The 115,343-nt window shown below is 58.6% G+C and carries 98 protein-coding genes, 2 tRNA genes and 1 pseudogene (2 of these 101 only partly in view); 67 read left to right on the forward strand and 34 right to left on the reverse strand.

The window, feature by feature from the left end; all coding sequences use genetic code 11:
- Nucleotides 1–3,041, reverse strand: the 5' portion of a protein-coding gene (mfd, locus tag ABDB87_RS10625) for a transcription-repair coupling factor (RefSeq protein WP_345926757.1). 394 nt of this gene lie to the left of the window's left edge; the window shows 3,041 of its 3,435 coding nt (coding positions 1–3,041); its start codon is at nt 3,039–3,041; its stop codon lies beyond the left edge, outside the window.
- Nucleotides 3,042–3,250: 209 nt separating this feature from the next.
- Between mfd and ABDB87_RS10630 the strand changes: the two genes are divergently transcribed.
- A complete protein-coding gene (locus ABDB87_RS10630) occupies nt 3,251–4,351 on the forward strand; it encodes a site-specific integrase (protein WP_345926759.1) in 1,101 nt (366 codons plus the stop codon).
- 486 nt (nt 4,352–4,837) lie between these two features.
- Here the strand turns inward: ABDB87_RS10630 and ABDB87_RS10635 are convergent, their stop codons facing one another.
- Nucleotides 4,838–5,884 carry a hypothetical protein gene (locus ABDB87_RS10635; protein ID WP_345926761.1) on the reverse strand — a complete coding sequence of 349 codons (1,047 nt, stop codon included), beginning with the start codon at nt 5,882–5,884 and terminating at the stop codon, nt 4,838–4,840.
- Between ABDB87_RS10635 and ABDB87_RS10640 the strand changes: the two genes are divergently transcribed.
- Nucleotides 5,879–6,760: a hypothetical protein gene (locus tag ABDB87_RS10640; RefSeq protein WP_345926763.1), complete on the forward strand. Its 882-nt coding sequence runs from the start codon at nt 5,879–5,881 to the stop codon at nt 6,758–6,760. The two genes, ABDB87_RS10635 and ABDB87_RS10640, sit on opposite strands and share 6 nt — an antisense overlap.
- Before the next feature lie 170 nt (nt 6,761–6,930).
- Here ABDB87_RS10640 and ABDB87_RS10645 read toward each other — a convergent pair whose 3' ends face one another.
- Nucleotides 6,931–7,914: a tyrosine-type recombinase/integrase gene (locus ABDB87_RS10645; protein WP_345926764.1), complete on the reverse strand. Its 984-nt coding sequence runs from the start codon at nt 7,912–7,914 to the stop codon at nt 6,931–6,933.
- A gap of 175 nt (nt 7,915–8,089) precedes the next feature.
- The gene (locus ABDB87_RS10650; protein ID WP_345926765.1) at nt 8,090–8,986 is read right to left on the reverse strand and encodes a helix-turn-helix domain-containing protein; all 897 of its coding nucleotides are present in this window, start codon (nt 8,984–8,986) and stop codon (nt 8,090–8,092) included.
- Nucleotides 8,987–9,111: 125 nt separating this feature from the next.
- Between ABDB87_RS10650 and ABDB87_RS10655 the strand changes: the two genes are divergently transcribed.
- From ABDB87_RS10655 to drmC, 15 genes are all read left to right on the forward strand, one after another.
- Nucleotides 9,112–10,293 (forward strand): AAA family ATPase, encoded by a 1,182-nt coding sequence (locus ABDB87_RS10655; protein ID WP_345926767.1) that lies wholly within the window; start codon nt 9,112–9,114, stop codon nt 10,291–10,293.
- Nucleotides 10,290–11,237, forward strand: coding sequence for a hypothetical protein (locus ABDB87_RS10660; protein ID WP_345926769.1), 948 nt, complete (start codon nt 10,290–10,292; stop codon nt 11,235–11,237). Before ABDB87_RS10655 ends, ABDB87_RS10660 begins: the two co-directional genes overlap by 4 nt.
- Nucleotides 11,234–12,055, forward strand: coding sequence for an HAD domain-containing protein (locus tag ABDB87_RS10665; RefSeq protein ID WP_345926771.1), 822 nt, complete (start codon nt 11,234–11,236; stop codon nt 12,053–12,055). Before ABDB87_RS10660 ends, ABDB87_RS10665 begins: the two co-directional genes overlap by 4 nt.
- Nucleotides 12,052–12,537: a hypothetical protein gene (locus ABDB87_RS10670; RefSeq protein WP_345926773.1), complete on the forward strand. Its 486-nt coding sequence runs from the start codon at nt 12,052–12,054 to the stop codon at nt 12,535–12,537. The genes ABDB87_RS10665 and ABDB87_RS10670 overlap by 4 nt, the downstream gene beginning before the upstream one ends.
- Complete coding sequence (locus ABDB87_RS10675) at nt 12,534–13,298, forward strand: metallophosphoesterase (RefSeq protein WP_345926775.1); 765 nt, start codon at nt 12,534–12,536, stop codon at nt 13,296–13,298. Before ABDB87_RS10670 ends, ABDB87_RS10675 begins: the two co-directional genes overlap by 4 nt.
- A 681-nt stretch (nt 13,299–13,979) precedes the next feature.
- On the forward strand, nt 13,980–15,026 hold the full coding sequence (locus tag ABDB87_RS10680; RefSeq protein WP_345926777.1) for a DNA cytosine methyltransferase: 1,047 nt from the start codon (nt 13,980–13,982) through the stop codon (nt 15,024–15,026).
- 224 nt (nt 15,027–15,250) lie between these two features.
- A complete protein-coding gene (gene drmD / locus ABDB87_RS10685; RefSeq protein ID WP_345926779.1) occupies nt 15,251–18,379 on the forward strand; it encodes a DISARM system SNF2-like helicase DrmD in 3,129 nt (1,042 codons plus the stop codon).
- Complete coding sequence (locus tag ABDB87_RS10690; RefSeq protein WP_345926782.1) at nt 18,376–20,394, forward strand: DUF2075 domain-containing protein; 2,019 nt, start codon at nt 18,376–18,378, stop codon at nt 20,392–20,394. The genes drmD and ABDB87_RS10690 overlap by 4 nt, the downstream gene beginning before the upstream one ends.
- The gene (locus ABDB87_RS10695) at nt 20,391–24,767 is read left to right on the forward strand and encodes an Eco57I restriction-modification methylase domain-containing protein (RefSeq protein ID WP_345926784.1); all 4,377 of its coding nucleotides are present in this window, start codon (nt 20,391–20,393) and stop codon (nt 24,765–24,767) included. Before ABDB87_RS10690 ends, ABDB87_RS10695 begins: the two co-directional genes overlap by 4 nt.
- A gap of 13 nt (nt 24,768–24,780) precedes the next feature.
- Complete coding sequence (locus ABDB87_RS10700; RefSeq protein WP_345926786.1) at nt 24,781–26,199, forward strand: hypothetical protein; 1,419 nt, start codon at nt 24,781–24,783, stop codon at nt 26,197–26,199.
- A 53-nt stretch (nt 26,200–26,252) separates the two neighbouring features.
- Complete coding sequence (locus tag ABDB87_RS10705) at nt 26,253–27,713, forward strand: ATP-binding protein (protein ID WP_345926789.1); 1,461 nt, start codon at nt 26,253–26,255, stop codon at nt 27,711–27,713.
- Between the two features lie 2 nt (nt 27,714–27,715).
- Entirely contained in the window at nt 27,716–28,666 is a 951-nt protein-coding gene (locus ABDB87_RS10710; protein ID WP_345926791.1) for an O-methyltransferase, read from the forward strand.
- Nucleotides 28,667–28,690: 24 nt separating this feature from the next.
- Nucleotides 28,691–32,677, forward strand: coding sequence for a DISARM system helicase DrmA (gene drmA / locus ABDB87_RS10715; protein ID WP_345926792.1), 3,987 nt, complete (start codon nt 28,691–28,693; stop codon nt 32,675–32,677).
- Between the two features lie 2 nt (nt 32,678–32,679).
- The gene (gene drmB, locus ABDB87_RS10720; RefSeq protein WP_345927297.1) at nt 32,680–34,539 is read left to right on the forward strand and encodes a DrmB family protein; all 1,860 of its coding nucleotides are present in this window, start codon (nt 32,680–32,682) and stop codon (nt 34,537–34,539) included.
- Nucleotide 34,540: 1 nt separating this feature from the next.
- A complete protein-coding gene (gene drmC, locus ABDB87_RS10725; RefSeq protein ID WP_345926794.1) occupies nt 34,541–35,302 on the forward strand; it encodes a DISARM system phospholipase D-like protein DrmC in 762 nt (253 codons plus the stop codon).
- 50 nt (nt 35,303–35,352) lie between these two features.
- On the opposite strand, the gene mobV is transcribed toward drmC, so the two are convergent.
- The 22 genes from mobV to fliF all read right to left on the reverse strand — a co-directional run bounded on the left by mobV (nt 35,353) and on the right by fliF (nt 54,074).
- On the reverse strand, nt 35,353–36,561 hold the full coding sequence (mobV, locus tag ABDB87_RS10730) for a MobV family relaxase (protein ID WP_345926796.1): 1,209 nt from the start codon (nt 36,559–36,561) through the stop codon (nt 35,353–35,355).
- Nucleotides 36,558–37,403: a hypothetical protein gene (locus tag ABDB87_RS10735; RefSeq protein ID WP_345926798.1), complete on the reverse strand. Its 846-nt coding sequence runs from the start codon at nt 37,401–37,403 to the stop codon at nt 36,558–36,560. Before ABDB87_RS10735 ends, mobV begins: the two co-directional genes overlap by 4 nt.
- A 440-nt stretch (nt 37,404–37,843) precedes the next feature.
- Nucleotides 37,844–38,203 (reverse strand): hypothetical protein, encoded by a 360-nt coding sequence (locus ABDB87_RS10740; protein ID WP_345926800.1) that lies wholly within the window; start codon nt 38,201–38,203, stop codon nt 37,844–37,846.
- Between the two features lie 184 nt (nt 38,204–38,387).
- Nucleotides 38,388–38,471: transfer RNA gene (locus ABDB87_RS10745), tRNA-Leu, on the reverse strand.
- Between the two features lie 13 nt (nt 38,472–38,484).
- Nucleotides 38,485–39,138 (reverse strand): trimeric intracellular cation channel family protein, encoded by a 654-nt coding sequence (locus ABDB87_RS10750; protein ID WP_345926801.1) that lies wholly within the window; start codon nt 39,136–39,138, stop codon nt 38,485–38,487.
- Nucleotides 39,139–39,192: 54 nt separating this feature from the next.
- On the reverse strand, nt 39,193–39,459 hold the full coding sequence (minE, locus tag ABDB87_RS10755) for a cell division topological specificity factor MinE (RefSeq protein WP_345926803.1): 267 nt from the start codon (nt 39,457–39,459) through the stop codon (nt 39,193–39,195).
- Between the two features lies 1 nt (nt 39,460).
- Nucleotides 39,461–40,276, reverse strand: a complete 816-nt coding sequence (gene minD / locus ABDB87_RS10760) for a septum site-determining protein MinD (RefSeq protein ID WP_345926805.1) — start codon at nt 40,274–40,276, stop codon at nt 39,461–39,463.
- Nucleotides 40,277–40,299: 23 nt separating this feature from the next.
- Nucleotides 40,300–41,061 carry a septum site-determining protein MinC gene (gene minC, locus ABDB87_RS10765; RefSeq protein ID WP_345926808.1) on the reverse strand — a complete coding sequence of 254 codons (762 nt, stop codon included), beginning with the start codon at nt 41,059–41,061 and terminating at the stop codon, nt 40,300–40,302.
- A gap of 89 nt (nt 41,062–41,150) precedes the next feature.
- Nucleotides 41,151–41,939, reverse strand: coding sequence for a flagellar biosynthetic protein FliR (gene fliR, locus ABDB87_RS10770; RefSeq protein ID WP_345926810.1), 789 nt, complete (start codon nt 41,937–41,939; stop codon nt 41,151–41,153).
- Nucleotides 41,940–41,945: 6 nt separating this feature from the next.
- Nucleotides 41,946–42,215: a flagellar biosynthesis protein FliQ gene (gene fliQ, locus ABDB87_RS10775; protein WP_345927299.1), complete on the reverse strand. Its 270-nt coding sequence runs from the start codon at nt 42,213–42,215 to the stop codon at nt 41,946–41,948.
- A 28-nt stretch (nt 42,216–42,243) separates the two neighbouring features.
- Nucleotides 42,244–42,996: a flagellar type III secretion system pore protein FliP gene (gene fliP / locus ABDB87_RS10780; protein ID WP_345926812.1), complete on the reverse strand. Its 753-nt coding sequence runs from the start codon at nt 42,994–42,996 to the stop codon at nt 42,244–42,246.
- Nucleotides 42,986–43,402, reverse strand: coding sequence for a flagellar biosynthetic protein FliO (gene fliO / locus ABDB87_RS10785; RefSeq protein WP_345926814.1), 417 nt, complete (start codon nt 43,400–43,402; stop codon nt 42,986–42,988). Before fliO ends, fliP begins: the two co-directional genes overlap by 11 nt.
- A 125-nt stretch (nt 43,403–43,527) precedes the next feature.
- The gene (locus ABDB87_RS10790; RefSeq protein WP_345926816.1) at nt 43,528–45,162 is read right to left on the reverse strand and encodes a methyl-accepting chemotaxis protein; all 1,635 of its coding nucleotides are present in this window, start codon (nt 45,160–45,162) and stop codon (nt 43,528–43,530) included.
- Nucleotides 45,163–45,292: 130 nt separating this feature from the next.
- A complete protein-coding gene (fliN, locus tag ABDB87_RS10795) occupies nt 45,293–45,721 on the reverse strand; it encodes a flagellar motor switch protein FliN (protein WP_345926818.1) in 429 nt (142 codons plus the stop codon).
- The gene (gene fliM / locus ABDB87_RS10800; RefSeq protein ID WP_345926820.1) at nt 45,714–46,745 is read right to left on the reverse strand and encodes a flagellar motor switch protein FliM; all 1,032 of its coding nucleotides are present in this window, start codon (nt 46,743–46,745) and stop codon (nt 45,714–45,716) included. Before fliM ends, fliN begins: the two co-directional genes overlap by 8 nt.
- 26 nt (nt 46,746–46,771) lie before the next feature.
- Nucleotides 46,772–47,350, reverse strand: coding sequence for a flagellar basal body-associated FliL family protein (locus ABDB87_RS10805; protein ID WP_345926822.1), 579 nt, complete (start codon nt 47,348–47,350; stop codon nt 46,772–46,774).
- A 155-nt stretch (nt 47,351–47,505) separates the two neighbouring features.
- A complete protein-coding gene (locus tag ABDB87_RS10810) occupies nt 47,506–48,699 on the reverse strand; it encodes a flagellar hook-length control protein FliK (protein WP_345926824.1) in 1,194 nt (397 codons plus the stop codon).
- A 71-nt stretch (nt 48,700–48,770) separates the two neighbouring features.
- Nucleotides 48,771–49,223 carry a flagellar export protein FliJ gene (fliJ, locus tag ABDB87_RS10815; protein ID WP_345926827.1) on the reverse strand — a complete coding sequence of 151 codons (453 nt, stop codon included), beginning with the start codon at nt 49,221–49,223 and terminating at the stop codon, nt 48,771–48,773.
- Nucleotides 49,224–49,250: 27 nt separating this feature from the next.
- On the reverse strand, nt 49,251–50,663 hold the full coding sequence (fliI, locus tag ABDB87_RS10820) for a flagellar protein export ATPase FliI (protein WP_345926829.1): 1,413 nt from the start codon (nt 50,661–50,663) through the stop codon (nt 49,251–49,253).
- Nucleotides 50,660–51,358, reverse strand: coding sequence for a FliH/SctL family protein (locus ABDB87_RS10825; protein ID WP_345926831.1), 699 nt, complete (start codon nt 51,356–51,358; stop codon nt 50,660–50,662). Before ABDB87_RS10825 ends, fliI begins: the two co-directional genes overlap by 4 nt.
- A gap of 12 nt (nt 51,359–51,370) precedes the next feature.
- Nucleotides 51,371–52,378, reverse strand: a complete 1,008-nt coding sequence (gene fliG / locus ABDB87_RS10830) for a flagellar motor switch protein FliG (protein ID WP_345926833.1) — start codon at nt 52,376–52,378, stop codon at nt 51,371–51,373.
- Entirely contained in the window at nt 52,362–54,074 is a 1,713-nt protein-coding gene (fliF, locus tag ABDB87_RS10835) for a flagellar basal-body MS-ring/collar protein FliF (RefSeq protein WP_345926835.1), read from the reverse strand. The genes fliG and fliF overlap by 17 nt, the downstream gene beginning before the upstream one ends.
- A 172-nt stretch (nt 54,075–54,246) precedes the next feature.
- On the opposite strand from fliF, the gene ABDB87_RS10840 reads away from it, so the two are divergent.
- The 3 genes from ABDB87_RS10840 (at nt 54,247) to fliE (ending at nt 57,191) form a co-directional block, all read left to right on the forward strand.
- A complete protein-coding gene (locus ABDB87_RS10840; protein ID WP_345926837.1) occupies nt 54,247–55,377 on the forward strand; it encodes a sensor histidine kinase in 1,131 nt (376 codons plus the stop codon).
- On the forward strand, nt 55,371–56,810 hold the full coding sequence (locus ABDB87_RS10845) for a sigma-54-dependent transcriptional regulator (RefSeq protein WP_345926839.1): 1,440 nt from the start codon (nt 55,371–55,373) through the stop codon (nt 56,808–56,810). Before ABDB87_RS10840 ends, ABDB87_RS10845 begins: the two co-directional genes overlap by 7 nt.
- A gap of 63 nt (nt 56,811–56,873) precedes the next feature.
- Nucleotides 56,874–57,191: a flagellar hook-basal body complex protein FliE gene (gene fliE / locus ABDB87_RS10850; protein WP_345926841.1), complete on the forward strand. Its 318-nt coding sequence runs from the start codon at nt 56,874–56,876 to the stop codon at nt 57,189–57,191.
- A 48-nt stretch (nt 57,192–57,239) separates the two neighbouring features.
- Here the strand turns inward: fliE and ABDB87_RS10855 are convergent, their stop codons facing one another.
- The gene (locus tag ABDB87_RS10855; protein WP_345926844.1) at nt 57,240–57,668 is read right to left on the reverse strand and encodes a BLUF domain-containing protein; all 429 of its coding nucleotides are present in this window, start codon (nt 57,666–57,668) and stop codon (nt 57,240–57,242) included.
- A gap of 15 nt (nt 57,669–57,683) precedes the next feature.
- Entirely contained in the window at nt 57,684–58,391 is a 708-nt protein-coding gene (folE, locus tag ABDB87_RS10860; protein WP_345926845.1) for a GTP cyclohydrolase I, read from the reverse strand.
- 235 nt (nt 58,392–58,626) lie between these two features.
- On the opposite strand from folE, the gene ABDB87_RS10865 reads away from it, so the two are divergent.
- The 6 genes from ABDB87_RS10865 (at nt 58,627) to ABDB87_RS10890 (ending at nt 68,079) form a co-directional block, all read left to right on the forward strand.
- Nucleotides 58,627–59,841: an acetylornithine/succinyldiaminopimelate transaminase gene (locus ABDB87_RS10865; protein ID WP_345926847.1), complete on the forward strand. Its 1,215-nt coding sequence runs from the start codon at nt 58,627–58,629 to the stop codon at nt 59,839–59,841.
- A 91-nt stretch (nt 59,842–59,932) separates the two neighbouring features.
- Nucleotides 59,933–62,536 carry a response regulator gene (locus ABDB87_RS10870; protein WP_345926849.1) on the forward strand — a complete coding sequence of 868 codons (2,604 nt, stop codon included), beginning with the start codon at nt 59,933–59,935 and terminating at the stop codon, nt 62,534–62,536.
- A gap of 182 nt (nt 62,537–62,718) precedes the next feature.
- Nucleotides 62,719–63,867: a glutamine-hydrolyzing carbamoyl-phosphate synthase small subunit gene (carA, locus tag ABDB87_RS10875; RefSeq protein WP_345926850.1), complete on the forward strand. Its 1,149-nt coding sequence runs from the start codon at nt 62,719–62,721 to the stop codon at nt 63,865–63,867.
- Between the two features lie 61 nt (nt 63,868–63,928).
- Nucleotides 63,929–67,138, forward strand: coding sequence for a carbamoyl-phosphate synthase large subunit (gene carB / locus ABDB87_RS10880; RefSeq protein WP_345926852.1), 3,210 nt, complete (start codon nt 63,929–63,931; stop codon nt 67,136–67,138).
- A gap of 6 nt (nt 67,139–67,144) precedes the next feature.
- Nucleotides 67,145–67,621, forward strand: a complete 477-nt coding sequence (gene greA / locus ABDB87_RS10885) for a transcription elongation factor GreA (protein ID WP_345926854.1) — start codon at nt 67,145–67,147, stop codon at nt 67,619–67,621.
- 47 nt (nt 67,622–67,668) lie between these two features.
- Nucleotides 67,669–68,079 carry a DUF4149 domain-containing protein gene (locus tag ABDB87_RS10890; RefSeq protein ID WP_345926856.1) on the forward strand — a complete coding sequence of 137 codons (411 nt, stop codon included), beginning with the start codon at nt 67,669–67,671 and terminating at the stop codon, nt 68,077–68,079.
- Between the two features lie 41 nt (nt 68,080–68,120).
- Here ABDB87_RS10890 and ABDB87_RS10895 read toward each other — a convergent pair whose 3' ends face one another.
- Entirely contained in the window at nt 68,121–68,522 is a 402-nt protein-coding gene (locus ABDB87_RS10895; RefSeq protein ID WP_385917822.1) for a YhbY family RNA-binding protein, read from the reverse strand.
- 105 nt (nt 68,523–68,627) lie between these two features.
- Between ABDB87_RS10895 and ABDB87_RS10900 the strand changes: the two genes are divergently transcribed.
- The 20 genes from ABDB87_RS10900 to ABDB87_RS10995 all read left to right on the forward strand — a co-directional run bounded on the left by ABDB87_RS10900 (nt 68,628) and on the right by ABDB87_RS10995 (nt 88,571).
- Nucleotides 68,628–69,248, forward strand: coding sequence for an RlmE family RNA methyltransferase (locus tag ABDB87_RS10900; RefSeq protein ID WP_345926859.1), 621 nt, complete (start codon nt 68,628–68,630; stop codon nt 69,246–69,248).
- Between the two features lie 106 nt (nt 69,249–69,354).
- Entirely contained in the window at nt 69,355–71,247 is a 1,893-nt protein-coding gene (gene ftsH / locus ABDB87_RS10905) for an ATP-dependent zinc metalloprotease FtsH (protein ID WP_345926861.1), read from the forward strand.
- 237 nt (nt 71,248–71,484) lie between these two features.
- Nucleotides 71,485–72,837, forward strand: a complete 1,353-nt coding sequence (gene glmM / locus ABDB87_RS10910; protein WP_345926863.1) for a phosphoglucosamine mutase — start codon at nt 71,485–71,487, stop codon at nt 72,835–72,837.
- Between the two features lie 105 nt (nt 72,838–72,942).
- Entirely contained in the window at nt 72,943–73,272 is a 330-nt protein-coding gene (gene secG / locus ABDB87_RS10915; protein WP_345926865.1) for a preprotein translocase subunit SecG, read from the forward strand.
- 62 nt (nt 73,273–73,334) lie between these two features.
- A tRNA-Leu gene (locus tag ABDB87_RS10920) sits at nt 73,335–73,419 on the forward strand.
- Nucleotides 73,420–73,488: 69 nt separating this feature from the next.
- The gene (locus ABDB87_RS10925) at nt 73,489–73,863 is read left to right on the forward strand and encodes an NADH-quinone oxidoreductase subunit A (RefSeq protein ID WP_345926867.1); all 375 of its coding nucleotides are present in this window, start codon (nt 73,489–73,491) and stop codon (nt 73,861–73,863) included.
- 55 nt (nt 73,864–73,918) lie between these two features.
- On the forward strand, nt 73,919–74,410 hold the full coding sequence (locus tag ABDB87_RS10930) for a NuoB/complex I 20 kDa subunit family protein (RefSeq protein ID WP_345926870.1): 492 nt from the start codon (nt 73,919–73,921) through the stop codon (nt 74,408–74,410).
- A complete protein-coding gene (locus ABDB87_RS10935) occupies nt 74,407–75,009 on the forward strand; it encodes an NADH-quinone oxidoreductase subunit C (protein WP_345927301.1) in 603 nt (200 codons plus the stop codon). The genes ABDB87_RS10930 and ABDB87_RS10935 overlap by 4 nt, the downstream gene beginning before the upstream one ends.
- A complete protein-coding gene (locus ABDB87_RS10940) occupies nt 75,002–76,255 on the forward strand; it encodes an NADH-quinone oxidoreductase subunit D (RefSeq protein WP_345926872.1) in 1,254 nt (417 codons plus the stop codon). Before ABDB87_RS10935 ends, ABDB87_RS10940 begins: the two co-directional genes overlap by 8 nt.
- An 8-nt stretch (nt 76,256–76,263) precedes the next feature.
- Entirely contained in the window at nt 76,264–76,740 is a 477-nt protein-coding gene (gene nuoE, locus ABDB87_RS10945; RefSeq protein WP_345926874.1) for an NADH-quinone oxidoreductase subunit NuoE, read from the forward strand.
- Nucleotides 76,737–78,053, forward strand: a complete 1,317-nt coding sequence (nuoF, locus tag ABDB87_RS10950; RefSeq protein ID WP_345926875.1) for an NADH-quinone oxidoreductase subunit NuoF — start codon at nt 76,737–76,739, stop codon at nt 78,051–78,053. The genes nuoE and nuoF overlap by 4 nt, the downstream gene beginning before the upstream one ends.
- A 2-nt stretch (nt 78,054–78,055) precedes the next feature.
- A complete protein-coding gene (gene nuoG / locus ABDB87_RS10955; protein ID WP_345926877.1) occupies nt 78,056–80,386 on the forward strand; it encodes an NADH-quinone oxidoreductase subunit NuoG in 2,331 nt (776 codons plus the stop codon).
- Nucleotides 80,386–81,435, forward strand: coding sequence for an NADH-quinone oxidoreductase subunit NuoH (gene nuoH, locus ABDB87_RS10960; RefSeq protein ID WP_345927303.1), 1,050 nt, complete (start codon nt 80,386–80,388; stop codon nt 81,433–81,435). The genes nuoG and nuoH overlap by 1 nt, the downstream gene beginning before the upstream one ends.
- A 5-nt stretch (nt 81,436–81,440) precedes the next feature.
- Nucleotides 81,441–81,929, forward strand: coding sequence for an NADH-quinone oxidoreductase subunit NuoI (gene nuoI / locus ABDB87_RS10965; RefSeq protein ID WP_345926879.1), 489 nt, complete (start codon nt 81,441–81,443; stop codon nt 81,927–81,929).
- A gap of 14 nt (nt 81,930–81,943) precedes the next feature.
- Nucleotides 81,944–82,585, forward strand: a complete 642-nt coding sequence (locus tag ABDB87_RS10970) for an NADH-quinone oxidoreductase subunit J (RefSeq protein ID WP_345926881.1) — start codon at nt 81,944–81,946, stop codon at nt 82,583–82,585.
- Entirely contained in the window at nt 82,582–82,890 is a 309-nt protein-coding gene (nuoK, locus tag ABDB87_RS10975) for an NADH-quinone oxidoreductase subunit NuoK (protein WP_345926883.1), read from the forward strand. Before ABDB87_RS10970 ends, nuoK begins: the two co-directional genes overlap by 4 nt.
- Before the next feature lie 7 nt (nt 82,891–82,897).
- Nucleotides 82,898–84,931, forward strand: a complete 2,034-nt coding sequence (gene nuoL / locus ABDB87_RS10980) for an NADH-quinone oxidoreductase subunit L (RefSeq protein WP_345926884.1) — start codon at nt 82,898–82,900, stop codon at nt 84,929–84,931.
- A 35-nt stretch (nt 84,932–84,966) separates the two neighbouring features.
- The gene (locus tag ABDB87_RS10985; protein ID WP_345927305.1) at nt 84,967–86,448 is read left to right on the forward strand and encodes an NADH-quinone oxidoreductase subunit M; all 1,482 of its coding nucleotides are present in this window, start codon (nt 84,967–84,969) and stop codon (nt 86,446–86,448) included.
- Between the two features lie 35 nt (nt 86,449–86,483).
- Entirely contained in the window at nt 86,484–87,941 is a 1,458-nt protein-coding gene (gene nuoN, locus ABDB87_RS10990; protein WP_345927307.1) for an NADH-quinone oxidoreductase subunit NuoN, read from the forward strand.
- Nucleotides 87,942–87,992: 51 nt separating this feature from the next.
- Nucleotides 87,993–88,571, forward strand: a complete 579-nt coding sequence (locus ABDB87_RS10995; protein ID WP_345926887.1) for an NUDIX domain-containing protein — start codon at nt 87,993–87,995, stop codon at nt 88,569–88,571.
- Here the strand turns inward: ABDB87_RS10995 and ubiG are convergent.
- A complete protein-coding gene (ubiG, locus tag ABDB87_RS11000; RefSeq protein ID WP_345926889.1) occupies nt 88,556–89,260 on the reverse strand; it encodes a bifunctional 2-polyprenyl-6-hydroxyphenol methylase/3-demethylubiquinol 3-O-methyltransferase UbiG in 705 nt (234 codons plus the stop codon). The genes ABDB87_RS10995 and ubiG overlap by 16 nt on opposite strands.
- A gap of 77 nt (nt 89,261–89,337) precedes the next feature.
- Nucleotides 89,338–90,114, reverse strand: coding sequence for an OmpA family protein (locus ABDB87_RS11005; protein ID WP_345926891.1), 777 nt, complete (start codon nt 90,112–90,114; stop codon nt 89,338–89,340).
- Between the two features lie 473 nt (nt 90,115–90,587).
- Here ABDB87_RS11005 and gyrA point away from each other — a divergent pair, with 473 nt between their 5' ends.
- The 15 genes and pseudogenes from gyrA to ABDB87_RS11080 all read left to right on the forward strand — a co-directional run bounded on the left by gyrA (nt 90,588) and on the right by ABDB87_RS11080 (nt 107,278).
- On the forward strand, nt 90,588–93,179 hold the full coding sequence (gene gyrA / locus ABDB87_RS11010; RefSeq protein ID WP_345926893.1) for a DNA gyrase subunit A: 2,592 nt from the start codon (nt 90,588–90,590) through the stop codon (nt 93,177–93,179).
- An 8-nt stretch (nt 93,180–93,187) separates the two neighbouring features.
- Nucleotides 93,188–94,252, forward strand: a complete 1,065-nt coding sequence (gene pheA / locus ABDB87_RS11015; RefSeq protein WP_345926895.1) for a prephenate dehydratase — start codon at nt 93,188–93,190, stop codon at nt 94,250–94,252.
- 13 nt (nt 94,253–94,265) lie between these two features.
- Complete coding sequence (gene hisC, locus ABDB87_RS11020) at nt 94,266–95,375, forward strand: histidinol-phosphate transaminase (RefSeq protein WP_345926897.1); 1,110 nt, start codon at nt 94,266–94,268, stop codon at nt 95,373–95,375.
- Nucleotides 95,368–96,237 carry a prephenate dehydrogenase gene (locus ABDB87_RS11025; RefSeq protein ID WP_345926900.1) on the forward strand — a complete coding sequence of 290 codons (870 nt, stop codon included), beginning with the start codon at nt 95,368–95,370 and terminating at the stop codon, nt 96,235–96,237. The genes hisC and ABDB87_RS11025 overlap by 8 nt, the downstream gene beginning before the upstream one ends.
- A gap of 5 nt (nt 96,238–96,242) precedes the next feature.
- Nucleotides 96,243–97,526 (forward strand): annotated as a pseudogene (aroA, locus tag ABDB87_RS11030) (3-phosphoshikimate 1-carboxyvinyltransferase); the annotation flags it as partial.
- Nucleotides 97,527–97,536: 10 nt separating this feature from the next.
- Entirely contained in the window at nt 97,537–99,261 is a 1,725-nt protein-coding gene (gene argS, locus ABDB87_RS11035) for an arginine--tRNA ligase (protein WP_345926902.1), read from the forward strand.
- The gene (cmk, locus tag ABDB87_RS11040; RefSeq protein WP_345926904.1) at nt 99,261–99,935 is read left to right on the forward strand and encodes a (d)CMP kinase; all 675 of its coding nucleotides are present in this window, start codon (nt 99,261–99,263) and stop codon (nt 99,933–99,935) included. The genes argS and cmk overlap by 1 nt, the downstream gene beginning before the upstream one ends.
- Before the next feature lie 80 nt (nt 99,936–100,015).
- Nucleotides 100,016–101,704: a 30S ribosomal protein S1 gene (gene rpsA, locus ABDB87_RS11045; RefSeq protein ID WP_345926906.1), complete on the forward strand. Its 1,689-nt coding sequence runs from the start codon at nt 100,016–100,018 to the stop codon at nt 101,702–101,704.
- A 20-nt stretch (nt 101,705–101,724) separates the two neighbouring features.
- Nucleotides 101,725–102,009 (forward strand): integration host factor subunit beta, encoded by a 285-nt coding sequence (locus tag ABDB87_RS11050; protein ID WP_345926908.1) that lies wholly within the window; start codon nt 101,725–101,727, stop codon nt 102,007–102,009.
- Between the two features lie 75 nt (nt 102,010–102,084).
- Nucleotides 102,085–102,366: a lipopolysaccharide assembly protein LapA domain-containing protein gene (locus tag ABDB87_RS11055; RefSeq protein ID WP_345926910.1), complete on the forward strand. Its 282-nt coding sequence runs from the start codon at nt 102,085–102,087 to the stop codon at nt 102,364–102,366.
- A gap of 11 nt (nt 102,367–102,377) precedes the next feature.
- The gene (gene lapB, locus ABDB87_RS11060; RefSeq protein ID WP_345926912.1) at nt 102,378–103,553 is read left to right on the forward strand and encodes a lipopolysaccharide assembly protein LapB; all 1,176 of its coding nucleotides are present in this window, start codon (nt 102,378–102,380) and stop codon (nt 103,551–103,553) included.
- A 69-nt stretch (nt 103,554–103,622) separates the two neighbouring features.
- A complete protein-coding gene (locus ABDB87_RS11065; RefSeq protein WP_345926914.1) occupies nt 103,623–104,945 on the forward strand; it encodes a UDP-glucose dehydrogenase family protein in 1,323 nt (440 codons plus the stop codon).
- A complete protein-coding gene (gene rfaE1, locus ABDB87_RS11070) occupies nt 104,942–105,895 on the forward strand; it encodes a D-glycero-beta-D-manno-heptose-7-phosphate kinase (protein WP_345926916.1) in 954 nt (317 codons plus the stop codon). The genes ABDB87_RS11065 and rfaE1 overlap by 4 nt, the downstream gene beginning before the upstream one ends.
- Nucleotides 105,892–106,896 (forward strand): ADP-glyceromanno-heptose 6-epimerase, encoded by a 1,005-nt coding sequence (gene rfaD, locus ABDB87_RS11075; RefSeq protein WP_345926918.1) that lies wholly within the window; start codon nt 105,892–105,894, stop codon nt 106,894–106,896. Before rfaE1 ends, rfaD begins: the two co-directional genes overlap by 4 nt.
- A gap of 40 nt (nt 106,897–106,936) precedes the next feature.
- Complete coding sequence (locus tag ABDB87_RS11080; RefSeq protein ID WP_345926920.1) at nt 106,937–107,278, forward strand: ComEA family DNA-binding protein; 342 nt, start codon at nt 106,937–106,939, stop codon at nt 107,276–107,278.
- 191 nt (nt 107,279–107,469) lie between these two features.
- On the opposite strand, the gene ABDB87_RS11085 is transcribed toward ABDB87_RS11080, so the two are convergent.
- The 3 genes from ABDB87_RS11085 to ABDB87_RS11095 all read right to left on the reverse strand — a co-directional run bounded on the left by ABDB87_RS11085 (nt 107,470) and on the right by ABDB87_RS11095 (nt 111,043).
- Complete coding sequence (locus ABDB87_RS11085) at nt 107,470–109,626, reverse strand: DEAD/DEAH box helicase (RefSeq protein ID WP_345926922.1); 2,157 nt, start codon at nt 109,624–109,626, stop codon at nt 107,470–107,472.
- Nucleotides 109,627–109,710: 84 nt separating this feature from the next.
- Nucleotides 109,711–110,364 (reverse strand): VC0807 family protein, encoded by a 654-nt coding sequence (locus ABDB87_RS11090; RefSeq protein ID WP_345926924.1) that lies wholly within the window; start codon nt 110,362–110,364, stop codon nt 109,711–109,713.
- Nucleotides 110,365–110,374: 10 nt separating this feature from the next.
- Nucleotides 110,375–111,043, reverse strand: a complete 669-nt coding sequence (locus ABDB87_RS11095) for an RluA family pseudouridine synthase (RefSeq protein ID WP_345926926.1) — start codon at nt 111,041–111,043, stop codon at nt 110,375–110,377.
- A 164-nt stretch (nt 111,044–111,207) separates the two neighbouring features.
- Here ABDB87_RS11095 and iscR point away from each other — a divergent pair, with 164 nt between their 5' ends.
- The 6 genes from iscR to hscB all read left to right on the forward strand — a co-directional run.
- Nucleotides 111,208–111,696, forward strand: coding sequence for a Fe-S cluster assembly transcriptional regulator IscR (gene iscR, locus ABDB87_RS11100; RefSeq protein ID WP_345926928.1), 489 nt, complete (start codon nt 111,208–111,210; stop codon nt 111,694–111,696).
- 8 nt (nt 111,697–111,704) lie between these two features.
- A complete protein-coding gene (locus ABDB87_RS11105; protein ID WP_345926930.1) occupies nt 111,705–112,856 on the forward strand; it encodes a cysteine desulfurase family protein in 1,152 nt (383 codons plus the stop codon).
- Nucleotides 112,857–112,884: 28 nt separating this feature from the next.
- Nucleotides 112,885–114,093: an IscS subfamily cysteine desulfurase gene (locus ABDB87_RS11110; protein WP_345926932.1), complete on the forward strand. Its 1,209-nt coding sequence runs from the start codon at nt 112,885–112,887 to the stop codon at nt 114,091–114,093.
- A gap of 80 nt (nt 114,094–114,173) precedes the next feature.
- Entirely contained in the window at nt 114,174–114,563 is a 390-nt protein-coding gene (gene iscU / locus ABDB87_RS11115) for a Fe-S cluster assembly scaffold IscU (protein WP_345926934.1), read from the forward strand.
- A gap of 9 nt (nt 114,564–114,572) precedes the next feature.
- On the forward strand, nt 114,573–114,896 hold the full coding sequence (iscA, locus tag ABDB87_RS11120) for an iron-sulfur cluster assembly protein IscA (RefSeq protein ID WP_345926936.1): 324 nt from the start codon (nt 114,573–114,575) through the stop codon (nt 114,894–114,896).
- A 102-nt stretch (nt 114,897–114,998) separates the two neighbouring features.
- A protein-coding gene (gene hscB / locus ABDB87_RS11125) for a Fe-S protein assembly co-chaperone HscB (RefSeq protein WP_345926938.1) crosses the window boundary here: on the forward strand, nt 114,999–115,343 show its 5' portion. It continues 168 nt past the right edge of the window; 345 of the gene's 513 nt are visible here — the first part of the coding sequence; it begins with the start codon at nt 114,999–115,001; the stop codon falls past the right edge of the window.

Consider the following 115,343-nt stretch of genomic DNA (forward strand, 5'->3'; position numbering starts at 1 on the left):
GGCAGCAGCGCCGGCGTATGCAGATTGATTTCCGAGGTCACGTCAAGCGGCTGCGCCAGATCGACCTCGCGGCCGTTCTGCAGGGCTTTCACCGCGCGGTTGAGCATCTGCGAATACATGGCAAAACCGACCTGCTGGATCTCGCCTGACTGGTTGTCACCCAGCACTTCGCCAGCGCCGCGGATCTCAAGGTCGTGCATGGCGAGGAAGAAGCCGGAGCCGAGGTCTTCCATCATCGTGATCGCTTCCAGGCGCTTCTGCGCGTTGGCCGTGGGCTTGCCATTGGCATCCGTCAGCAGGTAGGCGTAGGCCTGATGGTGCGAACGGCCCACGCGGCCGCGCAACTGGTGCAACTGGGCAAGACCGAAGCGGTCCGCCCGGTTGATGACGATGGTATTGGCTGTCGGGATGTTGATGCCGGTCTCGATGATCGTGGTGCACAACAGCAGGTTGGCGCGCTGGGTGGTGAAGTCACGCATGACGCGTTCGAGCTCGCGCTCGTTCATCTGACCGTGACCGACCACGATGCGTGCTTCCGGCAGGAGCTCCTGCAGCGTGTTGCGCATGTTCTCGATGGTGTCGACCTCGTTGTGCAGGAAATACACCTGACCGCCGCGCTTGAATTCGCGCAGCACGGCTTCGCGCACGATGCCTTTCGACCAGCTCTGCACGAAGGTCTTGATCGCGAGCCGCTTCTGCGGCGCGGTGGCGATCACCGAGAATTCGCGCAGGCCCTCCATCGCCATGCCCAGGGTTCGCGGAATCGGGGTGGCGGTGAGGGTGAGGATGTCGACCTCGCTGCGCAGGTTTTTCAGCGCTTCCTTCTGGCGCACGCCGAAGCGGTGTTCCTCGTCGATGATCACCAGCCCCAGACGCTTGAACTCCACGTCTTTCTGCAGCAGGCGGTGCGTGCCGATCAGGATGTCGACCTTGCCCTGCGCGAGATGCTCCAGCGCCTCGGCCTGTTCCTTCGCGGTCTTGAAGCGCGAGATCTCGGCCACCTTGATCGGCCAGTCCGCAAAACGGTCGGCAAAGGTCTGGTAGTGCTGCTCGGCCAGCAGCGTGGTGGGGCAGAGCACCGCGACCTGCTTGCCATCGGCCACCGCGATGAAGGCTGCGCGCAAGGCGACTTCGGTCTTGCCGAAGCCCACATCACCGCACACCAGCCGGTCCATCGGCCGGCCGGAGCGCATGTCTTCGACCACGGCATTGATGGCGGCGAGCTGATCCGGGGTTTCCTCGAAGCCGAAACCTTCGGCGAAGGCTTCCAGATCGTGCTGCTTGAAATCGAATTTGTGTCCGGGGCGGGCCGCGCGCTTGGCGTAGAGCACCAGCAGCTCGGCCGCGGTGTCGCGGACCTGCTGCGCGGCCTTGCGCTTGGCTTTCTCCCAGGCGCCCGAGCCGAGCTTGTGCAGGGCGATGTTTTCGGGGTCGGCCCCGGCATAGCGGGTGATGACATGCAACTGGGATACCGGCACATAGAGCTTGGTGTCTTCGGCGTATTCCAGATGCAGGAACTCGGTGTCGCCATCGCCCATGTCCATGTGCACCAGGCCCAGGTAGCGGCCGATGCCATGGCTCTGGTGAACGACCGGGTCACCCACCTTGAGCTCGGAAAGATCCTTGAGCCAGCCTTCCACCGTGCTCTTGCGGCCTTCGCGGCCGCGGCCGCGCGGCCGTGCCTGCGCCGCATAGAGTTCGTTCTCGGTGATGATGGCGACATTCGCCGAAGGCAGCACGAATCCCGCGGACAAGGGGCCCACCGCCAGCGAGAGCTTCGCATCGCTGGCCAGGAAACCCGCCAGATCACTGCTGCCGGCGGGTTTGAGCCCGTATTCGGCAAAGTACTCGCTGATGGTCTGCGCACGCCCGGCAGACTCCGCCAGAATCATGATGCGCCAGGGGAAATTCGCGAGATAGTGCTTGAGCCGGTGCAGCGGATCACTGGCCTTCCGCTCGACCGAGAGGTCCGGCAGTGCTGCAGTGGGCGAGGTGGCTTCGCTGTGCTCGCCGATGGCCAGCCGCGGAAAATCCTTCGCAGCGATCCAGAAGGCTTCGGCGCTCAGGAAGAGTCGCTCGGGTTCGAGCAGTGGGCGGTTGCGATCGCCTGCCATCAGGCGGAAGCGGCTGTTTGCTTCGGTCCAGAACGCTTCGATGGCGGAGGGCACGTCCTGGTGGGTGACCAGCAGCGCGTTTTTCGGCAGGTAGTCGAAGAGCGTGGCAGTCTCGTCAAAGAAGAGCGGCAGGTAGTATTCGATACCGGCAGGGGCCACGCCGTTGGAGACGTCCTTGTAGATCGCGCTCTTGGTGGGATCGCCCTCGAAGGTTTCGCGGAAGGCCGCCCGGAAACGGGTTCGGCCTTTTTCGTCGATGGGAAACTCGCGCGCCGGCAGCAGGCGGATTTCGGGAACCGGATAGACCGTGCGCTGCGTGTCCGGGTCAAAGGTCCGGATGGTGTCGATCTCGTCGTCGAAGAGGTCGATGCGATACGGCAGCTTCACGCCCATCGGGAACAGATCCACCAGCCCGCCCCGTACGGAAAACTCGCCTGGTCGTACCACCTGCGTGACATGCTCATAGCCGGCCAGCGCCATCTGCAGCTTGAAGGCCTCGGCATCCAGCCGCTCCTTCGCCTTCATGAAGAAGGTATGCCCGGCGAGATAGCTGGGCGGAGCCATCCGGTACAGCGCGGTTGATGCCGGCAGCAGCGTGATGTCCGACTCACCCTTCTGGATCGCGTAGAGCGTTGCGAGGCGCTCCGAGATCAGATCCTGGTGCGGCGAGAAGCTGTCATAGGGCAGGGTTTCCCAGTCCGGCAGCAGATGGACCCGCAGATCCGGCGCGAACCAGGCGATCTCTTCGGTCAGTCGCTGGGCATCCAGCGGATTGGCCGTGACCACGATCAGCCGCTGGCCACCGGCAGCAATCTGCGCGAGCGAGGCAGCGTCCGCCGAGCCGTGAAGGCGCGGCAGATCAAGCCGCTGGCCGGCCCGGGGAAGGTTGGTCAGGGATACGGGCTGAAGCGGGGCTGGGGCAGTCATCGTGGCACGCCTGAAAGCACACCGCCGCACGGCGGAGCGCTCCGGCGTGCGGCTGCATTTTTCTGGTACCCGGAACGGGAATCGAACCCGTACAGCTTTCGCCGAGGGATTTTAAGTCCCTTGCTTGAATTCGGTATAAAGCCAACGTAGACAAGCACTTAGCAAGGCCGTAGGTTATTTCCAGGGCAAATTAGGTCAAGGATACTAACATGCGGAAGAACAAAAACTCTGATGAGATGGTCGTCGACAAGAACATCACCCGGCGTTGCGACGGGTATTCCTTCCGAGTACGGATGATGGTCTCTGGCGTGCGGATTGATGAACGTTTCGACACCTTGGCAGAAGCTCGCGCCTTCAGGGATAGGAAGCGAGCAGATCTCGCCATGGACCCCACGGCCAAGCTCGTTCTGCAGAGTCGCGAGGCCAAGCGAGAGGCTGCACGCTTGACCCTGGGTTCTTTGCTAGAGCGCTACGAACGTGAGGTCACGCCTACGAAGAAGGGTAAGCAACCCGAATTGCTCAAAATCAAGAGGTTGCGGGGGTTTTCAATTGTGGGCTTGCCTGCACAATTCATTGATCGCACCGTACTACTGGACTTTTTGCGGGAAGGGCAGGCGGAAGGCTGGTCCTCCAGCACCGCCAGGAAGTATCTGATGCTGATTTCGGCGGTTTTCACCGTCGCCATCCAGCGTTGGGGGCACAACCTTACGAACCCTGTCCGTTCCATTGAGATTCCGAGCAATGGGGCTGGGCGTACAAGGCGTCTGGAGACTGGCGAGTACGAACGTTTGCTCGTTTCGTTGCAGAAGAGCCGATGCCACTACATGCCTGCGCTTTTTGTCTTGGCTGTTGAGACTGCCGCCCGCAGAGGGGAGTTGCTAAAGCTAGACTGGAAAGACGTCGATCTGATGGCCGGCACTGCTGTGCTTCGCGATACAAAAAACGGTGAAGATCGCGTTATTCCATTGTCTTCGTTGGCACGAAAAACTCTCCGCAGCTTGCCACGCACGATTACTGGTGGCCAAGTTTTCCCCGTAAACGAAAATACTCTCCGCACAAGTTTTGAAATGGCCATTCGTCGCGCCTTACGGACTTACAAGAAGGAATGCGCTGAGGTCGGCAAGGAGCCCAGTGCGGGCTTCTTAGCCGGACTTCGCTTCCATGACTTGCGCCGCGAGGCAACCTCGCGGCTGTTCGAAAAAGGGTTCGATATCATGGAAGCCTCTGCGGTTACCGGCCACAAGACCCTTTCCATGCTAAAGCGATACACAAATCTTCGCGCCGAAGATCTTGCGAAAAAACTTGGCTAGGGGATTCGGCCTTATGTGAAGCTCCATATAAGGTCGATCAGAACGCGGTCGGTTCAACGCCCCGAATGACTGCTCCACCTTGAAGCCTGTCGGATGGCCTATTCACACAACTCGGCCTTTGCGGCCATTGATGCCAAGAAGATAGAATGGCTCCGGTCGGCCAGATGCGGAATTTCAACTGGCGTGACTTCAACGACCACTTTGCAAGTGATTGCAGTCGCTCACTTTCTCGAACTCGGCGCATGAAAGCTGCCGCTCGTAACTCTTCGCCGAATGGATTGTCGACAAGATCAGGTAACCAATGAGGCTCGTGTCGAAGGCACTCCCAGTCATTCGCACGCACTGGAACGCTGGGGCTACCATTGATGGCCATTCGAATCGTTCGCGCGGTGCACAACGCTGGTGGTGCTGCACCTGCTGACGGCGCGGACCTAGCCTGATATGGCTTAGTCTTGTGATGGAGGTATTCGAGAAAAAACCATGAAATCACACATCGGAGTCTTGATTAGCGATCAGGTGTCCCGCGGAGGCATCCGCATACCTGCATCGGAGCTCATGGCAGCGGAGGAGCGTGGGCGCATTGGTGTAGACGGAATGCTTTCCTGCGTGGTCGATCATGTTGTCGATGCGCGCCATGTAGTCTGCTTCCGGGTACGCGCGAATCGCTCCGTCGAAATGCGTGATAACCGACGCTGCAGGAGAGTACTCAGCATGCGCATAGCGGCAACCGTACATGCCATCGGGCAAACCGGGTGACTGGTCCTCAACGAGCTCCTCAACCTCGAACGTGCGATAGGTGAGCTCGCCCTCAGGTTCGCGACGCGTCTCTGGTGACTTCCACCAGAAATGGGTTCTGTCTACGCCTTCGTACTCGCGTGTTCGACCGTCTGCCTTGTGCAGGGATGCCCCAGGGGGGATCGAGGCAATGTCGTCGGTGAACTTCGGGCCATGCCAATACTCCAGTTCAATCATCGGTAGTACCGAGCCCGCGTGGCCCACTAGGTCGGGATCCAAACGCAGTCGCGGTATGACTGAAGGTAACTCGCGAGTAGTTTGGTCGAATCCCTGAAGGAAGTATTCGTTCAGCTTGTTCCTGTGCGACAGACTGCGCCGAAAGTACCGATGGGCGAACAGGACCAGCCCGCGTTCGGAGTCCTCGAAGACGCCAGGTTGAACTCGCTTTAGGCGCTTGGTTAGGGTTCGGTAGTCCGTCAGGCCATCCTTGTCGACCGCCTCCCCCGCAAAGAGCTCGGGGTAGAGCTCAGCTGCAAGCCCGGGTCGTGCGACCGCATAGGCCTCCACGCGCTCATACGTCGCTCCGTCCAGAGACACGGATGCAAGCTTCTGCAGCAGTTCCTTCTTGAACTCGCCCCCACCACTTTCACGTACCCAGTCCCAGTACTTGGCTGTTCTTGCAGCCAAGTCAGCTTTCTCTTGATCGGTCTCCACGACATCGGTGATGCCTATCGCCCGAACCATCGAACCGTCAATCAGATGGCCCAGTGTGTAGGTCCAGCCAATCAGCCGATGCATATCGTGCTGCATATGTGTCGGCGTGCCAGCCGGCAGGCCATTGGCAGCGCGAGCAAGCTGTTCCGGTTCGATAAGGCGATGCCGGTGGCCATCTGGAAGCGACTGTTGAGCGATTACTTCCGGGGAAATCCGCTCATCCCAGAATACCTAGGTGCCCCACCGCTGGAACCACACAGTTCAGTCCAGGCGTCTGCGCACGAGCAATTCGCCGACGAACCTGAGAAGCTTTGCGCCTTCATTGCGCTGGCCAACGACTCGCTGACGGCAGAGCTGGGAATAGATGCAACTCCAATGTTCCTGCCAGATGGACGATGCCTCGCCGCTGTGGAGACTGGCGGCGGCGCAGTGCATTCGTTCATCCGATCCAAGCTGGACATCTCGAATGCCATCTTCCTTGAACCGGTCCAAGGAACTCTCAATCTGGCTCGGCTAGGATTCAGGGCTTCGCCCGCACTCGCGGTCTTGATTTCTGAGGTGGTTGCGGGGGTCGCTGATGCTCTGATCATTGATGCAAACGACTTCGGTCTCGAGCGAGTCTCGGTGGCGCTGTCATGGCCGTTCGGCGACATGATCGTCTTGCTCAGTCTTCGCGGCACACCCGAGCTGCTAGTCGCCGCTTTGCGCCAGCTGCTCACCATTGTCGATCCGACGAAACCTCCATCCGAGTGGATTGAAAGCCTCGCGGAGCTCGTGCAGCGTCTGGCGCCTCGGTCAACGCCGGTCTGCGACCTCTGGGACGTTACGGAAGGAATGCTGAGCTGCCAACGCGAGGTCGCCACGCATTTGCGCTATCGGATGGAGGAGAAACTCGCCCAGAAGCTGATGGCTGACGGCGTGTTTATCTCGGAACCGCCGGAAGATCCATTGCCGCCGTAAAGTGGACGCTGATGAACTTCCGCTCTCGGCCTTAAACGGACACTCGAATCGCGGGTATCTGTGGCGGTTTTAGGTCGAGAGCGGACTGCTGGGCTCAGTCCGGTAGGCGTTTGGCCGAGCTCCGGGCGTAGGGATCGTCCCGCTAATCGGGGCGACAGGTTCGGCTGACATCAGTTTGGTTGTTCATTGTCTCCGCGCCACAGTCGAAACAGTTCGTCTTCAATCCGTTGCGTGTAGGGGCGTAGCGTGTCGACGCTCAGACGGATGTAATGCATACCTGTGACGTCCCGTTCAGTGTGGTTGACGAGCCGTTTCACCATTCTGTCTGGCACTTCGAGCCGGGTGGCGAGTGTTACAAATGTCCTACGCAGATCGTGTGCGCTCCAATCCACTCCCGATCTCTTACGAGAGGCCGCGACTTCGAGTCGTTCGTTTCGGGGGTTTAACCCAAAAACTCGACCGCTCTCCCGTCGTAAATCCGTTTTTCGCTTGCTGAGTAATGCTTTGAGGCGGCTGCCCATTGGAATGAGAAGTGGCTTGCCATTCTTTGTTTCCGGGATTGTCAGGCTACTTTTTTCGAAATCCACACACTCCCAGCTCAATCGCAAGCCTTCTCCCAAGCGAAGACCTGTCAAAGCCAGGGTGGTAAAGAGCTCGGCCGATGTGCGGCTGCCTTGCTGGATAGACGCATGCCAGCGAGCTTGGTCCTCGTCAGCGATCAGCCGATCTCGGGGCCGCACGATGAAGGCTCCTTCCAGCTTCAATACTTTCTGGACCGGATTGAGGAGGTTTTTGTCGTGCGCGGCGTTGTAGAAATTAAAGAGCGCCCGGATGATCCTCAGGGAGTGGTTGGCTTGCGCGGGTGAGGGCAGAGTAATGAAATGTGCGCGGAATACATCCGGAGTCAGGTTTTCCGCTGGCTGCGAAAGGTGGTCGGCCCAGTAGCGATCCAGACAGTCCCGATAGCGGCGAACGGTATCGGGTTTCAGGCGAGATTTCTTTACGCTGACATATTCATCAAGCAACGCTTGAAGTGAAATGTTTGGGGTGGCTGTTGTGACTGGCGGTGGCACTGAGTGTGCGGCAGGAGTTGGCGCGAAGCCGAGTAGCAAGCTTGTTGCATCGGATCTAGCCTCCGCGATGGCTGTCAGCAAGTCTGCAATCCGCAGACCCGTCTGGATCGGATCTGAGGGCCTCTGAGCCGCGTAATTGGCGGGCAATTTGGGTAGCTGCACCAAGGTTTTCCACCAGATTGTGAAGAGTCGCAAGGCTCACTTCGTCACTCTGTCAGAAAGGGCCTGTCACGTTTGAGAGCCATGGCGCGTTTCGTCAGCGTTCAGTGCTTCCTTCGTAACGCGCCAGCTTTTCCCGTAGCTCAATGAGCTCCAGATGTGGCTGCAACATCTTGCGGACCTCTTGCGGGCTGACGCCGAGTTTTTGCAGCTCACGAATCAGCGGGCGCCAGTTGTAATCCTCACGAGCGAGCGCTTCTTCCTCCAGGTCCGCAACGGTGAGTTCTCGTAATGCGGGATAGGCATCAAGGTCGTAAGCGGGAAGGTCTGCGTCATCGGCGGTTGGCGAGTCATCCTCGTCGTTTGGATCTGTTTGGGGCTGGTGGTAGCGCCAGGCGTCTGCGTCCCGGTCGAGCGCCGTGCTTAGAGGTAGATCTCTGTGATACCAATCGAGGTAGTCTCGGGGCGATTTTTTGAGTTCGTCTTCTTGCCAGATTTCGGCGAACTCTTCGTCACGCATGTAATGCGAATCCGCCAACTGTGCGTCAAGCAGTGCGCAAAGGTTCAGACCTTTGTTCAAGGACTCCGGCAGGTCACGACGGATCCTGATCAATGTGCTTGTGCCTTCAGGAGGCACGACGAACATCAGGCTACCGACCCGGGTGACCTTATGAATAGCGCTGGCAATCCGGATCTCTGAGTTCGGAGCAAGGATCAGCTTCACCGCCTTCTGCAGGGTAATGATGTCGTCCCGATCGCGGATGACCCAGGTGTGAATTCGCGACGGTACGAGACCTCCGTATCGCCAGTCCAGACGATCACAGACCCGATCCTGGCGTTCCTGCGACAACACTTTCTTGCGCCCTCCCAGCCAGATGGTCAGGGCAGGACGGTTGACGTCCGCACGTCTGGCCAGTTCCGCGATCGTGAGCCCTTTGAGTTTCCGAAGCAGTTCGGCAACCAGAGACAAATCGAGTTCGTCAGCAGTGTTCATGCTTAACACCTTTGTGGGGTGATGTTAATTTAGCACAACATGTATTGACGTGGGTGTCTGGTGTGTTCTAGATTACATGTGTGAAGTTCAAAAAACTTAACCCATGTACTTAGCGTGAGGCCAGCATGACGCCTATCGATCTACTTTCCTCGGATGGGTCTCCCGTTTCAGGGCTGTTTGCGTTGCGCCAGCTTGTCGCAGCCATGCGCCCGGCTGTTGTTGTCGAACCCTCTGCATTGGCACCGCTTCAGGCATCTCCACGCAAGGTCATCGCTTATGACCATCGTGGTCTGGAGCGCTTTGATGCTCTGCCTGGCGAAGACAGCAAGCGCGAGAATCCCCGCCGCAAGCTCATGATCGAGCGACTTATCGAGCGTGGTCCCGAGCGCTCTCTGGGGGCTTGGCCGTCCGACGCGATGTTCGAAGCGCTCGAAGTTCTGAAGACCAGTCACCCCAACTTCCTCGAAGTCACCGAGTACGTGATTGGCGAAGCAGTCCTGGCGATGGAGCAGGGGCGGGCGATCTGCGGATTGCGATTGCTTTTTTCTGGGCCGCCGGGCATTGGAAAGAGCGACTATGCGATGGCTCTGAGCCAGGCGCTGGGTCTGCCGTTGCGAATTTCCAGCATGTCGGCGGCAAGCAGTGGCTTTGAGATTAGCGGAGTGGATGAAGGCTGGGGCAGCAGTCGGCCGGGCATGGTTTTTGAGGAAATTGTCGAAGGGCCGTTTGCCAATCCCATCTTCTTGCTCGACGAGATCGACAAGGTCTCTGACCGCAATCGTGATGCCGTGGGCGGGCTGTATCAGCTCTTTGAGAATCACACCGCACGGGTTTTCCGGGATCGCTCTGTGCCATTTGTGGCGCTCGACACCAGTCACGTGAATTGGCTATTGACGGCCAATGAGGTCGATGAGATTGAGCCCGCCTTGTTGAGTCGATTTCATCACTTCGAAATTGCGTTGCCGTCGCGCGAGCAGTACGCCGGCCTGATTCAGCGCCTGTATCAGCAGACGGCGCAGGGAATGGGGCTGGCAGAGCGTTTTCCGGCGGAATTGCTGGGTGCGGATGTTGAGCGTCTGCTGGATTTCAGTGCTCGCGAAATCAAGCGAGTCTTGCGGGTGGTGTTTCTGAATGCGGTCACGAGCAAGACCGATGGATTGAGATTCGAGGAGGCGGTGCTCAAGTTGGTGGGTGGCACTGAGCGTGGTGCTGCGTCAGGCTTTCAAGGAGTGCGTAGTGCGAGGCGCGGCGGTTCGACGCGCGCCATCGGTTTCATCTGGCCGAATGATTCGGAGGTGGCGCAATGACTCGTTCAATGAAATCGGTTGATTATCCTCCGGGGTTCAACAAGTGCAGTTTTCTGATGCGTCTGCGCCAGCGGATCGATAGATACCGAAACTCACTATCGGAAGTGAGTCCTCTGGCCCGCTTGTATATTGAACTCGTGGCCGATGCTTGTCTCACACATTACGAGAGACAGCGTGAAGACATCCGGCGCTGGATGAATGAACTGATCGAGGCGGCGCTGGTTGGCAGTGGAGACGATCCGCTCGAAGCTTTCCGACGTCGCCTGGAGCAGGAAGAGGGCTGGTGGCCCATGGTCAGCCTGCTCTGGCAGCTCCATTGCTCCGAGATCGCACAGGATATCCCTGAAATTCTGCAGAAACACTTCCAGGCCAAGCCTGACTGCACGCCTACTCAAATGTGGGACCTGGGCGTCGCCGTCATGCAGCTCACCCCGAAAGACCTCTTTGGAGAGGCTTTCATTGACGCCTTGAATGAGCCGCTCATCACGAGCACCTACAACGAGGAGGTCGAGCTCGGTCGGCTGGCTGAGGGATTGGTCGATTTCATCCAGGCGCGCTGGCCTGATATGGAGGGCAGTGATCCCTGGGCCAGTCTCCCTGAGCCAGATGGCGGCCCCGTGCCGTTCTCAGGGCCCTTGTTCAACAATAATGGGGCGCCTCTCTGGCACGAGATGATGGGTGATGACGATGAAGACGGCGATGAGCATGCAGACGCTGCGCCTGTGCAGGCAGTCTCGCAGCAGTCGATCAGCATCACGATCAGGCCACTCGCGTCGCTCAGTGAGGCGAAGCCGGAATCAGACCGACCGAATGCCGTGATGTCCAAACGTCGCCGGTCGATGCGTGCCGGCGCCCGTGCACCCTTGAACGTTGCGGCATGGGCACGGCGTGGGCGGGAAATGTCGCGCGTTCGACTCGCTGGGGCAGAAAGGCGGCGCCCATGAACGTCACACCGCATCGGCTGATTTTTCTGGACTTCGACGGAGTCCTCCATTCCGTGCGCAGCAATGCCCGGCTCTTCGAGCATGTCGCGCGCCTGGCGGAAATGCTCGCTCCGTATCCAGCGGTGCGCATCGTCGTTTCGTCCTCCTGGCGCAATGCCCATGAGGAAGATGCGCTGCAGGGCTTTCTGCGGCCACTGGCCGAACGCATGCTGGGCGTGACGCCAAAGTTGGCAGGCGCATTGCGGCAGGATGAGATCGAGGCCTGGCTGCAGGACAATACGGAACGCTACGCCGCGTTCGATCCGGCAGGCGTGGAGGTCGGCGACTGGGTCGCCATCGACGATATGCCGCGTCTGTTCAATCCCGGCTGTCCTTGGTTGCTCGCCACCGACCCACTTACCGGCATGGACCAGAAAGCCTGGGCTTATCTGCAGGCCTGGCTGGAGACGGGGAGGCTGCCGGCCGAGGTCGCCACGGAAGGCGAGCTCAATCTCAAACACAGCTTCTCAGCTGTAGCTGACCTGTCTGTGAACTATCGCATCTATCCGCGCAGCAAGCGTCTGCAGCTATTCGCGCCGCATCTGGATACCCATCTGTTGGATGACATGCTGTTTCGTAACGCCGCAGCCCTTGGCGTCACGGGTCTGTGGCAAGACGACGATCAGCGCTTCATGCCCAACCGCAGCGACTGGCTCGTCACGCTCGAACTGCCGGGCGTGCGTTTCAGGCTTGAAGCAATTCAACTTGCCCAAGCCGTGGGGCGCCAGCGCACCCTGGTTTTGCAACCACTTCGTCCGCAAGAAGGAGAGTCCTCATGAGCCCCGAACTCGACGTGCTGCTGTGCCAGCGCTACCCCAAGATTTTTGTCGATCGGCGCGCTTCCATCCAGACAAGCTGCATGGCCTGGGGTTTCAGCTGTGGAGATGGTTGGTTTGAAATCGTGGATGCGATCTGTGCCCGGCTACAGCACATGACCGACCATGAAGGCGCGCCACAAGTGGTCGCCAGCCAGGTGAAGGAGAAATTTGGCAGTCTGAAGTTCTATGTACGGCGTGCCACCGAGGCGCAGATCGACGAGATTTCGAGGATCGCAGGTCGCTCAAACCACATCTGCGAAGTCTGCGGTGCGCCCGGCGCGACCGTGGTGGCGGGCGGCTGGCATCAGGTACGCTGTGCTGAGCACACACCGGCAGGTGCGCTGAGCTTCTCTGAGTTCGCAGCGCGGCGGCGGGCGGCGCAGGCTGAGTGGGAGCGGTTGCAGAGTCCGCAGGGACAGCGAAGATTGCGAGGCGAGGCATGAAACTCTGGATTCTCTCTGATCTGCACCTCGAATCCAGCCAGTGGGAGGTGCCCACTGGCGTCGAGGCCGATGTGGTCGTGCTGGCCGGTGATATCCATACCGGTGTACGCGGCATGGCCTGGGCGCGTCGCGCCTTCAAGGGGCGGCAGGTCATCTACGTGGCAGGTAATCATGAAGGCTATGGCCAGCACTGGCTGCCCCTGATGGATGAACTGCGTGCGGCAGCCAGGCCGGACCTGCTTTTTCTGGAATGCAGTCAGGTTGTCATTCAGGGCGTGCGCTTTCTCGGCGCTACGCTATGGACCGACTGCAATCTGTGGGGTGATCGCGCCTCAGTGCTGGCCGAACAGCGTTGCCTGTACGACTTCCGTGCCATCCGCATGGATCGCGAAAGCGATCTGCGTCTGGAGCCGGTCGAGATGATTCGCTGGCATGAGTGTGCGCGTGATTGGCTGGCCGAGGCACTGCAAACGCCTTTCGACGGCCCGACGGTGGTCGTGACCCATCATGCGCCGCACCCCAAGTCGGTATTGCCGTACGACCCCCACCAGCGCGAGCCGATCTCGGCATATTTTGCGAGCGATCTCAGCTGGCTGATCGAACGTCATCAGCCTGCGCTGTGGATTCATGGGCACAGCCACGCATCGCTGGACTATCAGGTGGGGTGTACCCGCGTGCTTGCAAATCCCGCCGGCTATGAGCGCTTCGAGCGGCTGCGCGAGAATGGCCATTTCAAGCCTGGTCTCGTTGTGGAGGTGTGAGCATGGACAGGCACACAGGCTTGATCATGAAGCCCGGGATTCCTGATTGTTGAGAACAAGGCTTTGCCACAGAGCGAACGCCTCGGGTTTTGGCTGCCGCAGGCTGCCGAAAAACAAGCCAACAAAGATACAAAGCCGTCACACGCCTTTTCCTGCCCGCCCGATGCGCATTCATCTGCGCATCGGCTCATCCCGTAGGGTAGCAACACAACAAACAGAACAAAGGCGTCACGACCAGCTCACCGAGTCGCAAGGGCGACTCGCGTTTGATGTCGTCGGTATTGCGGCACAATGTGAGGGGACGAGGCATGGGAGAGTTGCAATGATCGGAGTTGGGGCAATAGTCAAATTTGCAGAACCACAGTCGGAGGACGAGACGGCTGAGCGGTTCGTCGTAAAAGAGCTCAGAGGGGAGCGGGTTCTGGTCGAGGACATTCAATCCTCAGCTGCCATCAAGCCGACGTTCGTATACATGCTCAATGACATGAAGTTAGCTGCCGAAGAGACTTGATCTGCATTGTTTCTCAATAGGGTGTGTCGAATGCTTGGGAAGCGCGAAGCTGAGTATTGGTTTCGGTTGTCCTGGTGTTTGGAAAGCGCATCCAGAGGCGTAAAATCGGAAGTTTTTGTAGGCATCCCGGTGTGTGGCTAGGAGGCTGTGTTCATCGGAGAGGGTGTGAAGTGTCCAGAGTTGCTTGCGTCGATTTGTTCTGTGGAGCTGGTGGCTTGAGTCATGGGTTCGTACTAGAGGGTCTCCCCATGGCAGCAGGCATTGACCTTGATCCCGCCTGCAAGTATCCCTACGAACAGAACAATGACGCGCCGTTTTTACAGCGTGACGTCAGCAAACTGCCCTCGTCCGAGGTGGCCGATCTGTACGGTGATGCGGAAGTGAAGGTTTTGGCTGGCTGTGCGCCGTGTCAGCCTTTCTCGACCTATGCCCAACGCTATGAGTCCGATGGGAAAGAAGGGCGCTGGGGGTTGCTATATCACTTCGCGCGACTGGTGAAGGACACCTCGCCAGATGTCATTACGATGGAGAACGTGCCGACAGTCGCCAAGCACGAGGTCTTCCATGATTTCGTGGCAACGCTGCGGGAACAGAAGTACCACGTGTGGTTCGGCGTTGTGGATAGCTCACAGTACGGCGTTCCACAGATGCGTCGCCGAATGGTCCTGCTGGCGTCTCGGTACGGCGAGATCAAGATGATCGAGCCGACTCATCCCGATCCCATTACTGTCAAAGAAGCCATTGGGCGCTTGCGCCCATTGAGCGCGGGTGAGGCTGCCCCGGGTGACAAATTGCATGTCGCTGCCGGTCTGACGGACAAGAATCTCCAACGTATCCGTCACTCGAAACCAGGCGGCACTTGGCGTGACTGGCCAAAGAAGCTGGTTGCCGACTGCCACAAGGCAGATAGTGGTCGTACCTACCCGGGGGTTTATGGTCGTATGGAGTGGCACAAGCCTGCCCCCACGATGACGACGCAATGCTATGGCTTCGGGAATGGGCGTTTTGGGCATCCGGAGCAGGATCGCGCCATCTCATTGCGTGAGGCTGCAATCCTGCAGAGTTTTCCCCGAGACTACGCGTTCGTTCCTCCGGATGGCCCGGTGCATTTCACTTCGCTCGGCCGGATGATCGGCAATGCCGTCCCGGTCGGCCTGGGGCGAGCAATTGCTAAGAGCATCAAGGCCCACCTTGCGGCGCTTCCCGACCAAGCCTGATAGGTCGAGCCTCGGCGCTCAAGGTGAGTGACTGGTTTCCCCTGCAGAGCGAACCATGCCCCGCATGGTAAAGGTTTTGTAGGAGCGTGAGGATGTCCAACGTTTGAGCAAACAACATGTAATCGATTGTTGTGGAAACACGTGGCCAGCAAACTAAATCTACAAATTTGTTGTGTCCTCCTGCGGATAAAATGTAGCCCGTAAAAACAAAATGGGGCGCAGGCGTGGGAGACTCGGCTGGATTCACAGAAAACGCCTATCGATCCTGCCCAGAGCCAGGCCAGCTCGTCGAAGTCCGGCGCCGGCAATGGGTCGTGGCCGAGGTTCAGGCTTCCAAGCTGGCGGGGCAACGTGCCCTGCAAAACGCCGTCACCCTCTCCTCCATCGATGAGGATGGTTTGGGTGAGGAGCTCCAAGTCATCTGGGAAATCGAACCCGGCGCGCAAATCATCGAACGTGCGGGGCTACCGTCGATCACCGGCCAGGATGACTCCGATACCCTCGAGGCCTTTCTAGACGCTGTTCGTTGGGGTGCTGCAACCAATGCAGACCGAGGCTTTCTACAAGCGCCATTCCGCAGTGGTGTCAGCATCGAAGACTTCCAGCTCGACCCATTGGTGCGTGCCATCGACATGGCCCGCACCAATCTGCTCATCGCCGACGACGTCGGCTTGGGCAAGACCATCGAGGCAGGTCTCGTCATCCAGGAGATGTTGCTGCGGCACCGTGCCCGCACCGTCCTGATCGTCTGTCCTGCATCGCTGCAAGAGAAGTGGCGCGTCGAGATGCTGGAGAAATTCGGCCTCGAATTCCGAGTCGTCGACACGGCCTACATCAAGCAGTTGCGCCGAGAGCGCGGCATCCACGCCAACCCATGGACGTCGCATCCGCGCTTGATCGCCTCCATGGACTGGGTCAAGAGCGGCGAAGGGCTGCGTGCCATGCGCGATGTTTTGCCAGCGCATACCAGCTATCCGCGCAAATTCGACATGCTCGTCGTCGACGAAGCACACAACATCGCCCCCGCTGCCGGAGCGAATTACGCGCTGGAGAGCCAGCGCACGCGCTTCATTCGCTCCATCAGCCCGCACTTCCAGCATCGGCTGTTTCTGACGGCCACCCCGCACAACGGCTACACCGAGTCCTTCACATCGTTGCTCGAATTGCTCGACGATCAACGCTTCGCCCGAAACATCCTGCCAGATGAAAAGCAGCTGAGTCAGGTGATGATTCGTCGCCTCAAGAGCGATCTGGTCGATGCGGAAGGCAAGCCACTCTATGCGCAGCGCAAGCTGCAAGCGCTGCTGGCCTCGTACTCCACACAAGAGCGCGCCATACACCAGAAGCTGAATGACTATTGTGCGAGCCGCGAGCAGGACGCCGAAAAAGCGTGCAATGCGTTCGGCACATCATTCGTCAACCAACTGCTCAAGAAGCGTCTCTTCTCCTCTCCCGCCGCGTTCGCATCCACGCTTGAGAAGCACATCGCCAGTCTGGCCAATGGTGGCCAACGCAAGGACAAGGATGCGATGGCTGACCGCATTTTGCGCAAAGCCATCCTGCGGGTCGAAGAAGACTACGCCAACGACCAGGAGGTCGAAAACGCCCAGTCCGAGGCCGTCGAGGAAGCTTCACGTCGCGCGCAACCGCTGACAGCAGAGCAGCAACAGATGCTGAACGAACTGAGATCTTGGGCACAGACCGCCAAGAACCAGGTCGACGCCAAAGCCAAAGCGATCCTCGACTGGCTCACGGCCAACCTCAAGACCGACGGTCAGTGGAACGAGCGCCGGGTCATTTTGTTCACCGAATACCGCACTACCCACCAGTGGATACACGAAATCCTCGCCAGCCACGATTTCGGTGGCGATCGACTGGCCATCCTTCATGGCGGCATGGCGCAGGACGAACGTGAGAAAGTCAAAGCGGCCTTCCAGACCTCCCCCAAGGATTCAGCTGTTCGCATCTTGCTGGCCACAGATGCGGCGTCGGAAGGTATCGACTTACAGAACCACTGTAACTGCCTCATCCATCTGGAGATCCCGTACAACCCCAATGTGATGGAGCAGCGCAACGGTCGTATCGACCGACACGGTCAGCGCCAGAAGGAAGTCCTGATCTGGCACCCCGTCGATGGTGGAGAACAAGGCAAACCAACCATTGGCGGTCACGGCGACGACATCATTCGGGCGCTGCGCAAACTCGAATCCATGCGTGCGGACATGGGTAGCGTCAACCCGGTAATCGCGCCGCAGATGTCGGGGCTGATCGAAGGCACGCTCAAAGACATCGACACCCGTCTCGCAGAAGCCAAGATCGCCAAGGCAAGACGCTTCGTGCGCGCTGAGCGCGAACTGAAAGATCGTGTCGCCAAGCTGCACGAACGGCTGCTGATCACGCAGCAGGATTTCCACCTCACGCCAGAGCACATCCTCATGGCGGTCAAGATGGGCCTTGAGTTGGCAGGCCGCCCACCTCTCGAGCCTTTCGACTTGACTGACGCTCCGGCGGGCACCGTATTCAAGATGCCTGCGCTGTCGGGCTCGTGGGCGCGCTGCCTCGAAGGCTTGCGTCACCCCCACACACTGCAGATTCGACCCATCACCTTCGACCATGCCGTCGCCACCGGGCGTGACGACGTGGTGCTGGTTCACCTCAACCACCGGCTGGTGCAGATGTGTCTGCGCCTGCTGCGCGCCGAAGTCTGGGCACAAGACGATGTGAAGAAGCTGCATCGTGTCACCGTGCGTTCGGTGCCGGACGCACTGATCGACGGGCCTACCGTGGTCGTCATCTCGCGGTTGGTCGTCACGGGTGGCAACCATCATCGCCTCCACGAAGAGCTGACGGTCGCCGGAGGCTACCTGGGCGACAAATCCTTCCGTCGTGAGGATGGCGTCACCAAAGTCCAGCAATGGCTGGATCAGGCCAAGCCACTGACGGCCGCAGATTCGCTGTTCGATGCCATCCGTGTGCGTTTCGACCGTGCACAGAGCACCATCCTGCAGGCTGTCGATGCCCGTTCGAAAGACCGCCTCAAGTTCCTCACCAACACCCTTCAATCCCGTAAGCAGCAGGAAATGGCTGACATCGGTACCGTGCTCGATGAGCTTGAAAGAGCCATTCAAGCAGAACTGAAAAAAGATCAGCAACCGTCGCAGTTATCGCTCTTCACTGAAGACGAACGAACACAGCTCAGGCGCGACACCGCCGCACTGGAAGCGCGTCTTGCCCGCATTCCGGCCGAGCGCCAGCAAGAGGCTGAAGCCATCGAAGCCCGCTACGCCAAACTGAACGACCGCACCTTCCCGGTCGCGGTGATTTTCCTCGTGCCGGAGGACTGCACGAGATGAGTCGTGGGGTTCGATACTCGCTATCCGGTTTCGTCATTGCTGATGACTCCCAATTGCTGGGGGAGCTCACTGACTCGGTTAGTTCGACCGGCGTCCAGAGCACGCGGACGACTCAAATCGAGACGTGGAAGCTCCAGATCGCGCTTATGAAGCGCTGCGCCCAGGAGCTGATGGAACGGCACGAGGCGTCGGCGTGGCAGCTCATCCTCGAATATGAGTTGCCACGCCGACAGAAGCGCCCCGACGCCGTTTTGCTCGCCGACGATCTCATTCTGGTTGTGGAGTTCAAGGTCGGAGCGACCGCTCACGATGCCTCGTCTCGCTGGCAGGTGGAGGACTACTGCCTGAACCTCCGTGATTTCCACGGCGGTAGCGCCGGGCACACGATCGTACCGGTACTCTGTTCCACGGCCGCGCCAAGTGTCGTGGGCTCGTCCCTGGCTTCAGGTTCGCATGTTGCACCTATCAGGTTTGCGAATGCTGAAGACCTTTTCTCTGTATTGCTCGCTGCTCACAGGGCGCTGCACGTCCCCGGTGCCTCGCCCATCAATGCCGACGCCTGGGCCGACGCACCATACCGCCCCACGCTGTCGGTAATTGAGGCCGCCGAGCGCCTTTACGAGAACCACGACGTTCGAGAGATCAGCCACAGCTACGCCAGCAATCTAGACGCGACGACCGACATGCTGGCGGAGGTGATTCGAGAAGCACGAGCGCAGAACCGGCGCTACGTGTGTTTCGTCACGGGCGTACCGGGCGCTGGCAAGACGCTGACTGGGCTCAATGTCGTTCATGACCCCTCTCTGCGCGCAGAAGGCGGTCCCTCGGGCATCTTCTTATCTGGCAACGGCCCCTTGGTCAAAGTGGTGCGCGAAGCATTGGTATTGAGCCAACAGCGCGCAGGGCGTCGGCGCCAAGACAGCGCCCATGAAGTCTCGACCTTCATACAGAACGTCCACCAGTTCCTGCGTTATCACCGCGAGCATCTCACGGCACTCCCTCATGAGCATGTCATCGTATTCGACGAAGCACAGCGTGCCTGGAACCCTGAGCAAATGCAGCGCAAGCAAGGGGTGGATCGTTCAGAGGCGGCCGAACTCTTCGATGTGATGGATCGCCTTGATGGATGGGCCGTGATCATCGCCCTGGTTGGTGGGGGGCAAGAAATCTTTCTGGGAGAGGCGGGGCTGGAAGAATGGGGGCGTGCCGCTGCCGTTCGCCCCCATTGGCGCGTCGTCGCCTCTCCCGAAGTCGTCTCCGGCGGCGCCAGCGTCTCCGGACACCGCCTATTCGGTGATGGTGTTCCTCCCAGCATCGAGTTCAGGCCGGAGCCCCTGGCGCATCTGAGTGTCGGGGTGCGGAGCTTTCGAGCTCAACGACTTGCTGAGTGGGTCGACGCAGTGCTCACGCTCGATACCGAACGCGCTCGCTCACTCGTGCCTGATCACCGGGAGTTCCCGCTCCACTTTACTCGCGACCTCGACGTTGCCAAAGCCTGGTTGCGAGCCAGGAGCGAGCCGGGGAACGGACAGCGAGCCGGCCTGATTGCCACCTCGGAGGATCAACGCCTGCGAGCCTATGGTCTCGAGCGCTCCAGCGCTTTCCGTCTGGACTACTCGTTCGAGAAGTGGTTCTTGATGCCCCCCACGGATGTCCGTTCGAGCCACGCTCTCGAAGTAGCAGCGTCCGAGTTCGAATGCCAAGGACTTGAGCTCGACTGGGTTGGACTGTGCTGGGGCGGCGATCTGACCCCATCCAATCCCGGCGACTGGGAGTACCGCAAGTTTCGTGGCAGTGCTTGGAATCAGGTGCGCGGAGATGGGGAGCGCACCTATGTACGCAATCGCTATCGTGTCCTGCTCACCCGAGCACGACTTGGCATGATCATCTGGGTTCCCCGAGGCAGAACAGACGACACGACCCTCGACCCGACTAGGTTCGACCGTACTGCGCAGTTGCTACAGGCGGCAGGAGTACCCGAGCTGCAACAAGAATTCCAAGGAGCTCAGGCATGAGCCAATACGACCTTCACCACGACTGGCTGTCGCTGATCGAGATCTCCGGCCCTTTCCTCGCTGTTCCCGTTCTGAAGGAAGCCTTTCCGCAAGGGCTGGAAGAACTTGATGCTGCCAAACGCAAACGTCTGCGCCAAGCCTATGAGGAATGGCGCGAAGCGCTGGAGCTGGAAGACGCGCAATTCGCTGAGTTACACGTGGCGTGGATTGATGAGGTACTGTCGCGTGGCCTTGAGCTCGACGAAGACGGTAAAGGCGATGTCCTCAAGCGCGCCGATTGGTGCGCCGCCAACCTCAACGCCAGCTTGCCCGAACATGGCGTGACGCTGTCGCCTGATCTTGCGGTGATCGATGAGCAGCGCGCCAACAAACCGCTGCTGCTGATCCAGACCTATGCGCAGGATGTCGATCTCGATGCCACCCTGAAGCAAAACGGCTGGGCCGCCACACCTGCCGATCGCATGGTCACGCTGTGCCGCGCGCTGGGCTGCCGCCTCGGCTTGGTGACCAACGGCGAGCGCTGGATGCTGGTGGATGCCCCCGTGGGTGCAGTCAGCACCTTTGCCAGTTGGTATGCCCGCCTCTGGAGCCAAGAGCCCATCACTCTGCAGGCCTTCGTGCATCTGCTCGGCATTCGTCGCTTCTTTGTCGATGAATCCGAACAACTGCCTGCACTGTTCGATCGCTCACTGAAATTCCAGGATGAAGTCACCGATGCCCTTGGCGAGCAAGTACGCCGCGCCGTCGAGGTATTGATTCAAACCCTCGACAAGGCCGACCAGGATCGCAACCGCGAGCTGCTGCACGACGTCAAGGAACCCGAGCTGTATGAAGCCGCGCTGACGGTGATGATGCGCTTGGTGTTCCTGCTCTCCGCCGAAGAGCGTGGCCTGCTGCTGATGGGCGACGAGCGTTACGAAGCCAACTATGCGCTCTCCACCTTGCGCATGCAGTTGCGCAAGGAATCCGAGGAGATCCTCGAGCGCCGCTGGGATGCCTGGTCGCGTCTGCTGGCGATCTTCCGCGCGGTGTTCGGCGGCATTGAGCACGAGAATCTGCGCCTCCCCGCACTGGGCGGCTCGCTGTTCGATCCCGACCGCTTCCCCTTCCTCGAAGGTCGGGCCAAAGGCTCCAACTGGCGCAGCGATGCAGCCAAGCCACTGCCCATCGATAACCGCACCGTGCTGCTGTTGCTTGAGGCCATCCAGCAATTCCAAGGCCGCACGCTGTCCTATCGCGCACTGGATGTCGAACAGATCGGCTATGTGTACGAAGGTCTGCTCGAACGCACCGTCAAGCGTACCGAAGAGGTGACGTTGGATCTCTCATTCGGAAAGGATGCAAAGAAAAACGTCTTTACTTTCGACGAGTTGGAGCAGCTTAGGATTCAGGGTGAGCAGATTCTCGTCGAAACGTTGTCATCTCCAAAAGCGATCAAACGAGCGGCATCGGCAATTGCGAATGACCTCGCTAGACCCGTTGATGACATGCTTGCCGAGCACCTGCTGACCGCATGCCAGGGTGACACCAAACTCCGCGACCGCGTCAAACCCTATGCCCATCTGCTGCGCACTGACCCATGGGGCTATCCACTGGTGTATCCCGCAGGAGCCTTCATCGTCACCACCGGCTCCGACCGGCGCGAAACCGGCACCCACTACACCCCAAAATCGCTGACCGAAGCCATCGTTGCCGAGACCCTCACGCCTGTGGCCTATGTCGGCCCGGCAGAGGGAACGCCGCGAGAACTGTGGGCGCTGAAATCTCCCGCCGAACTGCTCGACCTCAAGATCTGCGACCCCGCCATGGGCTCGGGCGCATTCCTGGTGCAGGCCTGCCGCTGGCTGTCTGATCGCCTCGTCGAGTCATGGGCACTGGTCGAAGCCTTGGGCAAGGCCGTGAGCGTGGACGGTGAGGTTCTGGATGCCGGAGCAACAAAGGAGCCTCTGCCCCGCGACAGCGAAGCTCGCACGGTGATCGCGCGCCGTCTCATCGCCGAGCGCTGCCTGTACGGCGTCGATTTGAACCCGCTGGCAGTCGAACTGGCCAAACTCTCGATCTGGCTGGTAACACTGGCCAAGGGGCGCCCCTTTGGCTTTCTCGACCATAACCTGCGCTGCGGTAATAGTCTGCTGGGCATTCATCGGCTGGATCAGCTGACCCAGCTTTCGACGAACCCTACCGGTCAAGGGCAACTACGTCTGTTTGGCCAGAATATCGAGCGGGCCGTGCGCGAGGCCATCGAACTGCGGCAGCAGTTACGTGAGATGCCCATCCGCGATATCCGTGATGTGGAAGCCATGGCCCATCTGGATGCGGATGCTCGCAGCAGACTCGAAGTACCGGAAAGCATCGCTGATGCGTTTATTGGCGATGTGTTCGCATCAGGACTCAATACTTCTGCCATAGAAACTGGGCTTGCATCGCTTGCGATTCTGGCTGGCCAAGCAGTCGATGGCAGTCCGGGCTCACTCGATGCCATTCGCAGACGATCCCTCCTCACGCTCTCGACCGATCTACCTGCCGACAAGCCGGCCCGTCAGCCTTTCCATTGGCCATTGGAGTTTCCGGAGGTGTTCGCTCGCGAACGCGGAGGCTTCGACGGCATGGTCGGCAATCCACCATTTCTGGGCGGACAGCGCATTACCGGAGTCGCGGGCACGGCCTTCCGTGATTGGCTGGTGGCGCACATCGCCGAAGGGCGGCGCGGTTCGGCGGATCTGGTCGCCTATTTCTTCCTGCGTTCATGGGCCCTACTGCGCGATGGCGGCGGTTTCGGACTACTCGCAGTCAACACCATTGCGGAAGGTGACACGCGACAGGTCGGCCTGGAGGCCATGGTGGGAGCTGGTGCCGTCATCCACGCGGCCTACCCGAACGAACCTTGGCCCGGAAAGGCTGCGGTCGTTACCAGTCGTGTTCATGTCCACAAAGGCGAGTGGTTAGGCGAACGCTCGCTACTCGGGCGACCGGCTCCTTTCATATCGGCCTTCCTGTCCGATCGTGAGGAGTGGAGTCCAGAACGGCTGAAAACGAACGAAGGTTTGGCGTATCAAGGGTCAATCGTGCTGGGCATGGGCTTCGTGCTTCTGCCTGATCAGGCGAGCACGATGCTGGATGCCGATCCGAAGAACGCCGAAGTGATTTTTCCCTACATCAACGGTGACGACCTCAATTCAGACCCAGAACAGAAGCCGAGTCGCTGGGTCATCAACTTCTGGGATTGGCCGGAAACGAAGGCGAAGACATACACCCTGCCTTACAAATGGCTGGAAGATAACGTGAAGGCCGAGCGCCTTGCTAACAAGGACAAGGGCGCACGAGAGAAGTGGTGGTTGTTTCTCCGAGCACGATCTGAGCTTTACCACGCCATCGGGCGTGGCCGCCATTTCGTACGGCACCCGGATAACTGGTCGCCCGACCGGAGCCAGCCAGCGCGAGTGCTGGCAATAACGCGCGTCAGCAAAACGCTGGCATTCTCGTTCGTCGATTCCAACATCGTATTCTCTGATGCGACTGTCGCGTTCTCGCTCGGTCGGGGGAGAGATTTCTCTCTCTTGCAATCCAACGTTCATGCTGTGTTCGCATGGCAGCACGCATCTCGCCTCAAGAGCGATTTACGATACAGCCAGACGGATGCGCTTGAGCCGTTCGCCTTCCCTGAAAGTTTCGGCAGCGCATCAAACGACTCTCTTGATGGTTTGGGAGAAAAGCTGCACGAAGCACGCATTGAAGTCATGCGAACCGATCGCATCGGCCTGACAAAACTCTACAACCGTTTCCATGCCGACACCGAATGTGGTCCTCGCATCGAACGGTTGCGTGCATTGCAGCGTGAAATGGACACCGCTATCGTGCATGCCTACGGCTGGGAAGATCTTGACCTCGGACACGGTTTCCACGAAGTACCCTACCTGCCGGAAAACGATCGCATCCGCTACACCATCTCGGAAACTGCGCGCGTCGAAGTGCTGCGACGGTTGTCGGAGTTGAATAAGCAGCGATATGAAGAAGAGGTCGAGGCCGGCTTGCACAATGACACCAGTCCACGTAAAGCCAAGAGTACTTCACGACGGCAATCCGCACAGACGAAGACGGCCGCATCAACCGTTCAAGCAGGATTCGACTTCGGGGATTCGCCCAGCAAGAGCAGCTCCGCGCCCAGCGCGTCAGCAATCAATCAATGGGGCAAAAATGCCTCCGACCAGATCTTGACGTGGCTCGAAGCTCATACAGGGTGGTTTACCAAACTAGCCATTCTGACTGGCAGTGGAGCGGAGCCAGGCGCATGGGATGAGGCTCTTGCCGAATTGCTGGCCGATGACTTTGTCGAAGCTCATGCCGATGGCAACCGCTGGCGGGCCAAGCCATGAACGAGGTTAGACGATGCGAAACGTAAAAGAATTGTCACCCGAACGATTCAACGCCTTCGTCGACTGGACGCGTGGCCCCTATGTGGGTGAGCTTACCGATGAATTGGAGTATTACTCCGACACGTTCGAGCGCGTTCTGGGGGTTTTGACTCTCGACTATACAGATCAGGATTTCGGGTATGTCATTCTTGGGCGAGACGAGGCGCGGCGTTTTCGATGCATTGATGTCAAGGTTTCCATGCCAAACCCTGGTATGGCCAGAAGCCGACTGAAGAAGGCCATTTGTCAGCACAGCCAGACCGGCAAGACCATATTCCCCCAAGGTGACGCGCCCCATAAGAGCGTTGATCTATTCCTACCCCAAATGCCATCGGATCGCTGGCACGTCAGTTTTGCTGCGATGCTGGAACACCCGCATTGGCAACCTGCCATCGGCATCATGTCGGAGATGATGCGTCATTTTGTCGATGTTGATGGACATTTCGTGAAGGAGTTTCAAAGCAATGGATTCGATGCTCGCATCTGGGAACTCTATCTTTACGCATATCTGAAAGAAGAACGGCTGCACTTCGATCGCGAACATCACGCTCCAGACTACATAGTGGGGAAGTATGGCAAAAAGGTGGCTATAGAAGCAGTCACCATCAATCCAAGTGGAAAAGTAGCTCCGCTAGAGCGCTCAGACTCAGGTCCCATCCTGTGGTCGCAAGAAGAAATTAGTCGGCTTTTAGAGAACCAGATACCAATAAAATTTGCCAGCGCACTAACCGGAAAGCTAAACAAACAGCCAGCCTACTGGGAGCTTGATCACGTAAAAGGCCATCCGCTTGTTTTTGCGTTGGCCGATTTTCATGAGCCGCAGGCGATGACATGGAGTTTTCCGGCAGTACTGCAATATCTATATGGCGTCGGTCATGAGTTCTCTCACGATGATTCTGGGAAGTTAACCATCAGCCCATTGAAAATTGATCATTTCACCAAAGAAAACGGCGCACAAGTTCAAGCGGGTTTTTTCTTCCTGCCAGAAGCGGAAAATGTGAGTGCTGTTCTCTTCTCTAATAGCGGCACGCTGTCAAAGTTCAATCGTATGGGTAGGCTTGCAGGCTTCGGTGACGGTAAGAGTTTGATGTTCCGTTCCGGAGTTTGTCACCACCATGACCCCAATTCAGCTTTGCCGCTGCCGTTTCACTTCGAGATCGCTCCGGGAAAAGCCACTGAGACTTGGGCCGAAGGTCTATCTATGTTTCACAACCCCAACGCAAAAATACCTGTGCCACGTGAGTTGTTTCCTTCCATAGCTCATCACGAGTTTCGAGATGGCCAGGTGCATAGCCTGATCCCGGAGTTTCACCCATATACCTCAATGACATTTCATTTGCGAGTCGATGCGTCGGCGGACGGCAACTCATCAGGTAGCGCCCGAAAGGAGTAATCAATGGAGAATTTTAAAATAATTGGTTCGTTTTGTATGCGGAGAGTCCGTCCATGACAAAACTAAGCACTGACACTGCTCAGGCGAGCCCGACGAAACAGTTCTTCGTGTCGATGCTCACGCGTGACATAAAACTTGAGGATGCCATCCTTGATCTGATCGATAACTGTCTTGATGGTGCTCTTCGACAGAGCAACGGCGAACTACCTACGTACGAGAAGTACTGGGTGAGGATCAGACTCGCAAAGGATCATTTCTCCATTGAAGATAACTGCGGCGGCATCCCGCGAGAGGTCGCGAAAAACTACGCGTTCAAAATGGGGCGGGAGGCTGACGATAGCCGCGACGCCGATACCGAAACTATCGGGATGTACGGCGTCGGAATGAAGAGGGCGATCTTCAAAATGGGCCGCAACTCAATCGTAAAAACCCGTCACGGCAATGATACGTACGAGGTTCCGATCACCGCTCAATGGCTCGACGCGACGAATTGGGACCCCCTTCCGATCCACGAACCCACCGAGGCGAAGGAAAAACTCGAACAGCCAGGAACCTCCATTTACGTGAGCGAGTTGAACGAGGGTGTTGCTAGGCACTTTTCCAACCCTGCTTTCGTGAATGAGGTGATCACGGCAATCTCGCAGCACTTTACGATGTTCCTCCAGTGGGGATTCAAGATCGAACTAAACGACGAGGTGGTGAAGCCTGTCCATGTCGAAGTACTAGTTTCACCTAGAGAGGATGGCCCGGCCCCTTACGTATATCAAAAGACAGACGGTGATGTAACGGTATCGATCACTGTCGGCCTCAACACGAGCCGCCGCTCTGAAGATGACGATACTGACGATGACGCCGACTTCGCGGGCCAGCGCGCATCGGCTACAGCGGGTTGGACTGTGCTCTGCAATGACCGCGCGGTAATCGTTGGAGACAAGAGCCGCTTGACGGGCTGGGGAGACCTACCGCTCGTTCCTCTCTACCACCCACAATTTGCGGTCATCACTGGCATCATTGAGTTTCGTGCAAAAGATGCGATGAAGCTTCCCGTTACTACCACTAAGCGCGCCCTTGATGCATCGTCGGAGCTTTGGCTTGAGTCCCTCGTGAAAATGAAGGAGGGAATGCGGGTATGGATCTCGTACACGAACGACTGGAAGAACCATCCTCGTTCCGATCAACAGAGTCACTGGCAGGACGCACAGCCATTGTCACTGAGTAGTGCGATTGAGGCGGTTGCCTCTCGTAAGTCCGCAAGAACATCGTCCTCACTCAATGACGTCGGTTCGAAAGTCGATGTAGTCGAGTTCAACCCAAAGAAAAGTAGCGTTCTTCCGAAACCTGATGCGAAGAAACCCTCATCCAAGAGGATCGTGTTTTCGCGTCCAGTTGAAGAGGTGCGGGCCGTCTCGAAAATGCTATTTGACGACCCCGGGGTTAACGCAGGAACCGTTGGCGACGAGTGCTTCGCGATCCAGCTTGCACTTGCCTTGCCGTCCAAGACGCGGGGAGGGTGATTGTGAGCGCCGGTTCTTCTGTGCCGTACAAGCTTCGGCCAAATAAAGCAGTGGATCGCGAGTTGTTTCTCTCGTTGTTGACACGTCTTGCACCAGTGTTGTCGCTGGAGGGACATCACTACATCGGGCTTGGCGGCTCATTTCTGGAAGACTTTAGGCTCGTGCATGCACGCCTTGGAGTCGAGCGTATGACGAGTGTCGAATCCGAGGAGGAGGTGCACAAGCGGCAGCTTTTCAATCGGCCCACGGCGTCCGTAGAGTGCGTGCACTCAAGCCTTGAGGAATACCTTGACGCACACGACTTCGACCAGCCTGCGATCATCTGGTTCGATTACACAGCGCCAAAGCCTGTTGAACAAATTGGACGTTTTGCACGCACTGTCGGAGAGGTGAGGATCAATAGCATCCTACGCGTTACGCTCAACGCGCAGCCCAGCGCGTTAGGAGAGCCGAACCCAAAGCTCTCGGGCCAAGCTCTGTTAGATTGGCGACTCGAGAAATTCAAGGACCGACTTGGTTCGCTGTGTCCGACTGACATCGTTGCAGCGGGCATGGAGAGGAAGACTTATGGCCAAAGTATCCTTCGCGCCCTGTTCTTGGCTGTCGAGAAGGAGGCTCTCAGCCACGCAGATCGAACTGTGGTGTGGGGATTGAGCACACACTATGCGGACGGCCAGCCGATGGTTACCGCCACGCTCGTAGTATGTGCGGCTGATGACAAAGCTATTCAATCTCTCCTAAAGGGCTGGACGTTTTATTCGCCTCCAAGCAAACCTCTTTGCATTGACTTGCCGGCATTGTCGACGCTTGAGCGCTTAACGATGGAATCGAACGAAGACGCCAAGACAAAACTTGGGTTCGAGCTACCAGAGTCAGGGCTCGGCGAGGATCCATTCCAAGTGTTTAGGAGGTTCTACCGCATCTATCCGCACTTTTCGCGAGTCGAACTTTAGCCCGTGAATTCGAGGTTTCCGAACATGACGACAACGCCCAACGCATGGATCGCCACTGATCATGGCCTTGCCGCCGATCTCACGCTCGCACCCTATACGTTGCGACTGAAAGGCGAGCGTTCGCTTTATCAAGCCATCGCCGATGACGATTGGGTGTTGATCCTGAACGTCGCTGGCCACATCACGCGGGTCGGGCGGGTGCTACGGGTTCGTTCCGATCTGGAGACCACCACGCTCTACTTCGATCGCATGCTGTTGGTCGATCCGACGGTTCCGATTGGCCTTACGTCGCTCAATCCGCCTTCGTCCGGCAGCGTTGGCCGAATTCAATGGACGGACTTTCTGGAGTCGCTCTCCAAGGCATTGCACAAGACCATCGCCGAAGTGCCGACCATCGAGGATCAGGCCTATATCCGTGAACTGTTGCAACTGGCCGCGATGGACGACTTGCTCGGCCCGGCAGGCGGCCCCCGTGAGCGTATCGTGGACATGGGGGTGCGCGACCGCTACCTGGTCGGCAAACTGGCCCCGCGTGAGGCTGCACAGGGCGGCATCGAGGGGTTGGACGGGCCACTGGCCAATGACGACTTTGATGCGCCCACGGAGGGCAAGGCTCCGGGACGTCACGAGCCGGGGGCGGAGTTTGGAACGGCCACCGGCCGTGTGGAGCCGGAATCGGATTCGGCTGACGAGATCGATGCCGCCAGCAACCAGTCGCTGGTGCCCAGCAGTTTGGGCATGACTTTCTGCGTCGATGGTGACGCCGACCGGATCGAGATCGAAGCGCGCTGGGGCCGCTACGAGCGTGTACCGAATGATGAGCATGAACTGCTCAAGTCCAACGGGCAGAAGGCCAAGGTGTGGCAGCGCATTCCTTGTGGCGGCAAGATCGTGCTGCCGCTGACCGAGGGCATGATTCGGCATCAGGCTCCCGACAACGAATTTCCCGAAGTGCGCGTGCAGGGTTCCATTCGGGCCAAGAATGCCAATGGCGATCGGTTGGTCACCTTGTTCCTGGTGAATGCACAGGAAGAGCCGGACACCAACCGCGACACTGCGTGGGTATTCCAGCCCGAGCTGATCGTTCGATCGACACAGGACGCCGCCAATCGCGCCATCTTCCGGCGCAGGCCGGTGCTGAAGCCTGATCCGAACATAGTGGAAACCGATGATATTCGGGAGCGCCTTGCGCTGGAGATGATCTACCGCAATCGCGTCGAATTCGCCGTCGGACATGGCGTTGCCGTCCACGCCAAAACCGCAGACGACGTGACGCTGGCCACCGAGGTGCGCACCACGGTGATGCCACAGTACGAGGTGCAGGTGACGGAGACACCCGGCCTCGATCCATCCGACCGCCCGGCGATGCGCGAGATGGTCAGCAGTGGCCTGCTGGATATGCAGCGACTGGCAACCTTGGACATCGACCCGCTGGTCGATGCCTTGAGCATGCTGACCAAGGATTACGCCGCGTGGATCGATGAACAGCGCGCCCGCGTCGGTGCGGAAGTCACCGGCTACGACACCCAGTCGCAGCAAGCGATGGATCGTTGCCAAGAGATCCACACACGCCTGCAGCATGGTATCGACACACTGAAAGCCGATAAAAAAGCGCTGGCGGCCTTTCGCTTCGCCAACAGAGCCATGGCCACTCAGCGCGTACGTAGCCAATACGCACTGGCTATGCGCCGGGGCGAGGATGTCACCCTCGACAAGTTCGATGTGCTGAAGAACCGCAGTTGGCGCCCTTTCCAGTTGGCGTTTCTGCTGCTCTCGATTCCGTCGCTGGCAGACCCGAGTCATCCGGATCGCGTCCAGCCCGTCGAGGCCTATGCCGATCTGCTGTGGTTCCCCACCGGTGGCGGTAAGACCGAGGCCTATTTGGGCGTGGCCGCCTTCACCATGGCCATTCGGCGCATGCAGGGCAATCTCGGCGGGTTCGACAGCTCGCGCGGTTTGGCCGTGATCATGCGTTACACGCTGCGCTTGCTGACGCTGCAGCAATTCCAGCGCGCCACGGCGTTGATTTGCGCCATGGAAGTGTTGCGTCGAGAGGCGCTGGACAAGGGCGACAAATTCCTTGGCACGGAACCCTTCACCATCGGCCTCTGGGTTGGCAATAAGGTCACACCGGGCACGACCGAAGACAGCCACCGCGCCATCGAGGATGTACGTAACCCCGGCAAATACAACGCCGGAGCAGCATCCCCTGCGCAGCTCACCAGTTGCCCGTGGTGCGGTTCGGAAGTGGCTCCTGGGCGCGACGTCGAGGTCGACAAAGGCTCTGGCCGTACTTTCGTCTACTGCGGCGACAAGAAAGGTCGCTGCGACTTTTCCAAGGGCAAGTCCAGCAAGCAGCCGCATCCGGGGATTCCGGTGCTGGTCGTGGACGAAGAGATCTACCACCGCCCACCCACGATGATGATCGCCACCGTGGACAAGTTCGCCATGATGGCGTGGCGTGGTCAGGTGCGCACACTGTTTGGTCGCGTGGGGCAGGAATGCGAGCGCCACGGCCTGCTTTGGCAAGGTGCCGATTGCAATGGCAATCACCAAGCTGGCAAGGGCTTTCCTTCCTCCAAGGTGAAGACCATCAACCCGATACGTCCGCCCGACTTGATCATTCAGGATGAGTTCCACCTGATCAGTGGGCCGCTGGGCACCATGGTGGGCTTGTATGAGACTGCCGTGGATGAACTGTGCGGCTGGACGCTCGATGGCAAGACGGTCAAGCCTAAGATCATCGCCTCCACGGCAACAGTGCGCAAAGCCAAGGAGCAAGTGAACAACGTCTTCATGCGTCGCGTCTCGGTGTTTCCACCGCACGGTCTGGACGTGGAAGACAACTTCTTCTCGGTGCAACGCCCGATCGAAGAAAAGCCGGGGCGGCGTTACCTCGGGGTGTGCTCGCCCGGCAGTTCGCGGCCCGCGATGCTGATCCGCGTCTACACCGCGTTCCTGACGGCAGCACAGGAGCTGTTCGATCACTTCGGCGAGCCTGCCGACCCGTACATGACCATGGTCGGTTACTTCAATTCCCTGCGTGAGTTGGGCGGGATGAAGCGACTGGCAGAGGACGATGTGCAGACACGTTCCTACCGCGTGCAGATGAGCATGGTGGAGCGCCCCGCACTGGCACAACGCAGCATCAGTAACATTCGCGAGCTGACGTCGCGGGTGTCGAGTCAGGATATCCCCAAGTACCTCGACAACCTGGAGGTCAAGTTCAAGTCCGAGTTCGACACCGCTACCGGCAAGTATGTGACCCGCTGGCAGGAGGGTGACACGCGCGCCATCGATGTGGTGCTGGCGACGAACATGCTGTCGGTGGGTGTCGACGTGAATCGGCTCGGGCTGATGGCAGTAAACGGACAGCCCAAGGGAACTGCCGAATACATTCAGGCCACCAGCCGTGTGGGGCGTTCCTTCCCAGGCTTGGTCTGCACGGTGCTGACGTGGGCCAGACCGCGCGACCTGTCGCATTACGAAACCTTCGAGCATTACCACGCCACGTTCTACAAACACGTCGAGGCGCAATCAGTGACGCCATTCTCGCCACGCGCGATGGATCGTGGTCTGACGGGCTCGTTGTTGAGCCTGATGCGTCTGGAGAACGACGAATTCAGCCCAAACGAAGGTGCTGGCCAACTGAGCATGTCCAATCAAGCCGAGATCGTCGATGCCATCAAGGTGCTGGCGACTCGCGCGGGCAATGTTGCTGAAGACAACTCGCGTAAGCAGTTGGCTGAGACCGAGCTGAAAGAGCGCGCCGACGAATGGGCGAAAGAAGTCAGCAAGGGTGGACGGATCTTGGCGTATGAGAAGCGTGGCCCCGAAAAAGACAAGACCGTGCCATTGATCAAGTCGCCAGGACTTCAAGCCTGGGACAACTGGACCGTACCGATGTCGATGCGAGAGGTCGAACCCGGCGTGCGTCTGATCATGAACACGAGCCATATCACGGACGATCACGATTGGAAGCCTCGTCCCGCAACGAAGGATGAGGATTGAAGATGATCATCAACAACAAAACGCCAGTCGGCGAAGTACGCCCAAGCCAATTGCTGTGGACTTATGGCCCCGGTGCGCTGATCGACCTGCCCAGCCTTTCTGTAGTGACGCTCGGCATCGACAGATGGGAAAAGGATCGCTGCCAGCCGATTCAAGAAGCACGGTTGCTCGCTGCCGTTCGGAAGGTTCTGGGAACCCAGGTCGAAAACCTGCGGATGCCGCCATTCCAGAAGAGTGAACTCGTCGACGTCTGGTCGGCCGAGGCCAACATCGGCGTTCCCGTGCGGCCATTCCCGCGCTGGATGCGCTGCGTGAAGTGCGGCCTGCTGTCGCCCTTCGATGCCGGTCTGTTCGAGATCAAGGAGAACCGTTTCAGGCCGGAGCGAACCCGCTTCGTTCACAAAGGCTGCCGTGGTTCCAAAGGCGACCAACCGGCCAAGGACGCGGATGCCGTCCCCGCGCGTTTCCTGTTGGCCTGCCGCGACGGTCACCTCGACGACTTCCCTTGGCATTACTTCGTCCATGGCGGTAACAGCTCGTGCAAGGGCACGCTGCGCTTCTTCGAGAGCGGCGCGTCGCTGCAAACCGAAAACCTGTGGGTAAAGTGTGATGCCTGTGGTGCATCGAGAAGCATGGCGCACGCATTCGGCAAGGCAGGCAAAGAGAATCTGCCGGGTTGCCGAGGGCGTCATCCCCACTTGGATCACTTCGAGAATGAATGTGATGAAGAGGCTCGCGCAGTTCTGCTGGGGGCCACGAATAGCTGGTTCCCCATCACGCTCTCGGCGCTCGCGATTCCTCAGACCAAAGACCCACTCAGTCAGCTGATCCAGGATGGCTGGGAGTTTTTCGAAGATCTCGATTCCGAAGCCGAAGTGTCGGTGACGGTGAAGACACTGAAGAAGACCGGGGCGTTGCCTGGAATCGATAAGTACAATGCAGCGGCGATCTGGGCGGCCATCGAGGCGCATCGCTCCGGCGGCGGGCGGGATGTCGTGGGTGAGGCCGACATCAAAGGGCCCGAGTGGGATGTGCTGACAGAGGCCAATCCCCCCACGGACTACCCGCACTTCATGAGCAAGAAGGTCGGCACGCCACCGGGATTCAGCGGCCATATCAGTCGAGTCTTGCTCCTTGAGCGCTTGCGCGAGGTGAATGCCTTGTTGGGCTTCACTCGGGTCGAAGCGCCCGAAGAGTCTGGCGATCCGAATGAACGCCCCCAAATGGCCAGCCTGTCGCGCAGCAAGCCAGACTGGGTGCCAGCCAATCAGGTTCACGGCGAAGGGATCTTCGTGCAGTTTGACGAAGCCGCGCTCGTCAAATGGGAGGCATTGGATGGCTTGAAAAAGGTCGACCAGATGCTCCGGGGTGGTCATAAGGGATGGCGCAATTCGCGTCATCTCGACCCGAACGAAGGCTACCCCGGCATTCGCTATGCAATGCTGCACACCCTGTCTCATTTACTGATTCGTGAACTGGCGCTGGAGTGCGGATACAACGCTGCGAGCATTCGTGAGCGCATCTATGCCGATACATCGGGCGACAGCCCGCAGGCGGGCATCCTCATCTACACCGCAGCAGCAGATTCTGACGGCACGTTGGGCGGCCTCGTCGATCTCGGCAAGCCAGAGAACCTTGGCCGTTTGCTGGAGCAAGCACTGAATCGCTCGAAGATCTGCTCATCTGATCCACTCTGCTCGGAACATGATCCGGAGAAGGATCGCTCCCTACATGGTGCTGCCTGCCATGCGTGCAGTTTGGTAGCGGAGACCTCTTGTGAGCGTGGCAACCGCTATCTGGATCGGTCACTGCTCGTCCCGACACTCGAACGCGCAGACGCTGCTTTCTTCAAGGGTTTCTGACATGGATGAACTCTTGGATGCCATTGCAGCATTGGTCTCTCTGGTTTCGCCGGAAAAGGTACAGGCCATCGCCGCTCGTGTTCGTCGAACCGAAGCCAGCAAAGCTGCATCGACATTGCCAAGCGTGGTGGGAACTCCAGTGGCCAGCACCGTGGTCGAGCAACTTGCGGCCGCGTGGCAAAACACCGAGGTCGGTTCAGACGAACTGGCCTCAATGCTTCTCGCTGCCAGCCACGTCTACACCAAAGCCGCTTCGGAGCAATCCACCGAACTCGTGTGGACTGGCCCGACGACGCCTTTTGTATCGGCGCGCCGAACAGAGCAGGCGCTTCTGCAGGTCATCAACTCCGCTGAACAGTCGTTGTTCATCACCAGCTTCGTAGCCTACGATGTGTCGACCATCGTCAAAGCACTGAACGCCGCCACTGAGCGCGGGGTGAACATCACCATGTTGCTGGAGTCTTCGCAAGACCATGGGGGCAGCATCAACATCGACGTCATTGGCAAGATGCGAGGCCTGGTGCCCGGCGCGCAGCTCTATGCATGGCGCGACAAGACCGGTGACTTTGCGGATGGCCGCGTGCACGCCAAAGTCGCTGTCGCCGACAAGACCGCCTGCTTCATCACCAGCGCCAATCTCACCGGCTACGCCATGGAGAAGAACATGGAGGCAGGCGTGCTCATCTCGGGAGGATACATCCCCAGGTTGCTGGACGACCACTTGCGATCGTTGGTCGATACGAAATTGGTTTCCCCCGTTTGAAGAAGTATCGATAAAGTTGGAACAGACTGACTCTACGCTTCAGCTATTGATTATGGACTGAGGTAGGCGGTACTCTGAAGACTGCTCTTCTCGTAGCCAATTCCGGGGCTCTCCGTATTTGGCGACCTAGGTTTGAAAAAATGGACGAAATTCCTGGGAAGAGGTCCAACCAATTTGATTTCACGCAGCTTGGTCTTCTCGGCCTCGCGCTGTCGCTGCCGAAACTCGACCTCTTCGGCAGTGAAGAGGGAAGCTACGGCTTCGGCCTTCGAGGCCCGCTCCTCGGCGCGTAGGGCTCGCTCCCTGATTCTGTCTAGGTGTTGCTCTAGCAATTCTTTGGCGGCTACAGCCTGGTCGCGTTCCCGGGCTTGTGGGGTAAGCTCCTCGACTAGCTCGACTGCCGTCATCCCTCGTTTAATCAGTTCTGCTTGGTGCGCTCGCACCTGTTGTTCACGGCGGGCTGCCTCGCGGTGCCATGACTCATAAGCCGCACGCAGCACTTTTGATGCCAGAAAACCGGGGGGCTGGGGTTTTGGAGGCATCGGCAGTGGTTTAGGCGTACGTAAGTTTGGCAAAATGGGCAGTGGAGCTGCAACGCGCGCGTAGTAAATTTTTATTGATTGATGCTTTGCTCGGCTATTTTCTACTCCGCGGCTTAGTCCGATCGGTTCCATTACTTTTGCAAAATCAGTTTGCAACCTTGAGAGTTTTTTGCGGCCATCTAACCAGTGTGCGGCTGATAATCTGTAGCCAGAAGCAGTTTGAAACTCCTTCGTCTCACGTCGTTTCGTACCGTCTGGGTTCGTTCCTACGATGATTGAGCGCCTTCGTGTTGTGCTAGCAACTTCGATGACCGGGGATATATATGCCACAAGATGTGGGCTGGTCTCGTCAAAGTGGATGGTCATGCTTACGACATTTTCATCTCCGAATGTTTCATTCAGCCATTCGGCTGTGCGTTCAAAGAAGTATGAAATATTTTGTTGACTGGATTTTTTCCACCATCCTGGCGAGGCGGTTGCCAAAACCTCAATGGCAGCGACCGACGTCGCGCTAATTTTTTCTGACACGACTGCGTGTCGTGCCTTGATGGCTTCAACCAGCTGGATGCTTCCCTTTGCGCCAATCGTTTTGTTGCGTGGCGTTCGTTGGGGGTCGGCATTGGGTGTATCACGCTCGCGCCATGTGTGTTGACCTGATGCAGCAACATTTTGCAATGATTTCAGTTTCGAAAATCGAAGGATGGCGAATTGTTTCATTGCAATTCCTCCTCGTGCATAGATGGTTGAACAGGCGGCTGAGTGCAGTACTCACTACGGAGCTTGTTCGCTCTTTTCCCGCGTTCAAGCATTTGGTTGCCACGGGCTACTACAGCGGCGTCCATCGCAGGCGGAGCGGACAGGCGGATTTGTGCAGCCGCCTCCGCCTCAGTTCGTTTTCGACGGATTTCGCGTAAGCGCTGTTGAGTAACCAACTCCCGTTTGACACGCTTAGGCAGAGGGCTTATCCCAGCGTCAATCAATCGTTGGGTCACCGCTGAAATCAGTTCTTTCGTGTAGTCAGTTTCTAGTTTTTTTGCGGCTGTAACGTCCTCGGCGTTCCACGTTTCAATCCCGGAAGGCCGCTCTTCCCAGTTTTTTAGGGTGCGATTCGCTTGAGAACGAGACGCAGTAGAAGGATGTTTTGATGACACGTGTGCGCCCGGATTGCGTTGTTCTTCTACTTCATTTTGTTTATCTTCTACTTGTGCTTCTACTTGCCAAGCAAGTTGTTGATTTTTCACGACCAGACCGCACCCAGAGTTTTGTGAAACGGCGGTAAGGATCTTTTCTCTCAGGAGGATAGAATCGACTCTGAGGAGGTCGTTCTGCGCCTGGATGTACCGTCTGTGATTCCGGAATGTGTTGTCCCTGAAAAAGTCGGCCAGGAATAATTCACCCGTGCTTTGATCTCTTACCAGATGGCCGCAGCGCTCAAGATCTGCAAGAGCATCAGCTAAGACATTCAGGTCAAGCCCCGTATCTTCAGCTAGCCCAACCGGGCGATAGGTGCCGATATTGGACTCGCAGCCGACGGTGATCGCCACCAGAACGAGTTTCATGTTCGGCCCGAGACTTCTAACATTAGGGCGCCTAAAGAAGGCCCGGGACAGCATGCTGCTGCTCTTCATGGTTGTCCCCCTTGTTGCGACCGCCATGCCGGCACGGAAATGCCAGCTTTGGCGGCTGCTTGGCGTTCTGCAGCAGTCGGGGCGCCGCGTCGGGGGCGTTGCTTCCCACGCAAGCTTGCGGCGTAGTGGCGGAGATCGTTCTCAAAAAAGTAGACGCGGGAGCCCTGCCGCGCGACTGGCAGAGGCCACTCTCCTCGCCACATCTTGTTGCGAATAGTTTGTGGTTCGAGGTCCAGATAGGCGGCTGCGCGTTTCAGCGCGACTAAGCCGTCGCCTTGCAAAAAATCGGTTTTCATTTTTTCCTCGCTGCCCGCGCGATGCGCAGGCAAAGACTTACACATCGAGCCGCGAGACGGCCCGCGCTAGGTAGGTCAGGCGATGGAAAAACGGGGGGGCGGGGTGTTTACCTGGGGGTTGATCGAGACGAAGGGCGCAAGACCATGAATGGGCAGCCGGACGCAGGGGAGGGAGGGGCAGGGAAAATAGCGCCGAATCGCCTCGTCAAGCGGTTCTATGAGGCCATGAAGGAGAGCGGGAAGCAGGGTGGCAACAAGAATCAGTGGTGCAGTCAGCACCCCGGCGAAGTCCACGTTGACGCCAAAAAATTTCTGGAGATGCAGCAAGCCAATACCCAGCACAAGCATTGCAAAAGCAGCCCCCACAAGCGGCCATGCCGCGCGCTTAAGAGCACGCAATTGGTCGTCGGTGAGGATGCGGGAGAGGCAGGTCATGGCGTGATCATAGTCACCGTCCTCTGGATTTGGAAGTCCCGCGTTATCCCTAAATCCGGCTCCCTGATTGGTAGTCTGGTGTTTACCATCAGGTCAACTACGGTCAAAAATTTCGGTACAGCTCGGTATAATTCGGCATCCCTCATTTGAAGGGATAAAACTCCGAAAGCCTTGCTAAATCTACTGGTGCCCGGAACGGGGATCGAACCCGTACGCCATTAGCGAGGGATTTTAAGTCCCTTGTGTCTACCAGTTTCACCATCCGGGCGGGGGACGGCATTCTAACCCGAAGCGTCCTGATCCGGGCCAGGGGGCCGGCGCTGCGGGCGCGGCAGGCTGAGATCGTGACTGTGGGCGATCAGGCGGATGGCGAGGCCGAAGCAGAAGATGCCCCAGCGTGTAATCGCGTCATTCGCGCCCATGACGTGGGCACCATCAATCAGGGCGGCGGTCAGGATGGCGACGGTGCCATAGAAATCCCGGTGAAGGATGAACGGGACTTCGTTCACCATCATGTCGCGTACCAGTCCGCCTCCGGTGGCCGTGACGAAGCCGAGAAAGCAGACGCCGAAAAGATTGATGTCGAGCGCGATGCCCAGTTGCGCACCGGCAATCGCGAAGGCGACGAGTCCGATGGAGTCGGCGATGATGAAGGTCCGCTGCAGGACGAGTTGGCTGTGTCGCTCCAGACGGAGAATCCAGGCCGCGATGAGCGTGACGAGGCAGGCCGCGACCGGGCCGGCGTCAGTGAAAACCGCGGGCATGCGGCTGACCAGCGCGTCGCGGATCAGGCCGCCGCCAATCGCGGTCAGCAGCGCCAGGATCACGATACCCAGTAGGTCGTAATGCTTGCGGGCGCCGATAAGGTAGCCGGAAACGGAGAACGAGACGGTGCCGACCAGATAGAGCCAGTCAAAGGAAACGAGCGTGTTCATCGGCAGCAGGCGGGATACCCGGCATGCAGGCCGGGCATCGGGGCAAGGTGGGTATCAGCGGGCGCCGGGTTCGGGCATCACGATGTTCACTTCGAGAACCTCGTAATTGCCCTTCTTCTCGAGCTGAACCTTGATGTCGTCTTCGCTGACCTTCACATACTTGGAGATGACCGCGATCAGCTCTTTCTGCAGGTCCGGAAGAAAGTCAGGCGTCGGCTCGTCGCCAGAGCGCTGGTGCGCAATCACCAGGGTCAGGCGTTCCTTGGCCAGCTGCGCGGACTTGGGCTGGTTGTTGCCGAAGATCTTGTCGAGCCAGGACATGTCAGGCTCCTCCGAAGATGCGCTTGAGCAGGCCGGGTTTTTCGTAGGCAACGAAACGCAGGGGGCGATCTTCTCCCAGGAAACGGGAGACGATGTCCAGATAGGCTTCGGCAGCTTCGGATTCCTTGGTATGGATGACCGGGCTGCCGGCGTTGGAGGCCTGGAGCACGGTTTCCGATTCCGGGATCACGCCCAGCAGCGGGATGCGCAGCAGTTCCTGCACATCCTTGTAGGACAGCATTTCGCCTTCCTCCACGCGCTTGGAGGAATAGCGCGTGATCACCAGATGCTCCTTGACCGGTTCGCGCCCTTCGATGGCACGGCGGCTCTTGCTTTGCAGGATGCCGAGGATGCGGTCGGAGTCGCGGATCGAGGAGACTTCAGGGTTGGTCACCACCAGCGCCTCGTCGGCGAAGGTCAGGGCCATCACTGCGCCGCTTTCGATACCGGCGGGCGAATCGCAGACCACATAGTCGAAGCCCATGTGTCCGAGCTCCTTGATGATCTTTTCGACGCCTTCTTCGGAGAGCGCGTCCTTGTCACGCGTCTGCGAGGCCGGCAGCACGAAGAGATTCTCGCAGTGCTTGTCCTTGATCAGCGCCTGATTCAGATTGGCTTCGCCGTGGATCACGTTGATGAGGTCATACACCACGCGACGCTCGCAGCCCATGATCAGGTCGAGATTGCGCAGACCGACGTCGAAATCGATGACCGCTGTCTTGAAACCGCGCAGGGCCAGGCCCGAAGCGAAACTGGCGCTGGTGGTGGTCTTGCCTACGCCTCCCTTGCCGGAGGTTACGACGATGATGCGGGTCACTGGGATCTCCCTTGTTCTATTTGTCAGTTGAGCTGGAGCGGTTCGAGCACCAGCGATTGCTTGTCTGCTTCCCCGCGCAGCAGGGCTTGCGCTGCCTTGCCGCCGATTTGCGCGGGAATGCCTTTTTCGAAGGTGCGGAACACGCCGGCCACCGCGATGAGCTCGGGGCCGAAGTTGCTGCACAGGATGCGCGCCTCGCGGTCGCCCTGGGCGCCGGCGATGGCGCGGCCACGCAGCGGGCCGTAGCAGTGGATGCTGCCGTCAGCGATGACTTCGGCGCCGTTGCTGATGGCACCCAGCACGATGAGATCACAGCCGCGCGCATACACCTGCTGGCCCGAGCGGATGGTGCGCTCGACAATCATGGATTTGAGCGCCGACGGCGCTTCCTGACCGGCCGCTTCCTGCGGGACAGGGGCGGGGGGCGGCACGTCCACCGGCTCTGCGGGAGCGGCCCGGGCGGGTTTCATCTCGGTCGCCTGCGCTTCAAGCACGGCGAGGCCGGCGCGGCGCGCGGTGTCATGAAGAAAATCGGGAGCGCCGCGAACGGCCACCGGCTGCAGGCCATAGCGCCGCAGCAGGCTCGTCAGGCCGGTCCAGTCGACGCGTTCCGGAATCTGCGCGGCCTGCGTCAGATCGATGATGGTCGGCTCTCCTGCAAAGAACTCGCCCATTCCGCCCATCATCACCTGCAGGGCGTCTGCCAGGCGGACGTTGTCGACTTCACGCAGTACAGCACTCATGGCTGTCAGTGTGCCCGACTTGAATTCAATGGGTTTTGCCATGGGCGGCTATGCAATAGGGTTGTAACGAGACCGCACGAGTCTACTTTTGATGTGCCCGCGGGGGCAAGCCGGATCTTGTCTGCAGGGCTTCAGATGCCCGGCAGGGCCCTGATGAACTGCGCGGTGATATCGAATCCGCGGTCCAGAACATGCTGCACGGCCGGCGCGAAGGCTTCGAGGGAGACGATCAGCAGAAGCAGCCCGACGGTCGAGGTGACCGGAAAACCCACCGCGAAGATGTTGAGCTGGGGGGCCGCACGAGTCAGGACAGCCAGGGCGATGTTGGTGATGAGCAGTGCTGCGATCATTGGCAGGGCGATCAGCAGGCCGCTGGCGAAAACCAGTGTGGAGAGCTGAAGCAGGGCCGCCCAGGGCTTGGTCGTGAAGTGGACGCCGCCGATAGGCGCGATTTCGAAACTCCTGACCAGCACGTCAATCATCAGCAGGTGGCCATTCAGGGCTAGGAAAACGAGGGTCGCCAGCAGCCCGAGCAGCTCGCCCAGCACGGCCGTCTGTGCGGAGGTGTCCGGGTCGAAGAAGGTGGCGAAGGAGAGACCCATCTGCAGGCCGATGATTTCACCGGCGATGTCGAAGGCGGCCATCACGATGCGCATGGCCAGCCCGATCGACAGCCCGATGACGATCTGCTGCACGAAGAGGGCGATGCCCTGCCAGGTGCCGGGCTGGATGGCAGGCGCTGCGGGCAGCGCCGGTGCGATGGCCATCACCAGTACCAGCCCGACGGTCAGCCGGATCCGCATCGGCACGGCGCGGCTGTTGAAGACGGGTGCGGTACTGACCATGCCCAGGATGCGCGCAAGCGGGAAGAACCAGCTCACCAGCAATGCGTCGATCTGGGCCGAAGTCAGGGTGATCATTGCGCGTCAGTTGATGATCGAGGGAATGGCCGTGTAGAGCCTGCGGATGTAGTCGGTCAGGGTGGTGATCATCCAGGGGCCCGCCAGCACCAGCGTGACGAACATCACCAGCAGCTTGGGCACGAAGGACAATGTCGTTTCGTTGATCTGCGTGGCGGCCTGAAGGATGCTCACGATCAGGCCGGTGACCAACGCGGCGACGAACATCGGCGCCGCGACCATGAAGGCCACTTCAAGCGCGCCGCGGCCGAGTTCCATGACAGTGCTGGGGGTCATCATGATGCGGGTTTCCTTTGCGGGGCGCTCAGCCGAAACTCTGGACGAGCGAGGAGATCAGCAGGTTCCAGCCGTCGACGAGCACGAAGAGCATGATCTTGAAGGGCAGCGAGACGATGACCGGAGACATCATCATCATCCCCATCGACATCAGCACGGTGGCAACCACCATGTCGATGATCAGGAAGGGAATGAACACGATGAAGCCGATCTGGAACGCGGTCTTGAGTTCGCTGGTCACGAAGGCGGGAATCACGACACGCATCGGCAGATCCGCTGCCTTGTCGACCTTGGGAATCTTTGCCAGCTGAGCAAACATCGACAGATCCGTTTCGCGGACCTGGGCCAGCATGAAGGTTTTCATCGGGACCGATGCGCGGTCGAGTGCCTCGGTGAATGAAATCCGGTTTTCCGAGAGCGGCACGTAGGCGTCCTGATACACCTTGTCGAGCACCGGCTGCATGATGAAAAAGGTGAGGAACAGCGCCAGCCCGACCACCACCTGATTGGGCGGCGTGGTCTGTGTGCCCAGTGCGTGGCGCAGCAGCGAGAAGACAATGATGATGCGGGTGAAGCAGGTCATCATGAGCACTGCGGCCGGCAGGAAGGACAATGCCGTCATCATCACCAGCGTCTGCACCGGCAGACTGTACTGCGTGCTGCCGCCCGGCCCGGGCGTGCTGGTCAGCGCCGGCACACCCTGGGCGTGGGCAAGCAGGGGCAGGACCAGGGCCGTGATGCCTGCCAGGCGGATGAGGCGGGCGATCTGTTCAGTGCTCACGACGACGCTCCATGAATTGCCTGAGGCGACCGGCGAATTCTCCGGCCACAGGCATCGGGCTGACGGGCTCAGGCGCAGGAAGCTCGTCGCTTTCCAGGGTGTGGAGCGTGCTGATTCGACCCGGGCTCACGCCCAGTACCAGCACTTTCTTGCCAACGCCAAGCAGCACGACCTTTTCACGCGTGCCGACTGACGTTGCGCCGAGGATCCGCATGGCGCCGGGAGCCTTGCCGCGCACGCCCTGCAAGCGCTTGAGAACATGCAGACCGCCGATCAGCAGGGCGAGCGTAATGCCGAGCCCGACGAACATCTGGACCAGGCTGCCTGCTGGCGATATCGGTGGCGCGCTGCTTGCCGCAGTGGCGGGCAGGGCGGTCAGCAAGGGAAGAAGGGTGATGCGTTTCACGTCCGTCACCGGATGAGGGAAAGTGAAACGAGGATAGCCGGCGGGTGACGATGGGCAGGCCGGGAAAAGCCATGCAAAAGGGCGGCAAATCCTGCCGCCCTTTTGCATGCCTGGCCACGCGCTGCTCAGCTGCGGTAGAGCGTGACCGCCTTGATCATGCGAGAGACGTTCTCCTGCAGGGCGTGTGCACAATCTTCGGTGTTGCGCGCGACGCCCAGGGTCTCATCGCTCTGGCCGGCGAGCTGCTCGATGCTGGAGGCCACGACGCCCATGGCCGTGCTCTGCTCGCGGGAGGAATGCGAGATCTCTGCGATCTGCACCGCAGTGGATTGCATGCGCTGGCTGATCTCCTGGAGCGAGTCGTGCGCCTGGTGGACCAGCGCCACGCTTTCTTCGACCTGGACGGCACTGTTGCGCATGCTGCCAACCGCATCGTCGGTATCGACATGAATGCCGGCAATCATCTGGTCGATTTCGCGGGTAGCGAGCGTCGTGCGCTCGGCGAGCTTGCGCACCTCGTCGGCCACTACGGCGAAGCCGCGCCCCTGTTCGCCGGCACGCGCGGCCTCGATGGCTGCGTTGAGTGCAAGCAGGTTGGTCTGGTCGGCGATTTCCTTGATCGTGCTGGCGACCTTGCCGATTTCCTCGGTACGCTTGCCGAGTTGCTCCACGGTTTCGGCCGATCGGGCCACGCTGTCTGCAAGCGTGCGGATCGTGGTCGTCGCTTTTTCCGACAGCGTTGCCCCTTCGGCGGCCATCCTGCCGGTGGATTCGGCAAGGCCTCGCGTATCGCTGGCATGACGGGCCACTTCCTCGATGGCCATGGTGATTTGCTCGACGCCTGCAGCGGCCGCCGAGCAGGCTTCGTTCTGCACGTCTGCCGAGCTGGCCAGTGTCTCCACGCTGGTGTTGAGCTGGTTGGCGGTGCTCGCCACTTCCCGGCTGGTGTCGGCCATGATCTGCAGGGTGGCCCGCACGGCCGAAATCTGGGTGTCGAGTCGGGCCGAGATTCCGCCGATGATGTCGTTCTTGGTGGGAGACAGTGTCTGGGTAAAGTCTCCGCTGCTGAGCGTCCGCTCGAGGTAGGACTCGATGCGACGCAGACGGCCGAAGGCACTCGGCAGATAGACGAACAGCATGTAGGCCGCTGCGATCAGTGCGAGACCGGAGAGGCCGGCATGCAACGTGGAGAGCAGCGCGGAATTGCCCAGATGCGAGAGCAGACCGATGGCGGCCAGCACGATGGTGAAGAGCATGAACCCGGTCAGCCGGGCTTCATGCGAAATGAGTTTTTCGACGAGCGCCGAATGGTTGCGCACCACCCGGCCGTTCTGCACGCGGATGCGCGTGTCGCCGGCCCGGATGCGGGCATAGGCGGATTCTGCCGCGGCAATCTGTTCGGCCTGCGGACGGGTACGGACCGACTGGTATCCCACTACGCTGCCGTTCTCGCGGATCGGCGAAACGTTCGCCACGACCCAGTAGTAGCCACCATCCTTGCGCCGGTTCTTGACGACGCCTTTCCAGGGCAGTCCCGCCTTCAGTGATCGCCACATGTCGGCGAAGGCCTCGGCTGGCATGTCCGGGTGGCGGATCAGGTTGTGGGGCTGGCCGAGCATTTCGGCCTGGGAGTATCCGCTGATCTGTGCAAAGGCCAGGTTTGCGGAAGTGATCACACCTTTGAGGTCGGTGCGCGAGTAGATGAAACTGTCGTCAGGTATGACTGATTCGATGTTGGTGACCGGCTGATTGTTGCGCATGTGTCCGCTGCGTCCAGTGACTGACAGGCTGGATGCCTGCCTCCCTTGGATGCTTACGGCATGTTGTAAGAGTTCTTTTGTGCATGCCTGACTTTTTTTGACCAGGCTCAAGCGAGCCTGGTCGCCGGGTTCAGGTGCGCAGTTTCCGCACACGCTCCGAAGGCGTGATGATGTCGGTCAGACGGATCCCGAACTTGTCGTTGACGACCACGACTTCGCCTTGCGCAATCAGCGTTCCGTTGACGAGCACATCCATCGGTTCGCCGGCCAGTGCGTCGAGTTCGACGACCGAGCCGTGCGCGAGTTGCAGCAGGTTGCGGATCGAGATGCGCGTGCGGCCAAGTTCCACGGTGAGCTGGACAGGGATGTCCAGGATCAGCTCGTAGTCATTCATGTTGCCCGGCCGGGCGCCGCCATCGAAGGTCTGGAAGGTAACGGGCTGGGCAAGGGATTCGGCTTCCTTCGCCGCTGCGGCAGCGTCGGTATCGGCCTGCTCCTGCATGGCTGCAGCCCAGTCGTCTTCACTGATCTGCTCTTCGCCGGTTTCGTTTTCAGCCATGATTGTCTTCTCCTTGCACGCCGAGCTTGGTGGCGATCAGGTTGATTTCCGTGTCTTCCGGCCGGATGAATTTCTCGACCTTGAGGGCGTAATGGCCGCCCTGGATGCCGTACTTGCACTCGAGGACCTTGACGCCATCGACATGCGCTTCGATGTTCTCCGGGACTTCGAGCGGAATGATGTCGCCCACCTTGAATTCGGCCACGTCACGCAGCGACACCTTGGCGTGCCCCAGCGTGGCGGTCAGACGCACGTCGACGCCGTTGATCTGGCGCGACATCAGGCTGACCCAGCGCTTGTCCTGCGTGATGTGGTCAGACTGCATCGTGCTGTAGAGGATGTCGCGGATCGGTTCCACCATCGAATACGGGAAGCAGACGTGCATGTCGGCCTGAGCGCCGCCGAACTCCAGCGTGAAGGAACTCGACACGACGATCTCGCTGGGCGTGGCGATGTTCGCGAACTGCGAGTTCATCTCGCTGCGGATGTATTCGAACTGGATCTGGAACACCGGTGCCCAGGCGCGTTCGTATTCTGCAAACACCACCCGCAACAGACCCTGGATGATGCGCTGCTCGGTGGCGGTGAAGTCGCGGCCTTCAACCCGGGTGTGGAAGCGGCCATCGCCGCCGAACATGTTGTCGACGACCAGGAACACCAGGTTCGGATCGAACACGATCAGGCCGGTGCCGCGCAGCGGCTTCGCCATGATCAGGTTCAGGTTGGTCGGGACGACCAGGTTGCGGACGAACTCGCTGTACTTCTGCACCTTGATCGGGCCCACGGAGACTTCCGCGTTGCGGTGCATGTAGTTGAAGAGGCCGATCCGCAGGTAGCGCGCATAACGCTCATGGATGAGCTCCAGCGTCGGCATGCGGCCACGGACGATGCGCTCCTGCGTGGCAAGGTTGTAGGAGCGTATGCCGGCGCCATCTTCGCCTGCCGCATCGGGCTCGTCGACTTCGCCGGTGACGCCCTTGAGCAGCGCATCGACTTCTTCCTGTGAGAGAAAGTCCTGACCCATGATCAGCCCCTGTGGGAGTGCCTCATCTACTGAACGATGAACTGGGTGAAAAACACCGCCACGACCGGGCCGGTGGCCTCTTCTTCCTTGCCTTTGCCCTTGGCGGACTTCTTCTTGGGCGGCGGCTCCCAGCCCAGTACTTCGTTCATGATCTCCTTCATTTCCTCGGCGAGTGCTTCACGGCCCTCGGGCGTGGTGATCTCGGACGCCTTCTTGCCGGAGAGCAGGGTCAGCACTTCGTGGCGAATCTGAGGCATGTAGGACTTCACGGTGTCCCCCACATGGGCGTCGATGACGCGAACGGAGCTCACGAGCTGCAGGAACTGTTCGCCGTTTTCCGGCTGCAGATTGACGGTGAAGGGCTCGAGCGGCATGAAGACCGGCGGCTTCGAAGGATCGTACTTGGGCCATTCATGCGTCGCATGGGCGGCCTCCTCCGGTTCTTCGTCGGCGGCGGCTTTTTTCTTGCCGAGCAGCAGGAAAGCTGCGCCGCCCGCGACCGCGAGGATGACCACAACCAGCACCGCCAGGATCAGCATCTTCTTGCTTTTCTTCGGGGCGGGGGCCGCTGCTGCGTCTGCTTTCGGAGCTTCCTTGCTTGCCATGTTGCGAGTGTCCTTGTTTCCGGTTTATCGGATTGTGCTGCCCTGTTCGGGCATTCCAAGCCTGGAATAACGGAACTTGAAGGCCCTAAATGAAGGGTGATGTTTCCCCGAAAATCTTTTCTCTTTGCAGAACAGGTGCTTGCGTTCCCCGGTTTTCAGGCAAAGGTGTCGATCATGCTGTTGCCGCGCTGCATGGCTGCGCGGGAGCTGCCTGACACGACCGGGTCGGGCAGGGCGTTGCCGGCATAGCGCGAGAAGGCGGACTGGCTTCGGCCCGCTTGCTGCTGATCAGCCTGGGCCTGGCCGCTCGTGCCGGCGTCCACGCTGGTCTGACCGAGCTGGATGCCGGACTGGGCAAGCACTTCGCGCAAGCGGGGCATGGCATCCTGCAGGGCTTCCCGCGCGGTGGCGTTCGCCGCGACGAAGGCAGCCGTCGCGTGCTCGCCATTGAGATTGATCGACACTTCGATGCGCCCCAGATGCGCCGGGTTGAGAACCAGCTCGGCGCGGCCGTTGTCGCGCGTTGCAACCCAGCTGACTTTCTGGGAAACGTCATCGGCCCAGTTGCGCGAGCTGACCGGCGTGGTGACTTCATGTCGCGGCAGCGGCGCAGCGCTCTGGTTTGGTGTTTCGGTGACCGCGGCGTGGGAGGTACCCGTGGCGGCATGGTTCTGTGCAGCGGCCAGCGTCGAGGCAAAACTCTTGTCGGCTTCCGCATGGGATGCCTTGCCTGCGCGCTCTGTGCCGAGCGCAGCGGTGCTGGCTTCGGTGCTGACTTCCTCCGGCGCGACTTCGACCGGAATCGCTTCGCGTCCTGCGCCACGCTTGCCCTGATCGAGGATGTCCGTTTGCTGTTCGGCGGCTTCCGCGCCGGCCTGAGCCGTGCGGTCGGCATTGCCGGCAAGCTTTGCCGCGCTCGCGGCGAGCGCTGCCGCAGCGGCGGCAGGATCGGTGATCTGGGGGAGGGCGGAAGCGTCGCCGGCCAGCGTGCCCGCGGCCTCATCGCCGCCTTCTTCGGGAAGGGTCTTGTCCTTGCCCAGACCCGTCATGCGGCCCGGCAGATCGAGCAGACGCAGCAGCGCGTCTTCGCTGCCGCTGAGGCCTTCGGTATCCTGGGCGGCTGTCGTGGCGAGCGCCTCATTGCCTGATGCCGTCTTGCTTTCAGCAGGCTCTGCGGATTTTCCGGCGCTCTTCGCTGCAGCCTTTTCGGTGTTGCTCGCGCTGCGTTCCTTGAGAACCTGATAGAACTTCGGCGCGCCTTCATCTGCCTTGGGTTGGACGGCAGCGGGAGCTGCCTGCGGGGTGGGCGCCGGATTGACGAGGAGGGGTGAAATGCTTGCTTCGGCCATGACCTGTTCCCTTGAGAGAAGACGCTACAGCCGCTTCATTGCAAGCGCTGTGCCAGCTGCCGCAAGCGCCCTTACTCCTCGCCTTCGTGCTGGTTGCGGAAGTTCTTCATGGCATGTTCATCGGTCTGGCGCTGCTCGAATTTCTCGTGCCGGGCCGCGGCGAGTTTTTCCTGGCGTTCGTTGAGCGTGTCAAAGGCCTTGGCCCGGGTATTTTCGGCCACCCAGCTCTGCTGCCCCTGCGCGGTGGCCTGCCTTGAGCGCTCCAGCATGAACTGCTGGGCACCGATGGCCTCGTCGAGTTTGGCGAGGAAGTTCGAGTAGTTCCGCCAGGCATTGGGGTCGATGCCGTTGCGTGCGTTTTCCATGAAACGGCTGCTGTATTCCTTGCGATAGTCCTGAAGCAGCTTGAGTTTCACTTCGGCCGCCTGCTCGCCGGCCATGAGCTCACCCAGGCGCCGTGTGGCTTCGTCCACCCGGGTGTGCGCAAGTTCCTGCAGTGTATGGAGGGGGGACTTCTGAACCATGAGAGTGTCCGTCGTTCAATCGTTCAATCAGCGTCCGACGCCGAACAGCTGGTGCAACTGGTTGAGGGTTTCTTCGTAGCCGGCGCGCTCGTCGATCTTCTGCTGCAGGAAGTGCTCAAGCTGCGGATAGGTCCGGACCGCTTCATCCAGCAGGGGATCACCGCCTGGCTGGTAGGCGCCGACCGCAATGAGGTCGCGCGAGCGCTGATAGCGCGAGAAAAGCTGCTTGAAGCGGCGCACCAGATCGAAATGCCCGGGCCGGATCAGGCCATGCATGGCGCGCGAGATCGATTGCTCGATGTCGAGTGCGGGATAGTGTCCCTGGTCAGCCAGCGCGCGTGAGAGCACGAAGTGGCCGTCCAGAATCGCGCGGGCCGAATCGGCGATCGGATCCTGCTGGTCGTCCCCCTCGGCGAGCACGGTGTAGAAAGCGGTGATCGAGCCGCCCCCCTCTGCGCCATTCCCGGCACGTTCGACCAGGGCCGGCAGGCGTGCGAACACCGATGGCGGATAGCCACGGGTGACGGGCGGCTCGCCGATCGCGAGGGCGATTTCGCGCTGGGCCATGGCGTAGCGGGTGAGCGAATCCATGATCAGCAGCACCTGCTTGCCCTGATCCCGGAAGTGTTCGGCAATCGTCGTGGCATAGGACGCGCCCTGCAGGCGCATCAGCGGACTGGTGTCTGCCGGTGCTGCGACGACGACCGAGCGGGCGCGCCCTTCGGCGCCGAGGTTATGCTCGATGAATTCCTTGACCTCGCGACCCCGTTCGCCGATCAGACCGACCACCACCACGTCAGCCGAGGTGAAGCGGGCCATCATCCCGATCAGCACCGATTTGCCCACGCCGGAGCCTGCGAAGAGACCGATCCGCTGGCCCCGGCCAACCGTGAGCAGACCGTTGATGGCGCGGATGCCGACGTCCAGACTGTTTTCAATCGGGGCGCGGGCGAGCGGATTGATCGGGCGGCTCTGCAGGGATCGGGTCTGCACCGTGGCGAGCGGGCCGAGTCCGTCGAGCGGGCGACCTGCGCCGTCGACCACCCGACCGAGCATTTCGTCACCGACCGGCAGATGTTTGGCGCGGTCTGACGCACGCCGGCGCGGCTCGACGCGCTCTGCGGTCGAGGGCGTGGGTTGCAGGGGTTCGTTGGGTATGACGTGGGCGCCCGGTGCGAGGCCGAATACGTCATCCGTCGGCATCATGTAGAGCTTGTCGCCGTTGAAACCGACGACCTCCGCTTCGACCGTGCCGCCGCCGGGGACCAGGATGCGGCAGCCCGAGCCCAGCGGCAGCTTGAGCCCGGCGGCCTCCATGACCATGCCATTGATGCGTGTGAGGCGGCCGACGAGCTGGTAGGAGGGCGCGGCGCGGACGATCTTGCGGCAGTCGCCGAGAAAGTTGCGCCAGACCGGACCGAAGTGTTCGCTCGAGCTCATTCGTCGAGGTATTCCGCTGCGGATTTGCTGAGGCTCTCCACGACCCGGCGCCAGCGGGTTTCGACCCGGGCATCGATCTGACCGCCCGCGGATTCGATGAGGCAGCCGCCACGTGCGATGTCGGGGTCTTCGACGACCCGATGGGCGAGTCCTTCGAAATGCTCTTCCAGGTAGCGGCGCATGAGTTGCGCGTCTTCCGGATTGACGCGGAGCAGCGCGCCTTGCTGCGGCAGGCTGCGCAGCGCTTCGCGCACGACGGCGAGCACGGTGTCGGGACGGGTGGCCAGCGTGTCGCGCACGACCTGGCGGGCGATCTCGATCGCCAGGTTGCGGATGTCTTCCGCGACTTCCTCGTCGAAGCTCGCGAGCGCGTTGTCCAGCCCCTGTATCAACTGGTGAAGCTCGGCGGCTTCCATCCGGCCCCTCGCCGCACCTTCCTCGTAGCCTGCCGCATAGCCTTCGCGCTGCGCTTCGCTGCTGATGCGCTCGAGCTCTTCCAGCGTGGGCAGGGTGATGCCGGGTGCGATTTCCAGCGGCAGGTCTGCCGGGTCGGGTGGCGCGCCGGCAGCGTTCGATTCGTGCGGCGCGGGCTCGGGCTCGACCGGCGCGGGCGCCGGCGCCGGCGCGTCGAACTGGTCGAACTCGAGGCGCCGGAACGCGCCACTGGCCTGATTGCTGCTGATGACCGGGCTCACGAGCGTGCGTCCTTACACGAATGCATCGTCGCCTCCCTTGCCGCCCAGCATGAGCTGACCTTCCTCCGAGAGGCGGCGTGCGGTCTTGAGGATTTCCTTCTGTGCGCTTTCCACTTCGGACAGGCGGACCGGTCCGCGTGTTTCGAGGTCTTCGCGCAGCATCTCGGCCGCGCGACTGGACATGTTCTTGAAGATCTTTTCCCGCATTTCCGGCTGGGCTCCTTTCAGCGCGAGGATCAGCTGGTCGCCCTGGACTTCGCGCAGGATGACCTGGATGCCGCGGTCATCCACATCCATGAGGTTCTCGAAGACGAACATTTCGTCGAGGATGCGCTGGGCGAGGTCCGGGTCGTAGTCGCGAACGTTGTCGAGAATGGCCGTTTCCGCGGCGCTGCCGACAAAGTTGAGAATGTCAGCGGCATGGCGGGTGCCGCCCATCGACGCTTTCTTGAGGCTCGATGCAGAGCCGGAAAGCACCCGTGTGAGTGCTTCGTTGAGCTCCTTCAGCGCGGTCGGCTGCACACCATCGAGCGTGGCGATACGGAGCAGCACATCGTTGCGCAGGCGGTCGGTGAAGTGCTTGATGATTTCACCGGCGTGGTCGTATTCAAGGTGGACGAGAATGGTGGCGATGATCTGCGGGTGCTCGTTCTTGATCAGATCGGCTGCGGTGGCGGCATCCATCCACTTCAGCGATTCGATGCCGGCCGTATCCGAGCCCTGCAGCACGCGTGAAATCAGGTTGGCGGCGCGCTCGTCCCCCAGCGCCTTGGTCAGCATGGTGCGGATCGCCTCTTCGTCAGGCTCGATATGCGAGCCCTTGGCTGCGTGCAGCTGAAGCTCGTCGAGCAAGCCGTTGACCCGCTCGCGCGGCTGGGGCGACATCTTCGCCATGCCCGCGCCGAGCTTCTGCACTTCCCGCGGCGAGAGGTGCTTGAGGATCTCGGCGGCTTCGTCAGGCCCCAGGGTGAGCAGCAGCAATGCGCTCTTTTCCAGCCCTTCGTTAGCGTCCTTCGCCACTTGCGCCTCCCATCCATTCCTTGATCAACTGGGCCACCATCTTCGGATCCTTGGCCGCCACTTCGCGGGCACGTGCCAGCTTCTTCTCGTAGCTCATCTTGGCCAGTTCGAGTTCGAGCACTTCCGGCGGTATGTCGGGGTCGAAACCTTCGACCTGCTCGCCTGCTGCCGCAGCGCCGTCCTCTTCGGACTCGGCGCCTGCGGCTTCGTCGCCGGCTTCCTCCGGTTTGACCGGTTCCGGAACGACGGAGCGGATCAGCGGCTTGATGACCTTGAAATACACGATCAATGCGACAAGCAGCGGTGCCAGCCAGCGCGCCATCTCCTTGGCCAGCGCGATCATGTCCGGGTCCTGATAGAAGGGCAGGGCTGCCAGTTCCTGTTTCGCGATCTCGGTGAAGGTCGTGTTGGTGACGTTGATGGTGTCGCCGCGCCGCTCGTTGTAACCGACGGCCTCTTTCACCAGATCGTTGATCTTGCGAACCTCGGGCTCGGTGAGCGCCACGCTCTTGGGATTGCCCTTGTTGTCTTTCTCGACCCGGTTGTTGATCACGACCGCGACCGACAGGCGCTTGACCTGGCCAGTGGCGCGACGGATGTGCTGCACCGTCTTGTCGACTTCGTAATTGGTGGTTGCTGTACGGCTGGTGTTGGTCAGCACGGGGGATGATTGCGTGGTCTGCGGCGGCACCTGCGGATTGGTGATGGGGGCAGTGGCCGGCACCGGCGGCTGGTTGGTGAGGGCCCCCGGCACGCCTGCAGGGTTCGGAGACTGATTGATGTTTTCCGCGGTCTGCTGGCTGCGGATGGCAGTGTCCGGCGCAGGATTGGGCTTGTAGGTTTCGGAGGTCTGCTCGGCTGCATCGAAGTCGACGTCGGCCATCACCTGGGCGCGGAAGTTGTCCTTGCCCAGCACGGGCTCCAGGATCTGCTGGATGCGCGAGATATAGCTCGTTTCAACATTGCGCACGTATTTGAGCTGGGTGTCGTCCAGCGAGAAGCCATCCTGCTTGCGTTCGCGCGCAAGCAGATTGCCGTTCTGATCGATGACGCTGACCTGGTCTGCTTCCAGGCCGGGCACGCTCGACGCAATCAGGTGCACCATGCCGGCGATCTGCTCGTCGCTGAGCGTGCGACCCGGGCGCAGATTCAGCACCACGGACGCGGTGGCCTTCTGCTCGTTGCGCAGAAAGGCGGTCTGTTTCGGAATCGCCAGATGTACCCGCGCTGCCGAGACTGCGCTGATGGACTGGATGGTGCGTGCCAGCTCGCCCTCGAGCGCACGCTGGTAATTCACCTGTTCGTGGAACTGCGACATGCCGAGCTTCTGCTGCTCGAGCAGCTCGAAGCCCACCGAGCCGCCCCGGGGCAGACCCTGTGCGGCCAGGGTCAGGCGCAGTTCATTTGCACGACCCGCCAGCACCAGGATGGAAGCGCCGCCGTTCTCGACCTTGTAGGGAATGTTCTGTTGCTGAAGGGCGGCGACCACCGCGCCGCCGTCCTTTTCATCCAGGCCCGAGAAGAGCACGGAGTACTGCGGCTGCTGGCTCCACAGCCAGACCCCGACGAGCAGCGAGAGCGCCAGTGCCAGCGCTGCGGCACCAGCCATTTTCTGGCGCGCACTCAAGCGTGCGAAGTTCGCCGAAATGGTCTGCAGGGGCGACGCCGGCGGGGTCGGTAGTGCTTCTTCAGCCATGGAGTGCTCCGGAGGGGCCGTTCAAGGGCGGCTTTTTCATACGGAGCGATTGTGCATGCGGCTCGTCAAGCGGCACGCGGCAATAAGCGGCAGGATTTGCCGGTTAATCCGGGCCTTCCGGCGCTTGCCGCGGGCATACAGTGGCGGCGTTCTCCATGCGTCCGGATGAAACATGAACCTCACTCCCTTGCCGATGGATGCCGCTGGTCTGGCTGAAGCCTTCCAGGCTTTCGCCCGTGCGTCCGATGAGCTGACCCAGGCCTATAACGGGCTCCAGGGGCAGGTCGGCGAGCTCACCGAGCGTCTCACGCTGCTGATGGCGGCGCTGCCTGCCGGTGTGGTGCTGATTGACGCCAACGGCTGCATCGGCCAGCTCAATCACGCGGCGGTGCGCATGCTGGGGCCGGTGCCCTCGGGCACGCCCTGGTCCCTGTTGCGAGATCGGCTGGCTGATACCGAAACACCGGGCGAATTCCTGCTGCCGCACGATGATGGCGAGTTGCGCGTGTCATTGTTCGAAACGCCCCAGGATACGCGGGGCGGCCGCATCGCCCTTCTTCACGACGTCACCGAAGCCTGGCGGCTGCGCCAGCAGACCGCACGCAATGAAAGGCTCGCCGCCATGGGCGAGATGGTGGCCGGGCTGGCGCATCAGCTGCGTACACCGCTCGCCGCCGCGCTGCTCTACACCGGGCATATGGGCAATGCTTCGCTGGACGACGAAACCCGCAGCCGGGTATCGAGTCGCGCACTCGAGCGTTTGCGCCATCTCGAAAAACTGATTCACGACATGCTGATCTTCGCGCGGGGCGAGGCGCTCGGGCGCGAATCCTTCGGCGTGTGCGAGCTCACCGCCGAACTCGCTCACACCATCGAGCCGGTGGCGGACCGGCGTGGTGTCGGTTTTCGCGCATCCTGCGGCGCAGGTGGCAGCAAGCTCTTTGGAAACCGCAAGGAGATCGCCAGCGCCTTGCTCAATCTTCTGGAAAACGCCATTCAGGCCGTCGGCGACGGCGGCCAGGTAGCGCTGGACGCGGTGCTGGACGAGCAGCAAGCCGTTTTCTGCGTGCGTGACAACGGCAAGGGCATCCCGGCCGAGCTTCAGGCACGTCTGTTCGAGCCCTTCTTCACCACCCGCGCCGATGGCACCGGACTCGGTCTCGCGATTGCCCGCGGCGTGGCCCGCGCGCATGGCGGCGATATCCGGCTGCGCTCGGCACCCGGCGAAGGTACCGAGTTCTCATTCTTCCTTCCGCTGGCGCCCGAACCCGTCAGCGAACCCACCGGAGTTCCGCAATGCTAGAAATCCTGAACATCCTGGTCGTTGATGACGATGAAGCGTTGCGTGACGCCATCAACCTGATCCTGGAGGCGGCAGGCCACCGCGTGTCACTGGCGGCCAGCGGCCCCGAAGCGCTCGAGCTGCTCGAGCGCAAGCGCTTCAATCTGGTCATTACGGATCTGCGCATGGATCCTATGGATGGCCTCGAGCTGCTCGCCCGCATCCGGGCGCTCAATCCCCGGCTCCCGGTGCTGCTGATGACGGCATTCGGCGACGTCGACAAGGCGGTGGCGGCCATGCGCGGGGGGGCCTGCGAGTTCCTCATGAAGCCCTTCGAGTCCGAAGCGCTGCTCGAAAACGTCCGCCGCTATGCGACCGTAACCCCAGAGCAGGACGACATGATCGCGGAGGATCCGCGCACCCGGAATGTGCTCGCGATGGCGGCACGGGTGGCTGAAACCGATGCGACGGTGTTGCTGACCGGCGAGTCGGGCACCGGCAAGGAAGTGTTCGCACGCTATGTGCACCAGCACTCGCGGCGAAAGAACGGCCCTTTCGTGGCGATCAACTGCGCCGCGATTCCGGAGAATCTGCTTGAAGCCACCTTGTTCGGTTACGAAAAAGGCAGCTTCACCGGCGCCCAGAGTTCGCAGGCCGGCAAGTTCGAACAGGCTCAGGGCGGCACGATCCTGCTCGACGAAATCTCCGAAATGCCGATGGGGCTGCAGGCCAAGCTCTTGCGGGTGTTGCAGGAGCGCGAAGTGGAGCGGGTGGGGGGCAAGAAACCCGTGCCGCTGGATATCCGCGTCCTCTCCACTAGCAACCGGGACATGTTGCGGGAAGTGCAGGGTGGGCGTTTCCGCGAAGATCTCTACTACCGGCTGAATGTTTTCCCGGTCGAGATCCCCAGCCTTCGCGAGCGGCCGGCCGACATCCTGCCGCTGGCGCGCCATTTCATAGAACGCCATGGCGAGCGGATCGGCAAAACGGCAAGAATTGCCGGCAGTGCGGCGGAAATTCTTGCCGCCTGGCGCTGGCCCGGCAATGTACGGGAGCTCGAAAACACCATTCAGCGCGCCCTGATTCTGGCGGCCGGAGATTCGATCACCGGCGAGGACGTCAAGCTCTGCCTGCCCGGATGGGGGACTGCAGCGCGTCCGGCGTCTCCCGCCGTGCCCGTGCCGGCCATGAGCGGCTCCGATGCCGGGTGGCAGGAAAAACCGGCAATGAATGCCGGCGGAATGGATGCCCGGACCTGGGCCGGCATGATTGCTCCCCTGAATCAGGAATCTTCACCGACAAACATGCGGGATCTCGAAAAGCAGCATATTCTTGATGTGTTGCGCTCGGTGGGCGGCTCTCGCAAGAAAGCCGTTGAAAAGCTGGGGATTTCCGAGCGCACGTTGCGTTACAAGCTGCAGCAGTACCGGGACGAAGGCTGGGTCGAATCGTGAGCAAACGGCATTCTTCTCAGGCACGGAATCTGCTAGCAGCTTCATAAAGCTACGGAGCCCACCATGGATACACGCGCAATTGAACAGATGCTTGGCCAGATGCGAGCCGCGACCGATGTGGCCGCAGGCAAGAGCACGGCTGCATCTGCTGCCGGCGGCGCGGATTTCTCCTCGGCGTTGCAGAACGCGATGGCCGAGGTGAGCCAGGCGCAGCAGTCTGCCCAGCAGATGGCTCAGGATTTCTCTTCTGGGAATTCCGAGGTGAACCTGCAGGATGTGATGGTCAATCTCCAGAAGGCCAATCTCTCCTTCCAGCAGATGGTGCAGGTTCGCAACAAGCTGGTCTCTGCCTATCAGGACATGATGAACATGCAGGTCTGAGGCGCCCCGCCTGCAAACAAAGGCCGGCTTTCGCCGGCCTTTGTTTTTTCAGCAGGCCTTGCCGAGCACGGAGGCGGTCGCAATCAGTTCGTCGAGCAGCGCCATGGAGGCGGCGCCGCTGCCGACGAAGGGATCCAGCGTGGGTTTTTCCGAATGCTTGAGCAGCAGGGAGGGATTGACCTTGGCCAGATTGACCTGGCCCATGGTCCAGCTCGCGAAGCGGCGTTCCTGGATTTCCTCGTAGGAGAGCAGGCGCACGTTGCTGTGCCGGTCGTCACGGGCGATATGGTTGTAGAGCTCGCAGACGGCATCCCGCCCGCCTTCAAGCACCTGCATGAAGATGTCCCCGCTGTAGCAGAGGATGCCGGTGATGCCGTTGGCCGGATTGTGCTGACGCGATTGCGCCAGGATGCCTTCAATGAGTTCGGGCGTGAGCGTGCTGGAGGCACGACTTGCATAGAGCAGGCGGACGAGCATGGTGTGTGGGCTCCCTCAGGGGTTGAGCTTGATCAGCGAGAGAAACTCGCGGCGCAACGATGCGTCCTTCAGGAAGGAGCCGCGCATCACGCTGTTGATCATCTTGGTCTGACTGTCTTTCACGCCGCGCCAGTGCATGCAGAAGTGATCCGCTTCCATGACGACGGACAACCCATCCGGGCTGACCTTGTCCATGAGCAGGTTGGCGACCTGGGTGATGGCTTCTTCCTGGATCTGGGGGCGGCTCATGATCCACTCGGCAAGACGGGCGTATTTGGAAAGCCCGATCAGGTTCGAGTGCTCGTTGGGCATCAGCCCGATCCACAGCTTGCCCATGATGGGACACAGGTGGTGGGAGCATGCACTGCGGACCGTGATCGGGCCGACGATCATCAGTTCGTTGAGCCTCTCGGCGTTGGGAAACTCGGTGACGGGCGGCTGCGGAACGTAGCGACCGCGGAAAACCTCGTTCAGGTACATCTTGGCCACACGGCGCGCGGTGTCTTGCGTGTTGTGGTCGCTCGTGGTGTCGATCACAAGGCTTTCCAGAACGCCCTTGAGCTTGCCTTCGACTTCGGTGAGCAGCTCATCGAGTTCTCCCGGCTCAATGAAGGCCGAGATATTGTCGTTGGCATGAAAGCGCTGCTGGGCGGCGCGGATGCGCTGGCGGATGCGGTCAGAGACCGGGAGTTCAAGGGATGGGGGCAGGTTGTTGTCGGGCATTTTTCTGCTTTCTCTTCTGCGGGATCAGACGCAGCTTAGCCGATTCGGGCGAGACCCGCGATGCATGCCGTGATGGCGAGAGTAGCGCAAAGCACCGGGGGCCGCGGAGAGCCGGCAATCCGCGCGCTCGGGCGGTCGGCCGGGCCTGGCAGTACGAGCTTGCGACTTTGGCCTTAGAATGACCCGCACAGCCGCAGGGTGGCTGTGCCTCTTGTCTTCCACGAAAGGAACTGAAGTGTCTGATGCAGTGCAACGCGCCGATTTCGATCGCTACATGGTCCCCGTATTCGCCCCGCTGGACATGATTCCCGTGCGAGGCGAAGCTTCGCGACTGTGGGATCAGCAAGGCCGTGACTACATCGACTTCGGTGCTGGTGTGGCCGTGACGGCGTTGGGACATGCGCACCCGGCTCAGGTGAAGGCCTTGACCGAGCAGGCCGGCAAGCTCTGGCATGTGTCGAACTACTACACCAACGAGCCTGCGCTGCGCCTGGCGAAGAAGCTTTGCGACGCGACGTTTGCCGAGCGGGTGTTCTTCTGCAATTCCGGGGCCGAGGCCAACGAGGCCGCGTTGAAACTCGCCCGCAAGCGGGCGGTGAACAAATACGGTCCGGAAAAGATCGACATCATCGCTTTCAATGGCAGCTTCCACGGCCGGACGTTCTTCACCGTGTCCGTGGGCGGACAGGCCAAATACTCTTCCGGCATGGGGCCGAACCCGGCCGGCATCATCCATGTGGATCTGCATGACGAAGCCGCGGTCCGGCGTGCGGTGGGGCGCAACACCTGCGCCATCATCGTTGAACCCATCGTGGGCGAGAGCGGTGTGGTGCCTGTGGATCCTGCTTTCCTGCGTTTGCTGCGTGAGCTGGCGACTGAGCATGACGCCGCCCTGATCTTTGACGAGGTCCAGTCCGGCAACGGTCGTACCGGCGCGCTGTATGCCTACATGAATACGGGTGTCGTTCCGGACATCATGACTACCGCCAAAGGTATCGGTGGCGGTTTTCCGATCGGCGCCATGCTGACGACGGCGGCGATCGCCGACGAACACTTCACGCCCGGCGTTCATGGCAGTACTTTCGGCGGCAATCCGCTGGCCTGTGCGGTCGCTGAGGCCGTGTTCGACGTTATCCGCTCGCCCGAGGTCCTGGAAGGCGTGCGGCGCAAGGCGGCCCACGCGGCCCGTCGCCTGCGTGCCATGGGGCAGCAGTACGGCCTCTTTTCCGAGGTGAGGGAGTCCGGACTCTGGCTGGGCTGCGAGCTTGCCGGGAGCATGCAGGGCAAAGCATCTGCCTTCATGACGGCATCTGCCCACAACGGGGTGCTTCACATCGTGGCCGGCCCCAATGTCATCCGGATCGCGACTTCGCTGGTCATCAGTGATGAGGAACTGGACGAAGGGCTTGATCGCCTCGAGAAGACCTGCGCGCAGTTGAGTGCGCGCTGATCTGCAGAAAGAGTGGCGGGATGGCGTGTCCCGCCATGCATGGCCGGGCAGCGTGTCTGCCCGGCGTCCCTGTCCGTGAGACGCTGCGCAAATGCCGGATAACAACGACCCTAACACTCCCCGCAGTGCGCCCGATATCAGCAGTCTGCGCGATGCCCTGAGATCACTCGCCACGCTGGCTGGCCTGCACGGAGGCTTCGAGGACCCGGAGCGCGAACCCGCCAAGGTGATCTGGCGCCTGGTTCGCCTGATGGATCAGCAGTTGCGCGAGAAAGACAGACTCTCGCTGGCGCTCGATAACCACAATGACGGGCTCTGGGACTGGGATTTCCGCAACGGCGTGTTCTTCCTGAGCGAACTCTGGAAGCGCGGGCTTGGCTATGAGCCGGAAGAGCTCGGCAACAGTCGTGCGGACTGGGAGTCGGCCATCCATCCGGATGACCTGCCCATGGTGCAGGAGCGCTTCGAGTTTCACCTGCTGGGTGGCATCGACGAATTCGAGGCGGAATACCGCTTCCGGGCAAGAAACGGTGACTGGAGCTGGATTTCCAGCCACGGACGGGTCGTGTCGCGTGACGGCACGGGGCGAGCCGTACGCATGGTGGGCCTGCACCGCAACGTGACCGAGCGCAAGGGCTTCGAGCTCGAACTGCTGCGCGCCAAGGAAGCCGCGGAGTCGGCCAGTCGCGCCAAGGGCGATTTTCTGGCCAATATGAGCCACGAAATCCGCACTCCCATGAACGGCATCATCGGCATGACCGAACTCGCCCTCGATACCCAGCTCGACGCCGAACAGCGCGGCTATTTGCAGACGGTCAAGAACTCGGCCGAGTCACTGCTGGCCATCATCAACGACGTGCTCGATTTCTCGAAGATCGAGGCCGGGAAGATGGCGATCGAGAACATCGATTTTTCTCTGCCTGCCGTGCTCTCTGATACCTTCAAGGCGCTTGCGCTGCGAGGACATCAAAAGGGGCTCGAACTCGTCTTCGGCATTGCGCCGGACGCGCCACAGGTCTTGCGGGGTGACCCGAACCGCTTGCGGCAGGTGCTCATGAATCTGCTGGGCAATGCGATCAAGTTCACCGAACGGGGCGAGGTCGAGGTCGCTGTCCGCGTCATGCAGCGCAACGGCTCGCGCGTGACGTTGCAGTTCGATGTCTGTGACACCGGCATCGGCATTCCGGCAGACAAGCAGGCGGAAGTGTTCGGCGCGTTTTCTCAGGCAGATACCTCCACGACGCGGCGCTACGGCGGCACGGGGCTGGGGCTCGCGATATGCCGGCGGCTTGTGGAACTCATGCGTGGCCGGATGTGGCTGCGCAGTGAAGTCGGCAAGGGCAGTACCTTCTCCTTTTCGGTAGAAGTGGAGGCGGTCCGCGCATCGGTCAGCGACGAACAGATTGACCCGAAATTTGCCCGCATGAGTGCGCTGATCGTTGAAGACAGCCGTGCTGTGGCCCGCGAACTCTCGGCGACCCTCAAACGCTGGGGTTTTTCGGTGGATGTCGCACGGACCGGGCAGGAGGCCGAGGCGCTTCTCAAGCAGGCATCCCGCAGCGGCATGCCCTTCGACATCATGATCGTCGATGCAGGCATGCCGGAGCCGGGCGGGTTTGCCTTGCCGGCATATTTTCACGCGGAAGGGGCGAGTTGCGAACGGATCATCATGCTGCTGCGTTCGGATACGCAGCGCAACGATGTGGCGCGCTGTCGCCAGTTCGGCGTGCGGGCCAACATCATCAAACCGGTTTCGCCGACCGACTTGCTGGAGGCCGTCCGGCTTTCGCTGTCTTCCGAATCTGCCAGCACCGAGATCGAACTCGACGAGTTCAGTATCGACGAGAACCTGCTCAAGGCCGCCAGCGGGCCGCTCAAGAGTCGCTCCGTCCTGCTCGTGGAGGACAACCTGGTCAATCAGGCGGTTGCCACCAAACTGCTTCAGCGCGCGTCTTACGAGGTCATTGCCGCCAACAACGGGCAGGAAGCGATCGAGTGGTTCGAAAAACGCCGTTTCGATCTGATCCTCATGGACGTGCAGATGCCGGTCCTTGGCGGCCTTGAGGCGACCCGGGCAATCCGGGCGCGCGAGGCTCGCCGCAGTTGGGCGATGTCCGGCCGCTGGGAGATCACGCCGATCATCGCGATGACGGCCCACGTGATGCAGGGCGACCGGGAGCGCTGTCTGGAGGCCGGGATGGACGACTATGTTTCCAAGCCCATCCAGCCGCAGGATCTCTTTGGTGCCATCGAACGGGTCATGAGCCGGCTCGACGAATCCGCCGGTGAGGAGTTCGTTCAGGAGATCGCTGCGGGCGGGCAGGGGGGCGCCGTCAGCGCGGCGGTTTCGGATGTGATTGATCTCAGCCAGGCTCGCGCGCTGCTTGATGGCGACGAAGCTTCATTGCAGGGGCTGATCGATATTTTCCTGGCCGAGTATCCGAAGAGCCTCCAGAAAATGGAGGAGGCGAGCCGTGACCAGGATGCGAGAGCCCTGGGGGTGGTGGCGCACTCCCTCAAGTCGTCGGTCGGGTTGTTTGGCGCGACGGAGGCTGCTGCCATTGCCCAGCGGGTCGAGGCGGCCGGACGGCGGGGAGACGCTGCAGCCGCCTTCGGCGCGCTTCCGGAATTCCGGTCCGAACTGGCGCGTGTCGTACGCAGCCTGCAGGCGGCAAAGGCTGAAGTGACCTCCTGAAGCCTCATCAAACTTGCGGCAAAAGCGGCGTTCGGGCTAAAATCCCGCCAATCTTCAAGAGGGATTCGTCTGGAAAGACGGTCCCTTTTTTCACGTCGGACCCATCGACTGGCAGCCCCGCGTCACCGTGCGCAGGAGCCGGAGCGAGGGTCCGATTTCACAGGAATCCAGGAGTATTGATCGTGACGGAAACCCTTTACGCCCTTCTTGCGCTCGCCGATGGCACCGTGTTCCATGGACAGGGTGTCGGAGCCGTAGGAAAAAGCGTTGGCGAGGTGGTGTTCAACACCGCCATCACCGGCTACCAGGAAATCCTCACCGATCCTTCCTACACCCGTCAGATCGTCACCCTGACCCACCCGCATATCGGTAACGTCGGCATCAACCGCGAAGACTGCGAGGCGGGCCGTATTTATGCGGCAGGCTTGGTGATCCGCGACCTGCCCTTGCTGGTGTCGAACTTCCGTTCCGAGCAGACGCTGGACGCGTACATGAAGGCCGAGAATGTGGTCGGGATCGCCGGCATCGATACCCGCAAGCTCACCCGCATCCTGCGCGAAAAGGGTGCCCAGGCCGGCTGCCTGATGACTGCCGTGAGCCAGAAGGACCTCAATGCCGAGGCAGCCGTCGCCGAAGCGCGTGCCTTTCCCGGACTGGCCGGCATGGATCTGGCCAGGGTTGTCACGACCGACAAGGCCTATTCCTGGACTTCCGGCGAATGGAAACTGGGCAAGGGCTACGTGGAGCAGGAAAATGCGCGCTTTCACGTGGTGGCCTATGACTTCGGCGTCAAGCGCAACATCCTGCACATGCTGGCCGAGCGCGGCTGCAGGCTGACCGTGGTCCCGGCGCAGACGCCGGCTTCCGAAGTGTTGGCCCTCAATCCGGACGGAGTGTTCCTGTCCAACGGCCCTGGTGACCCAGAGCCCTGCGATTATGCGATCGCGGCGACGCGCGAGTTCCTGGATCGTCGCTTGCCGACCTTCGGTATCTGTCTGGGCCACCAGATCATGGGCCTCGCTGCAGGCGCCAAGACGCTGAAAATGAAGTTCGGCCACCATGGTGCAAACCATCCGGTCAAGGATCTCGATTCCGGCCGCGTGCTGATTACCAGCCAGAACCATGGCTTTGCAGTGGATGAGAAAACCCTGCCGGCAAACGTGCGTCCGTCGCATGTTTCCCTGTTTGACGGCAGCCTCCAGGGGCTGATGTGGACGGATCGTCCTGCCCTGTGCTTCCAGGGGCACCCGGAAGCCAGTCCGGGACCGCATGACGTGGCCTATCTGTTCGACCGTTTCGTCGACATGATGGCCGCCAGCGCCAAGCAGTAACGCATTTCCGGCGAGCGAGGCGGATGCCACGCTCCGAACGCAACGAATTTCAGGTGTAGACATGCCAAAGCGGACAGACATCCAATCCATCCTCATCATCGGTGCCGGCCCGATCATCATCGGTCAGGCCTGCGAGTTCGATTATTCCGGCGCCCAAGCCTGCAAGGCCCTTCGCGATGAAGGCTACAAGGTCATTCTGGTCAATTCGAACCCGGCCACGATCATGACCGATCCGAACATGGCAGATGTGACCTATATCGAGCCGATCACTTGGCAGGTTCTCGAGCGCATTATCGAGAAGGAGCGCCCGGACGCCGTGCTGCCTACAATGGGCGGCCAGACGGCGCTGAACGCGGCGCTGGATCTGTGGCGCAACGGCGTGCTGGACAAGTACAAGGTGGAACTCATCGGCGCGACGCCGGAGGCCATCGACAAGGCGGAAGACCGCCTGAAGTTCAAGGACGCGATGACCAAGATCGGACTGGAGTCCGCACGGTCAGGTATCGCACATTCGATGGAAGAAGCCATGGCCGTGCAGGCCAAGGTCGGCTTTCCCGCGATTATCCGCCCCTCATTCACCATGGGCGGTACGGGCGGCGGCATTGCCTACAACGTCGAGGAATTTGTCGAGATCTGCACCCGCGGCCTCGATCTTTCGCCGACCCGCGAGTTGCTGATCGAAGAGTCCCTGCTGGGCTGGAAGGAATTCGAGATGGAAGTCGTGCGTGACCGGCACGACAACTGCATCATCGTCTGCTCGATCGAAAACCTCGATCCGATGGGCGTACACACCGGCGACTCGATCACGATCGCACCGGCGCAGACGCTGACAGACAAGGAATACCAGATCATGCGGAATGCATCGGTCGCCGTGCTGCGCGAGATCGGCGTCGATACCGGTGGTTCGAACGTGCAGTTCGCCGTGAATCCGAAGGATGGGCGCCTGATCGTCATCGAGATGAATCCGCGCGTGTCACGGTCGTCGGCCCTGGCTTCCAAGGCCACCGGCTTCCCGATCGCGAAGGTCGCTGCCAAGCTGGCGGTCGGCTTCACGCTGGACGAGCTCAAGAACGACATTACCGGCGGCGCGACGCCCGCCTCCTTCGAGCCTTCGATCGACTACATCGTCACCAAGATTCCGCGTTTTGCCTTCGAGAAATTCCCTCAGGCGCCGGATCGTCTGACCACCCAGATGAAGTCGGTAGGGGAAGTCATGGCCATGGGCCGCACCTTCCAGGAGTCGTTCCAGAAAGCGCTGCGCGGCCTTGAAGTGGGTGTGTATGGGCTGGATGAAGTCGAATGTGATCGTGAAGAACTCGAGCACGAACTGGCGAACCCCGGTGCAGAGCGGATCTGGTATGTCGGTCAGGCCTTCCGCGAGGGCTACTCGCAGGAGCAGGTCCATCAGCTGACCAGGATTGATCCGTGGTTCCTGGCCCAGATCGAGGACATCATCCTCAGTGAAAAGAGCCTTTCAGGCCGGTCGCTCAAGAGCCTGGATGCTTCGGCCCTGCGTGCGCTCAAGCGCAAGGGTTTCTCGGATCGCCGCATCTCGCGTCTCTTGGGCACGGATGAAACGGCTGTGCGCCTGCATCGCCATGGTCTCGGCGTGCGTCCGGTCTACAAGCGCGTCGACACCTGCGCGGCGGAATTCGCCTCGAACACCGCCTACATGTATTCCTGCTATGACGAAGAGTGTGAATCGCAGCCTTCGGACAAGAAAAAGATCATGGTGCTGGGCGGCGGCCCGAACCGGATCGGGCAGGGCATCGAGTTCGACTATTGCTGCGTTCACGCAGCGTTGGCAATGCGTGAGGATGGCTATGAAACCATCATGGTCAACTGCAATCCGGAAACCGTCTCGACGGACTACGACACATCTGACCGTCTGTATTTCGAACCGCTGACCCTGGAAGACATCCTTGAAATCGTGGCGGTCGAGAAGCCGGTTGGCGTGATCGTGCAGTTTGGTGGTCAGACGCCGCTCAAACGCGCACGCGATCTTGAAGCCAATGGCGTGCCCATCATCGGCACGAGTCCCGATATGATCGATGCGGCGGAAGACCGCGAGCGCTTCCAGAAGCTGCTGCAGGATCTGGGGCTCAAGCAGCCGCCCAACCGCACTGCCCGCAACGAGGCTGACGCGATCCGTCTGGCCGCCGAAATCGGCTATCCGCTGGTGGTGCGCCCGAGTTATGTGCTGGGTGGCCGCGCGATGGAAATCGTGCATGAGCAGAAGGATCTCGAGCGCTACATGCGCGAAGCCATCAAGGTCTCCAACGATTCACCGGTGCTGCTCGATCGCTTCCTGAACGACGCTACCGAGGTGGACGTCGACGCGATGTCTGATGGCCAGCAGGTCATCATCGGCGGCATCATGCAGCACATCGAGCAGGCCGGCGTTCACTCGGGGGACTCCGCTTGTTCGCTGCCGCCCTATACGCTTTCTGCCGAACTGCAGGATGAGCTGCGTCGCCAGACCGAAATGATGGCGCGGGCCCTGAACGTCGTAGGCCTGATGAATGTGCAGTTCGCGATCCAGGGCGGCACCGTTTATGTGCTCGAAGTGAACCCCCGTGCATCCCGTACGGTTCCCTTCGTGTCCAAGGCGTGCTCGCTGCCGCTGGCCAAGATTGCAGCACGCTGCATGGCAGGCCAGTCTCTGGCTTCGCAAGGCGTCACGCACGAGGTTGTGCCGCCGTACTTCTCTGTGAAGGAAGCCGTCTTCCCGTTCAACAAGTTCCCGGGCGTTGACACGATTCTCGGACCGGAAATGAAGTCGACCGGCGAAGTGATGGGGGTCGGCAAAACCTTTGCCGAAGCCTTCGTCAAGAGCCAGCTGGCTGCAGGGGCCCGCTTGCCGTCCTCTGGAACCGCGTTCCTGAGTGTCAAGCAAAGCGACCGGCCGAAGGCGGTTGAAGTGGCACGGGAACTGCTGGAACTTGGTTTCAAGGTCGTGGCGACAAAGGGAACTGCAGGCTATCTGCATAACGCAGGCGTAACGTCGGTGACGCCGGTCAACAAGGTGACCGAGGGGCGTCCTCACATCGTGGATATGATCAAGAACAACGAAGTCACGCTCGTGATCAATACCGTTGATGAGAAGCGCCAGGCTGTGCTGGATTCGCGTTCGATCCGAACCAGTGCGCTCGCAGCAAAGGTTTCCATCTTCACAACCATCGAAGGGGCAAGAGCTGCCTGCATGGGCATTCGTCACCTCAACGATCTTGAACCCTATGCGTTGCAGGAACTGCACGCCAAGCTGAACTGAAGAAAAATGATCAAGACTCCATTGACCGTTAATGGCGCAGAGCTGCTGCGCGCCGAGCTGCACCATCTCAAGACTGTCGAGCGTCCGAACGTGATCGCGGCCATTGCTGAGGCCCGATCGCACGGAGACTTGTCGGAAAATGCCGAATACGACGCAGCCAAGGAACGCCAGGGCTTTGTCGAAGGACGCATTGCCGAGGTGGAAAGCAAGCTCTCCACCGCCCAGATCATTGATCCGGCACTGCTGGATGCCGATGGCCGCTGCGTGTTCGGAGCGACCGTGGACTTGGAAGATCTCGAAACCAACAAGCGTGTCGTCTACCAGATCGTGGGCGAGGACGAAGCTGACCTGAAATCAGGCAAGATCTCTGTCAGTTCTCCGATCGCCCGTGCATTGATCGGAAAATCGGCGGGCGACGTGGCCGAGGTGCAGGCGCCCGGCGGCGTTCGCGAATACGAGATCATCGACGTTCGCTACATCTGATCAGCATGTCGAGACTAGCCGAGTCTTTGTATGCGCTAGCTGTCACCGTGTGGGTCGGCGCGCTTTGGGCCATCGGATACATCTCGGCCCCGGTTCTCTTCGAATACGCGGGAGACAGGACGCTTGCAGGGACGCTTGCCGGACATCAGTTTGCGATCGTGGCCTGGCTGGGCATCGTATGTGGCGTGTATCTGATGATCTACATGCTGTTCCGGGAGGGAGGCAAAGCGCTGCGCCAGCCTGCCTTCTGGCTTGTGCTGGTCATGTGGCTGCTCGTGCTGGCAGGGCATTTCGGCATCAGCCCGATCGTTGAAAGATTGCGGATAGATATCGCCCGAGATGTCGTTCAGAGCGTCGTGCGCAGCCGTTTTGCAACCTGGCACGGCATTGCGAGCGTGCTCTGGCTGATCGAAAGCGTGCTCGGCGTGGCACTTGTCACGCAACTGATCCGGAAATGAAAAAGGCCGGCATGTGCCGGCCTTTTGCAAAGACTGCGAGCTCAGCGCGCACTCTTGCGGGTGCGACCAGCACCGGCAGAGGGTTTGCGATAGCGCGGCTCAGGCGCTCCGGCCAGCGATTTGCGGGGGGCGTTGCTTGTGGTCGGGCGCCCAGGCCGCAGGTCGAAGCCCGCTTTGTCTGCAGTTTTTCGGCGCGCACCTGCCGGGCTTTCCTGCTTGGCCTGAGGTTTGTGCAAGTCCGGATTCAGCCGGTAGACCACCAGCAGCTTCCCGATGCTCTGCACCGAATGACAAGAGAGCTGCGAACAGATTTCCTGAAGGTAGGCGATGCGGGCGTCCCGGTCGTCCCCATAAACTCGGATCTTGATCAGTTCGTGAGCCTTCAGTGCCAGCTCGATTTCCTTCAGCACATTGCTCGTCAGGCCGTTGCCGGCGATACTCACGACAGGATCAAGGTGATGGGCTTGTGCGCGGAGTTCGCGACGTTTCGCAGGGCTAAGATCTTGCATGTGTTTGATTAATCCTCACTAAAGTTGAATTGTAGTGCCATGAAGCCCAGCAAGACCAGCAAGTCCTGGATGCAGGAACACGTAAATGACCCCTGGGTGCAGAAGGCGAAGGTTGCCGGATACCGCGCTCGCGCCGCTTTCAAGCTGATTGAAATCGATAGGAAAGACCGCCTGATCCGACCCGGCATGGTCGTTGTCGACCTGGGTTCTGCCCCCGGTTCTTGGTCGCAGATTGCGGCGCCACTCGTCAAACCCGGTGGACAAGCGTTTGCTCTGGATATCCTGCCTATGGAGCCCGTGCCCGACGTATGTTTCCTGCAAGGCGACTTCCGGGAAGACTCGGTGCTCGCGGAGTTTGAAAAAATGCTTGCGGGGAGGGCCGTGGACCTTGTGTTATCGGATATGGCCCCCAACATGTCGGGTAATGCGGTCAGCGATGACGGTCGAATGATGTATCTGGCGGAGTTGGCGCTCGAGTTTTCGAGATCCCATTTGCGGCCGGGCGGCAACATGCTTATCAAAGTGTTTCAGGGGGCCGGCTTCATGGAGTTTCGTGCTGAAATGCAGAAGACCTTTCGCAGTGTCGTTTCGCGCAAGCCCGAGGCCTCTCGTGACCGCAGTGCCGAGGTCTACCTCCTCGGGCTTGACAGAAAGGCCTGACGTGCCCGCTATTGCATGGATTGTTTGCCGGCGGGAACGTTCCTACATAGAATGAGTCAAGAGTTTTGTCAGTCCCTTCCTTCATCGGGACTTATCGGGAGTTGCTTTGAATAACAACGTTTTCAAGAATGTTGCGATCTGGCTGGTGATCGGCGTGGTTCTGCTGACCATCTTCAATCAGTTCAACGGTCGTCAGACTCAACAGAACACCATGGAATACTCCCAGTTCATGGAAGATGCCAAGGCCGGGCGAATCGCCAAGGCCAGCATTGACGCTCAGCGTCATGTTGTCACGGCTCTGACTCAGGAAGGCCGTCAGGTTGTGGTTAATTACCCGCCTGACCTCTGGATGGTTTCGGATCTTCTGCACGCAAACGTGCAGGTTTCATCCAAGCCCGAAGAAGAGCCGTCCTGGCTCGCCAGTGTTTTCCTTCAGCTCCTGCCTGTCCTCCTGATGGTGGGAGTCTGGATCTTCTTCATGCGTCAGATGCAGGGGGGCGGCAAGGGCGGAGCATTTTCGTTCGGCAAGAGCAAGGCTCGCATGCTGGACGAGTCCGCAAACTCCATCACCTTCGCTGACGTCGCAGGTTGCGACGAGGCCAAGGAAGAGGTCGGCGAGCTTGTGGAGTTCCTTCGTGATCCTTCAAAGTTTCAGAAGCTGGGTGGCCGGATTCCGAAAGGCGTCCTGATGGTGGGCTCTCCCGGTACCGGTAAGACCCTGCTTGCGAAAGCGATCGCCGGCGAGGCGAAGGTTCCGTTCTTCAGCATTTCCGGCTCTGATTTTGTCGAGATGTTTGTGGGCGTGGGTGCTGCACGTGTCAGGGACATGTTCGAGAACGCCAAGAAGGCGGCTCCGTGCATCATTTTCATCGACGAGATCGACGCGGTAGGCCGTCAGCGGGGTGCTGGCCTCGGTGGTGGTAATGATGAGCGCGAACAGACGCTGAACCAGATGCTCGTCGAGATGGACGGTTTTGAAGGGAACTCGGGCGTTATCGTGATCGCCGCGACCAACCGTCCTGATGTTCTTGATCCGGCCTTGCTGCGACCCGGCCGCTTCGATCGCCAGGTGACGGTACCGCTGCCCGACATCCGTGGTCGCGAGCAGATTATCAAGGTCCATATGCGCAAGGTCCCCGTTGCGCCTGACGTGGACGCGATGGTCCTGGCGAGAGGAACGCCCGGAATGGCAGGGGCGGACCTTGCCAATCTGGTCAATGAAGCAGCCCTGTTTGCTGCACGCGGAAACAAGCGTCTTGTTGATATGGACGACTTCGAGCGTGCCAAGGACAAGATCTTCATGGGGGCCGAGCGCAAGTCGATGGTGATTTCGCCCGAAGAGAAAAAGGCGACGGCTTATCACGAGTCCGGACACGCCATTATTGGCTCCCTGCTTCCGGGGTGTGATCCGGTTCACAAGGTCACGGTGATTCCGCGGGGCAGGGCGCTTGGCGTCACCTGGTCCTTGCCAGAACGCGATCGTACAAGCCTTTATCAGGATCAGATGCTTGCCCAGATCAGCATGCTGTTTGGCGGCCGCGTGGCGGAAGAACTGTTTGTCGGAAAGGTCTCTACCGGCGCGTCGAATGACTTTGAGCGCGCAACGGCGACTGCACGAGACATGGTGACCCGCTACGGCATGTCAGCAGAACTGGGGCCGATGGTGTACGCCGAAAACGAGGGCGAGGTTTTTCTCGGCCGTTCGGTAACCACCCACAAGAACGTGTCGGAGGCCACCTTGCAGAAGGTGGATGCCGAGATTCGCCGGATCATTGACGAGCAATACGATCTTGCGCGTCGTCTTCTTCAGGAGCATCGTGACAAGGTTGAAACGATGACTTCCGCGCTGCTTGAGTGGGAAACCATTGATGCAGACCAGATCCGGGACATCATGGAAGGGCGTCCGCCTCGTCCTCCTAAGCCTCCTGCGGGCTTGACGCCGCCTCGGCAGGATGAAGGACCTGGCGCGGCTCCAGCCGCCCCTGCTCCGATCGCCTGAGCTTATCGACACTGAAGGTGTGAGCCCCGCGAATGCGGGGCTTTTCGCTTGGCGGGAAGTTGATCCCAGCGAAGCCTGTCGGCTTCTCCGGTTTTGACGAAAATGTTGTATCTACCTACCGAGTCCACTGCTTTGAATTTCTGAACGGCCTGATTGTGCAGCGCAGACGTTCGGCTTGAATCTACGGTTGGACTAATGAGCTCCTGGAATTCATGGAGCCCGTTTTGGAGACAAGGAATGGCCAGAAAGTATTTCGGAACCGATGGCGTCAGAGGACGGGTCGGCGTAGCGCCCATCACGCCGGACTTCGTCATGCGCTTGGGATATGCAGCAGGCAAGACACTTGTTGCCCGCGAGAAGCTCGCCGCTGGCCAGCATCCTGCAGTCCTGATCGGTAAAGACACGCGCGTATCGGGTTACATGCTTGAAGCAGCGCTGGAAGCGGGGTTCGCCGCTGCGGGCGTGAACGTGATTCTCGCCGGACCGATCCCGACGCCTGCCGTTGCATATCTGACCCGAGCGCTCAGGTTGCAGGCGGGTGTAGTTCTCTCAGCCTCCCACAATCCTTACTACGACAACGGGATCAAGTTTTTCTCTGCTGCGGGATCAAAGCTGCCTGATGCCGTTGAGGAGGAGATCGAGGCGCATCTCGATGAGCCGATGGGGTGTGCCGAATCCTCCCTGCTTGGCCGTGCAAAGAGGATTGACGATGCGGCGGGGCGCTATATCGAGTTCTGCAAAAGCACCTTTCCGGGGGATCTTGATCTTCGCGGCTTGAAGATCGCGCTTGATTGCGCGCATGGCGCGGCGTATCACATTGCGCCCAAAGTGTTCCATGAACTCGGGGCCGAGATTGTCAGCGTCGGTGTTCAGCCGGATGGCATGAACATCAACGACGGCGTTGGGGCGACTGTTCCTGCCAGCATACGTGAGGCTGTTCTCAAGCATGGCGCGGATTTGGGTATCTCTCTCGATGGCGATGGCGACAGGCTTCTCATGTGTGACCGCGCCGGAGAGTTATACGATGGAGACAAACTGCTCTACGTCATCGCCCGTTCGCTCAAGGATGAAGGCCGTTTGCCAGGGGTCGTGGGAACGCTGATGAGCAACTTGGGGTTCGAGCATGCCATCAAGCGTCTTGGTGCTGATTTTGTTAGGGCCAAAGTTGGCGACCGATATGTGCTGGAACAACTGATTGAACACGGGTATCGCATCGGAGGCGAGAATTCCGGGCATATCATTTGCCTTGATCGGCACACCACTGGGGACGGCATCGTTTCCGCCTTGCAGGTGCTTGCTTCGTTGCGTCTGAGATCCGAAACTCTTGCGCAGGCCTGCTCCGATCTTGTGTTCTATCCGCAGCGGCTCATAAACGTTCGGATGAAGAACGGATTCGACTGGCGGTCGGACACAGGGATCTCGGCGGCTATCGAGGTTGCCGAGCGAGAGCTGGGAGACTCCGGACGCGTGCTGCTGCGAGCATCAGGCACAGAACCCTTGCTGAGAGTTCTGGTTGAGGGGCGTGATGCGGAACTTGTTGAGCAATTGGGAAGGCAGATTGCGTCGGCTGTTTCCTCGGCGTTTGAGTAAAGTCCGCACCAGGTATTTTCGTAAGAGTTTATGTTTGTGCTTGACAGACCTTTTTTTGTTTTCTAGAATCTTGTTTTCTTTCAAACGGCGAAACGCTTTAAACAAATGAGTGGTTTCTGGTTTAGTCTCCTGCTGGTTGTGCATATTCTGGTGGGTTGTGCTGTGATTGGCTTCGTGCTGCTCCAGCATGGCAAGGGGGCTGACATGGGGGCGGCGTTTGGTAGCGGGGCGTCGGGTAGTCTGTTCGGGTCCTCCGGTTCTGCGAATTTCCTCAGTCGCACAACTGCCGTCTTGGCTACGGTGTTTTTTGTGACCAGCTTGTCTCTTAGCTATTTTGCGACTGGTTCGCGGGGTTCTGAGGGTGCTAGCTTGATGAAGGGTGTTGCTGTTCCTGCTGCATCTGGTTCAGTGCCCTCGCAAGAAGTTCCTAAATAAAATAATTAAAAGCTGCGGCTAGGGTTGTTGCTTAGCTGTAAGCTATAAGTTGTTCGAGAAGTGCCGACGTGGTGAAATTGGTAGACACGCCATCTTGAGGGGGTGGTGGCGCAAGCCGTATGAGTTCGAGTCTCATCGTCGGCACCAGAGAGATTGAAACGCCCGCTTGTTAGCGGGCGTTTTGCAATGAGCAGGTTTCCCCAAGAGGAAGCAGTAATGCTGAACAATTACTTTCCCGTTCTGCTCTTTATCGCGGTTGGCTTGGCTGTTGGCGTTGCGCCAATGGTTCTAGGCCGACTGCTTGCCCCATATAAGCCCGATCCCGAAAAATTATCTCCCTACGAGTGTGGGTTCGAGCCCTTCGAAGAGGCGCGCATGCGCTTCGACGTACGTTATTATCTGATCGCTATTCTCTTTATTCTTTTTGATCTTGAGGTGGCATTTTTGCTGCCTTGGGCGTCAATTGTGAAAGAACTGGCAGGTATCGAGACCGTTCGCATGTTCGGTTTCGTCGAGATGTTCGTCTTTCTCGGAATTCTCGTGATCGGCTATGTGTACGTCTGGAAGAAGGGTGCGCTCGACTGGGAGTGATCCTGGCCTGATATCCCTGCTCCAAGACGCCTGACTCTACAAAGAGGGGCTCTCTGTGAGTATTGAAGGTGTTTTTCGCGAAGGCTTTGTCACGACCTCCCTTGATGCTGTCATCAATTGGACAAGGACGGGCTCGTTGTGGCCGATGACTTTCGGTCTTGCTTGCTGTGCCGTGGAAATGATCCATGCCGGCTGCTCTCGTTACGATCTTGATCGGTTCGGCGTCGTTTTTCGTCCCAGTCCACGTCAGTCCGATCTCATGATTGTTGCCGGAACCCTGTGCAACAAGATGGCGCCTGCCTTGCGCAAGGTGTACGACCAGATGGCGGAGCCAAGATGGGTGATTTCCATGGGCTCATGCGCAAATGGGGGCGGCTATTACCATTACTCCTATTCTGTCGTTCGGGGATGTGACCGGATTGTTCCGGTAGACGTTTACGTGCCTGGTTGTCCCCCAACCGCCGAAGCCTTGATTTACGGAATTCTCCAGCTTCAGAACAAGATTCGTCGTACAAATACGATTGCTCGTGAAGGAGTGCCTGCCTGATGAGCAGACTTGAAAATCTTGCGCGGAAACTGGCGGAGCGATTCGAAGGGCAGGGGCATAGCGTCGCGACTGATGACTCGGAAGTGACCTTGACTGTTCTCGCTGCGGACTACGCCGAAGTAGCGCGCGTGCTTCGGGATGATCAGTCCTTTGGCTTCGAGCAACTGATTGATCTGGCTGGTGTTGACTACGCAGGGTATTGCGGCCAGAGGAAGCATTCCAAGCGCTTTGCGGCGGTTTCTCATCTGCTCTCCCTTTCCAATAACTGGCGTCTCCGCTTGCGTGTTTATGCTGAAGACGACGCGTTTCCTGTCGTGACTTCACTGTGCGAAGTATGGCCATCCGTTGCATGGTTTGAACGCGAGGCTTTCGACATGTTCGGCATCATGTTTGACGGACACCCGGATTTGCGTCGAATTCTGACTGATTATGGCTTTGTAGGTCATCCGTTCAGGAAGGACTTTCCGGTGTCGGGTTTCATGGAAATGACTTACGACAAGGAGCAAGGGCGGGTGGTTTACCAGCCCGTCACGATTGAGCCCAGGGAAAATACCCCGCGTATTGTCCGAGAGGCGGTGTACGGAGGCGATCGTGGCTGAAATCAAGAACTACACCATAAATTTCGGTCCGCAGCACCCTTCGGCCCACGGCGTATTGCGTCTGATTCTTGAGCTTTCGGGGGAGGTTGTCGAGCGAGCCGATCCGCATATTGGACTGCTTCATCGCGGTACTGAAAAACTAGCCGAAACCAGAACCTGGATTCAGTCGGTTCCTTATATGGATCGTCTGGACTATGTTTCCATGATGTGCAATGAGCACGCGTATTGCATGGCAATCGAGAAGCTTCTCGGAGTCCAGGTGCCTTTGCGTGCTCAATACATCCGGGTCATGTTTGACGAGATTACCCGGATTTTGAACCATTTACTGAACATCGGTACCCATGCTCTGGATATCGGTGCGATGACAATGGTGCTCTACACGTTTCGAGAGCGCGAAGACCTGATGGATGCGTACGAGGCCGTTTCTGGCGCCCGAATGCACGCTGCGTATTATCGACCTGGCGGTGTTTATCGTGACCTTCCTGATCAGATGCCCAAGTATCAGGTCAATAAGTTCAAGGATGCCGCTTCCGTTGCCAAACTCAACGCATCAAGAGAGGGGTCACTTCTCGACTTCCTTGAGGATTTCACCGACCGTTTTCCGACCTACATCGACGAATACCATACGCTGCTGACGGATAATCGGATCTGGAAACAGAGAACGGTGGATGTTGGGATCGTATCCGCAGAGCGTGCCAAAGCCTTGGGCTTCACCGGAGCGATGTTGCGTGGGTCAGGTGTTGTGTGGGATCTTCGCAAGAAACAGCCTTACGAGGTCTATGAGCACCTGGACTTCGATATTCCCGTCGGAACAAACGGCGATTGTTATGACCGGTATCTGGTTCGAATGGAAGAGATGCGGCAAAGCAATCGCATCGTTCGGCAATGTATCGACTGGTTGAAGAAAAATCCTGGTCCGGTCATTACCGACAACCACAAGATCGCTCCTCCTTCGCGTGAGAAGATGAAAGGCAGCATGGAGGAGTTGATCCACCATTTCAAGCTTTTCACGGAAGGCATGCATGTTCCCGAGGGTGAGGTTTACTCAGCCGTTGAGCATCCGAAGGGAGAGTTTGGCGTGTATGCCATTTCAGACGGGGCTAACAAGCCTTGGCGGCTTAAGTTGCGTGCCCCGGGCTTCGCACATCTTGCCGCAATGGATGAAATGGCGAAGGGCCACATGATCGCAGACGTTGTGGCGATTATCGGAACCATGGATATTGTCTTTGGCGAAATCGACCGCTGAGAAAAAACATGTTGAGTGATGAATCATTGCGGGCAATAGACCGCGAAATTGCCAAATATCCTGCCGACCAGAAGCAGTCTGCGATCATGGCTGCCCTTCGGATTGCGCAGACGGAAAAAAGGTGGCTGGCGAGCGAAACGATTGAGTACGTTGCAGAGTATCTGGGTATGCCCGCAATGGCTGCTTACGAAGTTGCGTCGTTTTACAACATGTACGACCTCAAGCCGGTTGGAGAGCACAAGATCACGGTTTGCACGAATCTTCCCTGTGCCCTGTCCGGTGGGCAGGAGGCGGCTGAGTACATCAAGCAGAAACTAGGGATCGGTTTTAACGAGACCAGCGCTGATGGCCGGTTCACCCTCAAGGAAGGTGAGTGCATGGGGGCCTGTGGTGACGCCCCAGTTCTGCTTCATAACAACCACAAAATGTGTTCCCGCATGACACGAGAACAGATCGATAAAATGATCGAGGAGCTTTCGCGATGAGTGAAACCCGCTTGATTCTGGCCGATCTGAACGGCGCCGATGCTTGGCGGCTGGCAGAGTATGCCAAGCGTGGCGGCTACGAAGCCCTTCGCAAGATTATTGCGGAAAGCGTGGGAGCTGACGACATTATCAGTGCCCTCAAGACCTCGAATTTGCGTGGACGTGGTGGTGCCGGGTTTCCGACAGGGCTGAAGTGGAGTTTCATGCCGAAGGCCTATACGGGCCCCAAATATGTCGTTTGCAATTCCGACGAGGGGGAGCCGGGTACTTTCAAGGATCGCGACATACTGCGCTATAACCCCCATGCAGTAATCGAAGGAATGATCATTGCTGGCTACACGATGGGGTGCGTAGCGGGATATAACTATATTCATGGCGAGATATTCGAAGTTTACGAGCGCTTCGAAGAGGCTCTCGCAGAAGCCAGGAATGCGGGGTTGCTCGGCCGGAATATTCTTGGATCAAACTTCTCTTTTGAGTTGTTTGCCCATCATGGCTATGGAGCCTATGTCTGCGGTGAAGAGACGGGTTTGCTCGAGTCCCTGGAGGGGAAAAAGGGCCAGCCGAGGTTCAAGCCCCCGTTTCCTGCCAGCTTCGGTCTTTATGGCAAGCCGACTACGATCAACAATACCGAGACATTTGCGTCAGTCCCGTTCATTTTGCGAATGGGAGGGCAGGCTTTCCTTGATCTGGGAAAACCAAACAATGGAGGAACCAAGATTTTCTCGGTGTCCGGGCATGTGAACCGCCCGGGTAATTACGAGGTTCGTCTTGGCACCCCATTTTCGGAACTGCTTGAAATGGCTGGAGGCATGCGTGGTGGCAGGAAGATCAAGGCTGTCATTCCGGGCGGGTCATCGGCTCCGGTAATCCCTGGAGACGTCATGATGGACCTCACGATGGACTATGACGCGATCTCCAAAGCCGGCTCAATGCTTGGTTCTGGCGCAGTAATCGTCATGGATGAGACCACTTGCATGGTCAAGGCATTGGAGCGTCTGTCCTACTTTTACTTTGAAGAGTCCTGTGGCCAGTGTACGCCTTGCCGGGAAGGCACGGGCTGGATGTACAGAATGATGCACCGGATCGAGAATGGCCAAGGGCGTGCAGAGGATCTGGCCTTGCTGGATAACGTTGCTGAAAACATCATGGGACGTACCATCTGTGCGTTGGGTGACGCGGCTGCAATGCCGGTGCGAGGCTTCCTGAAGCATTATCGTGACGAGTTCGCGTATCACATTGAACACAAGCGCTGCATGATTTCCCCCGAAGTTCAGAGGGAAGGCAGCAAGATTTACGTGGCGCAGGATTGAGCATGCTAGAAATCGAAATTGACGGCCAGAAAGTGGAAGTTGCTCCTGGCAGCACGGTGATGGATGCTGCTCGAAAACTGGGCAAACAGATTCCGCATTTCTGCTACCACAAGAAGTTGTCGATCGCAGCGAACTGTCGCATGTGCCTCGTGGATGTCGAGAAAATGCCTAAGGCTGTGCCCGCTTGCGCGACGCCTGCCGTAGCCGACATGAAGGTCAGCACGTCCTCCGAGAAGGCAACCAAAGCGCAGAAGTCGGTGATGGAGTTTCTGCTCATTAACCACCCACTTGATTGTCCGATTTGTGATCAAGGGGGCGAGTGTCAGCTTCAGGATGTTGCCGTAGGTTATGGAGCGCCGGCTTCTCGTTACAAGGAGGAGAAACGGGTCGTCTTCAATAAAAATCTTGGTCCTCTGATCAATACAGACATGACCCGCTGCATCCATTGCTCCAGATGCGTGCGTTTTGGTCAGGAAATTTCCGGTGTCATGGAGCTGGGCATCGCCAACAGAGGTGAGCATTCGGAAGTCATGGCCTTCGTTGATCGTTCGGTTGATTCCGAGCTTTCGGGGAATGCGATTGATTTGTGTCCTGTCGGTGCTCTCACATCCAAACCTTTTCGTTTTGCAGCGAGAAGCTGGGAACTCACTCGTCGCCGTTCTGTGAGTCCTCATGATTCGCTGGGCACGAACCTGCAGGTTCAGGTCAAGCATGACAAAGTATTTCGTGTCCTTCCGTTCGAAAACGAAGACGTTAATGAGTGCTGGATTTCGGATAGGGACCGTTTTTCCTACGAAGGACTGTACGCCGAAGACCGTCTTGTCAAACCGCGAATCAAGCATGGCGGTGAATGGCACGATGTCGATTGGCAGACAGCCTTGGACTACGTCGTTCGCACACTGAATGACATCAAGACCGAGCACGGGGGCGAACAGATTGGCGCACTGATTTCCCCGGGTTCCACGGTAGAGGAGATGTTTCTTGCCCAGAAGATTGTACGTGGACTGGGATCCGATAACGTTGATTTCCGTCTGAGACAAAGCGATTTTTCGCGTGACGGGCATAGAACCGGGGCGCCCTGGCTCGGGATGTCGGTAGCAGAACTCGCCACTCTGGATTCCGTACTTGTAGTTGGCAGTTTTCTTCGCAAGGATCATCCGCTGCTCGCGCAGCGTCTTCGCCAGGCTGTTCGTCGAGGCGCTAAACTTTCAAGGGTCAACCCGGTTGCAGATGATTGGCTGATTCCTATCGAATCCGAGTTGATTTGTGCGCCGGATGCGCTCATTGGGCAACTGTCGGCAGTCTTGGCTTCCGTGAGTCGTCTTTCTGCTTCGGATGCTCAACCCCAGTTCGTCACTCTGATGAGCAACGCGGTACCGAATGATGCCACTGACAGCGTTGCGTCTTCGCTCCTGAAGGGAGAGAAAAGGGCAGTCCTTTTGGGAAATTTCGCCTGTCAGCACCCGCAGGCTGCAGTAATTGAAGCGCTGTGCTCAGAGATTTCGAGGATTGCAGGAGCCAAATTCGGAGTACTGGGGGAGGCGGCAGGAACCGTGGGCGGCTATCTGGCCGGAGCTGTTCCTGCTGGGGGGCTGAATGCTCAATCGATGCTGAAGTCTCCCCGCAAGGCATATGTGATCCTTGGTGCTGAGCCTTCCTTGGACTGTTTCGATGGCGTTCTTGCGGAAGAGGCTCTAGCTTCTGCAGCGAGCGTGATCTATCTGGGCAGTTTTTCAGGCAAGGCTTCCGATTACGCAGATGTCATGCTGCCTGTTTCTCCTTTCACTGAAACTTCGGGCTCATTTGTGAATATCGAAGGTCGAGTCCAGTCGTTTAACGCTGTTTCTGCTCCTTTGGGGGAGACGCGTCCTGCGTGGAAGGTCTTGCGAGTGCTAGGAAACCTTTTGGGTTTCGACGGTTTTGAGTATGAGTCGTCCGAGGCTGTCAGAGATGAAGCTTTGTCGGGTTATTCTCCTGACGGGCTTTCCAACAAGGCTCCTCTCTTGGCGTTTGTTTCTTCGACCAGTACCGGTTTTCAGAGGATTGCTGACGTTCCCGTCTACTTCACTGACGCGCTTGTGAGAAGGGCGACTGCGCTGCAAAAGACAAGGGACGCCCGAATTCCGGTGGCCCGATTCAATCCTGAAGATGTCCAGAAAATAGGCGTTTTGGATGGAGATGAAGTCCGCGTAGGCGGAACTGGCCCCGCCGTGTTGATGCGATGTGTGGCAGATAAATCAGTGTCTGCAGGCTGTGTGCGTGTCTCGGCAGGACATCCGGATACTGCACCTCTCGGGCCTATGTTCGGAACCCTGAAATTGGAGCGCGCATGATGCATCAGGCTCTTCAGCCCGTAGCGGATCTCTTTGGGCCTCTCTGGGTGGTGGTGTGGACGTTGCTTAAGATCGTTCTCATCGTAGCTCCGCTTTTGGGTGCAGTGGCTTATATGACCTTGGCCGAGCGAAAGGTTATTGGCTATATCCAGGTGCGTATTGGTCCCAACCGAGTAGGGCCATTAGGTCTTCTGCAACCTCTGGCAGATGGTTTGAAGCTGTTGTTCAAGGAAATTATCGCGCCCGCCAAATCCAGCAAGGGGTTGTTTTTTCTGGGGCCGATCATGGCAATTGCCCCTGCGCTTGCGGCATGGGCGGTTGTGCCTTTTTCTGACGCACTGGTTCTCGCTGACGTCAATGCAGGATTGCTGTACTTGATGGCAATGACCTCGCTTGGCGTGTATGGCGTCATCATCGCTGGGTGGGCATCCAACTCAAAGTATGCTCTGCTCGGGACGCTACGAGCTGCAGCTCAAATGGTCTCTTATGAGCTTGCTATGGGCTTTTCGCTTGTTTGCGTGTTGATGATTTCCGGGTCTCTCAATCTATCGGAAATTGTTCTGGGACAAAGTGAAGGGCGTTTCGCCGATGCGGGTTTGGGGTTTCTCAGCTGGAACTGGTTGCCGTTGCTGCCAATGTTTGTCGTCTATTTCATATCTGGCGTCGCGGAAACGAATCGGGCGCCTTTCGATGTCGTTGAAGGCGAGTCAGAAATTGTGGCCGGGCATATGGTTGAGTATTCCGGTATGGCTTTTTCGCTTTTTTTCCTTGCGGAATACGCCAACATGATTCTGGTTGCGATTCTTGCCTCAGTATTCTTCCTTGGTGGATGGCTGTCCCCTTTCGGATTCCTGCCTGACGGAATCGTGTGGTTGCTACTGAAAGCGGCATTCCTCCTTTTTGTATTTCTTTGGATTCGCGCTACATTTCCGCGCTTCAGATATGACCAGATCATGCGTCTGGGCTGGAAGGTTTTTATCCCTCTTTCGTTGCTCTGGGTGCTGGTTCTCGGTATCTGGATCATGTCACCACTGTCGATCTGGAAATAAACGTCATGGGTGCTGTAAAAGAATTTTTCGGCAGCGTTGTCCTGCTTGAACTACTGAAAGGCATGGCCCTGACTGGCAGGCATTTTTTTGCTCGCAAAATCACGGTTCAGTTCCCGGAGGAGAAGACCCCTCAGAGTCCCCGGTTCCGAGGTCTGCATGCGCTTAGGCGCTATCCGAACGGGGAGGAGCGCTGTATTGCCTGCAAATTGTGCGAAGCGGTCTGCCCCGCTTTGGCAATAACGATTGATTCCGCCATGCGTGAGGACGGAACGCGCCGTACGACGCGTTATGACATCGATCTTACAAAGTGCATTTTTTGCGGTTTTTGCGAGGAAGCTTGCCCAGTGGACGCCATTGTGGAGACTCGAGTCCTCGAATACCACGGGGAAAAAAGGGGCGATCTTTACTACACGAAGCAGATGTTGCTTGCGGTGGGGGATCGTTTCGAGAAACAGATTTCCGAAGATCGCGCCGCTGACGCGAAATTCAGATAAGCCGCGAGGAATAAATGGCTCTTTCTTTTCCTACCTTCTGCTTTTATCTGTTTTCGGCAGTGTTGGTTTTTGCGGCAGCACGCGTCATTACTGCAAGAAATCCGGTTCACGCGGTGCTTAGCCTGGTTCTGGCCTTTTTTACGTCCGGCATGATCTGGATGCTGATGAATGCAGAATTTCTTTCCATCGCTATCGTGCTGATTTATGTCGGTGCCGTGATGGTGCTATTCCTGTTTGTCGTGATGATGCTGGACATCAATATCGATCGCGTGCGAGAAGGTTTTTGGCGCTATCTTCCTGTGGGTTTGGTCGTCGCGTTGATCATGGTTGCGGAAATGGCTTTTGTACTGAATGGGCGTTATTTCAATAGCCCTGACCTGCAGGCGCCCGTACTTGTTGATCCTGCATTGTCGAATACGAGAGAGTTGGCTAAGACGATCTTTACCGATTATGCCTATCCGTTCGAATTGGCTTCATTGGTGCTTCTGGTGGCCATGATTGCGGCTGTCATGCTCACCTACCGGCGTAGAGATGGATCCAAGGCTGTGGACCCTGCGCAGCAGATCAAGGTGAAAGCCGCGGATCGTTTGGTTGTGCACAAGTTGGCAGCAGAAAGAGATGTTGATGCAGTCCAGTTGGAGAACGTCGAAAAATGATTGCTCCGCTTGCGCATGTCCTAACGCTGGGCGCGATTCTGTTTGCGATCGCCGTTGTTGGTATTTTCCTTAACAGGAAAAATCTTATTGTTCTGTTGATGTCGATAGAGTTGATGCTCCTTTCCGTTAACATGAACTTCGTTGCTTTTTCCAGCTACTACGGTGATCCGGCTGGTCAGATATTTGTGTTTTTCATATTGACTGTGGCGGCCGCCGAAGCGGCGATTGGTTTGGCTATCTTGGTCGTTCTTTTCAGAAATCTCCGGTCAATCCATGTTGACGATCTAGATAGTCTGAAGGGTTGAGAAAGAGATGAACTCGATGCAGAAACTCTACTTGATCATTCCTTTGGCCCCTTTGTTTGGAGCCATCCTCTCCGGTTTGTTCGGCCGCTTTATCGGGCGCATGGCCTCTCACGTTGTTACTATTGCCGGCGTTGCTATAGCGTTTTTGCTGGCCTTGTTCGTTTTTCAGGATGTCAAAGCTGGCAATACCTTCAACGGCTCACTCTATACCTGGGCCACGGTAGGCTCGTTGAAGCTTGAGGTCGGTTTTTTGGTGGACAGCCTTACGGCAACCATGATGCTGGTCGTAACCTTCGTTTCGTTGATGGTTCACATCTATACGATCGGGTATATGGCAGATGATCCTGGGTATCAAAGGTTTTTCAGCTATATCTCGCTGTTTACCTTTGCCATGCTGATGCTTGTAATGAGCAACAATTTTCTCCAGCTTTTTTTCGGCTGGGAGGCTGTCGGCCTGGTGTCCTATCTGCTGATCGGGTTCTGGTATACGAAACCCACGGCGATTTACGCAAACCTCAAGGCTTTTCTTGTTAACCGGGTAGGGGACTTCGGATTCCTGTTGGGGATCGGTTTAATCGCTGCTTTTTCAGGAACGCTGGATTATTCCCAGGTATTTTCAAGAGCCCCGGAACTCGCTCAACTCTCTGTGCCGACTACTGGTTGGCCGATGCTCACCGCTATCTGCATCTGTCTGTTCATCGGCGCAATGGGAAAGTCCGCACAGGTGCCCCTTCATGTCTGGCTTCCCGACTCCATGGAAGGACCTACGCCGATATCGGCCCTTATCCACGCAGCAACGATGGTGACCGCCGGAATCTTCATGGTTGCAAGGATGTCTCCCCTCTTCGAGTTGTCGGAAACGGCCTTGTCCTTCGTCATGGTCATTGGCGCAACTACAGCTTTGTTCATGGGTTTTCTCGGGATTGTCCAGAATGACATCAAGAGAGTCGTTGCTTATTCAACCTTGTCTCAGCTTGGCTACATGACCGTGGCCTTGGGGGCGTCGGCATATTCGGCCGCCGTTTTTCATCTGATGACGCATGCCTTCTTCAAGGCATTACTGTTTCTCGGAGCGGGATCGGTAATCATCGGCATGCACCACGATCAGGATATGCGCAACATGGGTGGCCTGAGAAAATACATGCCTGTTACCTGGGTGACCTCCCTTCTTGGTTCGCTGGCTCTGATTGGCATGCCTTTCTTTTCCGGTTTCTACTCCAAGGATGCCATCATTGAGGCTGTAAGGGATTCTCATATTGCGGGTTCCGGGTACGCGGCGTTTTGCGTGCTAGCAGGTGTTTTTGTTACGGCATTTTATTCTTTCCGGATGTACTTCCTGGTATTCCACGGGAAGGAGCGCTTTGGTGGACACAGTGATCATGACGCTCATGTGAAAGGCGGGCACGACGATGCGGATCATCACCATGGGCTTGCTCCGGGCGAGAAACCGCACGAGTCTCCTCTGGTTGTTACAGTTCCACTGATTTTGCTGGCACTTCCTTCCGTGCTGATTGGTTTTTTTACGATTCATCCGATTCTGGTCGGGGACTGGTTTTCAGGGGTGATAAAGGTTGCGGAGCATCACGATTCCTTGGAGGAGTTGCGACATGGTTTCGATGGAAGCATTGCCATGGCGCTTCACGGCCTTGTGACCTTGCCATTCTGGCTGGCGCTTTCGGGTGTTTTTCTGGCTTGGCTGATGTACCTGAAAATGCCTCATTTACCTGCCGCTTTCGAAGTCAGGGTTAAACCGCTGAGGTTGCTGCTCGATAACAAATATTATTTCGACCGTTTCAATGAGGTGATCATCGCAGGTGGTGCCCGTTTGCTCGGGCAGAATTTGTGGCGTCGCGGAGATCAGTATCTTATTGACGGTATTGTCGTGAACGGTAGCGCGAGGTTGGTTTCCTGGTTCTCTGGCATGTCCAGATACATTCAGAGCGGGATGATCTATCAATATGCGTTCTGGATCATTATGGGGGTAGTGCTCCTGCTTGGTCTCTGGTGGCCAGTTCTTAAAGAGGGCGCTCTGGCTCATTGAGCTTGCCGAAGATTTGAAAGAATGCACGGAAATTTCTGATGACCATTCCTTACCTTAGTTTATCCATCTGGATTCCCATTCTCGGTGGGCTTTTCGTGTTGTTTTTCGCGAACGAAAATCGTGCGTCACTTGCCCGACTGATTGGGCTGATGGTGGCCTTGGCGGGTTTTGCGATCACTTTGCCACTTTATGTCGGTTTTGATTCTTCAAGCAGCGCGATCCAGTTTCCGGAGTTCAAGACCTGGATAGCGTATTTCAATGCACATTACTCGCTGGGCGTTGACGGCATATCGATGCCCTTTATCGTTTTGAATAGTTTCATTACGGTAATTGTCATTATTGCTTGCTGGGGGTCAGTTCAGGCCAAGGTTGCTCAATATGTTGCCGCCTTTCTTGTCATGTCGGGGCTCATGAATGGCATTTTTGCTGCTCAGGATGGTCTCCTTTTTTATGTTTTCTTCGAAGCTTCACTTATTCCTCTGTATCTGGCGATTGGGGTCTGGGGGGGGGCGAACAGAGTTTACGCTGCTCTGAAGTTCTTTCTCTATACGTTGCTTGGTTCTCTTTTGATGTTGGTGGCTTTCATATTCCTTTTCATGGAGTCGAAGGGGAGTTTTGAGATTGCTGACTGGCATGCTCTTAAAATCGGCATGCATGCGCAGACGTATATTTTCTGGGCGTTTCTTGCTTCTTTTGCCGTAAAGGTTCCAATGTGGCCGGTGCACACTTGGTTGCCCGATGCTCACGTTGAGGCGCCCACCGGGGGTTCTGTTGTACTCGCTGCTATTGCACTGAAGCTCGGAGCTTATGGTTTTTTGCGTTTTTCTCTCCCTATAGTGCCAGACGCTTCCCAGGCAATGGCGCCTGTGATGATCACCCTTTCGCTGATTGCTGTCGTTTACATCGGATTGGTTGCTATCGTCCAAACTGATATGAAGAAGCTGGTCGCGTATTCTTCGATTTCGCACATGGGATTTGTCACGCTCGGCTTTTTCATGTTCAACTCGCTGGGCGTGGAAGGTGCGCTTGTCCAGATGATTTCGCACGGCTTTGTATCCGCTGCGATGTTCCTGTGCATTGGGGTGCTATACGATCGCATGCACACTAGACAGATAGACGCCTATGGCGGCGTCGTAAACGTCATGCCAAGGTTTGCTGCGCTTTTCATGCTTTTTGCCATGGCTAATTCGGGTTTGCCGGCTACGAGCGGTTTTGTCGGTGAATTCATGGTTATCCTTGGTGGCGTTCAGTTCAATTTCTGGGTTGGCGCATTAGCAGCGACAACACTGATTCTCGGCGCGGCTTACACTCTCTGGATGTACAAGCGTGTCATTTTTGGTGAAGTGACGAATGAACATGTAGCTGCGCTTCAAGATATCAATTTCCGCGAGACCGTTTTTCTTGTCGTTCTTGCTGTCTGCGTGCTTGCAATGGGTCTGTATCCGTTGCCTGTGACGGAGGTGATGCACGCTTCCGTTTCCGATCTGCTTAAGCACGTTGCTGCCGGAAAATTGTGATCGATCGATAAAAATCGAATTCGAACAGGTTAATGATGGAATTCCAGATCCCAAATTTTGTGCCGCTTCTGCCGGAGATTACGCTGGCTTCTTTTGGCCTGCTTATCCTGATGGTGGTGGCCTTTGCCAAGCGTGCGGGAACGACTGCTGCTTACTATCTTTCCCACCTTGCGCTATGGGCAACTGCTGTCGCAGTTTTCTTTGTGAGCAGTGAGCTGGATTACACATTCGGGCAGATGTATCTGTTTTCGCCCTTGGGGGATTTTCTCAAGCTAGCGGTATGTCTTCTTGTGTCAGGCGTTTTGCTGTACGGACGTCCTTACATGCAGAGCCAAAGGATAGAGTCCGGGGAATATTATCTTCTGATCCTGTTTGCCACATTGGGTATTCTGGTTCTTGTTTCTGCAGGTAACCTGCTTACTGTGTATGTGGGTCTGGAGATGCTTTCACTTTCCTCTTATGCACTTGTTGCGGTGAATCGGGATGCAGTCCGTTCCACAGAGGCTGCCATGAAGTACTTTGTTCTCGGCGCGCTAGCCTCGGGCCTTCTGCTTTATGGAATGTCCATGATTTATGGCGCCACCCAATCCTTGAATCTCATTGATATCGCAAGAACCCTGTTTGAACAACAGGCAGCGAATCGCACCGTTCTGCTCTTCGGCCTCGTTTTCTTGGTTGCAGGCATTTCGTTCAAGTTGGGTGTCGTTCCTTTTCACATGTGGCTTCCGGATGTGTATGAAGGAGCACCTACTCCTGTTACAACTTTTATCGCGACTGCGTCAAAGATTGCTGCATTTGCGATGGCGGCGCGATTGCTTGCTTTTGGCCTATGGGATCTTGTTGATCATTGGCGACAGATGCTGTTGTTTGTTGGGATCGCGTCAATCGTGCTGGGTAATGTTGCGGCAATCGCACAGACCAATTTCAAGCGTATGCTCGCTTATTCCGGTATTTCGCACATGGGATTCATGTTGTTGGGATTCATCTCCTCGACACCCGCGAATGTTCATCATGCCTACGCTTCCGCTCTGTTTTACGTTCTGACGTATGCGCTGACTACGCTTGGCGTGTTTGGCATCCTGAGTCTGATGTCCAGGGAAGGCGTGTTTGCAGAGGGGATTGACGATTTCAAGGGGCTTAACAAACGAAATGCGTGGTGGGCGGCCATGATGGGGATCGCTATGTTTTCAATGGCTGGCATTCCGTTTTTCGTTGGTTTCTTTGCGAAATTCTTTGTTCTCCAGGCTTTCTGGCAGGCTGGGTATTACGGACTGACGGTGTTGGCTGTCGTTATGTCACTTGTTGGTGCTTTTTACTATTTGCGTGTCATCAAGGTCATGTATTTTGACGAGCCCGATATGCCTCAGCTCATCGGTGGTGGTTTTCTGGTCAGGAGTCTCCTGTCTGTGAATATGCTTTGTCTTGCGCTCATAGGTTTGTTTCCAAGCTTGCTGATGCAAGTTTGCGTGGTCGTCATGCAAAACTCGCTATAAATTAAGAAACCAGCTAATGCTGGTTTTTTAATTTTTTGAGGATCTCATCCAATGAGTCTTGTGGAGACAGCGATACAGATGCGCGTTGTATACCAGGGGGAGCTGTTGACCATCCGGAAGGATAGCGTCTCTCTCCCGGATGCAAGCAAGGCGACACGGGAATACGTCGTCCATCCCGGAGCTTGTGTGGTCATTCCGCAGATTCGCCCCGGTCTATATGTATTTGAACGACAGTTCAGATATCCCTTGAGGCAGGTGTTTATCGAATTTCCGGCAGGAAAACTTGATAAGCAGGAAAGTGCTCTTGTGTGTGCGCAGCGAGAGCTCAAAGAGGAAACGGGGTATTCTGCAGAAAATTGGCTCCATCTTGGCGTCATGCATAATTGCATAGGCTATTCGAACGAAAAGATCGAGATTTTTCTTGCGTCGGATTTGCGCCCAGGAAATCAAGCACTGGATTCCGGGGAGTTTCTTGAGCTCTTCGAGATGTCTCTTGACGAGGCGGAGGATGCTGTGCGTAAAGGTCTTCTTACGGACGCCAAAACGATTACCTGCCTTTTCTGGCTGCGCATGATCGAAGGACGGCACGAGGCGAAGATCGGCTCTTTAGCTGATCAGATCGGGCGATAAGTTCTCAGCATGTAATTCACGCTGGTGTCGTGGCTCTGTGAGTACTGCCTGCTGATCGGGTTGTACTGGATGCCAGCAAGCTCCAGGCTGGTCAGACCTGCTTGGCGCGTCCAGGTAACCAGTTCCGCTGGCTTGATGAATTTTTCGTAATCGTGAGTGCCGCGAGGCAGAAGATTCAGAACATATTCGGCCGCGACGACAGCAAGGGCGTAAGCCTTCGCGTTTCGATTCAGCGTTGAGAAGAAGACTTGCCCACCCGGCTTTACGAGCGCAGCGCAGGCCTTGATGACGCTTGCAGGATCTGGAACGTGTTCCAGCATTTCCATGCACGTAACGATATCGAATGATGCGGGACGCTCTTTCGCCAAGGTTTCCACAGCCACATTACGATAGTCGACTGTCAGTCCGGATTCGTAAAGATGCAGGCGCGCAACAGACAGCGCTTTCTCCGAGAGGTCTATACCTGTCACATTCGCATCTCTTGCAGCCATGCTCTCCGCCAGTATGCCTCCACCGCATCCGACGTCCAGAACGGTCTTGTCCCGCAAAACGGCAGTTTGGTCTATCCAGTCCAGTCGGAGTGGGTTGATCTCATGCAGAGGTTTGAATTCCGACAAAGGGTCCCACCAGCGGTGTGCCAGTTCGCTGAACTTTGCAAGTTCGTTCTGATCTGCGTTAAGTCCGATCATGTTGCTGTTCCGGTTGCTATTTGGGCGAAATAAAAAAACCCGGCCGAAGCCGGGCTTTCTGCTGCGTAGAAGTGGAATTACTTCGTACCGACAGCTTCGAGTTCCACGCGGCGGTCAGGGGCCAGGCAAGCGACAAGCTTCTTGTTCTTGCCAGATTCTGCACCCATTTTCTCACAGCTCTTGCCCGTCACGGGCTGTGTTTCACCCTTGCCTTCGGTGTAGACCTTGTTGGCGGGGATGCCTTGGCTGACGAGGAAGTCCTTGACCGTAGCTGCGCGCTTCTCTGACAGCTTCTGGTTGTACTCATTCGAGCCCAGTCGGTCTGCATGGCCGACAGCGATCACGACTTCAAGCTGCCCCAGTTGCTTGGCGCTCGTGGCGAACGCTGCAAGGCTGCTTTGGCCTTGTTCGCTGAGGTCGGCCTTGTCATAGGCGAACAGGGCATCGCTCGGCAGGCTGACCTTTTGTGCTGCAGGAGCCGGTGCGGCGATCGGCGCGGCGGCGGGAGCGGGGGCCGGTGCAGCAGCGGGAGCCGGAGCGGGGGCGGCTTCCTTGATTTCGCCACAAGCCACGCCAACGGGCTTGTCTTCCGTGGTCATCACCGTGCGGATCAGTTCGAGAGACCAGTTGTTCGAACGCAGGCAGTTGCCAAGGCCGTCTTTTTCCACGACGTTACCTGTTGCGATGACATACGGCTGAACGGGAGCGTTCTTCACTACGATCTGGGCCTGAGCACCGGTTGCGGCGCTGGCGAGTGCGGCCAGAATGAACATGTGTGATTTCTTCATATATTCCTCGTTGCAAGGCTGGTTGGAACAAAGTGGGAGCGCCAATCCGGCCCCCTCGATTGTCATGCGATTTCAATCCCGAGTGTCTTGTTTCTATTGCAGGAGACTCGCTGTGTGACCGGCGTTTTGTTTCTCAACGCTCCGGGGCATTCTGCCACAGGTCAGATTTATGCGGCAATCCGTTTGTGAATGCAATTAACATTCCGCAATCAATTGAATGTGGCTTGATGATTTTGTTTTGTTGTTAATAAACAAGCATTTGCGTATTCTGCTTCGTATGACGTTGAGTTGTCTGCCCTTTGGTTTGCTCTCTGGTCAAGGTGTCCAAGCGGGCGTTATCTCGGCTGTTATTTGAAATCCTGCTGGGAGCGTTTTGTTCTTTCTTTCTAAGGAGTGGCCGGCGGTGCGATCGACGCAATTCAGGCAGGCGACGTAAGTGGATGTAAAAGGCTGGCCTGCTTCACGGGGCGGCCGGCAGGTTGTTGCGTGCTACAATTGCCAGCTTTCAGCGCACTCAACCGGATACCTACAAAGCGCCTATGGACTCATTCGCCAAGGAAACATTGCCGATCAGTTTAGAGGAGGAGATGCGCCACTCCTATCTGGATTACGCGATGAGCGTGATTGTCGGACGGGCGCTTCCTGATGTGCGGGATGGTCTCAAGCCAGTGCATCGCCGCGTGCTGTACGCAATGCACGAAGCGAACAACTCCTGGAACCGGCCCTACGTCAAGTGTGCGCGGGTGGTTGGCGACGTCATGGGTAAGTATCACCCGCACGGTGACTCAGCCATTTATGACACGCTGGTCCGGATGGCGCAGGATTTTTCCTTGCGTTACACGCTGGTAGATGGCCAAGGCAACTTTGGTTCGATTGATGGCGATGCCGCAGCGGCCATGCGGTATACCGAGTGCCGGCTGGAGCGTGTTGCTGCTGACCTCCTCGCCGATATTGACAAGGAAACGGTCGATTTCCAGCCTAACTACGACGGCAAGGAACTCGAGCCCACCGTACTTCCCACACGCATCCCGAATCTTCTGATCAATGGTTCTGCGGGGATTGCGGTCGGTATGGCCACAAACATACCTCCTCACAATCTCTCCGAGGTGATCGAGGCTTGTCTTGCGCTGCTTTCGAGTCCCGAAACGGACATCGAAGAGCTGATCCGGATCGTTCAGGCGCCTGATTTTCCCACGGCCGGACTGATCTACGGCTTGCATGGGGTTCATGAGGGGTATCGAACCGGACGTGGCCGGGTCGTGATGCGTGCCCGTACGCATTTCGAGGACATGGAGCGGGGCAACCGTCAGGCCATTATCGTCGACGAAATTCCTTATCAGGTTAACAAGAAGACTCTCCTCGAGAAGATCGCGGAGCTTGTCAATGACAAGAAGATCGAGGGCATTTCCGATCTGCGCGATGAGTCGGACAAGTCGGGCATGCGCATTGTCATTGAGCTCAAGCGGGGGGAAGTTGCTGAAGTCGTATTGAACAATCTGTTCAAACAGACCCAGTTGCAGGACACGTTCGGCATGAACATGGTGGCGCTTGTCGACGGCAAGCCGCGCCTGCTGAACCTCAAACAGATGCTTGAGTGCTTCCTTGCCCATCGCAGGGAAGTGGTGACTCGCCGCACGGTTTTCGAACTGCGCAAGGCTCGCGAACGTGGCCACATTCTGGAAGGCCTCGCAGTTGCGTTGTCGAACGTCGATGAAATCATCGCCCTGATCAAAGCTGCGCCTACGCCAGGTGATGCCAAGCGCGAGTTGATGGACAGGGTCTGGCGCTCCCCCCTAGTCGAAGAAATGCTGTCGCGCGCGATGTCCGACAGTTACCGTCCCGAGGGTCTCGCTGCAGAGTTCGGCTTGTCCGCTCAGGGGTATCGCTTGTCTGAGGTTCAGTCGCAGCGCATTCTCGAAATGCAGTTGCAGCGCCTGACCAACATGGAGCAGGACAAGATCGTCGGCGAATATCGAGAAGTGATGGCCGAAATCGCTGATCTTCTGGATATCCTGGCCAAGCCGGCCCGTATTACAGCCATCATTGATACCGAACTGCGTGCCATTCGTGAGCAGTTCGGTGACCCCCGCAAGTCGGAGATCGTTCTCAATACGGCTGATATCAATATCGAGGACCTGATCGCCCAGGAAGACATGGTTGTCACTTTGTCTCACACGGGGTACTTCAAACGACAGCCTCTGACCGACTATCGATCGCAAAGGCGGGGTGGGCGCGGCAAGCAGGCGGCCGCTACGAAGGAAGATGACTGGATCGATCAGCTTTTCGTGGCCAATACCCACGACTTCATTCTGTGCTTTTCGAATCGGGGGCGTCTGTACTGGCTGAAAGTCTATGAGGTGCCTGAAGGAAACCGGAACGCCCGCGGCAAGCCGATCGTCAATCTGTTCCCGCTGGTTGAAGGCGAGAAGATCACCGCCGTATTGCCGGTGAAGGTTTTTGATGAGGGGCATTTCATCTTCATGGCAACCGCCCAGGGAACCGTGAAGAAGACGCCGTTGACCGATTTCGCGAATCCTCGCAAGGCCGGCATCATCGCTGTCGGCCTTGATGAAGGTGACTATCTGATCGGCGTTGCCATTACGGATGGCGACTGCAACGTGATGCTGTTCTCCGATGCGGGCAAGGCCGTGCGTTTCGACGAGAAGGATGTGCGTCCCATGGGCCGGACCGCTCGTGGTGTGCGCGGCATGATGATTGAAGATGGCCAGCGGGTGCTGTCGATGCTCGTCGCTCATGGCGAGGCGCAAAGCGTTTTGACGGCGACCGAGAATGGCTATGGGAAGCGGACCAATATTGGCGAATACACGCTGCATGGCCGCGGAACAAAGGGAATGATCGCCATCCAGGCCTCCGAGCGGAACGGCAAGCTGGTGGCCGCCGTGCTGGTGGATCCGACGGACCATGTCATGCTCATTGCCGACAATGGTGTGCTGATCAGGACGCCTGTCAAGGATATCCGGGAGCTTGGGCGCTCGACGCAGGGCGTTACGCTCATCAATCTGGACGATGGTGCCAAGCTGTCTAGCATCGAGAAGATTGTGGAAACGGACGAGGATGCCGCGGAAGGAGACGCCGATTCCGCGCAGGATGGCGAGGGCGCTGGCGAATGAGCACGGGCATGGATGAAGAGTTGCTGAAGCTGCGCTCCGAGATCGATCGCCTGGACGGCGAGATTCTTGAACGACTCGCAGCCCGGGCGCGTTGTGCGCAACGTGTCGGGGAGGTCAAGCGGGGGCCGCTGTATCGCCCGGAGCGCGAAGCCCAGGTTCTGCGCAACATTGCCGGCAGGAATCCCGGTCCTTTGTCTGACGAGGCGGTGCAACGGATTTTCCGTGAAATCATGTCCTGGTGTCTGGGCTTGGAGCAGCCCCTGAGGGTTGCACATCTCGGGCCGCGCGGGACCTTCTCCGAAGAGGCGGCGGGCAAACATTTTGGTGGTTCCCCGGCGCTGTTGCCGATGCAGACGATTGACGAGGTGTTTCACGCCGTGGAAGCCGGCGCGGTGCAATACGGAGTGATTCCCGTCGAGAACTCCACCGAAGGTGCAGTGAGCCGTTCCCTTGACCTGCTGCTGGCGAGAAACGTTTCGGTCTGTGGTGAAGTCAGCCTGCGCATCCGACAGAATCTCATGACTCGAGCATCCGATCTCGGGCAGATCAAGCGCATTTACTCTCACTCCCAGTCGCTGGGGCAGTGTGCCGACTGGCTTGCCAATCATGCTCAGGGGGTCGAGCGTCTGCCGGTTTCGAGCAACGCAGAGGCTGCACGTCTGGCTTCCGAAGATGTCGAGTCCGCCGCCATCGCGGGTGATCGCGCAGCACAGCTCTACGATTTGCCCATTCTTTTTGCAAACATTGAAGACGATCCAAGCAATACCACGCGCTTCCTTGTGATTGGTCGCCATGACGCGGGCGCCTCCGGCCGGGACAAGACCTCTCTGATCTGCTCCGCGCCGAATCGTCCGGGAGCCGTTTTCGCGCTGCTTCAACCCTTTGCGGACAAAGGGGTCAGCATGACCAAGCTCGAATCCCGTCCTTCCCGCACCGGGTTGTGGGAATACGTGTTTTACGTCGACATCGAAGGGCACCGTGATGATGCTGCCGTCACCGCGGCGTTGTCAGACCTGGTCGAGCGCGCGGCCTTCGTGAAGGTTCTTGGCTCCTACCCCGTTGCCGCTATTTGAGGTGGAGCAGGGGATGGGAGTCGAGCAGCGCGCTCCGGAAAACATCAGGAGCCTGGCCACATATGTGCCGGGCAAGCCGATCAGCGAGCTCGCTCGAGAGTCAGGCCTGAGTGCTGGCGAGATCGTGAAACTGGCTTCCAACGAGAATCCGCTTGGCATGTCGCCCATGGCGAGGCGCGCCATGCAGGAAGCTGTTCACGGTCTCTCTCTTTACCCGGATGGCAATGCGCAGGTTCTGAAGGAAGTCGTCGGGCGGCATCATGGCGTTCCGGATGATTGCATCGTCGTCGGCAATGGTTCCAACGATGTGCTCGAGCTGGTTGCACGAACGTTCCTGTCGCAGGGATCGAGTGCCGTACATTCGGAGCATGCGTTTGCCGTTTATCCAATAGCCATTCGTGCTGCAGGCGCGCGGTGCATCGAGGTGCCCTCGCGCAACTTCGGGCATGATCTGGCTGCCATGGCAGACGCCGTGGCGCCTGATACCCGTGTTGTGTTCATCGCCAATCCAAACAACCCGACCGGCAGCTTTTTGCCGGGGCCGATGGTCGAGCAGTTTCTGGCGCGGGTCGAGCGCGATGTGGTTGTGGTTCTGGACGAGGCTTATTGCCAGTACCTGCCTTCTGCGCTCGCCTATGACAGCGTTTCATGGCTTGAGCGTCATCCCAATCTCGTTATTACCCGCACTTTCTCCAAGATTTTCGGCATGGCGGGTTTGAGGGTCGGTTACGCCCTTTGCCATCCGGAGGTGGCGGATCTGATGAATCGGGTGCGTCAGCCGTTCAACGTCAACAGCCTGGCTCAGGCTGCGGCGTGCGGGGCCTTGGCTGATGAAGAGTTTGTCGCGCGTAGCGCACAAATCAATCGGGAAGGCATGAAGGATCTGGAGGAAGGATTAAGGAGGCTCGGCCTGCGGGTATTGCCTTCCTGCGCCAATTTTCTGTGCTTCCGCGCGGGATGCGCAGAAGCAATCAATCGAGCCTTGCTCAAGGACGGGGTGATTGTCCGCCCCCTGGCAAGTTACGGAATGCCGGAATGGCTTCGGGTAACGATCGGTTTGCCTTCCGAGAACGAGCGCTTTCTGGCTTCACTGAGCGCTGCACTGAAAGGTCACGATGTTTGAACGGGTGGTGATTTGCGGTGTCGGGCTCATCGGCGGTTCTTTTTCACTCGCGCTGAAAAAGGCAGGGCTTGCAGGTACGGTGGTGGGCGTCGGGAGACATCCGGAAACCCTTCAGACCGCCATGTCTCTCGGCCTGATCGACGAAATCGCCGCCGATTGGTCTGCTGCGCTTGCAGGCGCAAGCCTGGTGCTGCTTGCGATGCCGGTCGGGCAGATGGCCAGCGTCATGGCCGCGATGGCTCCGCATCTAGGACCGGATACGCTGGTGACCGATGCAGGCAGCACGAAGGCCGATGTTTTTGAGGCGGTGTATACGCACCTCAATCATCGACTGCAAAATGTCGTCCCGGCTCACCCGATCGCCGGTGCCGAGAAGAGTGGTCCTGCCGCAGCGTTCGCCGGGCTTTTCAGTGGCAAGCGGGTGGTGGTGACGCCACTGCCTGAAAACTCGGACGAGTCCGTTCGGCGAGTAGAGGAAGCATGGGCGGCTTGTGGTGCAATCGTCGGTCGCATGAGTTCAATGGATCATGACCGTGTATTCGCGGCAGTCAGTCATCTGCCGCATCTTCTGGCGTTCGGTCTGGTTCATGACATTCAGGGTCGGGACAACGCTGAGCAATTATTCAGTTTCGCCGCTTCGGGTTTTCGGGACTTCACCCGCATCGCGGGGAGTCATCCCGAAATGTGGCGCGACATCTGTCTTTCCAACCGCCAGGCCTTGCTTGCCGAGCTGGATGCCTACCTGACCGAGCTCGCCTATTTGCGCGCGCTCCTTATGCAGGGTGATGGCAATGCGCTGGAAACCCTTTTTGGACAAGCTTCGAGCGCCAGGAATGCCTGGGCCGAAAAATATCTGAAGTGATCGACATGGACTACCTTGATCTTCTGCCGCGTTCCGGCGCTTCTGGCGTGGTTCGCTTGCCTGGTTCAAAGAGCATTTCAAATCGCACGCTTCTTCTGGCGGCGCTTTCGGAAGGGCGCACGCTCATTCGCGATCTTCTGGCTTCAGACGATACCGACCGCATGCTTGAGGCGCTTGCTGCGCTCGGCGTCTGCATCGATAAGGTCGGCGAGCGCGATTACAGCGTACAAGGCGTGCCAGAGGGATTTCCCGTCAAGGAGGCCGATCTTTTTCTGGGTAATGCCGGTACCGCTTTTCGGCCGCTGACCGCTGCGTTGGCTCTGATGCGGGGGAGCTATACCTTGCGGGGCGTGCCACGCATGCACGAGCGCCCCATTGGTGATCTGGTGGATGGATTGCGGCAGATTGGCGCCGAGGTCGAGTATCTGGGCAATGAGGGCTTTCCGCCGCTCCGCATTCGTCCCGCCGCTATCCAGCCTGGAGGCGTGATACGGATTCGAGGCAATGTGTCGAGCCAGTTCCTGACCGCACTTCTGATGGCGTTGCCGTGCACGGGCGTTGAAAGTAGGGTCGAAGTCATCGGAGAGCTGATTTCCAAGCCCTATATCGACATCACGCTTCGCCTGATGGCGCAGTTCGGCGTCAAGGTCGAAAGGCAGGGGTGGCAGCGCTTCGTCATCCCCGGGGGGCAGCGCTACGTCTCGCCCGGAACCGTTTTTGTGGAGGGCGATGCTTCATCTGCATCCTACTTTCTCGCCGCGGGTGCGATCGGCGGTGGCCCGGTTCGGGTTGAGGGTGTGGGTCAGACAAGCATCCAGGGGGACGTGGCGTTTGCCCAGGCCCTCGAGCAGATCGGCGCGATCATTGAAGCAGGGGATAACTGGATCGAAGCGCGCGCGCCCTCATCGGGCAAGCTCAAGGCTTTCGACATGGACTTCAATCACATTCCCGATGCGGCCATGACATTGGCGGTGACGGCGTTGTTTTGCGACGGGCCTTGTCGTTTGACCAATATCGGCAGTTGGCGAGTCAAGGAAACTGACCGCATCGCAGCCATGGCAATCGAGCTGCGCAAGCTGGGCGCTGTCGTCGAAGAGGGGCCCGACTGGCTTCGCGTGACGCCGCCAGACGGTCTGCTGGAAAATGCTGCCATTGATACCTACGACGATCACCGCATGGCCATGTGTTTCTCGCTGGCTTCGCTTGGCGGTGTGCCGGTCCGGATCAACGATCCGAAGTGTACTGCCAAGACCTTTCCTGACTATTTCGAGGTTTTCGCCTCCGTAACTGATTGATCCCATGAAGCAGACCCTGACAGAACTTCTCGATTCCCGTGTTTCGGCCGCGTTGGCTGCAGCCGGCTGCGAAGGTGCCCCGGCCGTGATTGCGCCGGCAGGGCGCCCCGAGTTCGGTGACTACCAGGCAAACGGCGTGATGGCGGCAGCCAAGGCACGCAAAATGAATCCCAGGCAGCTGGCTACCGAGGTGATCGGCAAACTTGATCTCGATGGCATTGCCAGCAAGGTCGAAATCGCCGGGCCGGGTTTCATCAATATCACGCTGTCTCCCGAATATCTGGCCTCCCTGGTCTCGGCTGCTCAGGATGACGCGCGGCTTGGCGTGCCCATGCCGCCCGTGGAGAGAGTGGTCGTTGACTATTCGTCGCCCAATCTTGCAAAGGAAATGCACGTTGGCCATCTGCGCTCCACCATCATTGGCGATGCGCTGGCGCGTGTGCTGCGGTTTCTGGGGCACGAGGTCATTGCGCAGAACCACGTCGGTGACTGGGGGACTCAATTCGGCATGCTGACGGCCTACCTCATCGAGGCTGAGCAGGATGGTGATGTGTCGATTGCCCTGAACGACCTCGAAGACTTCTACCGGCGTGCCAAACAGCGTTTTGACAGCGATGAAGGTTTTGCGAGCCGGGCTCGTGAGTATGTCGTCAAGCTCCAAGGGGGAGATGCGCAGGTCAACGCGCTATGGCAGCGCTTCCTCGACATCTCCCTGCATCACTGCGAAGCCGTTTATGCCAAGCTCGGCGTAGGCCTGCGACGCGAGGACGTCAAAGGCGAGAGCGCTTACAACGACGATCTTCCTGTCGTAGTGGCTGACCTGCAGGCCAAGGGGCTTGCAGTGCAAAGCGAAGGGGCGCAGGTCGTGTTTCTGGATGAGTTCCGGAACAAGGAAGGCGAAGCGCAGGCTTATATCGTTCAGAAGCAGGATGGTGGCTATCTGTACGCCACCACCGACTTGGCGGCCGTCCGTTATCGTGCGGGAACGCTGAAGGCTGATCGGTCGCTTTATGTGGTGGATGCGCGGCAGGGACTTCATTTCCAACAGATGTTCGCGCTGAGCTACAAGGCAGGTTATGCCCCGCAGACCATGAAACTGGAGCATGTGGGCTTTGGCGTAATGCTCGGGGAGGACGGTAAACCCTTCAAGACACGCAGTGGAACAACCGTGAAGCTGGCTGACTTGCTGGAGGAGGCTGAGCAGCGGGCCTTTGCGCTCGTCAGTGAAAAGAATGCCGATATGATCGAAGCAGACCGGCGCGTGATTGCCTCGGCCGTCGGTATCGGTGCGGTGAAGTACGCCGACCTCTCCAAGAACCGGAATAGCGACTACGTCTTCAGTTGGGACAGCATGCTGGCTTTCGAGGGCAATACCGCGCCCTACCTTCAGTACGCCTACACGCGGATTTCCGGCGTATTCCGCAAGGTCGATGGCTGGAATGCCAGCGCACCGGTGGTGCTGAGTGACTCCGCTGAGCGCCTTCTCGCACTCGAACTTGCCCGGTTTGCGGATGCTGTCCATGGTGTTGCCCGGGACGCCATGCCGCACTATCTCTGCGCGTATCTCTATGAGTTGGCAGGGCAGTTCATGCGTTTCTATGAGGCCTGTCCGGTCCTGAAGAGTGAAGGCGCTGTGCGGGACAGCCGTCTCCGTTTGTGCAGGCTGACCGCCGATACGCTGAAGACGGGACTGGGATTGCTTGGCATCCAGGTTCTGGAGGCCATGTAATGGAGCTTTTCCCGGTCATAGCCATTGATGGACCAACGGCTTCCGGCAAGGGGACCGTGGCGAATCTCGTGGCGGAAGCCCTTGGCTGGAATCTGCTGGATTCGGGATCCATCTATCGCATGGTTGCGCTCGCTGCCGCAAAACGGGGGATTGACCCCGCCAACGAGGCGGCGTTGATTCCTGTCGCAACAGGGCTGGACGCATCTTTCGTGCATGGCAGGATCCTGCTTGAGGGAGAGGACGTATCGGTCAGGGTCCGACTAGAAGAGACCGGAAACGCGGCATCCCGGCTGGCGACCCATGCCGGAGTGCGAGAAGCGCTTCTTTCCCGGCAACGTGCGTTCTGTCGGGCGCCTGGACTGGTGGCGGACGGGCGTGACATGGGGTCTATCGTGTTTCCGGGGGCTTTCCTGAAAATCTTCCTGACTGCGAGCGTTGAGGCGCGCGCGGAGAGGAGATATAAGCAGTTGATCGCAAAGGGCTTGCCTGCTAACATCGAAGATCTTCTACGAGACTTGAGGGCTCGTGATGCTAGGGATTCGTCTCGAGCAGTCGCTCCGCTCAAGCCTTGTGAGGATGCCGTTCTGCTTGACACAACGACGAAGTCCATCGACGAGGCCGTACGTTTCGTACTTGACCTTGCGGGGGAGCGGGGTGTCAGGTCACCGGCCTGAGGTTCCGGTGGTGCTGTCTTTCACTGCCGGTTTTTTCCATCTTTTGCATCCGCCGTGCATGCACGGTACCGAGTCCATTTATGTCCAACATTGAAAGTTTTGCCGATCTCTTCGAAGAAAGCCTGAATCGCCAGGAAATGCGTGCTGGCGAAGTCATCACGGCTGAGGTTGTGCGTATTGACCAGAATTTCGTGGTCGTGAACGCTGGCCTGAAATCCGAGAGCTACATCCCCCTGGATGAATTCCGTAACGACCGTGGCGAACTCGAAGCCAATCCGGGTGATTACGTCCAGGTTGCAATCGAAACCCTCGAAGACGGTTACGGCGAAACCCGCCTGTCGCGTGACAAGGCCAAGCGCATTGCCGCCTGGAACTTCCTCGACAAGGCACTGAACGAAGGCTCCCTGGTCAAGGGCGTCGTGACTGGCAAGGTCAAGGGCGGTCTGACCGTCATGACCAATGGCATTCGCGCTTTCCTGCCGGGTTCGCTGGTCGACATGCGCCCCGTCAAGGACACGACTCCTTACGAAGGCAAGGAATTCGAATTCAAGGTCATCAAGCTCGATCGCAAGCGCAACAACGTGGTTGTGTCGCGCCGTGCCGTGCTTGAAGTGACCATGGGTGAAGAGCGCCAGAAGCTGCTCGAAACCCTGGCCGAAGGCACCGTGGTCAAGGGTGTGGTCAAGAACATTACCGACTACGGCGCATTCGTGGATCTGGGCGGTATCGATGGTCTGCTGCACATCACCGACCTGGCTTGGCGCCGTGTCCGCCACCCGTCCGAAGTGCTGGCCGTGGGCGACGAAGTCACCGCCAAGGTGCTGAAGTTCGATCAGGAAAAGAACCGCGTCTCGCTGGGCATGAAGCAGCTGGGCGAAGATCCGTGGGTCGGCATTTCGCGTCGCTACCCGCAGAGCACCCGCCTGTTCGGCAAGGTGACCAACATCACCGACTACGGTGCATTTGTTGAAGTCGAGCAAGGTATCGAGGGTCTGGTGCACGTGTCCGAAATGGACTGGACCAACAAGAACATTCACCCGACCAAGGTTGTCCAGCTGGGCGACGAAGTCGAAGTGATGATCCTCGAAATCGACGAAGAGCGTCGTCGTATCTCGCTGGGCATGAAGCAATGCCAAGCGAATCCGTGGGATGAATTCGGCGAAAACCACAAGAAGGGTGACCGTGTGAAGGGCGCGATCAAGTCGATCACCGACTTCGGCGTATTCATCGGTCTGCCCGGTGGTATCGACGGTCTGGTGCACCTGTCGGATCTTTCCTGGAGCCAGTCCGGCGAAGAAGCCATCCGCAACTTCAAGAAAGGTGATGAGCTGGAAGCTGTCGTGCTGGCCATCGATATCGAGAAGGAGCGTATTTCCCTGGGTGTCAAGCAGCTGGATGGGGATCCCTTCACCTCCTACGTCGCCACGCATGACAAGAACACCCTCATCAAGGGTGTCGTGAAGTCTGTGGATGCACGCGGCGCGGTGCTGGATCTTGGTGGTGATCAGGAAGGCTACCTCCGTGCCTCCGAGTTCTCCCGCGATCGCATTGACGACCTGACGACTGTCGTGAAGGTCGGTGACGAGCTGGAAGCGATGATCATCAACGTTGATCGCAAGTCCCGTTCCATCAACCTTTCCATCAAGGCAAGGGATCAGGCAGAGCAGAATGAAGCCATGCAGAAGCTGGCTTCCGATAGCTCCGCTGCTTCCGGTACCACCAACCTTGGTGCACTGCTGAAGGCGAAGCTCAACAACGCTCAGCAATAAGTCTTGCCGTGTCTGAAAACATGACCAAGTCTGAATTGATAGAGCGCTTGAGTGCGCGCTTTCCACAGCTTGGAGCGAAGGATGCGGATTTCGCGGTAAAAATGATTCTTGATGAGATGGCGGCCTGTCTTTCACGCGGCCATCGCATCGAGATCCGCGGATTCGGGAGTTTCGGCATCAACTACCGGCCTCCCAGAGTTGGGCGTAATCCCAAGTCTGGTGACAAGGTGATGGTGCCGGAGAAATACGTCCCGCATTTCAAGGCAGGTAAAGAGTTGAGAGAGCGTGTTGACAAGATTGATTGATCTTGTCTCCAGCCAAAAGAAGGCGACCCTCGGGTCGCCTTCTTTTTTGAGCGCTACTGAAGGATAATCCGGCATATGCGAATCCTTTTCCTTTTGCTCAAGGCTGTGGTGTTTCTGTTGTTCCTTGGTCTTGCGGTCAAGAACGACGGAATGGTCACTGTTCAGTCCTACCTTGGTTCGGTCTGGCAGGTTCCCCTTGTCGTGGTAATGCTCGTGATGTTTCTTGGCGGCCTGCTTTCTGCTGCCGCAGCATTCGCCGGGCATCTGCTGGCCCAGAACCGCGAGATAGCCCGGCTGAAGGCTGTTTCTTCTTCCAACACGAGCGGTCGCGCCAATACCGGCGTAACGGCTGACTGATTGTTCATCCAATGGATTTCGAGTTCTGGTGGTTATTGAGCTGGCCTCTTTTTTTCGGACTGGGCTGGCTGGCAGCACGTATTGATATCAAACATCTGGTGAAAGAGTCGCGGAGTCTGCCGCGTTCCTATCTTTCCGGTCTGAACTTTCTGTTGTCCGAACAACCCGACAAGGCCATTGACGCGTTTCTTGAGGCCGTTAAGGTGGATCCTCAGACTGTCGAGCTTCATTTCGCTCTTGGCAGTCTCTTCCGCCGTCGGGGAGAGCTTGATCGAGCGATCCGCGTGCATCAGAGTCTGCTCGAGCGCGAGGACTTGAGCGACGAGAATCGCCTTCATGCGCTGCAGGAGTTGGGGGAGGATTACCTCAAGGCAGGGTTGCTCGACCGCGCCGAGGAGGTCTATCTCAGATTGCGGGGAACGTCTCGCAGCGAAGCTGCCAACAATGCTTTGCTGGAGATTTACCAGCAGGAGAAAAACTGGGGGCGTGCGATTGATATCGCGCGTGACATGCCTCGGCGCGGAAGCAAGCGTTGGGAAGTGGATATCGCCAATTTCTACTGCGAAATGGCTGCCACTGCGCTTGCCCATTCTCGCTTCGAGGAGGCGATGTCTCTTCTCGATGAGGCCCTTAGCACCAACAGGAAGTGCGTCAGGGCGAGTCTGCTGCGTGGTGACGTCATGGTCGCCATGGGGCGCGATGCGGACGCGGTCAATGCCTGGCAGGAAATCGGCCATCAGGATCCGGTGTACCTTTCACTGATTGCAGTCAGGATGATGGATGCCTGCCGCAGGCTTGGCACCGAAGCCGCTGGCGCCCAGTTCCTGAAAACGCACCTGACCCAGACGCCTTCGCTTGATCTGCTTGAGATCGTATTCAAGTGGGAAATCGAAAAGCATGGCGCAGAGGCTGCCTATGCTCTGGTCCGTAATGAACTGACGCGCAACCCGACCATGCTCGGGCTCGAAAAACTGCTTGAGGCCGCGATTCACACGGTTGAGGGCGAACACAAGGGGGATGTCGAGCTCATACGTGGCCTGATTCATGGGCACACGCGCAAGGTTGCCCGTTATTGCTGCAAGGAGTGCGGTTTCAAGGCTCGGCAGTTTTACTGGCGATGCCCCGCCTGTGGCGGTTGGGAGACCTATCCTCCGAAACGCTCGGAAGAGTTTGATCTTGCTGTCTGAATTCCTTTTTGCATGAGGCTGTCTGAAGGTGACGCCTGGAGCGTGTGCAAAGTAATCAAGAGTCAATAAATGAAAATTACTGTTGTTGGTACTGGATATGTCGGCTTGGTGTCAGGAGCCTGTCTTGCTGAAGTGGGCAATGATGTGCTCTGCCTTGACCTGAATCCTGAAAAAATCCGGGTTCTCAAGGAGGGTGGCATTCCGATTCACGAGCCCGGTCTGGATCAGGTTGTTGCTCGCAACGTTGTTGCCGGGCGCCTGCATTTCACGACGGATATCGAAGAGGCCGTCCGCTTCGGAACCGTTCAGTTCATCGCGGTCGGTACGCCGCCCGATGAGGACGGTTCTGCGGACCTGCAGTATGTGATTTCCGCCGCCCGGAACATCGGCCGTCTCATGACGGACTACAAGGTTGTCATCGACAAAAGTACCGTACCTGTGGGCACCGCCGACAAGGTGCGTGCCGCGATCACCGAAGAACTCGCAAAGCGGGGCGTAGAGGTTCCGTTCAGCGTCGTATCCAATCCCGAGTTTCTCAAGGAAGGCGCTGCGGTCGAGGATTTCATGCGTCCCGATCGTATCGTGGTTGGCGCGGAGGACGAGCAGGCCATCAACCTCATGCGCGCACTGTACGCCCCGTTTCAGCGTAATCATGAAAAGCTGGTCATCATGGACGTCCGCTCCGCTGAACTGACCAAGTATGCAGCGAACGCGATGCTGGCTACGCGTATCTCGTTCATGAACGAACTCGCGGTTCTCGCCGAAAAGCTGGGCGCTGACATTGAGCACGTTCGGCAAGGCATCGGTTCGGACCCGCGGATTGGCTGGCATTTCCTTTATGCGGGGTGCGGCTACGGGGGGTCGTGCTTTCCCAAGGACGTGAAGGCATTGATTCGGACCGCGGCAGAAGCCGGGCAGGGGCTCAAGGTTCTTCAGGCGGTCGAGGATGCCAATGACGCCCAGAAGATGGTGCTTGTCGACAAGATCAGAGCGAGATTCGGAGAGGATCTGAGTGGCAGGCGCTTTGCGGTGTGGGGGCTGGCGTTCAAACCCAATACGGATGACATGCGCGAAGCGCCGAGTCGCGTCATCATCGACGAGTTGTTCCGTCGCGGCGCGACTGTGTCGGCCTACGATCCGGTTGCGATGACCGAAACCCGCAGGATCTTCGGCGACGAGCCGCGGCTCAGCTATGCCACCCGTCCGATGGAGGCCTTGAGGGATGCCGACGCTCTTGTCATCATCACGGAGTGGAAGGAGTTCCGCAGTCCGGACTTCTCCGAGATCCGTGCAGCACTCAAGCAACCGGTCGTATTCGATGGCCGGAACATGTATGACCCCGATCTCCCCCGTAATGCAGGTCTCGAATACTTTGGGATAGGCCGAAAATGACAGCAGCAAATCCTCTGCCCGCTTTGCCCGATACCGGAAAAGCGCGAATTCTGGTTGTTGGCGACGTGATGCTGGACCGCTACTGGTTCGGCGAAGTCAGCCGGATATCACCCGAAGCGCCGGTGCCGGTCGTCCACGTCCAGCGGTCGGAGGAGCGTCCTGGAGGTGCCGCCAACGTGGCGCGAAATGCAGCGGCCTTGGGCGCGCGCTGTGCGCTGTTGTCCGTCGCGGGTAATGATGAGCCTGCTCAGGCGCTCGAGAAGTTGCTGCAGACTGACGGTGTCGAGTCTCACTTGCACCGTGACGCTGGTCTTGCGACAACAATCAAGCTGCGCGTGCTCGGCCGTCAGCAGCAGTTGCTTCGCATTGACTTCGAGAATCTTCCCGCCCGTGAAATTCTGCAGGAGGCGCTTGAACACTACGAGACCTTGCTTCCCGAGTTTGATGTCGTCGTCCTCTCCGATTATGGCAAGGGAGGGCTTGAGCACATTGCCGAGATGATTCGCATGGCGAGGGCTCGAGGGAAAATTGTTCTTGTCGACCCCAAGGGGGATGACTACAGCAAGTACAAGGGGGCGAATCTGCTGACGCCCAATCGTTCCGAACTGCGACAGGTCGTCGGGCAATGGCACAGCGAGTCCGATCTCGTTGCCAGAGCACAGAAATTGCGGGAGGCGCTTGATCTCGAAGCGCTGCTGGTCACCCGCTCAGAGGAGGGGATGAGCCTCTTCAGGGCCGGCGGAGCAGTGAACGAAGGCACGCGTGCGCAAGAAGTCTTTGATGTGTCCGGTGCGGGAGATACCGTTATTGCCACACTGGCAGTCATGCTGGCAGCAGGGTGCGATCTGGTGTCTGCCATGCGTCTTTCCAACCACGCTGCCGGCATTGTCGTGGCGAAACTCGGTACGGCAACAGTAACCTTCGACGAGATGAAGAAAGGGCTGGCATGACTAGAAAATACGTTGTTACCGGTGCGGCCGGCATGATCGGCTCCAACATCATTGCCGGTCTCAATGCCCGGGGCATCAAAGACATCATTGCGGTTGACAACCTGACCAAGGGCGACAAGTTCCGGAATCTGGTTGACCTCGAAATCAGCGATTATCTCGACAAGCATGAGTTCCGCCGCCTGCTTGCGGCAGGCTCCTTCGACGGAGAGCTTGAGGCCATCCTTCATCAGGGGGCGTGCTCTAACACGATGGAGCATGATGGTCATTACATGATGGACAACAACTTTCGCTACACCACGGAAGTTTTCGAGTTCTGTATCAGGCAGAAGCTGCCCTTGCTTTATGCCTCTTCGGCGGCGACTTACGGTGCTTCCAGCGTTTTTCGCGAGGAACCCGAGTTCGAAGCTCCGCTGAATGTCTATGGCTATTCAAAGGTCCTTTTCGACAGGGTTCTGCGTCGCCGCTGGAACGAGCTGACAGCTCCGGTTGTGGGCTTCCGGTATTTCAACGTCTATGGCCCGCGAGAGGCTCACAAGGCGGGTGCAGGGTCATCGGTAGCCTTCAATGCTTTCCACCAGTTTCAGAAGGAAGGTCGGGTCAAGTTGTTCGTTGGTTGTGACGGCTACCCGGATGGCGGTCAGTTGCGTGATTTCATCTATGTGGACGACGTCGTTGCCGCCAATCTCCACTTTCTCGAGAATCCCGGGCAATCCGGCATCTTCAATCTCGGAACGGGGCGCGCCCAGAGTTTCAATGACGTCGCGGCGGCGATCATCAACGGCATTCGCAAGCATGAAGGCAAACCGGTTCTCGAGCTTGGCGATCTGGTGAGTGAAGGTCTGATTGAGTACGTTCCTTTTCCCGACATACTCAAGGGCAAATACCAGAGCTTTACCCAAGCGGACATTACGAAGCTCCGAGGTGCTGGATACACTCGCGCGTTCCATGACGTCGAGACTGGCGTCGGGAAATATTGCAGCTACCTTCTGGGGAGTCGCTAGCTTTGGGGCTCTCCATTCAATTCATCAGGAGAGCCTATAAATGCTGAAAAAACTGTTGGGTGCAGTGATCGTCGGGTTTGTCTGGGCAGGTTCCGCAGTTGCAGCGGTCAATATCAATACCGCGAACCAGGAAGAGTTGGCCAGTTTGCCGAATATCGGCAGCTCCAAGGCACAGGCCATCATCGACTATCGCAAGGCCAATGGTAGCTTCAAGAGTCTTGAAGATCTCAAGCATGTGAAGGGAATTGGTGAAAAAACCTTCGAGAAGATCAAGCCGAAATTGGCTTTGAATGGCGAGACGCAGATCGAAAAGGCGGCAGCCAAGACCTCGAAAAAAGACGCCAAGCCCGCGGCATCGAGCGGAAAGACTGCCAAGCCTTAACGCTTCATGCCGTATCATTAAAAATGCCGCTCGGCGAAGGCCGAGCGGCATTTTTTTGTTTAGCCCTTCAAGCAGCCATTTGCTTGGCTGAGAGAATCATGGGTCCCCCGGATTCAGGAGGATGAAATCAACCCAATCTTCTACGCGTCATACAGAGAAAGTGTCGGGGGGCATTTTCCGGATAGCGGTGCTTACCAGTTTTTCTTGGGTTTTCCGCTTTTGAAAGCCGTTCTGGGTTTGTCGTCCGACCTGAATTCCGAGCGCGGAGGGAAGTCTCGCCCACCGGAAGGCTTGTCATCTCTGGCAAACGCGCGTTTCGGTGGCGCGTCGCCGAAGCTCCTTGCCGAACGGTCAGGAGAGTAAGGCTTACGGGCCGGTGTTTCGCCTGACGGGGTGCGACTGCTCCGTTCGAAACTCCCGCTGCGGTCATCCTGACGACGCGGCCGGTCTTCAAAGCTGCGGGGACGCTCGCTGCTGCGCTCAAATTCGCGGCGCGGCGGTTGATCACCACGGCCGCGAGGCGAAGCGAATGTGTCGCTTTCCCGGTTGCTTCGCGTAGGTAGCCTGTCTTCATAAGCGTCGCGCGGCCGGTGTTCGCGTGGAGCCCTGGTTTTTTCGTAGCGTTCTCCCTCGGCCAGCGGGCGGATGTTGATAGCCTGGCCCCGGACGCGAGTGCGCTTGAGGACGCCCAGCAAAGGCTCGGGCAGGCGAGGCAAGTCGACAGTACTGAACTCATCGAAGAGGTCGATCTGGCCGATCATGCGGCCGTCAATTCCGCCTTCGTTGGCGATGGCGCCGACGATTTCCTTGGGCATGACGCCGTGTGCACGCCCCACCTCGATACGGTAACGCTGAGTCTGGCTATCCTGTCCGAAATCGTGGCGGGGGGCACGCTCGCGCGGCGCCCGTTCTTCGCGTTCAAAACGCTGCGGTCGGCTGTCCTGGTCGCTGCGTTCGGTGAAGCTGCCGCCGTCGAATTTTCTCGGGGCGTCTGCCGGTGCGGTGGCGACATCCCATCCGCGACCGTGTTCCTCGACTTTCAGAGGCCGCTCTTTCTGTGCCATGAAGAGCAGCGCGGGCGCGATGTCTTCGAGTGTCAGGTCATTTTCCTCGGCAAGCTGATCCAGGACCTCGCCGAAATACTGCATGTCCTCCGCTTCGATTGCGTCCAGCACCTTCTGCTTGAGCTGGGCGATGCGCCGGCCCTCCACGTCCTCACGTGTCGGCAGAGAGATCTGCTCGATCGGCTGACGAGTTGCCCGCTCGATGGCGCGCAGCATGCCCCGCTCACGCGGCGCGACAAACAGAATCGCGACTCCCTGACGGCCTGCGCGACCCGTGCGGCCGATACGGTGGACATAGGCCTCGGTGTCATAAGGGATGTCGTAATTGATGACGTGGGTGATGCGCGGGACGTCGATCCCGCGCGCCGCAACGTCGGTGGCAACCAGAATGTCCAGAGTGCCAGCCTTCAGTTGCTCGATCACGCGCTCACGCATGCCCTGATTCATGTCCCCGTTGATGGCCGCTGCGGCATAGCCCCGGGCCTCGAGCTTGTCGGCGAGCTCTTCGGTTGCAATCTTCGTACGAACAAAAATGATCGCGGCGTCAAAACTGTCTTCGACTTCGAGAATCCGGGTGAGGGCATCCAGTTTGTTGACACCTCGAACCTGCCAGTAGCGCTGGGTGATGGCTGCCACGGTGCTCGTGGACGCCTTGATCTTAACTTCCTGGGGGGACTTCAGATAGGTATGCGCGACGCGGCGGATGGCGTCAGGCATGGTCGCCGAAAACAGCGCGGTCTGACGAGTGTCCGGCGTGTGCTTGAGAATCCATTCCACATCGTCGATGAAGCCCATGCGCAACATCTCGTCCGCTTCGTCCAGAACCAGTGCCTTGAGCGCGGTGAGGTCGAGGCTTTTTCGCTCCAGGTGGTCCATGACGCGGCCCGGGGTGCCGACGATGACTTGGGCGCCGCGCTGAAGCTGGCGAAGCTGAACCACCATGCTCTGCCCGCCGTAAATCGGCAGGACATGAAAGTCGCGGAGATAGCGCGCGTACTTCTGGAAGGCTTCGGCGACCTGAATCGCGAGTTCGCGGGTCGGCGTCAGGACAAGTATCTGGGGGCTGCGGATCGCGGGGTCGAGCCGCTCGAGCAGGGGCAGAGCAAAAGCGGCGGTCTTGCCGGTGCCAGTCTGGGCTTCGCCCAGGATATCCCCGCCTGTCAGCAGGTGAGGGATGCAGGCTGCCTGGATGGGAGAGGGGGTTTCATAGCCCACGTCCGCGAGCGCGCGCAGGATAGGCGCGGAAAGCTCGAGAGCAGAGAAGGTGTCGACAGTGTCTGTCATGTTCTTTTTCCGGATATTTGCGCAGAGTGCGCGAGAAAAGGGGGAATGGCGCTATTGTCCCGCTTTTGCAGGATGATTGCCGGATTATTGCGCCTCAGGCGCTTGGTATGCTGTTCTGTCCTGGGTATGAGCGGCGCGCTGCCTGAGTTTTCTTGCATACCAGAAAGTCCAGAGTGTCAGTGCCGCTGCAAATGCGTAGCCCGCGGGTGGCATGAGCGCCAGAAAGCGCGCGGGTGGCCACTCCAGCGCGGCCCAGATACGGAGGCCCGCCTCGAAGGTGAGGCCGATACCCCATACCAGCGTCATCACTCGCAAGCCATGATGCGCCATTGCTGACTGGCTCCACGCGTTGAAGCGCTCACGGCCTTCCTGTCCATTCTGGCGGAGCATGGTGGCGCGCGCCAGGTAAAACACCAGCGGTCGCCCGGTCAGCAATGAAACCAGAAAAGCGGCTCCGATCAGCCCGGAAATCAGGGATTCGCGAACCAGCAGAATCCGGGCGTCGCCACCCAGCACCATGGCCAGCACCGATAGCACGATGCCGCCGAGCACCAGCGTGCTGAGAGCATCCAGACGGCGATGAAGGAAGAGCTCTCCGACGCTCCATGCGACAGCGGGGAATGAAGAGGCTATCAGAGCATACAGCTCGCCATGAGCAGGTTCGGTGATTGTGAAAACCAGCCAGGGCAGGAACAGATTGCAGCCGAGTTCGGCCAGCAGTTTTATGCGTTTCTTCACGGCGAGCAGTTCAGAACGGAGCAGGGGAGTGAAACTCGCAGAGCGAGCCGGTGCGCGGATGAGGAAATGCCAGACGTTCCGCATGCAGGAGCAAGCGGGGCGCTGCGAGGCGCCAATCGGCAGGTGCGTAGAGCTTGTCGCCCAGGATGGGGTGGGCAATCGCCATCATGTGGACCCGCAGCTGATGTGATCGCCCGGTGACGGGTTCGAGTTCGACGCGACTGGTGCCGCTCGCGCCGCCCGAGGAAACGACGCAAAAGTGTGTGCAGGATGGCTTGCCGGTCTCGTGGTCAACTTTCTGCAGAGGCCTGTTGGGCCAATCCGTGATGAGGGGCAGATCGACCGTGCCACGAGAGGTATTGAAATTACCCGCGACGACCGCCAGATAGCGCTTGAAGACCCGCCGCTCTTCGAAATGAGCGCTCAGGCCGCGATGAGCCTCCGGATTGCGCGCCATCACGATGAGACCGGATGTTTCCATGTCGAGCCGGTGTACCGTGAGTGCTTCCGGAAACGCGCGCTGAACGCGGCTGGCCAGGCAATCGGCCTTGTCGCTGCCGCGCCCCGGCACCGACAGCAAGCCGGCTGGCTTGTCGAGGACCAGATAGTCCTCATCGATTTGAACAAGCGGCAAGCCGGTGGCAGGTGGCGGGGAATACGGTGGAAATTCTGGACGCATGCCGGATTCTATCGTGACGATAGGTTGCCTGCGCTTCGCTATTCTTGACCGAATTACTCGGAAATTGTATTCTTGATAAAAACAATCAAGTATTAATCCGGAGCCTCTGCTGCGCCACGCGGGCGGATTCCGGCCCTGCAAGCCCACAGAGAAACGGAGAAGCCATGCGCCTCACCACCAAAGGTCGATTTGCCGTGACCGCAATGATTGATCTGGCGCTGCGCCAGGACAAGGGTCCGGTTACCCTCGCTGGCATCAGCGAGCGTCAGAACATTTCCTTGTCTTATCTCGAACAGTTGTTCGGCAAGCTCCGCCGGCACCAACTGGTCTCCAGCGTCCGCGGCCCGGGCGGTGGCTACTGCCTGGCTCGCCAGATGGGCCAGATCACGGTGGCAGACATCATCATTGCGGTCGATGAGCCGCTTGATACGACTCAGTGCGGTGGCAAGGAGGACTGTCAGGGGCAGCCGCATCATCGCTGCATGACCCATGATCTGTGGACCAACCTCAATCGCCGCATGTTCGAGTATCTGGAGTCTGTCGACCTCGAAGCCCTGGTGGTCCAGGCGCGTGCGCGTGAAAATCCGAACGAGGTGGTGGTGCTCTGCGACGAGTTCCGCCGTAACAAGGGTGAAGCCGAAATCGCGGCTTGAGCGCTCTGATGTTTGCACCGGCCTACCTTGATCACAACGCAACCACGCCGCTTGACGAGCGCGTGCTGGATGCCATGTTGCCCTGGTTGCGAGAGCGCTTCGGCAATCCCTCCAGCCGCCATGAATATGGCCGGCGCACGCGCGATGCCATCGATCGGGCTCGGCAGCAGGTGGCGGCCGTCGTGAATGCCCAGCCGGGAGAAGTGATTTTTACCAGCGGTGGGTCGGAGGCCAACAATCTCTTTCTCAAGGGAGCGGCAGCCTGTCTTCCCAAGGGGCGGCTGGCCGTTGGCGCCGGTGAGCATCCCTGCGTGCGGCAGCCTGCGCAACAACTGGCGCGAGCCGGGTGGCAGGTGCAGCAACTGGCGCTGAATCCGGCAGGGCAGATTGATCTTGAGGCCGTGAGCAGGCTGATGGCTGGTGACGCACCGCTGCTCATGTCCGTCATGCTCGCCAACAACGAGACCGGCGTGATCAACGATGTGGCGGGGTTAGCTGTTCTGGCACGAGCACAAGGGTGTCTGCTGCATACCGACGCTGTTCAGGCCCTGGGCAAGCATCCGGTGGATTTTCGCAGCCTTGGAGTGAACGCACTCACGCTGTCGTCTCACAAGATTCATGGGCCCTTGGGCGCGGGGGCGTTGATCCTTGACAAGCGCGTCGAGCTTGAAGCCCAGATTGCGGGCGGTGGTCATGAGCGGGGCCTGCGCTCGGGGACGGAGAACGTGGCCGCGATCGTTGGGTTCGGCAAGGCGTGCGAGATCGTGATGGACGAGATGAGTCGCCGCACGGCGCACATGCGCGACTTGCAAGCGCGTGTCGAGCAGGGGCTGACGGCGCTTGGTGCCGTCGTATTTGGTGCGGCGGCTCCGCGTCTGCCCAATACGAGTTTCTTCGCCTTTGAAGGCATCGACGGGGAGACGCTGGTGGCCAGACTCGACCGGGCTGGCTACGCGCTGGCCAGTGGCGCGGCCTGTTCGTCGAGCAACCCGGAACCCTCGCGAAACCTGCTTGCGATGGGCGTGGTGCCGGAGCTTGCGCGATGCGCGGTGAGATTGAGTACAAGCTGGACCACTGAGTCCAGGGATATTGACGGCGCGCTGAATGCGCTTGCGACAACCGTGAAAGAATTGAAAAACCTTACCGCCATGGCGGTATGAAAAACAGGGAAGCCCCCAGGAGCACAGAATGAAATACCCGATTTATCTCGACTACTCCGCAACGACGCCGGTTGACCCCCGTGTGGCCCAGAAAATGATTCCCTGGCTGACCGAGCAGTTCGGCAACCCGGCGAGTCGCTCCCATGCCTATGGCTGGGACGCTGAGGCGGCTGTCGAGGAGGCTCGCGAGCACGTAGCGGCGCTGGTAGGCGCGGATGCGAAAGACATCGTCTGGACCAGCGGTGCGACCGAGTCGAATAATCTCGCCATCAAGGGTGCTGCGAATTTCTACAAGGCCAAGGGCAAGCATCTGATCACCGTGAAGACCGAGCACAAGGCCGTGCTCGATACGATGCGCGAACTGGAGCGCCAGGGCTTTGAAGTCACATACCTGGATGTTCAGGAAGACGGCTTGCTTGATCTCGAAGCCTTCAAGGCCGCGCTGCGTCCGGACACGATTCTGGTTTCGGTAATGTTCGTTAACAACGAAATCGGCGTGATTCAGCCGATCGCCGAAATCGGTGACATCTGTCGTGAGCGCGGGATCATCTTTCATGTGGATGCGGCGCAGGCAACCGGCAAGGTCGCGATTGACCTGGCAACGCTCAAGGTGGATCTGATGTCTTTCTCGGCCCACAAGACTTATGGCCCGAAAGGCATTGGTGCGCTTTATGTACGACGCAAACCGCGCGTGCGGATCGAGGCTCAGATGCACGGTGGCGGCCATGAACGCGGCATGCGTTCCGGAACGCTTGCGACGCACCAGATCGTCGGGATGGGAGAGGCTTTCCGCATTGCCCGTGAGGAAATGGCTGAGGAAAACAAGCGCATCGGCGCCTTGCGTGACCGGCTCCTGAAAGGCTTGTCGGATATCCAGGAAACCTATGTTAACGGTGACCTGGTGCATCGCGTTCCGCACAACCTCAATATCAGCTTCAACTATGTGGAAGGCGAGTCGCTGATCATGGCGGTCAAGGATATTGCGGTATCCTCCGGCTCGGCTTGTACTTCGGCCTCTCTCGAGCCGTCCTATGTGCTGCGTGCATTGGGGCGTTCGGACGAACTCGCGCACAGCTCGATCCGCTTCACGATCGGTCGTTTTTCAACGCAGGAAGAGGTCGACTTCACGATTGACCTGCTCCACAAGAAAATCGGCAAGCTGCGCGAACTCTCCCCTCTCTGGGAAATGGTCCAGGAGGGCGTGGATCTGAACACGGTGCAGTGGGCTGCACACTGATTATCCTGCTTGTTGCAAGGGGGCAACCCCGACACGCGATGGCGTGACCAACAAACAGGGACCTGACAGGAGATTTGAAAATGGCTTACAGCGAAAAAGTACTGGATCACTACGAGAACCCCCGCAACGTGGGCAGTTTCAGCAAGGACGACGGCTCGTCGGTCGGCACCGGCATGGTGGGCGCGCCGGCTTGTGGCGATGTCATGAAACTGCAGATCAAGGTCAATGAGGCGGGTGTGATCGAAGACGCCAAGTTCAAGACCTACGGTTGCGGATCGGCCATCGCTTCGAGCTCTCTCGTGACCGAGTGGGTCAAGGGCAAGACCCTGGACGAAGCGCTCAATATCAAGAATACGCAGATCGCCGAAGAACTCGCGTTGCCGCCGGTAAAGATCCATTGCTCGATCCTTGCCGAAGACGCCATCAAGGCAGCCGTCGAGGACTACCGCAAGAAAAACGAAAGCAAGTGAGCTGACATCATGGCCGTTACCCTTTCAGAAGCCGCAGCGCGGCATATCAGCAAGTTCATTTCGAAGCGTGGAAAAGGCATCGGTGTCCGGCTGGGTGTCAAGACGACCGGCTGCTCGGGCATGGCCTACAAGCTTGAATACGCAGACGAGAGCGGTGCCGAGGATCTGGTCTTCGAAAGCCAGGGCCTCAAGGTGATCGTTGATCCCAAGAGCCTTCCCTACATCGATGGCACGGAACTCGATTTCGTGCGCGAGGGGCTCAACGAAGGCTTCAAGTTCAACAATCCCAATGTCGCCAATGAGTGCGGCTGCGGCGAGAGCTTCACGGTCTAGTCGATTCCGGAGGGTTTCCGGGTTGCATTCCAGGCCCTGAAGCGCTCCGGCCACTTTCACGCTGCGGACATGCCGGGCCATTGATCGGCCGGCTTCTACATCATGCAAGAGTATTTCTCGCTGTTTGGCTTGCCGGAACGCTATATGCTGGATCTGAGCCAGCTCGACACCGCGTACCGCAACGTGCAGGCTCAGGTTCATCCGGATCGCTTTGCCCATCGTCCCGAAGCCGAGCGTCGCGTCGCCATGCAATGGGCCACGCACGCCAACGAAGCCTTTCGCACGCTGCGCAATCCGATCGGGCGGGCGCGCTACCTTCTCTCCCGCCGTGGCGTGGAAATCGACGGCGAACGCAATACCGCGATGTCCAGCGCTTTCCTGATGCAGCAGATGGAGTGGCGGGAGTCGGTCGAAGAGGCGCAGGGCAATATCGATGAGCTCGACCGG

Origin of the sequence: Uliginosibacterium paludis, from assembly GCF_039631355.1 — a bacterium.
GTDB classification, from domain to species: Bacteria; Pseudomonadota; Gammaproteobacteria; order Burkholderiales; family Rhodocyclaceae; genus Uliginosibacterium; species Uliginosibacterium paludis.

Excerpts from the sequence above, each read along its gene's own strand:
- ABDB87_RS10655 (WP_345926767.1), top strand. The coding sequence starts at position 9,112 with ATGACGCCTATCGATCTACTTTCCTCGGATGGGTCTCCCGTTTCAGGG.
- ABDB87_RS11005 (WP_345926891.1), bottom strand. The coding sequence starts at position 90,114 with ATGACAATCGAGGGGGCCGGATTGGCGCTCCCACTTTGTTCCAACCAG.
- ABDB87_RS11110 (WP_345926932.1), top strand. The coding sequence starts at position 112,885 with ATGAAATACCCGATTTATCTCGACTACTCCGCAACGACGCCGGTTGAC.
- greA (WP_345926854.1), top strand. The coding sequence starts at position 67,145 with ATGATCAAGACTCCATTGACCGTTAATGGCGCAGAGCTGCTGCGCGCC.
- ABDB87_RS10995 (WP_345926887.1), top strand. The coding sequence starts at position 87,993 with ATGAGTCTTGTGGAGACAGCGATACAGATGCGCGTTGTATACCAGGGG.
- ABDB87_RS10790 (WP_345926816.1), bottom strand. The coding sequence starts at position 45,162 with ATGCGCAACAATCAGCCGGTCACCAACATCGAATCAGTCATACCTGAC.
- ABDB87_RS10805 (WP_345926822.1), bottom strand. The coding sequence starts at position 47,350 with ATGGCAAGCAAGGAAGCTCCGAAAGCAGACGCAGCAGCGGCCCCCGCC.
- folE (WP_345926845.1), bottom strand. The coding sequence starts at position 58,391 with ATGCCCGACAACAACCTGCCCCCATCCCTTGAACTCCCGGTCTCTGAC.
- ABDB87_RS11105 (WP_345926930.1), top strand. The coding sequence starts at position 111,705 with ATGTTTGCACCGGCCTACCTTGATCACAACGCAACCACGCCGCTTGAC.
- fliM (WP_345926820.1), bottom strand. The coding sequence starts at position 46,745 with ATGGGTCAGGACTTTCTCTCACAGGAAGAAGTCGATGCGCTGCTCAAG.
- fliI (WP_345926829.1), bottom strand. The coding sequence starts at position 50,663 with ATGAGCTCGAGCGAACACTTCGGTCCGGTCTGGCGCAACTTTCTCGGC.
- iscR (WP_345926928.1), top strand. The coding sequence starts at position 111,208 with ATGCGCCTCACCACCAAAGGTCGATTTGCCGTGACCGCAATGATTGAT.
- glmM (WP_345926863.1), top strand. The coding sequence starts at position 71,485 with ATGGCCAGAAAGTATTTCGGAACCGATGGCGTCAGAGGACGGGTCGGC.
- nuoI (WP_345926879.1), top strand. The coding sequence starts at position 81,441 with ATGGGTGCTGTAAAAGAATTTTTCGGCAGCGTTGTCCTGCTTGAACTA.
- ABDB87_RS10670 (WP_345926773.1), top strand. The coding sequence starts at position 12,052 with ATGAGCCCCGAACTCGACGTGCTGCTGTGCCAGCGCTACCCCAAGATT.
- ABDB87_RS11065 (WP_345926914.1), top strand. The coding sequence starts at position 103,623 with ATGAAAATTACTGTTGTTGGTACTGGATATGTCGGCTTGGTGTCAGGA.
- ABDB87_RS10700 (WP_345926786.1), top strand. The coding sequence starts at position 24,781 with ATGCGAAACGTAAAAGAATTGTCACCCGAACGATTCAACGCCTTCGTC.
- ABDB87_RS10660 (WP_345926769.1), top strand. The coding sequence starts at position 10,290 with ATGACTCGTTCAATGAAATCGGTTGATTATCCTCCGGGGTTCAACAAG.
- ABDB87_RS11080 (WP_345926920.1), top strand. The coding sequence starts at position 106,937 with ATGCTGAAAAAACTGTTGGGTGCAGTGATCGTCGGGTTTGTCTGGGCA.
- nuoF (WP_345926875.1), top strand. The coding sequence starts at position 76,737 with ATGAGTGAAACCCGCTTGATTCTGGCCGATCTGAACGGCGCCGATGCT.
- cmk (WP_345926904.1), top strand. The coding sequence starts at position 99,261 with ATGGAGCTTTTCCCGGTCATAGCCATTGATGGACCAACGGCTTCCGGC.
- ABDB87_RS11025 (WP_345926900.1), top strand. The coding sequence starts at position 95,368 with ATGTTTGAACGGGTGGTGATTTGCGGTGTCGGGCTCATCGGCGGTTCT.
- ABDB87_RS10855 (WP_345926844.1), bottom strand. The coding sequence starts at position 57,668 with ATGCTCGTCCGCCTGCTCTATGCAAGTCGTGCCTCCAGCACGCTCACG.
- ABDB87_RS10925 (WP_345926867.1), top strand. The coding sequence starts at position 73,489 with ATGCTGAACAATTACTTTCCCGTTCTGCTCTTTATCGCGGTTGGCTTG.
- fliN (WP_345926818.1), bottom strand. The coding sequence starts at position 45,721 with ATGGCTGAAAACGAAACCGGCGAAGAGCAGATCAGTGAAGACGACTGG.
- ubiG (WP_345926889.1), bottom strand. The coding sequence starts at position 89,260 with ATGATCGGACTTAACGCAGATCAGAACGAACTTGCAAAGTTCAGCGAA.
- drmC (WP_345926794.1), top strand. The coding sequence starts at position 34,541 with ATGGATGAACTCTTGGATGCCATTGCAGCATTGGTCTCTCTGGTTTCG.
- ABDB87_RS10970 (WP_345926881.1), top strand. The coding sequence starts at position 81,944 with ATGGCTCTTTCTTTTCCTACCTTCTGCTTTTATCTGTTTTCGGCAGTG.
- fliE (WP_345926841.1), top strand. The coding sequence starts at position 56,874 with ATGGATACACGCGCAATTGAACAGATGCTTGGCCAGATGCGAGCCGCG.
- pheA (WP_345926895.1), top strand. The coding sequence starts at position 93,188 with ATGGATGAAGAGTTGCTGAAGCTGCGCTCCGAGATCGATCGCCTGGAC.
- nuoL (WP_345926884.1), top strand. The coding sequence starts at position 82,898 with ATGAACTCGATGCAGAAACTCTACTTGATCATTCCTTTGGCCCCTTTG.
- nuoN (WP_345927307.1), top strand. The coding sequence starts at position 86,484 with ATGGAATTCCAGATCCCAAATTTTGTGCCGCTTCTGCCGGAGATTACG.
- ABDB87_RS11055 (WP_345926910.1), top strand. The coding sequence starts at position 102,085 with ATGCGAATCCTTTTCCTTTTGCTCAAGGCTGTGGTGTTTCTGTTGTTC.
- lapB (WP_345926912.1), top strand. The coding sequence starts at position 102,378 with ATGGATTTCGAGTTCTGGTGGTTATTGAGCTGGCCTCTTTTTTTCGGA.
- secG (WP_345926865.1), top strand. The coding sequence starts at position 72,943 with ATGAGTGGTTTCTGGTTTAGTCTCCTGCTGGTTGTGCATATTCTGGTG.
- ABDB87_RS10675 (WP_345926775.1), top strand. The coding sequence starts at position 12,534 with ATGAAACTCTGGATTCTCTCTGATCTGCACCTCGAATCCAGCCAGTGG.
- fliJ (WP_345926827.1), bottom strand. The coding sequence starts at position 49,223 with ATGGTTCAGAAGTCCCCCCTCCATACACTGCAGGAACTTGCGCACACC.
- ABDB87_RS10640 (WP_345926763.1), top strand. The coding sequence starts at position 5,879 with ATGCATATCGTGCTGCATATGTGTCGGCGTGCCAGCCGGCAGGCCATT.
- ABDB87_RS10630 (WP_345926759.1), top strand. The coding sequence starts at position 3,251 with ATGCGGAAGAACAAAAACTCTGATGAGATGGTCGTCGACAAGAACATC.
- ABDB87_RS11085 (WP_345926922.1), bottom strand. The coding sequence starts at position 109,626 with ATGACAGACACTGTCGACACCTTCTCTGCTCTCGAGCTTTCCGCGCCT.
- rfaE1 (WP_345926916.1), top strand. The coding sequence starts at position 104,942 with ATGACAGCAGCAAATCCTCTGCCCGCTTTGCCCGATACCGGAAAAGCG.
- fliR (WP_345926810.1), bottom strand. The coding sequence starts at position 41,939 with ATGATCACCCTGACTTCGGCCCAGATCGACGCATTGCTGGTGAGCTGG.
- ABDB87_RS10705 (WP_345926789.1), top strand. The coding sequence starts at position 26,253 with ATGACAAAACTAAGCACTGACACTGCTCAGGCGAGCCCGACGAAACAG.
- ABDB87_RS10740 (WP_345926800.1), bottom strand. The coding sequence starts at position 38,203 with ATGACCTGCCTCTCCCGCATCCTCACCGACGACCAATTGCGTGCTCTT.
- ABDB87_RS10845 (WP_345926839.1), top strand. The coding sequence starts at position 55,371 with ATGCTAGAAATCCTGAACATCCTGGTCGTTGATGACGATGAAGCGTTG.
- nuoG (WP_345926877.1), top strand. The coding sequence starts at position 78,056 with ATGCTAGAAATCGAAATTGACGGCCAGAAAGTGGAAGTTGCTCCTGGC.
- carB (WP_345926852.1), top strand. The coding sequence starts at position 63,929 with ATGCCAAAGCGGACAGACATCCAATCCATCCTCATCATCGGTGCCGGC.
- fliF (WP_345926835.1), bottom strand. The coding sequence starts at position 54,074 with ATGGCTGAAGAAGCACTACCGACCCCGCCGGCGTCGCCCCTGCAGACC.
- gyrA (WP_345926893.1), top strand. The coding sequence starts at position 90,588 with ATGGACTCATTCGCCAAGGAAACATTGCCGATCAGTTTAGAGGAGGAG.
- ABDB87_RS10810 (WP_345926824.1), bottom strand. The coding sequence starts at position 48,699 with ATGGCCGAAGCAAGCATTTCACCCCTCCTCGTCAATCCGGCGCCCACC.
- iscU (WP_345926934.1), top strand. The coding sequence starts at position 114,174 with ATGGCTTACAGCGAAAAAGTACTGGATCACTACGAGAACCCCCGCAAC.
- ABDB87_RS10665 (WP_345926771.1), top strand. The coding sequence starts at position 11,234 with ATGAACGTCACACCGCATCGGCTGATTTTTCTGGACTTCGACGGAGTC.
- drmB (WP_345927297.1), top strand. The coding sequence starts at position 32,680 with ATGATCATCAACAACAAAACGCCAGTCGGCGAAGTACGCCCAAGCCAA.
- ABDB87_RS10750 (WP_345926801.1), bottom strand. The coding sequence starts at position 39,138 with ATGAACACGCTCGTTTCCTTTGACTGGCTCTATCTGGTCGGCACCGTC.
- ABDB87_RS10735 (WP_345926798.1), bottom strand. The coding sequence starts at position 37,403 with ATGAAACTCGTTCTGGTGGCGATCACCGTCGGCTGCGAGTCCAATATC.
- ABDB87_RS10840 (WP_345926837.1), top strand. The coding sequence starts at position 54,247 with ATGAACCTCACTCCCTTGCCGATGGATGCCGCTGGTCTGGCTGAAGCC.
- minC (WP_345926808.1), bottom strand. The coding sequence starts at position 41,061 with ATGGCAAAACCCATTGAATTCAAGTCGGGCACACTGACAGCCATGAGT.
- ABDB87_RS10870 (WP_345926849.1), top strand. The coding sequence starts at position 59,933 with ATGCCGGATAACAACGACCCTAACACTCCCCGCAGTGCGCCCGATATC.
- nuoK (WP_345926883.1), top strand. The coding sequence starts at position 82,582 with ATGATTGCTCCGCTTGCGCATGTCCTAACGCTGGGCGCGATTCTGTTT.
- ABDB87_RS11050 (WP_345926908.1), top strand. The coding sequence starts at position 101,725 with ATGACCAAGTCTGAATTGATAGAGCGCTTGAGTGCGCGCTTTCCACAG.
- fliQ (WP_345927299.1), bottom strand. The coding sequence starts at position 42,215 with ATGACCCCCAGCACTGTCATGGAACTCGGCCGCGGCGCGCTTGAAGTG.
- ABDB87_RS10900 (WP_345926859.1), top strand. The coding sequence starts at position 68,628 with ATGAAGCCCAGCAAGACCAGCAAGTCCTGGATGCAGGAACACGTAAAT.
- nuoE (WP_345926874.1), top strand. The coding sequence starts at position 76,264 with ATGTTGAGTGATGAATCATTGCGGGCAATAGACCGCGAAATTGCCAAA.
- hisC (WP_345926897.1), top strand. The coding sequence starts at position 94,266 with ATGGGAGTCGAGCAGCGCGCTCCGGAAAACATCAGGAGCCTGGCCACA.
- minE (WP_345926803.1), bottom strand. The coding sequence starts at position 39,459 with ATGTCCTGGCTCGACAAGATCTTCGGCAACAACCAGCCCAAGTCCGCG.
- ABDB87_RS10690 (WP_345926782.1), top strand. The coding sequence starts at position 18,376 with ATGAGTCGTGGGGTTCGATACTCGCTATCCGGTTTCGTCATTGCTGAT.
- rfaD (WP_345926918.1), top strand. The coding sequence starts at position 105,892 with ATGACTAGAAAATACGTTGTTACCGGTGCGGCCGGCATGATCGGCTCC.
- drmA (WP_345926792.1), top strand. The coding sequence starts at position 28,691 with ATGACGACAACGCCCAACGCATGGATCGCCACTGATCATGGCCTTGCC.
- ABDB87_RS10635 (WP_345926761.1), bottom strand. The coding sequence starts at position 5,884 with ATGCATCGGCTGATTGGCTGGACCTACACACTGGGCCATCTGATTGAC.
- ABDB87_RS11095 (WP_345926926.1), bottom strand. The coding sequence starts at position 111,043 with ATGCGTCCAGAATTTCCACCGTATTCCCCGCCACCTGCCACCGGCTTG.
- argS (WP_345926902.1), top strand. The coding sequence starts at position 97,537 with ATGAAGCAGACCCTGACAGAACTTCTCGATTCCCGTGTTTCGGCCGCG.
- ABDB87_RS10650 (WP_345926765.1), bottom strand. The coding sequence starts at position 8,986 with ATGAACACTGCTGACGAACTCGATTTGTCTCTGGTTGCCGAACTGCTT.
- nuoH (WP_345927303.1), top strand. The coding sequence starts at position 80,386 with ATGCATCAGGCTCTTCAGCCCGTAGCGGATCTCTTTGGGCCTCTCTGG.
- ABDB87_RS10695 (WP_345926784.1), top strand. The coding sequence starts at position 20,391 with ATGAGCCAATACGACCTTCACCACGACTGGCTGTCGCTGATCGAGATC.
- iscA (WP_345926936.1), top strand. The coding sequence starts at position 114,573 with ATGGCCGTTACCCTTTCAGAAGCCGCAGCGCGGCATATCAGCAAGTTC.
- rpsA (WP_345926906.1), top strand. The coding sequence starts at position 100,016 with ATGTCCAACATTGAAAGTTTTGCCGATCTCTTCGAAGAAAGCCTGAAT.
- mobV (WP_345926796.1), bottom strand. The coding sequence starts at position 36,561 with ATGAAACAATTCGCCATCCTTCGATTTTCGAAACTGAAATCATTGCAA.